Origin of the sequence: Cypionkella sinensis, assembly GCF_042646385.1 — a bacterium.
Taxonomy (GTDB): domain Bacteria; phylum Pseudomonadota; class Alphaproteobacteria; order Rhodobacterales; family Rhodobacteraceae; genus Cypionkella; species Cypionkella sinensis.
The window spans coordinates 1,848,927-1,958,209 of record NZ_JBHRTO010000001.1 but is presented as its reverse complement, the minus strand read 5'-3'; the positions used below and the strand labels follow the sequence as shown (position 1 = coordinate 1,958,209).

Annotated in this window: 110 protein-coding genes and 2 riboswitches (2 of these 112 cut by a window edge); of the genes, 55 read left to right on the top strand and 55 right to left on the bottom strand. The window is 63.3% G+C overall.

Annotated elements, in window-relative coordinates; genetic code table 11:
* Positions 1-988, bottom strand: partial view of a D-tagatose-bisphosphate aldolase, class II, non-catalytic subunit gene (locus ACFOGH_RS09745; RefSeq protein ID WP_380072878.1) — the 5' portion only. The gene continues 278 nt to the left of window position 1, outside the view; only the first 988 of its 1,266 coding nucleotides appear in the window; its start codon is at positions 986-988; its stop codon lies off the left edge, out of view.
* 126 nt (positions 989-1,114) lie between these two features.
* Between ACFOGH_RS09745 and ACFOGH_RS09740 the strand changes: the two genes are divergently transcribed.
* Genes ACFOGH_RS09740 through ACFOGH_RS09710 form a run of 7 tightly spaced genes read left to right on the top strand, consistent with a single transcriptional unit; the run spans position 1,115 to position 7,915 of the window.
* Complete coding sequence (locus tag ACFOGH_RS09740) at positions 1,115-1,885, top strand: DeoR/GlpR family DNA-binding transcription regulator (RefSeq protein ID WP_380072877.1); 771 nt, start codon at positions 1,115-1,117, stop codon at positions 1,883-1,885.
* Positions 1,885-2,790 (top strand): N-acetylglucosamine kinase, encoded by a 906-nt coding sequence (locus ACFOGH_RS09735; RefSeq protein WP_380072876.1) that lies wholly within the window; start codon positions 1,885-1,887, stop codon positions 2,788-2,790. Before ACFOGH_RS09740 ends, ACFOGH_RS09735 begins: the two co-directional genes overlap by 1 nt.
* Positions 2,791-2,835: 45 nt before the next feature.
* On the top strand, positions 2,836-4,071 hold the full coding sequence (locus ACFOGH_RS09730) for an ABC transporter substrate-binding protein (protein WP_380072875.1): 1,236 nt from the start codon (positions 2,836-2,838) through the stop codon (positions 4,069-4,071).
* A gap of 16 nt (positions 4,072-4,087) precedes the next feature.
* Positions 4,088-4,984, top strand: a complete 897-nt coding sequence (locus ACFOGH_RS09725; protein ID WP_380072874.1) for a carbohydrate ABC transporter permease — start codon at positions 4,088-4,090, stop codon at positions 4,982-4,984.
* On the top strand, positions 4,981-5,856 hold the full coding sequence (locus tag ACFOGH_RS09720) for a carbohydrate ABC transporter permease (protein WP_380072873.1): 876 nt from the start codon (positions 4,981-4,983) through the stop codon (positions 5,854-5,856). Before ACFOGH_RS09725 ends, ACFOGH_RS09720 begins: the two co-directional genes overlap by 4 nt.
* 24 nt (positions 5,857-5,880) lie before the next feature.
* A complete protein-coding gene (locus tag ACFOGH_RS09715; RefSeq protein ID WP_380072872.1) occupies positions 5,881-6,840 on the top strand; it encodes an SIS domain-containing protein in 960 nt (319 codons plus the stop codon).
* 19 nt (positions 6,841-6,859) lie between these two features.
* Complete coding sequence (locus ACFOGH_RS09710) at positions 6,860-7,915, top strand: ABC transporter ATP-binding protein (RefSeq protein ID WP_380072871.1); 1,056 nt, start codon at positions 6,860-6,862, stop codon at positions 7,913-7,915.
* Between the two features lie 3 nt (positions 7,916-7,918).
* Here ACFOGH_RS09710 and ACFOGH_RS09705 read toward each other — a convergent pair whose 3' ends face one another.
* Positions 7,919-9,061, bottom strand: a complete 1,143-nt coding sequence (locus ACFOGH_RS09705; protein ID WP_380072870.1) for an alpha-D-ribose 1-methylphosphonate 5-triphosphate diphosphatase — start codon at positions 9,059-9,061, stop codon at positions 7,919-7,921.
* Positions 9,062-9,146: 85 nt separating this feature from the next.
* Here ACFOGH_RS09705 and ACFOGH_RS09700 point away from each other — a divergent pair, with 85 nt between their 5' ends.
* Positions 9,147-9,830, top strand: a complete 684-nt coding sequence (locus tag ACFOGH_RS09700; protein WP_380072869.1) for a DUF1045 domain-containing protein — start codon at positions 9,147-9,149, stop codon at positions 9,828-9,830.
* Here the strand turns inward: ACFOGH_RS09700 and phnN are convergent.
* The 9 genes from phnN to phnG all read right to left on the bottom strand — a co-directional run bounded on the left by phnN (position 9,812) and on the right by phnG (position 16,294).
* Complete coding sequence (gene phnN, locus ACFOGH_RS09695; protein ID WP_380072868.1) at positions 9,812-10,345, bottom strand: phosphonate metabolism protein/1,5-bisphosphokinase (PRPP-forming) PhnN; 534 nt, start codon at positions 10,343-10,345, stop codon at positions 9,812-9,814. The genes ACFOGH_RS09700 and phnN overlap by 19 nt on opposite strands.
* Positions 10,342-11,025 carry a phosphonate C-P lyase system protein PhnL gene (gene phnL, locus ACFOGH_RS09690; protein WP_380072867.1) on the bottom strand — a complete coding sequence of 228 codons (684 nt, stop codon included), beginning with the start codon at positions 11,023-11,025 and terminating at the stop codon, positions 10,342-10,344. Before phnL ends, phnN begins: the two co-directional genes overlap by 4 nt.
* Positions 11,022-11,984, bottom strand: a complete 963-nt coding sequence (locus tag ACFOGH_RS09685; RefSeq protein ID WP_380072866.1) for a magnesium transporter CorA family protein — start codon at positions 11,982-11,984, stop codon at positions 11,022-11,024. The genes phnL and ACFOGH_RS09685 overlap by 4 nt, the downstream gene beginning before the upstream one ends.
* Before the next feature lies 1 nt (position 11,985).
* Positions 11,986-12,762, bottom strand: a complete 777-nt coding sequence (gene phnK, locus ACFOGH_RS09680) for a phosphonate C-P lyase system protein PhnK (RefSeq protein WP_380073988.1) — start codon at positions 12,760-12,762, stop codon at positions 11,986-11,988.
* A gap of 32 nt (positions 12,763-12,794) precedes the next feature.
* On the bottom strand, positions 12,795-13,694 hold the full coding sequence (locus ACFOGH_RS09675) for an alpha-D-ribose 1-methylphosphonate 5-phosphate C-P-lyase PhnJ (RefSeq protein ID WP_380072865.1): 900 nt from the start codon (positions 13,692-13,694) through the stop codon (positions 12,795-12,797).
* The gene (locus ACFOGH_RS09670) at positions 13,691-14,014 is read right to left on the bottom strand and encodes an endonuclease domain-containing protein (protein WP_380072864.1); all 324 of its coding nucleotides are present in this window, start codon (positions 14,012-14,014) and stop codon (positions 13,691-13,693) included. The genes ACFOGH_RS09675 and ACFOGH_RS09670 overlap by 4 nt, the downstream gene beginning before the upstream one ends.
* A 185-nt stretch (positions 14,015-14,199) precedes the next feature.
* A complete protein-coding gene (locus ACFOGH_RS09665; protein WP_380072863.1) occupies positions 14,200-15,276 on the bottom strand; it encodes a carbon-phosphorus lyase complex subunit PhnI in 1,077 nt (358 codons plus the stop codon).
* On the bottom strand, positions 15,276-15,842 hold the full coding sequence (gene phnH, locus ACFOGH_RS09660) for a phosphonate C-P lyase system protein PhnH (RefSeq protein ID WP_380072862.1): 567 nt from the start codon (positions 15,840-15,842) through the stop codon (positions 15,276-15,278). The genes ACFOGH_RS09665 and phnH overlap by 1 nt, the downstream gene beginning before the upstream one ends.
* Positions 15,839-16,294, bottom strand: a complete 456-nt coding sequence (phnG, locus tag ACFOGH_RS09655; RefSeq protein ID WP_380072861.1) for a phosphonate C-P lyase system protein PhnG — start codon at positions 16,292-16,294, stop codon at positions 15,839-15,841. The genes phnH and phnG overlap by 4 nt, the downstream gene beginning before the upstream one ends.
* A 104-nt stretch (positions 16,295-16,398) precedes the next feature.
* Here phnG and phnF point away from each other — a divergent pair, with 104 nt between their 5' ends.
* Both phnF and ACFOGH_RS09645 read left to right on the top strand, forming a co-directional pair.
* On the top strand, positions 16,399-17,145 hold the full coding sequence (gene phnF / locus ACFOGH_RS09650; RefSeq protein WP_380072860.1) for a phosphonate metabolism transcriptional regulator PhnF: 747 nt from the start codon (positions 16,399-16,401) through the stop codon (positions 17,143-17,145).
* Between the two features lie 62 nt (positions 17,146-17,207).
* Positions 17,208-18,389 carry an alpha-D-ribose 1-methylphosphonate 5-triphosphate diphosphatase gene (locus tag ACFOGH_RS09645; protein WP_380072859.1) on the top strand — a complete coding sequence of 394 codons (1,182 nt, stop codon included), beginning with the start codon at positions 17,208-17,210 and terminating at the stop codon, positions 18,387-18,389.
* 261 nt (positions 18,390-18,650) lie between these two features.
* On the opposite strand, the gene ACFOGH_RS09640 is transcribed toward ACFOGH_RS09645, so the two are convergent.
* The 5 genes from ACFOGH_RS09640 to phnC form a co-directional block, all read right to left on the bottom strand.
* On the bottom strand, positions 18,651-19,268 hold the full coding sequence (locus ACFOGH_RS09640; protein ID WP_380072858.1) for a chloramphenicol acetyltransferase: 618 nt from the start codon (positions 19,266-19,268) through the stop codon (positions 18,651-18,653).
* Positions 19,269-19,563: 295 nt separating this feature from the next.
* Positions 19,564-20,880 carry a phosphonate ABC transporter, permease protein PhnE gene (gene phnE, locus ACFOGH_RS09635; protein WP_380072857.1) on the bottom strand — a complete coding sequence of 439 codons (1,317 nt, stop codon included), beginning with the start codon at positions 20,878-20,880 and terminating at the stop codon, positions 19,564-19,566.
* Positions 20,877-21,755: a phosphonate ABC transporter, permease protein PhnE gene (phnE, locus tag ACFOGH_RS09630; protein WP_380072856.1), complete on the bottom strand. Its 879-nt coding sequence runs from the start codon at positions 21,753-21,755 to the stop codon at positions 20,877-20,879. Before phnE (ACFOGH_RS09630) ends, phnE (ACFOGH_RS09635) begins: the two co-directional genes overlap by 4 nt.
* Before the next feature lie 58 nt (positions 21,756-21,813).
* Positions 21,814-22,704: a phosphonate ABC transporter substrate-binding protein gene (gene phnD / locus ACFOGH_RS09625; protein WP_380072855.1), complete on the bottom strand. Its 891-nt coding sequence runs from the start codon at positions 22,702-22,704 to the stop codon at positions 21,814-21,816.
* A gap of 32 nt (positions 22,705-22,736) precedes the next feature.
* Positions 22,737-23,549, bottom strand: coding sequence for a phosphonate ABC transporter ATP-binding protein (gene phnC / locus ACFOGH_RS09620; RefSeq protein ID WP_380072854.1), 813 nt, complete (start codon positions 23,547-23,549; stop codon positions 22,737-22,739).
* 219 nt (positions 23,550-23,768) lie between these two features.
* Between phnC and ACFOGH_RS09615 the strand changes: the two genes are divergently transcribed.
* Genes ACFOGH_RS09615 through ACFOGH_RS09600 form a run of 4 tightly spaced genes read left to right on the top strand, consistent with a single transcriptional unit; the run spans position 23,769 to position 27,655 of the window.
* Entirely contained in the window at positions 23,769-24,872 is a 1,104-nt protein-coding gene (locus tag ACFOGH_RS09615; protein WP_380072853.1) for an ABC transporter substrate-binding protein, read from the top strand.
* Positions 24,873-24,927: 55 nt separating this feature from the next.
* Positions 24,928-25,794, top strand: a complete 867-nt coding sequence (locus tag ACFOGH_RS09610) for an ABC transporter permease (protein WP_380072852.1) — start codon at positions 24,928-24,930, stop codon at positions 25,792-25,794.
* Positions 25,791-26,573 (top strand): ABC transporter permease, encoded by a 783-nt coding sequence (locus ACFOGH_RS09605; protein ID WP_380072851.1) that lies wholly within the window; start codon positions 25,791-25,793, stop codon positions 26,571-26,573. Before ACFOGH_RS09610 ends, ACFOGH_RS09605 begins: the two co-directional genes overlap by 4 nt.
* Positions 26,573-27,655, top strand: coding sequence for an ABC transporter ATP-binding protein (locus ACFOGH_RS09600; RefSeq protein WP_380072850.1), 1,083 nt, complete (start codon positions 26,573-26,575; stop codon positions 27,653-27,655). Before ACFOGH_RS09605 ends, ACFOGH_RS09600 begins: the two co-directional genes overlap by 1 nt.
* A gap of 240 nt (positions 27,656-27,895) precedes the next feature.
* Here ACFOGH_RS09600 and ACFOGH_RS09595 read toward each other — a convergent pair whose 3' ends face one another.
* Entirely contained in the window at positions 27,896-28,960 is a 1,065-nt protein-coding gene (locus tag ACFOGH_RS09595; RefSeq protein WP_380072849.1) for an AbrB family transcriptional regulator, read from the bottom strand.
* 90 nt (positions 28,961-29,050) lie between these two features.
* Between ACFOGH_RS09595 and ACFOGH_RS09590 the strand changes: the two genes are divergently transcribed.
* The 9 genes from ACFOGH_RS09590 to ACFOGH_RS09550 all read left to right on the top strand — a co-directional run bounded on the left by ACFOGH_RS09590 (position 29,051) and on the right by ACFOGH_RS09550 (position 37,550).
* On the top strand, positions 29,051-29,386 hold the full coding sequence (locus ACFOGH_RS09590; protein WP_380072848.1) for an acylphosphatase: 336 nt from the start codon (positions 29,051-29,053) through the stop codon (positions 29,384-29,386).
* A 130-nt stretch (positions 29,387-29,516) separates the two neighbouring features.
* On the top strand, positions 29,517-30,125 hold the full coding sequence (locus ACFOGH_RS09585) for a Rieske 2Fe-2S domain-containing protein (protein WP_380072847.1): 609 nt from the start codon (positions 29,517-29,519) through the stop codon (positions 30,123-30,125).
* Positions 30,122-30,964: an aromatic ring-hydroxylating dioxygenase subunit alpha gene (locus tag ACFOGH_RS09580; protein WP_380072846.1), complete on the top strand. Its 843-nt coding sequence runs from the start codon at positions 30,122-30,124 to the stop codon at positions 30,962-30,964. The genes ACFOGH_RS09585 and ACFOGH_RS09580 overlap by 4 nt, the downstream gene beginning before the upstream one ends.
* The gene (locus ACFOGH_RS09575) at positions 30,961-31,617 is read left to right on the top strand and encodes a glutathione S-transferase family protein (protein WP_380072845.1); all 657 of its coding nucleotides are present in this window, start codon (positions 30,961-30,963) and stop codon (positions 31,615-31,617) included. Before ACFOGH_RS09580 ends, ACFOGH_RS09575 begins: the two co-directional genes overlap by 4 nt.
* Complete coding sequence (locus ACFOGH_RS09570) at positions 31,614-32,972, top strand: amidohydrolase (RefSeq protein WP_380072844.1); 1,359 nt, start codon at positions 31,614-31,616, stop codon at positions 32,970-32,972. The genes ACFOGH_RS09575 and ACFOGH_RS09570 overlap by 4 nt, the downstream gene beginning before the upstream one ends.
* 16 nt (positions 32,973-32,988) lie before the next feature.
* A complete protein-coding gene (locus ACFOGH_RS09565) occupies positions 32,989-34,080 on the top strand; it encodes a BMP family ABC transporter substrate-binding protein (protein WP_380072843.1) in 1,092 nt (363 codons plus the stop codon).
* A 4-nt stretch (positions 34,081-34,084) separates the two neighbouring features.
* Entirely contained in the window at positions 34,085-35,575 is a 1,491-nt protein-coding gene (locus tag ACFOGH_RS09560) for an ABC transporter ATP-binding protein (protein ID WP_380072842.1), read from the top strand.
* Positions 35,572-36,642 carry an ABC transporter permease gene (locus tag ACFOGH_RS09555; RefSeq protein ID WP_380072841.1) on the top strand — a complete coding sequence of 357 codons (1,071 nt, stop codon included), beginning with the start codon at positions 35,572-35,574 and terminating at the stop codon, positions 36,640-36,642. The genes ACFOGH_RS09560 and ACFOGH_RS09555 overlap by 4 nt, the downstream gene beginning before the upstream one ends.
* Positions 36,639-37,550 (top strand): ABC transporter permease, encoded by a 912-nt coding sequence (locus tag ACFOGH_RS09550; protein ID WP_380072840.1) that lies wholly within the window; start codon positions 36,639-36,641, stop codon positions 37,548-37,550. The genes ACFOGH_RS09555 and ACFOGH_RS09550 overlap by 4 nt, the downstream gene beginning before the upstream one ends.
* Positions 37,551-37,677: 127 nt before the next feature.
* Here the strand turns inward: ACFOGH_RS09550 and ACFOGH_RS09545 are convergent, their stop codons facing one another.
* Together ACFOGH_RS09545 and uraH are read right to left on the bottom strand one after the other, a co-directional pair.
* Positions 37,678-38,283: an exonuclease domain-containing protein gene (locus ACFOGH_RS09545; protein ID WP_380072839.1), complete on the bottom strand. Its 606-nt coding sequence runs from the start codon at positions 38,281-38,283 to the stop codon at positions 37,678-37,680.
* A gap of 7 nt (positions 38,284-38,290) precedes the next feature.
* Positions 38,291-38,647 (bottom strand): hydroxyisourate hydrolase, encoded by a 357-nt coding sequence (gene uraH / locus ACFOGH_RS09540; protein WP_380072838.1) that lies wholly within the window; start codon positions 38,645-38,647, stop codon positions 38,291-38,293.
* A 135-nt stretch (positions 38,648-38,782) separates the two neighbouring features.
* Here uraH and puuE point away from each other — a divergent pair, with 135 nt between their 5' ends.
* The 3 genes from puuE to ACFOGH_RS09525 all read left to right on the top strand — a co-directional run bounded on the left by puuE (position 38,783) and on the right by ACFOGH_RS09525 (position 41,630).
* Complete coding sequence (gene puuE, locus ACFOGH_RS09535) at positions 38,783-40,198, top strand: allantoinase PuuE (protein WP_380072837.1); 1,416 nt, start codon at positions 38,783-38,785, stop codon at positions 40,196-40,198.
* Complete coding sequence (locus tag ACFOGH_RS09530) at positions 40,195-41,037, top strand: bifunctional allantoicase/(S)-ureidoglycine aminohydrolase (RefSeq protein ID WP_380072836.1); 843 nt, start codon at positions 40,195-40,197, stop codon at positions 41,035-41,037. Before puuE ends, ACFOGH_RS09530 begins: the two co-directional genes overlap by 4 nt.
* Before the next feature lie 104 nt (positions 41,038-41,141).
* Positions 41,142-41,630 carry an ureidoglycolate lyase gene (locus ACFOGH_RS09525; RefSeq protein WP_380072835.1) on the top strand — a complete coding sequence of 163 codons (489 nt, stop codon included), beginning with the start codon at positions 41,142-41,144 and terminating at the stop codon, positions 41,628-41,630.
* Between the two features lie 103 nt (positions 41,631-41,733).
* Here ACFOGH_RS09525 and ACFOGH_RS09520 read toward each other — a convergent pair whose 3' ends face one another.
* Both ACFOGH_RS09520 and ACFOGH_RS09515 read right to left on the bottom strand, forming a co-directional pair.
* Positions 41,734-42,210, bottom strand: coding sequence for a hypothetical protein (locus ACFOGH_RS09520; RefSeq protein WP_380072834.1), 477 nt, complete (start codon positions 42,208-42,210; stop codon positions 41,734-41,736).
* 3 nt (positions 42,211-42,213) lie between these two features.
* Positions 42,214-42,651, bottom strand: a complete 438-nt coding sequence (locus ACFOGH_RS09515; RefSeq protein ID WP_380072833.1) for a GNAT family N-acetyltransferase — start codon at positions 42,649-42,651, stop codon at positions 42,214-42,216.
* 67 nt (positions 42,652-42,718) lie between these two features.
* Between ACFOGH_RS09515 and ACFOGH_RS09510 the strand changes: the two genes are divergently transcribed.
* Positions 42,719-43,585, top strand: a complete 867-nt coding sequence (locus tag ACFOGH_RS09510) for an endonuclease/exonuclease/phosphatase family protein (protein WP_380072832.1) — start codon at positions 42,719-42,721, stop codon at positions 43,583-43,585.
* 57 nt (positions 43,586-43,642) lie between these two features.
* Here ACFOGH_RS09510 and ACFOGH_RS09505 read toward each other — a convergent pair whose 3' ends face one another.
* Together ACFOGH_RS09505 and ACFOGH_RS09500 are read right to left on the bottom strand one after the other, a co-directional pair.
* Positions 43,643-44,962, bottom strand: a complete 1,320-nt coding sequence (locus tag ACFOGH_RS09505; protein WP_380072831.1) for an aspartate aminotransferase family protein — start codon at positions 44,960-44,962, stop codon at positions 43,643-43,645.
* On the bottom strand, positions 44,959-45,990 hold the full coding sequence (locus ACFOGH_RS09500; RefSeq protein ID WP_380072830.1) for a phosphotransferase: 1,032 nt from the start codon (positions 45,988-45,990) through the stop codon (positions 44,959-44,961). The genes ACFOGH_RS09505 and ACFOGH_RS09500 overlap by 4 nt, the downstream gene beginning before the upstream one ends.
* Before the next feature lie 276 nt (positions 45,991-46,266).
* On the opposite strand from ACFOGH_RS09500, the gene ACFOGH_RS09495 reads away from it, so the two are divergent.
* Positions 46,267-46,992, top strand: coding sequence for a sirohydrochlorin chelatase (locus ACFOGH_RS09495; RefSeq protein WP_380072829.1), 726 nt, complete (start codon positions 46,267-46,269; stop codon positions 46,990-46,992).
* Positions 46,993-47,115: 123 nt separating this feature from the next.
* Here ACFOGH_RS09495 and ACFOGH_RS09490 read toward each other — a convergent pair whose 3' ends face one another.
* From ACFOGH_RS09490 to ACFOGH_RS09460, 7 genes are all read right to left on the bottom strand, one after another.
* Positions 47,116-48,507 (bottom strand): glutamine synthetase family protein, encoded by a 1,392-nt coding sequence (locus ACFOGH_RS09490; protein WP_380072828.1) that lies wholly within the window; start codon positions 48,505-48,507, stop codon positions 47,116-47,118.
* 7 nt (positions 48,508-48,514) lie between these two features.
* Positions 48,515-49,879: an aspartate aminotransferase family protein gene (locus ACFOGH_RS09485; RefSeq protein ID WP_380072827.1), complete on the bottom strand. Its 1,365-nt coding sequence runs from the start codon at positions 49,877-49,879 to the stop codon at positions 48,515-48,517.
* Positions 49,880-50,006: 127 nt separating this feature from the next.
* On the bottom strand, positions 50,007-51,575 hold the full coding sequence (locus ACFOGH_RS09480; protein WP_380072826.1) for a 5-guanidino-2-oxopentanoate decarboxylase: 1,569 nt from the start codon (positions 51,573-51,575) through the stop codon (positions 50,007-50,009).
* Complete coding sequence (locus ACFOGH_RS09475; protein WP_380072825.1) at positions 51,572-52,759, bottom strand: pyridoxal phosphate-dependent aminotransferase; 1,188 nt, start codon at positions 52,757-52,759, stop codon at positions 51,572-51,574. The genes ACFOGH_RS09480 and ACFOGH_RS09475 overlap by 4 nt, the downstream gene beginning before the upstream one ends.
* A complete protein-coding gene (locus ACFOGH_RS09470) occupies positions 52,756-53,400 on the bottom strand; it encodes a TetR/AcrR family transcriptional regulator (RefSeq protein WP_380072824.1) in 645 nt (214 codons plus the stop codon). Before ACFOGH_RS09470 ends, ACFOGH_RS09475 begins: the two co-directional genes overlap by 4 nt.
* Before the next feature lie 198 nt (positions 53,401-53,598).
* Positions 53,599-54,495: a cation diffusion facilitator family transporter gene (locus tag ACFOGH_RS09465; protein WP_380072823.1), complete on the bottom strand. Its 897-nt coding sequence runs from the start codon at positions 54,493-54,495 to the stop codon at positions 53,599-53,601.
* Between the two features lie 75 nt (positions 54,496-54,570).
* A complete protein-coding gene (locus ACFOGH_RS09460) occupies positions 54,571-55,116 on the bottom strand; it encodes an SH3 domain-containing protein (RefSeq protein WP_380072822.1) in 546 nt (181 codons plus the stop codon).
* Positions 55,117-55,214: 98 nt separating this feature from the next.
* On the opposite strand from ACFOGH_RS09460, the gene ACFOGH_RS09455 reads away from it, so the two are divergent.
* Positions 55,215-56,201 carry a 2-hydroxyacid dehydrogenase gene (locus ACFOGH_RS09455; protein WP_380072821.1) on the top strand — a complete coding sequence of 329 codons (987 nt, stop codon included), beginning with the start codon at positions 55,215-55,217 and terminating at the stop codon, positions 56,199-56,201.
* A 393-nt stretch (positions 56,202-56,594) separates the two neighbouring features.
* Positions 56,595-57,254 (top strand): TerC family protein, encoded by a 660-nt coding sequence (locus tag ACFOGH_RS09450; RefSeq protein ID WP_380072820.1) that lies wholly within the window; start codon positions 56,595-56,597, stop codon positions 57,252-57,254.
* A 344-nt stretch (positions 57,255-57,598) separates the two neighbouring features.
* On the opposite strand, the gene ACFOGH_RS09445 is transcribed toward ACFOGH_RS09450, so the two are convergent.
* The 5 genes from ACFOGH_RS09445 to ACFOGH_RS09425 form a co-directional block, all read right to left on the bottom strand.
* Positions 57,599-58,840, bottom strand: coding sequence for an NAD(P)/FAD-dependent oxidoreductase (locus ACFOGH_RS09445; protein WP_380072819.1), 1,242 nt, complete (start codon positions 58,838-58,840; stop codon positions 57,599-57,601).
* Between the two features lie 84 nt (positions 58,841-58,924).
* A complete protein-coding gene (locus ACFOGH_RS09440; RefSeq protein ID WP_380072818.1) occupies positions 58,925-60,085 on the bottom strand; it encodes an iron-containing alcohol dehydrogenase in 1,161 nt (386 codons plus the stop codon).
* A 3-nt stretch (positions 60,086-60,088) separates the two neighbouring features.
* Positions 60,089-61,468: an aldehyde dehydrogenase family protein gene (locus ACFOGH_RS09435; RefSeq protein WP_380072817.1), complete on the bottom strand. Its 1,380-nt coding sequence runs from the start codon at positions 61,466-61,468 to the stop codon at positions 60,089-60,091.
* 77 nt (positions 61,469-61,545) lie between these two features.
* A complete protein-coding gene (locus ACFOGH_RS09430; protein WP_380072816.1) occupies positions 61,546-62,910 on the bottom strand; it encodes a glutamine synthetase family protein in 1,365 nt (454 codons plus the stop codon).
* A gap of 90 nt (positions 62,911-63,000) precedes the next feature.
* Complete coding sequence (locus tag ACFOGH_RS09425) at positions 63,001-63,819, bottom strand: N-formylglutamate amidohydrolase (protein ID WP_380072815.1); 819 nt, start codon at positions 63,817-63,819, stop codon at positions 63,001-63,003.
* 154 nt (positions 63,820-63,973) lie between these two features.
* Here ACFOGH_RS09425 and ACFOGH_RS09420 point away from each other — a divergent pair, with 154 nt between their 5' ends.
* Positions 63,974-64,843 carry a MurR/RpiR family transcriptional regulator gene (locus ACFOGH_RS09420; protein ID WP_380072814.1) on the top strand — a complete coding sequence of 290 codons (870 nt, stop codon included), beginning with the start codon at positions 63,974-63,976 and terminating at the stop codon, positions 64,841-64,843.
* Positions 64,844-64,864: 21 nt separating this feature from the next.
* Here the strand turns inward: ACFOGH_RS09420 and ACFOGH_RS09415 are convergent, their stop codons facing one another.
* From ACFOGH_RS09415 to ACFOGH_RS09375, 9 genes are all read right to left on the bottom strand, one after another.
* Positions 64,865-65,776, bottom strand: coding sequence for a DMT family transporter (locus ACFOGH_RS09415; RefSeq protein ID WP_380072813.1), 912 nt, complete (start codon positions 65,774-65,776; stop codon positions 64,865-64,867).
* A 144-nt stretch (positions 65,777-65,920) separates the two neighbouring features.
* Positions 65,921-66,853 carry a 2-hydroxyacid dehydrogenase gene (locus ACFOGH_RS09410; RefSeq protein WP_380072812.1) on the bottom strand — a complete coding sequence of 311 codons (933 nt, stop codon included), beginning with the start codon at positions 66,851-66,853 and terminating at the stop codon, positions 65,921-65,923.
* A 21-nt stretch (positions 66,854-66,874) separates the two neighbouring features.
* A complete protein-coding gene (locus tag ACFOGH_RS09405) occupies positions 66,875-67,495 on the bottom strand; it encodes a DUF1345 domain-containing protein (protein WP_380072811.1) in 621 nt (206 codons plus the stop codon).
* 4 nt (positions 67,496-67,499) lie between these two features.
* Positions 67,500-68,639: a rod shape-determining protein RodA gene (gene rodA, locus ACFOGH_RS09400; protein WP_380072810.1), complete on the bottom strand. Its 1,140-nt coding sequence runs from the start codon at positions 68,637-68,639 to the stop codon at positions 67,500-67,502.
* A 4-nt stretch (positions 68,640-68,643) separates the two neighbouring features.
* Complete coding sequence (gene mrdA / locus ACFOGH_RS09395; protein WP_380072809.1) at positions 68,644-70,623, bottom strand: penicillin-binding protein 2; 1,980 nt, start codon at positions 70,621-70,623, stop codon at positions 68,644-68,646.
* A complete protein-coding gene (locus tag ACFOGH_RS09390; RefSeq protein WP_380072808.1) occupies positions 70,620-71,210 on the bottom strand; it encodes a rod shape-determining protein MreD in 591 nt (196 codons plus the stop codon). The genes mrdA and ACFOGH_RS09390 overlap by 4 nt, the downstream gene beginning before the upstream one ends.
* Positions 71,203-72,132: a rod shape-determining protein MreC gene (gene mreC / locus ACFOGH_RS09385; RefSeq protein WP_380072807.1), complete on the bottom strand. Its 930-nt coding sequence runs from the start codon at positions 72,130-72,132 to the stop codon at positions 71,203-71,205. The genes ACFOGH_RS09390 and mreC overlap by 8 nt, the downstream gene beginning before the upstream one ends.
* Before the next feature lie 55 nt (positions 72,133-72,187).
* On the bottom strand, positions 72,188-73,225 hold the full coding sequence (locus ACFOGH_RS09380; RefSeq protein ID WP_284324772.1) for a rod shape-determining protein: 1,038 nt from the start codon (positions 73,223-73,225) through the stop codon (positions 72,188-72,190).
* A 183-nt stretch (positions 73,226-73,408) separates the two neighbouring features.
* Complete coding sequence (locus ACFOGH_RS09375; protein WP_380072806.1) at positions 73,409-75,043, bottom strand: 2-isopropylmalate synthase; 1,635 nt, start codon at positions 75,041-75,043, stop codon at positions 73,409-73,411.
* Positions 75,044-75,504: 461 nt separating this feature from the next.
* On the opposite strand from ACFOGH_RS09375, the gene ACFOGH_RS09370 reads away from it, so the two are divergent.
* Both ACFOGH_RS09370 and rpiB read left to right on the top strand, forming a co-directional pair.
* Complete coding sequence (locus ACFOGH_RS09370) at positions 75,505-76,158, top strand: SDR family NAD(P)-dependent oxidoreductase (RefSeq protein WP_380072805.1); 654 nt, start codon at positions 75,505-75,507, stop codon at positions 76,156-76,158.
* 79 nt (positions 76,159-76,237) lie between these two features.
* The gene (gene rpiB, locus ACFOGH_RS09365; RefSeq protein ID WP_380072804.1) at positions 76,238-76,708 is read left to right on the top strand and encodes a ribose 5-phosphate isomerase B; all 471 of its coding nucleotides are present in this window, start codon (positions 76,238-76,240) and stop codon (positions 76,706-76,708) included.
* 334 nt (positions 76,709-77,042) lie between these two features.
* Here the strand turns inward: rpiB and ACFOGH_RS09360 are convergent, their stop codons facing one another.
* Positions 77,043-78,533 (bottom strand): 2-isopropylmalate synthase, encoded by a 1,491-nt coding sequence (locus ACFOGH_RS09360; RefSeq protein WP_380072803.1) that lies wholly within the window; start codon positions 78,531-78,533, stop codon positions 77,043-77,045.
* A gap of 125 nt (positions 78,534-78,658) precedes the next feature.
* On the opposite strand from ACFOGH_RS09360, the gene ACFOGH_RS09355 reads away from it, so the two are divergent.
* Positions 78,659-80,317, top strand: a complete 1,659-nt coding sequence (locus ACFOGH_RS09355) for an NAD+ synthase (RefSeq protein WP_380072802.1) — start codon at positions 78,659-78,661, stop codon at positions 80,315-80,317.
* Positions 80,317-80,628 carry a YnfA family protein gene (locus ACFOGH_RS09350; protein ID WP_380072801.1) on the top strand — a complete coding sequence of 104 codons (312 nt, stop codon included), beginning with the start codon at positions 80,317-80,319 and terminating at the stop codon, positions 80,626-80,628. Before ACFOGH_RS09355 ends, ACFOGH_RS09350 begins: the two co-directional genes overlap by 1 nt.
* 284 nt (positions 80,629-80,912) lie before the next feature.
* Here the strand turns inward: ACFOGH_RS09350 and ACFOGH_RS09345 are convergent, their stop codons facing one another.
* Positions 80,913-81,602 (bottom strand): hypothetical protein, encoded by a 690-nt coding sequence (locus tag ACFOGH_RS09345; protein WP_380072800.1) that lies wholly within the window; start codon positions 81,600-81,602, stop codon positions 80,913-80,915.
* 101 nt (positions 81,603-81,703) lie between these two features.
* Entirely contained in the window at positions 81,704-82,114 is a 411-nt protein-coding gene (locus ACFOGH_RS09340) for a metallopeptidase family protein (protein ID WP_380072799.1), read from the bottom strand.
* 95 nt (positions 82,115-82,209) lie between these two features.
* Between ACFOGH_RS09340 and gltX the strand changes: the two genes are divergently transcribed.
* Positions 82,210-83,544: a glutamate--tRNA ligase gene (gltX, locus tag ACFOGH_RS09335; protein WP_380072798.1), complete on the top strand. Its 1,335-nt coding sequence runs from the start codon at positions 82,210-82,212 to the stop codon at positions 83,542-83,544.
* Between the two features lie 61 nt (positions 83,545-83,605).
* Here the strand turns inward: gltX and cobS are convergent, their stop codons facing one another.
* From cobS to cobU, 3 genes are read right to left on the bottom strand one after another with little or no spacing between them, the layout of a single operon-like run.
* Complete coding sequence (gene cobS / locus ACFOGH_RS09330) at positions 83,606-84,361, bottom strand: adenosylcobinamide-GDP ribazoletransferase (protein WP_380072797.1); 756 nt, start codon at positions 84,359-84,361, stop codon at positions 83,606-83,608.
* A complete protein-coding gene (gene cobT, locus ACFOGH_RS09325; protein WP_380072796.1) occupies positions 84,358-85,365 on the bottom strand; it encodes a nicotinate-nucleotide--dimethylbenzimidazole phosphoribosyltransferase in 1,008 nt (335 codons plus the stop codon). The genes cobS and cobT overlap by 4 nt, the downstream gene beginning before the upstream one ends.
* Positions 85,362-85,868, bottom strand: a complete 507-nt coding sequence (gene cobU, locus ACFOGH_RS09320; protein ID WP_380072795.1) for a bifunctional adenosylcobinamide kinase/adenosylcobinamide-phosphate guanylyltransferase — start codon at positions 85,866-85,868, stop codon at positions 85,362-85,364. The genes cobT and cobU overlap by 4 nt, the downstream gene beginning before the upstream one ends.
* A 22-nt stretch (positions 85,869-85,890) precedes the next feature.
* On the opposite strand from cobU, the gene ACFOGH_RS09315 reads away from it, so the two are divergent.
* Genes ACFOGH_RS09315 through bluB form a run of 5 tightly spaced genes read left to right on the top strand, consistent with a single transcriptional unit; the run spans position 85,891 to position 89,873 of the window.
* On the top strand, positions 85,891-86,526 hold the full coding sequence (locus ACFOGH_RS09315; RefSeq protein ID WP_380072794.1) for a histidine phosphatase family protein: 636 nt from the start codon (positions 85,891-85,893) through the stop codon (positions 86,524-86,526).
* On the top strand, positions 86,523-87,344 hold the full coding sequence (locus ACFOGH_RS09310) for a propanediol utilization protein (RefSeq protein ID WP_380072793.1): 822 nt from the start codon (positions 86,523-86,525) through the stop codon (positions 87,342-87,344). The genes ACFOGH_RS09315 and ACFOGH_RS09310 overlap by 4 nt, the downstream gene beginning before the upstream one ends.
* Positions 87,341-88,282: an adenosylcobinamide-phosphate synthase CbiB gene (gene cbiB / locus ACFOGH_RS09305; RefSeq protein ID WP_380072792.1), complete on the top strand. Its 942-nt coding sequence runs from the start codon at positions 87,341-87,343 to the stop codon at positions 88,280-88,282. The genes ACFOGH_RS09310 and cbiB overlap by 4 nt, the downstream gene beginning before the upstream one ends.
* Positions 88,283-88,290: 8 nt before the next feature.
* Positions 88,291-89,250: a threonine-phosphate decarboxylase CobD gene (cobD, locus tag ACFOGH_RS09300; RefSeq protein ID WP_380072791.1), complete on the top strand. Its 960-nt coding sequence runs from the start codon at positions 88,291-88,293 to the stop codon at positions 89,248-89,250.
* Positions 89,250-89,873, top strand: coding sequence for a 5,6-dimethylbenzimidazole synthase (gene bluB / locus ACFOGH_RS09295; RefSeq protein ID WP_380072790.1), 624 nt, complete (start codon positions 89,250-89,252; stop codon positions 89,871-89,873). Before cobD ends, bluB begins: the two co-directional genes overlap by 1 nt.
* A 94-nt stretch (positions 89,874-89,967) precedes the next feature.
* Here bluB and ACFOGH_RS09290 read toward each other — a convergent pair whose 3' ends face one another.
* Together ACFOGH_RS09290 and cobO are read right to left on the bottom strand one after the other, a co-directional pair.
* Positions 89,968-91,413, bottom strand: a complete 1,446-nt coding sequence (locus ACFOGH_RS09290; protein ID WP_380072789.1) for a cobyric acid synthase — start codon at positions 91,411-91,413, stop codon at positions 89,968-89,970.
* Positions 91,414-91,623: 210 nt separating this feature from the next.
* Positions 91,624-92,274 carry a cob(I)yrinic acid a,c-diamide adenosyltransferase gene (cobO, locus tag ACFOGH_RS09285; RefSeq protein WP_380072788.1) on the bottom strand — a complete coding sequence of 217 codons (651 nt, stop codon included), beginning with the start codon at positions 92,272-92,274 and terminating at the stop codon, positions 91,624-91,626.
* A gap of 38 nt (positions 92,275-92,312) precedes the next feature.
* Positions 92,313-92,513, top strand: a riboswitch (cobalamin riboswitch).
* 83 nt (positions 92,514-92,596) lie between these two features.
* Between cobO and ACFOGH_RS09280 the strand changes: the two genes are divergently transcribed.
* The 7 genes from ACFOGH_RS09280 to cobJ are packed head-to-tail and all read left to right on the top strand — an operon-like array spanning position 92,597 to position 100,504.
* Positions 92,597-92,980, top strand: a complete 384-nt coding sequence (locus tag ACFOGH_RS09280) for a DUF1636 family protein (RefSeq protein WP_380072787.1) — start codon at positions 92,597-92,599, stop codon at positions 92,978-92,980.
* Positions 92,981-94,015, top strand: a complete 1,035-nt coding sequence (gene cobW / locus ACFOGH_RS09275) for a cobalamin biosynthesis protein CobW (RefSeq protein WP_380072786.1) — start codon at positions 92,981-92,983, stop codon at positions 94,013-94,015.
* A 3-nt stretch (positions 94,016-94,018) separates the two neighbouring features.
* A complete protein-coding gene (gene cobN, locus ACFOGH_RS09270) occupies positions 94,019-97,267 on the top strand; it encodes a cobaltochelatase subunit CobN (RefSeq protein WP_380072785.1) in 3,249 nt (1,082 codons plus the stop codon).
* Positions 97,264-98,409 (top strand): precorrin-3B synthase, encoded by a 1,146-nt coding sequence (cobG, locus tag ACFOGH_RS09265; protein ID WP_380072784.1) that lies wholly within the window; start codon positions 97,264-97,266, stop codon positions 98,407-98,409. The genes cobN and cobG overlap by 4 nt, the downstream gene beginning before the upstream one ends.
* Positions 98,409-99,038 carry a precorrin-8X methylmutase gene (locus ACFOGH_RS09260; protein WP_380072783.1) on the top strand — a complete coding sequence of 210 codons (630 nt, stop codon included), beginning with the start codon at positions 98,409-98,411 and terminating at the stop codon, positions 99,036-99,038. Before cobG ends, ACFOGH_RS09260 begins: the two co-directional genes overlap by 1 nt.
* Positions 99,039-99,776, top strand: a complete 738-nt coding sequence (locus ACFOGH_RS09255; protein ID WP_380072782.1) for a precorrin-2 C(20)-methyltransferase — start codon at positions 99,039-99,041, stop codon at positions 99,774-99,776.
* Positions 99,773-100,504 (top strand): precorrin-3B C(17)-methyltransferase, encoded by a 732-nt coding sequence (cobJ, locus tag ACFOGH_RS09250; RefSeq protein ID WP_380072781.1) that lies wholly within the window; start codon positions 99,773-99,775, stop codon positions 100,502-100,504. The genes ACFOGH_RS09255 and cobJ overlap by 4 nt, the downstream gene beginning before the upstream one ends.
* Here the strand turns inward: cobJ and ACFOGH_RS09245 are convergent.
* Entirely contained in the window at positions 100,483-101,223 is a 741-nt protein-coding gene (locus ACFOGH_RS09245; RefSeq protein WP_380072780.1) for a cobalt-precorrin-6A reductase, read from the bottom strand. The genes cobJ and ACFOGH_RS09245 overlap by 22 nt on opposite strands.
* Between ACFOGH_RS09245 and cbiE the strand changes: the two genes are divergently transcribed.
* The 7 genes from cbiE to cobF all read left to right on the top strand — a co-directional run bounded on the left by cbiE (position 101,222) and on the right by cobF (position 107,579).
* A complete protein-coding gene (gene cbiE / locus ACFOGH_RS09240) occupies positions 101,222-102,400 on the top strand; it encodes a precorrin-6y C5,15-methyltransferase (decarboxylating) subunit CbiE (RefSeq protein WP_380072779.1) in 1,179 nt (392 codons plus the stop codon). The genes ACFOGH_RS09245 and cbiE overlap by 2 nt on opposite strands.
* Positions 102,397-102,759: a cobalamin biosynthesis protein gene (locus tag ACFOGH_RS09235; RefSeq protein WP_380072778.1), complete on the top strand. Its 363-nt coding sequence runs from the start codon at positions 102,397-102,399 to the stop codon at positions 102,757-102,759. The genes cbiE and ACFOGH_RS09235 overlap by 4 nt, the downstream gene beginning before the upstream one ends.
* Positions 102,756-103,538: a precorrin-4 C(11)-methyltransferase gene (gene cobM / locus ACFOGH_RS09230; RefSeq protein ID WP_380072777.1), complete on the top strand. Its 783-nt coding sequence runs from the start codon at positions 102,756-102,758 to the stop codon at positions 103,536-103,538. The genes ACFOGH_RS09235 and cobM overlap by 4 nt, the downstream gene beginning before the upstream one ends.
* A complete protein-coding gene (locus ACFOGH_RS09225; protein WP_380072776.1) occupies positions 103,535-104,872 on the top strand; it encodes a cobyrinate a,c-diamide synthase in 1,338 nt (445 codons plus the stop codon). The genes cobM and ACFOGH_RS09225 overlap by 4 nt, the downstream gene beginning before the upstream one ends.
* Positions 104,869-105,621, top strand: a complete 753-nt coding sequence (cobA, locus tag ACFOGH_RS09220) for a uroporphyrinogen-III C-methyltransferase (RefSeq protein WP_380072775.1) — start codon at positions 104,869-104,871, stop codon at positions 105,619-105,621. Before ACFOGH_RS09225 ends, cobA begins: the two co-directional genes overlap by 4 nt.
* A gap of 209 nt (positions 105,622-105,830) precedes the next feature.
* A riboswitch (cobalamin riboswitch) is annotated at positions 105,831-106,046 on the top strand.
* Between the two features lie 32 nt (positions 106,047-106,078).
* Positions 106,079-106,744 (top strand): energy-coupling factor ABC transporter permease, encoded by a 666-nt coding sequence (locus tag ACFOGH_RS09215; protein ID WP_380072774.1) that lies wholly within the window; start codon positions 106,079-106,081, stop codon positions 106,742-106,744.
* Between the two features lie 103 nt (positions 106,745-106,847).
* Positions 106,848-107,579, top strand: coding sequence for a precorrin-6A synthase (deacetylating) (gene cobF, locus ACFOGH_RS09210; RefSeq protein WP_380072773.1), 732 nt, complete (start codon positions 106,848-106,850; stop codon positions 107,577-107,579).
* Positions 107,580-107,925: 346 nt separating this feature from the next.
* Here cobF and ACFOGH_RS09205 read toward each other — a convergent pair whose 3' ends face one another.
* Positions 107,926-108,984 (bottom strand): GTP pyrophosphokinase, encoded by a 1,059-nt coding sequence (locus tag ACFOGH_RS09205; RefSeq protein ID WP_380072772.1) that lies wholly within the window; start codon positions 108,982-108,984, stop codon positions 107,926-107,928.
* A gap of 15 nt (positions 108,985-108,999) precedes the next feature.
* Positions 109,000-109,283: the final stretch of a DNA topoisomerase IV subunit B gene (gene parE, locus ACFOGH_RS09200; protein WP_380072771.1), read on the bottom strand. 1,672 nt of this gene lie beyond the right edge of the window; 284 of the gene's 1,956 nt are visible here — the last part of the coding sequence; its start codon lies beyond the right edge, outside the window; its stop codon occupies positions 109,000-109,002.

The following is a 109,283-nucleotide window of genomic DNA, read 5'->3' as shown; positions in this document are numbered from 1 at the left end:
GGTAGTATTTCGCCCAGTATTGCGGCTTGTTCTGCATCAGCGATTCCATAGCCCCCCGCAGCGAAGGGCGATCTGGAAACAGCACATCAGCAATGTGATCCAACCCATAAAGCGCCTCGCGCAGCGCAAAGGTCAGGCCTGGGCCGACTTTCAGGATGCCAAAGCCATCCTGGACCAGATCGGCCAGCGCCTGCGGGGTCTGATAATCGGTGGAATGCGCCTCAAACAGCATGGGCAGTTCCGACAGGCACCCCACCAACCCCCGCGCAGCAGGACGGTCGTAGGCGACGACGTTTTCATTGCCAAACTCCACCCCCGGCTGCACCACAAGCCCCACAACACGGTCAAAAGCGGCGGCGATGCCTTCAGCGGCAAAGGCTTGGCGGTGCAGATTGGCGGTGGTGATGGCAGCTTCGGGGGCGGTGGGGGTCAGCCCCTCAACCTCCTCCCACGCGCCACCGGGCACGGGAACTTCGGTGCCGATGATATAGACGGGCGGGGTCGGACTGTGGGCCTCAGCCACGGCAGCCAGTTGCGCGTTGCGGCGGGCGATGGTGGCATCGAGCAGCGGCGTCGGATCATCGGCGCAAGACATGCTGGCATCCAGATGGATCTTGCCAAACCCCGCCTGCGCATAGGCCGCGACCATATCGCAAGCCTTCGCCATCGCCTGCGCCGCTGGCAATGCCGTCCAGGGGTTCGGGCCAAGGTGATCACCACCCAAGATTAATCCAGCCGGATCAAAGCCTTCCTCGGCAGCGATCCGAAGCACAAAGCTGCGAAAATCCGCCGGAGTCATGCCCGTATAGCCGCCCTCGTGGTTGACCTGATTGCAGGTCGCCTCGATCAACACCGGCGTACCACGCGCCCGCCCCATCGCAAGGCTGGCGGCGATCACCACCGGATGCGCCGAGCAGATCGACGGAATCCCCCGCACCCGACCCGTTTTCCGGGCAGGGGCAAGGGCCAGAAGGGCTGCGGTGGACATGGCGGGCTGTTCCTTTTTGATCAAATTGGCGCGGCAGCTGTTCTGAAAAAATCATAAGTGATCAATATCGTGATTGACAGTGATTATTTTCGGCCGCTCTATAGGGTAACGCAAAACAGGGCTTCCATGAAGATTGATCGCGCCACAGCCATCCGGCAGCACCTTTTCGCCAAGGGCTACAGCTCGATTGCCGAAATCGCGGCGGCGGTGGGGGCGTCTGAGCCGACGGTGCGGCGGGATCTGCTGACGCTGGAGGCCGAGGGGCAGATTTTGCGCACCCATGGCGGCGCGCAGATCGCGGAAACCTCGGGCGTTGAGGTGGCGTTCGAATCGCGCGAACACATCAACCTGCCCGCCAAGCGCGCGATTGCCGAGGCGGCCTATCAGATGCTGCGCCCGGAAACCTCGGTGTTTCTGGATGCCGGGACGACGGTGCTGCAACTGGCGCGGCGGCTGCGGCTGCATCCGATGCCGCTGCGGGTGTTCACCAACTGCCTGCCGGTGGCGCAGGTGCTGATGCCGGTGGCTGAGATTGGCGTGACCTTGCTGGGCGGCAGTTTGCGGCGCCAGAATGCCTCGATGGTGGGGCCGCTGGCCGAGGCGGCGCTGGAAAAGCTGTGGTTTGACCAGTTGTTTCTGGGGGTCGGGGCGGTTTCGGACAAGGGCGAAATTTCCAGCCAGGATGAGCAGGAAGCGCGGCTGAACGCACTGATGCTGACGCGCAGCAAAGCGCCCGTGATCGTCGCCGATGCTGACAAGTTCGGGCCGCAACTGACCTATGGAGTGGCGCATCTGGGTGCTGCGATGCGGGTGCTGACCGATGCGCGGCTGACGGCAGAGTGGCATGGTGTGCTGAATGGTCTGGGCTGTGCCGTGACTGTGGCCGAGGCGGCATAATGGACCGGGTTCTGGGCCTCGACAGTGGTGGCAGTAAGACCGATGCGGTGGTGATCAACCGTGCGGGGCGGGTGCTGGCGCGGGCGCGGGCCGAGGGATTGGACCCGGCCGCGAGCGCGGATTGGCCCGAACGGCTGGCCGATCTGGCAGCAAAGCTGGGGCCGGTATCGGCCGCTGTGCTGGGGCTGCCCTGTCACGGCGAAATCGCGGCGGTGTCGGCGCGGCAGGTGGCGGTGGCTGCCGATCTGTTCGGGCCGCAGGTTGTGGTGATGAACGATGTCGCAGTGGCGTTTCACGGCGCGCTGGCGGGGGACGATGGGGTTCTGGTGCTGGCGGGCACGGGTTCGATGGCCTGGGCGCATGGCCCGCTGGGCACGCAGCGCGTCGGCGGCTGGGGGCATCTTTTTGGTGACGAAGGTTCGGCGCATTGGATCGGGCGGGCGGCTTTGGCCTTGGCCAGTCAGCATCTGGATGGCCGCCAACCGCCTTCGGGCTTTGCGCATGGGTTATTGCGCGAGATGGGTGTGGCGGCGCCTGATCTGCTGGCTTGGGTCTACGCGCAAGACAGCCGCGCGGGCATCGCCTCGGTGGCGGCGATGGTCTCGCGCCTTGCCGATGCAGATTTGGCCGAAGCCGTGGCACTGATGTCCGAAGCGGCTGGGCATCTGGCACTGGCGGGGCAGACGGCGGGGCGGCTGGCGGGGCTTGAGCCGCCTTTCGCGTGGAGTTTTGCGGGCGGCGTGATGCAGGACGCAACAGTGCGCGCCGCACTGACGGCAAAGCTGGGTGCGCCGCAGCCACCCGCGCTTGCCCCGGTAGGCGGCGCGGCACTGGCCGCCGCACAGAAGGTGGGATGGCAGACGGGGCCAGAGTTTATCGCGGCCCTGAATGCAGAGATTGGTTAACGCGCAACGCCCCGGAACAGGGGCAGACAACAACAGGGTGATACAATGAACAGACGGCATTTTCTTCTTTCTGCCTCGGTCTTGGGCCTTGCGGCACTGGCCCCTGGCTTGGCGCTTTCGGCAGGCACTCTGGCGGTGTTGCTGCCGCCTTGGGTGACGCTGCCGAAAGAGATGACCGACACCTACAAAGGCGGCGGTCTGGATATTCAAACCCTCGGCTGGGATGAAATCCGCACCAAGATTGTCACCTCGATGCTGGCCAATACCGCGCCCGCGAGCGTGACCGAGATGGATTGGAGCTGGGTTGGCCAGTTCGGCTCGGCCGGCTGGTATGATCCGCTGGATGCGGTGCTGTCGGATGAGTTGAAGGCCGATCTGCCGACCACCTCGATCTTCACCTACGATGGCAAGCTGATCGGCGTGCCTTATAATAACGATTTCCGCGTGCTGATCTACAATGCGGCGCATCTGACCAAGGCGGGCGTGGCCGTGCCGAAAACCCCTGCCGAATTGCTGGATGCGGCGCGGGCGGTGAAGGCGGCCAAGATCGCGGATTATCCGATCGCGCTGCCGCTGTCGGCGTCTGAGGGGTCGGCAACTGCGTGGTATCTGTTGACCAAAGCCTTCGGCGGCGATCTGTTTGACGCTGATTTCAAGCCTTTGTTCACCGATCCGGCCTCGGCTGGCTATCAGGCGATGGCGTTCGAGATTGCCGCACTAAACGAAGGGCTGATTGATCCAGCGGCGACCAGCCTGAAGGATGTCGAGGTGCAGGAGTTGTTCAAGGCTGGCAAGGCGACCTTCGATGTTGCGGGCTGGGCGGGCAACTTGGCGGTCTATAGCGACGCCGCGAAATCGCAGGTGGCAGCGGATGTTGCAGCGGCGCTGATGCCGAATGTGAACGGCAAATCGCGCACCTTTGGTTTGCCGGGGGCCTTGGGCATTCCGATGAACGCCGAGAACAAGGAACAGGCGGCGGGCTTTATCCAGTGGATGCTGGAGCCTGCAACGATGGAGGCGAACTATCGCCTGCTGGGCAATCTGCCGACGCGGTTGTCGGTGTTGAAAACCCTGAACGAGGCCGGGAACCTGAAACAAGGCGATGTGCTGATCGCGCAGGCCGAGGTGGTGGAGCCGTTGTTCGCGCAGGGCACGCCGGGTTGGTATCCCGAGTTTTCGGGGGCCGTGGCCACCGCGCTGAACGCAGCGGCGAAGGGGCAGTTGACGGTGGATCAAGCGGTAGCGCAGATCGCGGAAGCGGCTGCGACGGCGCAAGAATAACGGCTGGCGCGGGGGAATGGCCTTGCAGATCAAACTCCCGCGCTTTGGCAAGGACGCGCGCCTTGGGCTGGCCTTGGCCTTGCCTGTGGTGCTGATCATGGGCGGGCTGGTGTTCTTGCCGCTGCTGTCGACCCTGTTCGACAGCCTGTTCCGCATCGAGCCGATGAAACCTGGCACGCCGTTCGTGGGTGTGCGCAACTACAGCAATCTGCTGAAAGACAGCACCGTCAACGCCGCATGGATCACCACGGCGATCTATGTCGTGCTGGCGGTGGTGATCGAAACCGTGGGCGGTCTGGCGGCGGCGCTGCTGTTGAACCGGATCACCATCGGGCGGCGGTGGTTGCTGGCGATTGTTGTGCTGCCGTGGTGCCTGCCGCCGGTGGTCAATGCGATCATCTGGATGTGGATTTACAACCCCAGCTATGGCCTGCTGAACGGCCTGCTGCTGAGTGCCGGCATCATCGACACGCCGCAGGTCTGGTTCAACAACCGCGAAACAGGGCTGCTGCTGATCTCGGTGGTGCATGCGTGGCGGATGATGCCCTTGACGGTGATCATCCTGCTGGCAGCCCTGCAATCCATCCCGCAGGAGCTATACGAGGCCGCACGTCTGGATGGTGCAACCGCATGGCAGCGCCTGCGCAAGATCACCCTGCCGCTGATTGCCCCCGGTCTGGCGATTGCGCTGTCACAATCCACCGTCTTTGCGGTCAACCTGTTTGATGAGGCTTGGATACTGAACGGAGCGTCACTCGATACGCGGTCTGTGATCATTCAGGTCTATGTGCTGGCGTTCCAGAACATGAAATTTTCCGGCGGCATGGCGCTGTCGGTGCTGACCATGGTCGTCTCGTTGGCGGTATCGCTGATCTATGTGCTGCGGGTCTACCGTGAAACGAGGTTCGAATGAACCGCCGCTTGAAACATCTGCCGGGGCAGATCGGCCTGTGGCTGGGCGTAGCCGTGCTGGTGCTGTGGTCGGTGGGGCCGGTCTATTGGTCTTTCGTCACCTCGATCACGCCGCCCAATGCGCTGGTGTCCAACAGTTTGCATCTGTGGCCCGAAGCCGCCACATGGCAGCACTACGCCAAGCTGTTTGGCGCAACCTCGACCTCGCAGGGCAATGAGGTGGCCTCGGTCTGGCCGCAATTCTCGCGCGCTTTTGTCAACAGCCTGATAACCTCGCTGGCGGCCACGGTGCTGGTGGTGATCATCGCGGCCTTTGGCGCTTGGGCCTTTGTGCGGCTGGAGTTTCCGGGGCGCAATGTGCTGTTCGTGCTGGTGGTGGCGACGCTGGCGATCCCGGCCTATACGGTGATGATCCCGCTCTATCGGCTGATGATTTCGATGGGGCTGATTGACACCTACACCGGGGTCACGCTGATCTATGTCTCGGCCTTTCTGCCCTTGGCCCTGTGGCTGATGCGCTCGGTCTATCAGGCGATGCCCTTGTCGCTGGAAGAGGCCGCTTGGCTGGATGGGGCCTCAAAGCTGAGGGCCTTTGTGCAGGTGGTGCTGCCCTTGGCGGGGCCGGGTCTGGTCGCCTGCGGTATCCTGACGTTTCTGTCCGCCTGGGGGCAGTTCATGGTGCCCTTGGTGTTCTCGCCCACGCTGGCCACCAAGCCGCTGACCGTGCTGATCCCCGAATTCGTCACCCGCAATTATGTCGATTACGGGCTGATGAACGCCGCCGGGATCGTCGCCATCGCCCCACCGCTGCTGCTTGTAATGTTTCTCAACCGATATCTCGTCTCGGGCCTAATGGCCGGGGCCGGAAAATAACTGACTGTAAGGAAAGCGAAAATCATGCCCGCAACCATCACCGAGACCGTCATCCGCCGTCAGTTCCCCTATTGGGAGGCCGCGCTGCGGCAGGATATGCCAAAGGTGCGCGCGCAAACCGTTGTGATCACCGGCTGCGGCACCTCGTATTATCTGGCGCAGGTGATCGCCTGTGCGTTCAACGCGCGTGGCCAGGCGGCGCTGGCGGTGCCGGGGGCGGAATGGGCGCGCAGGCCGGAGTGTTATTTGGCCGGATCGCAAGATGTGTTGGTGATCGGGCTGTCACGCTCGGGCACCACGTCGGAGACCGTGCAGGCGATTGAGGCCAGCCGTGCGCGCGGCTGGCGCACACTGGCAGTGTCGTGCGAGCCGGAGTCGACCATCCTGCGCGCGGCAGAACAGGCACTGTATATCCCGACTGATCCCTCCGAAGGCATCGTGATGTCGGTGTCGGCCAGCCTGATGCTGCTGGCCGGATTGCGCATGGCGGGGGTTAATCTGTCGGGCCCGATTGCCGCCGATGCCGCCGCCGCGATGGCGCGGCTGGATGCAGAACTGGCACCTGTGCTGCACGGGCGCAGCCATTTTGTCTATCTTGGCGCGGGGCCAAACTATGGCATGGCAACCGAGGGCGGTCTGAAGCTGCAAGAGATGAGCATTTCCTACAGCCAGTCGTTTCACCCGATGGAATACCGCCACGGTCCGGTGTCGCTGATCGACACCACGTCGTTGGTGGTGATGCTCTATTCGCAAGCCACCGCAGCAGAAGAGGCGCTTGTGGTTGCCGAATTGCAGGCCAAGGGCGCGGTGGTGATCGGCTTCAACGGCCCCGGCGATCTGCGCATCGATCTGGGATATTCCGATGAGGTCAACGCGCTGGTCTGCCTGCCTGCGTTGCAGATGCTGGGGGAACGGGTGGCGCTGTCAAAAGGCATCAACTCGGAAGCCCCGCGGCATCTGAGCAAAGTCGTCGTGTTGCAGTAATCGAATATCCGAGGACCAAATGGCCGAAGTTTCCATCCGCGATGTGACAAAATCCTACGGCAGCACCAAGGTGATGCACGGGGTCAGCTTTGACGTGGCGGATGGTGAATTCGTGGCACTGGTCGGCCCCTCGGGCTGTGGTAAATCCACCCTGTTGCGGATGATCGCGGGGCTGGAGGAGATCACTTCGGGCACGGTTGCCATCGGTGGCCGTGTGGTGAACGAGGTGGAACCAAAGGCCCGCGACATCGCCATGGTGTTCCAAAACTACGCGCTTTATCCGCATATGTCGGTGCGCGACAACATGGGGTTTTCGCTGCATCTGCGCGGCGCGGGCAAGGCCGAGATCGCGGCTGCGGTTGAGAAGGCGGCGGATATTCTGGGTCTGACGCCCTATCTGGATCGCACGCCCAAGCAGCTTTCCGGCGGACAGCGGCAACGGGTGGCGATGGGGCGGGCGATTGTGCGTCAGCCTGCGGTGTTCCTGTTTGACGAGCCACTCTCGAACCTGGACGCCGCACTGCGCGTGCAAATGCGCGCCGAAATCAGGGCTTTGCACGAACGGCTTGGCACCACCTCGATCTTCGTCACCCATGATCAGGTTGAAGCAATGACGATGGCTGACCGCATTGTCGTCATGCGAGCCGGGCGGTTGGAACAGGCGGGGCCACCGCTGGAACTGTATGATCGCCCCGCCAATGCCTTTGTTGCGGGCTTCATCGGATCACCGGCGATGAACCTGCTGGCGGCGCAGGCGGGGGAGGGGCAGGTGCGTCTGGCTTCGGGGCAGATGTTGCCGATCGACGGCGCGGCAGATGGTGCGGTGCTCTATGGCATCCGGCCCGAGCATCTGGCGCTCTGCGCTCCCGATGCCGATGGCGCTATTCAGGTGCGGGTGTCCAGCGTTGAAAGCACCGGCACGGCGATGTTCGTTTCGGGCGAAAGCGATGGCCTGACCCTGAACGCGCTGTTCACCGACCGGCCTAGTCTGAAGCGCGGTGATCTGATCGGGCTGCGGCCCTTGCCGGGGCTGGTGCATCTGTTCGACGCGGCGACGGGCCTGCGGCTGAATTAGGTCTCAGGCCACCCGCTGCCCCTGCACCCAAGTGCCGCGCAACACCGCGGCACCGGCCACCCGCGCCACCCGGATCATATCGCCACGCGCGCCCAGCGCGAGCGTGCCACGATCCGCCAACCCCGCCGCCTGCGCAGGCGCTTGCGTCACGCAAGCGACCCCGCGCGCCACATCGCCCCACAGATCGCCCAGCAGCAGCGCCGCCGACAGCAGCGCCGAGGGCACATAATCGGACGAGACGATGTCCAACAGATCAGCCTCGGCCAGCTTGCTTGCCGCGACATTGCCCGAATGCGAACCGCCCCGGATCAGGTTTGGCGCGCCCATCATCACCTTGATGCCCTGCGCATGGCAGGCTTGGGCGGCTTCCACTGTGGTTGGAAACTCGGCAAAATGCGCGCCGTGACATGCCGAGACCGCGACCTGCTCGGCAGTGGTGTCATCATGGCTGGCTAGCACCGCGCCAAAGCGCTGCGCTTCGGCCACGGCGGCGGCCTCATGCGCATCCCCCAGCCGCGCGGAAATCGCCACTTGCTCGGCCACATGCGATTCAAACTCTGCCTCTGACAGCCCATGCTTGCCACAGACATAGGCACGCAACTGCGTCAGATCGCGAAACTGCCGCTGCCCCGGCGTGTGATCCATCAAAGACACGATGCCGATACGGTCATCGGGGCCGAATTTCGCCAGTTCCGCAATCAGCGTTTCCGAGCAAACCTCGGCCCGGAGATGCAGGAAATGGCTGATTTTCAACGCGCCCTTTTCCCGCAGGCCAAGAATTTCATCCGCCAGCAGACGCGCATACTCGCCGTAATTCATCTTCTTCGACGAGGTGATCGAGCCGACCCGCAGCGCATCAAACACTGTGGTAATCCCCACGCTGGCCAGTTCGGCATCATGCGCGATGATCGCGCTGGCATGCGGCCAGTTGACCTTGGGGCGCGGCTCGATGTGACGTTCCAGATTGTCGGTGTGCAATTCGATCAGACCCGGCATCAGCAGATCACCCATGCAATCCACCGCGCCCGCAGGCACACCAGCGCCCTGATCTAGTGCAGTGATCGTGCCGCCTTCCACGCGGATCGCGCCATGGATCACTTCGGTCGGCAGAACCAGCATGGCATTGGCAAGGATCGTCTCGGTCATCATCGGGCTTTCATTGTGCTTATGTGCGGCAAATGGCAGAAAACTGTCACAGCGGTGTGACGATTGGGCAGTAAGGGCGGGCAGCATGGATCAGATGAAACGCTTTGCGATCTACTACGCGCCCGAGCCGGGGGCATTCGCCGATGCAGCCGCCGCTTGGCTGGGTTGGGATCTTGCCTTCGGTCAGTTTGTGCCGCAGCCCGCCCTCGCCCTGCCGCGCAGTCTGGCGGAGGTGACGGCAGAGCCGCGCAAATACGGCTTTCACGCCACGCTGAAGCCGCCGTTCCGCTTGGCCGAGGACGTGAGCTTTGCTGATCTGACGCAGGCCACGGCAGAGCTTGCGCAAAGCCTTGCGCCGCTGACCCTGCCAGGATTGCAGATGGTCAACCTCGACGGCTTTCTCGCCCTGACGCCAACCGACGATCAAACAGCGCTGCAAGCCTTCGCAGCCCAGATCGTGCAACAGTTGGACTCGCTGCGTGCCAGCCTGACCCCCGCCGAAATCGCCCGCCGCCGCCCTGAACGCTTGACAATGCGCCAGCGCGAATTGCTGGGTACTTACGGCTATCCCTATGTTCTGGAACAGTTCCGCTTTCACCTGACCCTGTCCGGCCCGCTGGCTTCGGACGAAACCGCCATCGCGACAGCCGCTGCCCGCCATTTCGCGGGCCTGATCCCGCAGCCGTTTGTCATCGCAGAGGTTTGCCTGTGCGGCGAGGATGCTATGGGCCAGTTTCACCTGCTGCACCGCTACGCCCTCAGCGCTTGAAGCAGCTTGGCGATGCCCTGCGCAGGCGTCGCATCATTGCTGATCTCCTGGGCCGCAATACCCTCGGGCAAGGCATGATTGGCGCGCTGCAACCGTGCCAGAATATCCGCATGGCTTTCGCGCCCGCGTGCCGCCAACCGATCGGCCAGCACGGCAAGCGGCGCACTAATCTGGACCACCCGTAGCCCCGGAAACACCGCCAAAGCCGCCGACAAAGCCGCCCGCGAGCCATTGATCAACACATCGCGCCCCGCCGACAAGGGCGCAAGCTCGGCATGTGGCACCCCATAGCACAACCCATGCGCCTGCCAGTGCAACGCAAATGCGCCCGCCTGCAACCGCGCCTGAAACACCGCTTCGCTGACGCCTTCAAACGGTTCGCCGCCCGAAGTTTCTGGCCGCGTGATCACCCGCCGCGCCCAGTGCAGCGCCGGATTGGCCGCCACCGCACCGGCCATAAGCGTATCCTTGCCTGCCCCTGATGGCCCCACGACCATGAACACCCTTCCGTTCATGCGGCAGCCTTCGGCGTAAACGCCCGCACATCGACCACCCGGTCGCACACCCGGTCGCGCGCAGCTTCATCGTGGAAAATCCCTAAGATCGCCGCCCCGCGCGCCTTGGCTTCCTCGATCAGCGCCAGCACGACCTCGCGGTTCACCGCATCCAGACTGGCGGTCGGCTCGTCCAGCAGCAGGGCAGGATAGGGATGCGCAAAGCCGCGCGCGATGTTCACCCGCTGTTGCTCACCGCCCGAAAACGTCGTCGGCGATAGCGCCCACAGCCTCTGTGGGATGTTCAGCCGCGCCAGCAGCTCTGCCGCCCGCGCACGTGCCTGATCCCCCGGCACGCCAAGGTTCAACAACGGCTCGGCCACCACATCCAGCGTTGGCACCCGCGGCACCACCCGCAGGAACTGGCTGACGTAGCCCAACACCTGACGCCGCAACGCCACGATCTGCCGCGGCTCTGCCCGCGCCACATCCAGCCCCCCCACCAGAATGCTGCCCGAAGCCGCCAGATAGTTGCCCCAGACCATCCGCATCAGGGTCGATTTCCCGGCCCCTGATGCACCGATCAGGCCCACACATTCGCCAGCACCCACATGCAGATTGGCCCCCGCCATCACCGGGATCACCGCAGCGCCTTGATTGTGCAGGGTAAAGCTTTTGCCAAGGTCACGGATATCAATCATAGCCAGCGCTTCCATTTGAAAAAAAGATAGGTTCCACTCGCCGAAGCCAGCATCAGGATCAGCGCCAGCGGATAGCCGAACCGCCAGCCCAGTTCGGGCATATAGGCAAAGTTCATCCCGTAAAGGCTGGCGATCAGTGTCGGCGGCATGAACAGCGCCGCCACCACCGAGACGATCCGCACCGTCACGTTCTGCGACAGGTTGATCATGCCAAGCGTCGCATCCGAGGTCAGCGCCAGACGTGAGCCGAGGAAATCGGCATGCACCTCCAGCGCCTGCAAATCGCGCATCAGGCCCTTCACCAAAGGGCGCAGCACATCGCCCCCGGCCCGATCCGCCAGCGTCTGCCCGAAAAAGCTGACCGCGCGTTCAACCGTCAGCAGGCCCAACCGCACCCGGCCCAACAGATCGCCCTCGCGCCCGACCTTTTCCAGCGCCGCCTGCAAGGCATCGGCCTGCAAGCCATTCGCCCCGCCCGAATAAATCCCGGAAGCAACATCATCCAAACCGCGCCCGATACCTTCCAGAATATCGGCCATCCGGCCGATGATTTCTTCAATCAAGCCCAGAAACAGCCGCTCGGGCCGATCACAGCCGGGGCCAACCTTGTCGGCGCGGGCAGGGTAGGTTTCAAACGGGCGGGGCGCGTGGTGGCGCACGGTGATCAACCGCTCGGGGGACAGGATAAAGCAGACCGGGCCAGAGATCGGCGCCTTGCTTTCCGACAGGCCGGGCAGCACCACCGTCATATGATCAGCGCCGCCTTCGCGATACAGCCGGTTGGAAATCTCGATCTCCTCCATATCCGCCAGCGTCGGCACTGGCAGACCCAGACGCGCCACGTCGGCGGCCTGGTTGGACAGGGGGCGATAAAGGTCGATCCACAAGGCGGCTGTCAGATCAACTGGCAGCGGCATCTGGATCAACCCGCCAGCTTCGGGGCGATAGGCAAACAGCATGTCAGACCTGCAAAACCGAAGACACCAGCAGTTGTGTATAGGCGTGCTGCGGATCGTCCAGCACCTGATCGGTCAGGCCCTGTTCGATCACATGGCCGCCTTTCATCACCATCAGCCGATCCGCCAGCAACCGCACCACCGCGAGATCATGCGTCACGATGATCGCCGATAGCCCCATCTCGCGCACCAAGCCGCGCAACAGGTCCAACAGCCGCGCCTGCACCGAGACATCAAGGCCGCCAGTCGGCTCGTCCATGAACACCAGCCGTGGCCCCGTCACCAGATTGCGCGCGATCTGCAAACGCTGCTGCATCCCGCCGGAAAACGCGCGCGGGCGGTCGTCGATGCGGTCGGCGGCAATTTCCACCCGGCCCAGCCAATCGACCGCTGCCGCGCGAATGTCGCCGTAGTGGCGCGCGCCAATCGCCATCAACCGCTCGCCGACATTGCCGCCCGCCGACACCCCCATGCGCAAACCATCGCGCGGATTTTGATGCACAAAGGCCCAGTCGCTGCGCGCCATGCGCCGCCGCTCAGCCTCGCCCATCGTCAGGGTGTCGCGCAAACCAGCGGCAGTTTCAAACAGCACGCGCCCGGTGTCCGGCTTCAGATGCCCTGCAAGACAAGACAACAGCGTCGACTTGCCTGAGCCGCTTTCGCCGACAATCCCCAGAACCTCGCCGGGAAACAGATCAAACGACACATCCGCACAGCCAATCCGGCTGCCATAGTTTTTGCTCAGCCCCTGCACCGAAAACAACGGCTTGGCGGCATTCACCTTGGCCCAAATACTCAAATCCACCGCCCCCATCACGCACCACCTTTCAGAACCGGAACCCCCAAGGCCCCCCGATGCCCCGCCGCCTGCCGAGCGCGGCAAAAGTCGGTGTCCGAGCAGACAAACATCCGGCTGCCCTGATCATCGGTGATCACCTCGTCAAGATAGCTGTCCGAGGCTCCACACAGATCGCAATCATGCGGGGCTTTGCTGGCTTCAAACGGGTGGTCGTCGAAATCGAGGCTGACGACATGGCTGAACGGCGGCAGCGCATAAATCCGCTGCTCGCGCCCCGCGCCGAACAGTTGCAACGCCGGGCTGCCCGACAGTTTCGGATTGTCGAACTTTGGGATCGGCGACGGGTCCATCACATAGCGCCCCTCGACCTTCACCGGATAGGCGTAAGAGGTGGCAATGCTGCCGTGGCGGGCGATGTCTTCGTAGAGTTTGACGTGGATCAGCCCATATTCTTCCAACTCGTGCATCTTGCGGGTTTCGGTTTCGCGCGGTTCCAGAAAGCGCAAGGGTTCCGGGATCGGCACCTGATAGACCAGAATTTGCCCCTCGGTCAGCGGCGTTTCCGGGATGCGGTGGCGAGTCTGGATCAGTGTCGCCTCTGCCGTCGCTTCGGTCACGACGACCCCGGCGGTGCGCTGGAAAAACTTGCGGATCGATACGGCGTTGGTGGTGTCATCCGCGCCTTGGTCAATCACCTTCAATCGGTCGTCCGGCGTGAGGCAAGCCGCAGTCACCTGCACGCCACCGGTGCCCCAGCCATAAGGCATCGGCATCTCGCGGCTGGCAAACGGCACCTGATAACCCGGCACCGCCACCGCTTTCAGAATGGCGCGCCGGATCATCCGCTTGGTCTGCTCATCCAGATAGGCGAAGTTGTAGGCTTCGGTTGGCGTAGGGTTCGCGTGCAGTGTCATCGGGAAAGCTCCTCGGCCAGATGCTGCAAACAGCCCGGCAGGTTGGACAGAATGGCGTCTGGCGGCAGATGCAGGGCGCGGAAGCCTTCTGCCGCGAACCAGGCCGTATCATGGGGGCCAAGGCCAGAATCCACCTGAACCACCAGGCGCCGTTCAAGGCACAGAAAATCGACGATTTTTGCACCTATCGGTGCCTGACCGCGAAATTTCAGCCCCAGAAACTGGCGATTGCGCAGAGCAGTCCACAGCGCTTGTTCTGCCGCAGTCAGGGATTGGCGCAACAGTCGCGCCTCTGCTGTTTCTGTCAGGCTTTGGCGCATCGTTTCCCTCACCCTAACCCTCTCCCCAAACGGGAGAGGGGATTTCGAATGACGAAAATCTTGCCCGAAACAGGGTAAGGATTTGGTTAACCGCAGCGGGGCGACGCCAATGTCACACGCGCATCCCTGTTCCCTCTCCCACTTTGGGAGAGGGTTAGGGTGAGGGGGCGCGGCAAATACCGTCATCACTCGGCCGCCTCGGCATGGGCTTCGCTGCGCAAGCGGCGCACCAATTCCAGTTCGGATTGGAAATCGACATAATGCGGCAGCTTGATATGTTCCAGAAACCCGGTTGCCTGCACATTGTCGGCGTGCATCAGCACGAATTCCTCGTCCTGCGCCGGGGCACCGCTGTTGTCCTCGCCCAGTTCCGCCCAGCGCAACGCCCGATCCACCAGACTCATCGCAATCGCCTTGCGCTCTGTCTGACCGAACACCAAGCCATAACCCCGAGTGAACTGCGCAGGCTCGGTCTTGCTGCCTTTGAACTGGTTGACGGTCTCACATTCGGTCACTTCGATCTCGCCGATCTCGACCGCGAAGCCCAGTTCGGGAATGTCCATCTCGACCGCCACCGCGCCGATGCGCAACTCGCCGACGAACGCATGGGTGCGGCCATAGCCGCGCTGCGTCGAATAGGCCATAGAGAGGATAAAGCCCTCGTCGCCGCGCGTGATGGCTTGCAGACGCAGCGCGCGGCTGGCTGGCAATTCCAACGGCGCGCGGGTCAGATCGGGGGCAATCGCATCGCCGACAGGCTCGGAGGCGATCATGCCATCGCGGTCCAGCATCGCCATCACATGCGGCACGGCTGCCATCGTCGCCGGAGCGGTCGCGGCCTGCGTCCCTTCGCCTTCCGCTGCCAGTTTGAAATCCAGCAGCCGGTGAGTGTAGTCAAACGTCGGCCCCAGCACCTGTCCACCCGGCAAATCCTTGAACGTCGCCGAAATCCGCCGGATCACCGCCATCGCAGCCGTATCCACCGGGCGCGATACTCCCAGACGCGGCAGGGTGGTGCGATAGGCGCGAATCAGGAAGATCGCCTCGATCAGATCGCCGCGCGCCTGTTTGATCGCCAACGCCGCCAGATCCGCGTCAAACAGCGAACCTTCGGCCATCACCCGGTTCACCGCCAGCGTCAGTTGCTCGCGGATCTGCGCCACCGACAATTCGGCCACGCCCAGATCGCCTCGGCGTTCCTCGGCAAGCCAAGCATGGGCATTGTCGATGGCGCGCTCTCCGCCTTTGACTGCGACATACATCAGACAGCCTCCACGCGGGTAGATCGGGGCAGGGCCGCGACGCGGCTATCGCAGGTGAAAAAGCAATCAAACCCCAGCGGAAACAGCGCGCGATTGGCCTGAAACGCCACGATTTCCGGCAGCGACAGATACGCCACATCGGCGATCCCAGGCCCGCGCAGCGCAGCACCTGCGGTGGCCAGTTCTGCCATCTCGACGATCAGCGTGGCCGAGCGGTCGGGATAATCCGGCACCCCGATGGCAAACCGATCCAGCGGCTGCAACGCCGCCCAATCGCCCACCGCAAACATCGCATCCTCTGCCGCAACCAGTGGTGCGCCACTGTGAAAGGTGATCCAATCGCGCACAGCCGCGCAATCGTAGGCCCCGGCCAGATGCAGTGGCGTGGTGCCATCGCACAGCGTCAAAATTAGCACTCCAGCGGCCACCGACAGCGGCGCGGGCGGCAATGCCCCCTCAAGCCGATGGATCGTCCCCGGCTGCGACAGCGCCATCAAGCCCGCGCGAAACGCATGGGCGCTTTGCACCGCAGCTTGCGCGAACCCGGCTGACAATACATCCTTCATTGATCCTCCCCCCGCACCAGCGTGAAAAACTCGACCTTGGTGGCCGCTGCCTTGGCGGCGCGGTTGGCACGTCGGGCGGTTTCTGCGTCCTGCAAGGGCGTCAGCACCGCCGCCTGCACCTCTGCCGCCTCAGCGGTCTGCATCAGCGCATCCACAGCCGCCGCCCGCAGCGCATGTCCCTTGTCCCGCCCATGCACATGCGCATGGCCGACAGCGCCCGACGCCAGACGCAGGCTGCACCGCGTCACCGTCATCTCGCCCAGATTGAACGGCAACCCGGTGCCGCCGATCCGGCCCTGTACCATCACCGCGCCGATTTCGGGCTGGCGCAGCAGATCATGCGATGGCAGGGCGGGAAACAACTCTGCCAGCCGCGCGGGCTTGGCGCGGGCCAGCAGGCCCATCCAGGTCTTGCGGGCGCTTATCACCGCTTCAGGGTTGTCATGCGTCATTTTGATCCCGACATCTTGCAAACTTGTCTAGATTAATAGACAACTAGACAAATCATTATCCGAGGAAGCCGCAAAATGCATGTGAAGTTTTGGTGACAAGATTGGTGGCAAGGCCCGCAATCTGGCGATCCATCGCGGATACGCTGACAGCCGAGATCGCATGGGGGCATTACCCCCCCGGTGACAAACTGCCGACCGAAGCCGCACTGGCCGCCCGCTTTGGCGTCAACCGCCACACTGTCCGGCAGGCCTTGGCACATCTGGCCGAGGCGGGGGCGGTGCATCCCCGGCGCGGGGCTGGGGTGTTCGTGACGGCGGTTCCCACCGATTACCCGCTGGGCCGCAGGGTGCGGTTTCACCAGAATGTGCTGGCCTCAGGCCGCACGCCGTCGCGGGAAATCCTTCGGTTGGAAACCCGCCCTGCCGATCCGGATGAAGCCACCGCCTTGCAGCTTGAAACCGGGGCTTTGGTGCATCTGGTCGAGGGCCTGTCGCTCGCCGATGGCACGCCTCTTGCGATGTTCCGCTCGGTCTTTCCCGCCGCGCGCTGCCCGCATCTGCTGCTGGCGATGACCCGGCTCGGCTCTGTCACCGCAGCCTTGGCCGAAGCCGGGGTGGCCGATTATACCCGCGCCGAAACCCGCATCACCGCGCTTGCTGCCGATGCGCTGCTGGCGCTGCATCTGCGTCTGCCGCAGGGCGCGCCGCTGTTGCGCTCGGTGGCGGTGAATGTCGATCCCTTTGGCCAGCCGATTGAATTTGGCACCACCTGGTTTGCCGGCGACAGGGTGACGCTGACGGTGATGCCGGAAACCGGCGATCCGGCGCGGGGTGTGGATAAACTGTCATAACGCCGTTGCTTGGCACTGCTATCCCGGCGCGAAATCCACTCGCTTTTCCGTCGGAGCCTGCAATGCCGCTGCCCTTGCCCCCCCTGCGACTGACTGGCGCGCATATCCTGCGGGAGGGTGCGATGCAGCAACGCTCGATTGGATTGGCCGAGGGACGCATCACGCGTGGGCCTTTGCCTGAAGTGGATCTGTCCGGCTTTCTGGTGCTGCCCGGCATCATCGACCTGCACGGCGATGGGTTTGAGCGTCACATGGCCCCGCGCCCCTCGGCACCGTTTCCGCTGGCGGCGGGGCTTGCTTCGTTTGATCGCGAGGCTGCGGCGCATGGTGTGACCACGGCCTATCTGGCGCAGGGGTGGAGCTGGGAGGGTGGCCACCGTGGCCCGGATCATGCCGAGGCGATGATGCAGGCGCTGGACAGCTATCGCGGGCAGGCGCTGACCGACCTGCGCCTGCAAATCAGGGCCGAGACACATCTGGTCACCGAGGCCGCCCGCCTGATCGCCGCCGTCAAGCGGCACCGCATCGGCTATGTGGTGTTCAACGATCATCTGTCCGAAGGCCTGCATATGGCCCGCATCGCCCCCACCGATTTCGCCGCTTGGGCGCGCAAGGTCGGCAAGACCGCCGAAGAATTGGCCGAGGCGATTGAAGCCGCCGCGGCCCGTGCCAAAGAGGTGCCGCGCAGTCTGTGCAATCTGGCCGAGGCTTTCGATGCTTTGGGCGTGCTTTATGGCAGCCATGATGATCCCGATGGCGAGACGCGCGAGTTCTATTCGATGATCGGCGCGAAGATCGCCGAATTTCCGCTGACCCGCCGCGCCGCTGTGGCCGCCCATGCGATGATGAGCCCGGTGATCATGGGAGCGCCGAATGTGGTGCGGGGGCGCTCGCAGGCGGGGAATGTCTCGGCTTTGGCCTTGGTGTCGGATGGGCTGTGCGATGTTCTGGTCTCGGATTACCACATCCCTGCGCTGCCGCTTGCGGTTTGGGGATTGGTGGACCGGGGGGTGATGGGGCTGGCGCAGGCTTGGGCCTTGGTGTCATCCCGCCCGGCCGAGGTGATGCGGCTGGTGGATCGGGGGCGGTTGGAGCCGGGATTGCGCGCCGATATGGTGATCGTGAACGCCGAAACGCGTGGCATTGAGGCGACGATTTCGGCTGGTCGGCTCAGCTATCTGGCGGGCGAAGCGGCGCGGCGGTTTGTCAGCCAGCCCGAGGCTTTGCGGTTGGCGGCCGAGTAAGCTTGCAGCGGCGATTTGCGGGAAAGCTTTTCCCATCTGGGAATGACTTGTGGTTTTTCTGCAGAAATGCCCGTTTCTCCACAACATGTTGTGGTTTTCTGTGGCGCGCATCGCTTTAACCTTAAACCGGGGGCCGTCCGCAGCGGCATCGAGCCGCTTTGGACGGCGCTGCCGCGACCAAGCTTTGCGGGCGGTCAGAACCTGCCGTGGCAACGCCGCGCAAGGGGGCTCGATGCCCCTGCGCACGGCACCTGCTGGCGGTCAGCCGTGGTATTTCTCGAGAAATGCTTCAGCCGGCATTTTGCGAAAATCGGGCAGCGCCGTGCGCAGGGCTGCGTGGCTCCAATCCCACCATGCCAGCGCTTGCAGACGCTCGGCAATCTGTGGGGTGAAGCGTGCGCGCAAGGGTTTGGCGGGCAGGCCTGCGACGATCATATAGGGCGCGACATCTTTGGTCACGACCGCACCGCTGGCCACGATGGCACCTGCACCGATGGTCACATCGGGCTTGATGATCGCGCCGTGGCCGATCCAGGTGTCGGGGCCGATCACCGTGCGGCGGGCGTGGCGGGCGGCGAAGAAGGCGTCGTCGTCGCTGGCATCTTCCCAATAAGCGCTGCTGCGATACAGGAAATGGTGCAGGCTGGCGGTCTGCATCGGGTGGTCGGTGGGGCCGATGCGGGTCATCGCGGCGATATTGGCGAATTTGCCGACGGTCGTGTTGGTGATGTCGGAGAACTGGTCGCAATAGGCGTAATCCTGAAAAGTCGTGTTCAGGATGCGGCTGAACCGCCCGATCTCGCAGTAAGCGCCGAAATCGGCGTTCCTGATCTGGCAGTCGGGGTGGATCAGTGGGGTGTCGGGGCTAAGTTTGGTCATGGCGGGCTTTCTTGTCCACGCGTGGACATCGGAGTGGTTTATTATATTTCAATGGTTTAGAGAGGGTGTTTACCAGATCTTAACGATTTGACCGCAAACGCGGGGCCGTCCGCAGCGGCATCGAGCCGCTTTGGCCGGCACTGCCGTGGAGGCTTGGCGGCGGCGGTCCAGCCTGGGCGTGGCAGCGCCGCAGGAGGGGTCTCGATGACCCCGAGGGCGGCATTTGGGTTTGCGGTTGGGAGCGCGCCGCGCGGGAGTATTTTTGCCAAGATGAAGTGCTTTGTCGCAGTTTGCCTTAGCGTCCGATCAGTTTGCGGCGCAGCCAGCCCGAGAAGCTGTCCATCGCCATCACCATCAGCACGATCAGGATCATGTAATAGGCGACATCCTCCCAATCCTTCTGGGTGATGATGGCTTGGGTGAGCAACAGGCCGATGCCGCCGCCGACGATGGCGCCGATGACGGTGGCGCTGCGGGTGTTGGATTCGAGGTAATACAGGACTTGGCTGAGCAGGATCGGCGCGATTTGCGGGATCACCCCAAAGCGGGCGCGTTGCAGCGGGCCTGCGCCGGTGGAGCGGATGCCTTCGACTTGTTTTTCGTCGATGTTTTCCAGTGCTTCCGAAAAGGTTTTGCCGAAGGTGCCGGTGTCGGTGATCAGGATCGCCAAGGCTCCGGTCATTGGGCCGGGGCCGAAGGCGCGGGCGAGGATGATCGTCCAGATCAGGCCATCGACGCCGCGGACGAAATCGAACAGGCGGCGGAAGCCGAAGCGGATGAGGCGGATCGGGGTGAAGTTGGAGGCGGCGAGGAAGGCCAGCGGCAGGGCGATCAGGGCGGCCCCCATGGTGCCGAGGAAGGCCATCAGCACGGTTTCAAACAAGGCCCAGGCGACATCGCCGTGGTGCCATTGTTTGTTGTGCCAGAACTCCGACGCCATGTAGCCGATGTTGCTGCGGGCGGGGTCGATGCGGGGGCCTGCCAGCATTGCGGTGAGTTGGCCATAGGATTTGCCGTAGAACGGGCTGTCGAGGGTGAAAAAGAACAAGGCCCAGCCGGGTTGGTATTTGAACGTCTCTACCTTCGAGCGCGAATAGGCGAAGCGGCCTTGCGGGGTGGTGACAGAGATGCGGGTGTCAGTGGCGTTGATCCAAGCGGGGAGCGGTTGCGGGGCGGTCAGTTTCAGCTTGCCGCCGTCGGGTTGGATGTCGATCATGCCATAGCCGGGGACGGTGTAGCGGGCACCGCGGGTGTCGTAGGTGACGATGTGGCCTTGGCCGAGGTTTATGGTGGTGGTGTCGCCTGCGACCTTGACCCAATCGGGGTATTGCGCGGGGGTGTAGGTGGCTTTGGCTTCGCCCTCTATCGAGACCGTGGTCTTGTCGGTGCGATTGTCGCGGGTGACGTGGGTTTTGTAGGCGACGAAATCGGACAGCAGGATGCGGGCGTTGTCCATGCGGGCGCGGGCGGCGAGGCCTGCGATGTCAAAGCTTGCGAACAGGTAGGCGAGGTAGAGCAGCAGCAGCACGGGGATGGCGAAGGCGCGCAGGCGGCGGGCTTTGAAGCGGCGCTGCACCGGGGCATAGGCGGGATGTGGGAGGGAGGTCATCATTGGCCTTTTACCAAACGGTTGCGGGCATAGCCGGAGAGTTGGTCGAACAGCACGATGGCGCAGAACAGCAGGGTGAAGATCGCCACGACCTGATCGTACTTGCCGCCGCCCCATTGCATCGCCAGTTTCAGATCATAGCCGATGCCGCCCGAGCCGACAAAGCCGAGGATCGCAGAGGCGCGGATGTTGATCTCAAACCGCAGCAGGGCGTAGGACAGCCAGTTCGGGGCGACTTGCGGCAGGATGCCGAGCCAGATTTGCTGGCTCCAGGATGCGCCGGTGGAGGTGAGGCCCTCGACGGGTTTCAGGTCGGCGTTTTCAGCCGATTCCGAGAACAGTTTGCCCAAGGCACCTGCGGTGTGGAAGGCGATGGCCAGCACGGCGGGAACGGGGCCACCGCCGAGGATGAAAATCAGCACGAGGGCGATGACGATCTCGGGGATGGCGCGCATGATGTCGGCGGTGCGGCGGAATAGCGGGGTGAGCAGGGGAAAGCGGGCGAGGTGGCGGGTGGAGCCAAGGGCGAGGAAGGCGCCGAACGCACCGCCCAGAAGGGTGGCGGCGGCGGCGATGTTCAGGGTTTCGATCAGGGACGGCAGGTGTTGCCACAGCAGGGCGGGCAGGTTGGCGCGGTTGGTCCATGCCTCGGAAAGCACTTCTGACGGGAAAGCGCCCAATTGGTGCAGGCCGGACAGGAAATCACCGGCGTTGCGGTCTTGGGCGATCTGAAAGCCCGAGGCCATCAGGGCCACGAACAGGATCAGCAGGATGAATCCGTATAGCCGCTTGCGGCGGGCAAGGTGGATATAGGCCTCGGTGGGGTTGTTCAGATCGGGGCGCTTGCCCGGCTCTGGCCCGAAGGTGATGTCAACCATGCGGCCTCCAATAGAAAAAACCGGGCCTGCTTGCGCAGACCCGGCATGGGTGCTGAAATTACTCGCCCGAGAGCTTGCGGGCTTCGACAATACCGAGGAACATGTCGTGGGTGGCGGGAACGAAGTCTTTGGCTTCACCCGAGGCGACGCCGTAGGCGCATTTCGGGTCGGTTTCCCACAGATCGGCGGTCAGTTTGGTGACTTTGGCTTTCACATCATCCGGCAGCGCGGCGCGGACAACCATCGGGCCTTCGGGGATCAGTTTCGAGCGCCAGATTTCCACCAGGTTGTTCATGTCGACCAGACCTGCGTCAGCCGCCTTGCGGAAAGCGCCCGAGGAATAGCCGTCTTCCCAGTTGCCATCGCCATCGGCCCAGGACACGCCTGCATCGAAATCGCCATTGGCCACGCCGACGATGGTTTGCTCATGGCCGCCGGAGAATTTCACTTCGCTGAAGTAGTTTTCCAGCGGGCCGTATTTGGCGATCAGTTCAGCGGCGGGCACCAGATAGCCCGAGGTCGAGTTCGGCTCGCCAAAGGCGAATTTCTTGCCCTTGGCGTCCTCAACGGATTTGATGCCGGAGTCGGTGCGCGCAAACGCGATGGAGTAATAGCCGGTGGTGCCGTTCAGGTTTTCCTTGGTCAACTCGACGGTGACGGCTTTCGGATCGGTCAGATAGATCTTGGCATAGGCCGAAGCGCCCAGCCATGCCATATCCAGCGTGCCGCCCAGCAGACCCTGGATCACGCCGTCATAATCTGCCGGGGTGAACAGCTTGACCGGCACACCGAGTTCTTTTTCGATCGCCGCGCGGTAGCATTCGTTCGAGGTCATGCGGTCTTGTGCGTTTTCACCGCCCAGAATGCCGATGTTGAATTCCTTCAACTCTTGCGCTTGGGCCGAGGTGATGCAGGTCGTGGCGGCCAGAATGGCGAGCAGCTTTTTCATTGTCGTCTCCGGTTTGGGTTGGATCGTTGGGGTCACGCCAGCATCGCATCGGCATAGGCCGCGTCGCGCGGGCCGCTGATTGAAGTCGAGGTGGCGGATTCGTTGAAACTGGCGTCGGCACCGTAGATGTCGCGGGCAACGCCGGTGGTCAGTTGATCGGGCGTGCCGTCGAACACCACGCGGCCATCGCGCATCCCGATCACGCGGTCACAATAGCGGCGCGCGGTATCGAGGGTGTGCAGGTTGGCGATCACCATGCGGCCATCCTCTTCGTGGATGCGGCGCAAAGCGTCCATCACCACTTGGGCGTTCATCGGATCAAGGCTGGCGATGGGTTCATCGGCGAGGATAACTTTGGGGTCTTGCATCAGGGCGCGGGCGATTGCGACGCGCTGTTGCTGGCCGCCAGACAAAGCCTCGGCGCGTTTGGTGGCTTGTTCGGCGATGCCCAGACGGTCGAGGATTTGCATCGCACGGGTGATGTCGGCATCCGACCACAGGTTGAACATGGTGGCGAAGGTGGAGCGCTGGTTCAAAAGCCCGTGCAGCACGTTCGAGGCCACATCCATCCGTGGCACAAGATTGAACTGCTGGAAGATCATCGCGCACTGGCCTTGCCATGCGCGTTTCTCGGCGCCTTTCAGCGTCAGCACATCACGGCCTTCAAAGGCGATCGTGCCGGATGAGGCATCGGTCAGACGGTTCATCATGCGCAGCAGAGTCGACTTGCCCGCACCCGAACGCCCGATCACGCCGACAAAGCCTGCGTGGTCGATTTGAAAGCTGACATTGTCCACGGCGGCCTTGTGGTCGAACAGGCGTGTGACGTTTTCGACCTTCAGCATCGCGGCCCCCTTTTGATTGAGCGGCTGATACGCGGGATTCGTGACGGTTGATTATCGGGGCTGTGACGGTTGGGTAACAAAGCCTGCCCCGCACAAGCATTTGATGCGACACATAAACTTCATCATCCCGTTACTTGGCCGTCATGGCGGATGCCTAAGCCACGCCTCAGCAACCAACCGGGCAGAGGCTCGGTCGGGTCGGCTTAACAGGAGACTTCCATGACCGTTTTCAAAACCTTGACCTCGGGCGTCAGCCTGATGGCGATGCTGGTGGCTGGTGCTGCCTCGGCGCAGAGCCTTGAGGAAATCACCGCAGCCGCCAAGAAAGAGGGCGCGCTGACCACCATCGCGCTGCCGCATGACTGGTGCGGCTATGGTGCCGTGATCGAGGGCTTCAAGAAGAAATACCCCGAAATCGCTGTGAACGAGTTGAACCCGGATGGGTCGTCGGCGGATGAGTTGGAAGCCGTGCGCGCCAACAAGGGCAACACCGGCCCGCAAGCGCCTGACGTGCTGGACATCGGCCTGTCGTTTGGCCCTGCCGCCAAGGAAGAGGGCCTGATCCAGCCGTATAAGGTCAGCACCTGGGACAGCATCCCGGATGCCGCCAAGGATGCCGATGGCTTCTGGTATGGCGATTACTACGGTGTGATGTCGTTCATCGTGAACACCGATATGGTGCAGAACGTGCCCGCCGATTGGGCCGATCTGATGAAGCCGGAGTATGCCGGGGCGTTTGCCTTGTCGGGCGATCCGCGCTCGGGCAACCAGCCGCTGATGTCGGTGATGGGCGCGGGCATGGCGATGGGCGGCAAGCCGGGGGCTGAATCGGCGGCCAAAGGGCTGGAGTTCTTTGCCGGGCTGAACAAGGCGGGCAATTTCGTTCCCGTCGCAGGCAAAACCGGCACCATCGCACAGGGTGCAACGCCGATCGTGGCGGCTTGGGACTATAACGCTTTGGCTTGGCGCGACACGCTGGCAGGCAACCCGAAGGCTGAGGTGATCGTGCCTGCTTCCGGCACTGTGGCGGGCGTTTATGTGCAGGCGATCAGCGCCTATGCCCCGCACCCGAATGCCGCGAAGCTGTGGATGGAATATCTGTATTCCGATGAAGGTCAGCTGGGCTGGTTGAACGGCTATTGCCACCCGATCCGCTTCAATGACCTCGCCAAGCGCGATGCGATCCCGGCAGAGATGCTGGCGAAACTGCCGCCCGCTGCCGCCTATGAAAAGGCCGTGTTCCCGACTTTGGAAGAACAGGCTGCGCATAAAGAGGCCGTGACCGCTGGCTGGGACGCCACTGTCGGCGTCAAGGTCGAGTAATCTGCAACCCCGCCCCGGCGCAGGCTGGGGCGGGTTTCCTTTCAGGATCATAGACATGAGAAGCTCTCGCCTTTGGCGCGCCCTGCCGTGGAACGGTTTGGGGGCCTTGCCGTTTTTGCTGTTCGCGCTGCTGTTTCTGCTACTGCCCACCGCGAACATCGTGGCGGGGGCGTTTGTGGACGGCACCGGCGCATTCACCCTACAAAACATCGCCAATCTGTTCACGCCCGAGATCATCAAGGCGTTTGGCCTGTCGATCAAACTGAGCCTGACCTCGGCGCTGATCGGCTGTGCGATTGGCTTTGCGGTGGCGCTGGCGGTGGTGTTGGGCGGGCTGCCTGCATGGCTGCGCGGGATTGTGATGACGTTTTCGGGCGTCACCTCAAACTTCGCAGGCGTGCCTTTGGCCTTTGCCTATGTGGCGACGCTTGGTCGGGTGGGGTTTGTGACGCTGCTGCTGCGCGATTGGTTCGGGGTGAACATCTACGCTTTGGGCTTTAACATGATCAGCTTCTGGGGGCTGACGGCGGCTTATGTTTTCTTTCAGATCCCCCTGATGGTGCTGATCATCACGCCCGCGATTGATGGTCTGAAGCGCGAATGGCGCGAGGCGGCCGAGGCTTTGGGTGCGACCGGGGGCCAGTATTGGCGCATGGTGGCGCTGCCGGTTTTGGGGCCTTCGCTGCTCGGCACGCTGGCGCTGCTGTTTGCCAATGCGTTCGGGGCGGTGGCGACGGCAATTGCGTTGACGGGGTCGCTGCTGTCGATAGCGCCGATCCTTTTGTTCAATCAGATCAGGGGCGACGTGCTGCAAGACCCGCATCTGGGCTATGCCTTGGCTTTCGGCATGATCGTGATCACCGGGATTTCAAACGGGGTTTATGTGGTCATGCGCACGCGCGCCGAGCGGTGGATCAAATGAAGCGTTTCCTGTCTTGGGCGACCATTGGCTTTGCGGTGGTGTATTTCTTTCTGCCGCTGTTGGGGATGCTGGAATTTTCGCTGAAGATGCGGCGGGGGGAGTATTCGCTGGACGCTTACCGATCCGTGATCGGCGATCCGCAGTTTCAGGCGACCTTTGGCTATTCAGTGCTGATGGCCTGCCTGACCATCGTGTTCGGCGTGCTGGTGGTGGTGCCGACGGTGTTCTGGGTGCGGCTGAAACTGCCGCGCCTGCGCCCGATCATGGAGTTTATCACCCTGCTGCCGCTGGTGATCCCGCCGATTGTGATCGTGTTTGGCTATATCCGGTTGTTCAATACGTCGAGTTGGTTGCCGTTGACGGGCAGCACGCTGGGCACCGATTTTCTGCTGATCTGCGGTTATGCGGTGCTGTCTTTGCCCTACATGTATCGCGCGGTGGATACCGGCCTTGCGGCGATTGATCTGGCGACGCTGACCGAGGCGGCGCAAAGCCTTGGGGCGGGGTGGATCACTGTGCTTGCCCGCGTGATCTTGCCGAATGTGCTGGTGGCGGTGCTGTCTGGCGCGTTTCTGACCTTTGCCATCGTGATCGGCGAATATGTGTTTGCGGCGCTGCTGGATCGGCCTGCGTTTGGGCCGTATCTGGTCTGGGCGGGAGGCAACAAGGCTTACGAGCCTGCGGCTTTGGCCGTGATGACCTTTGCGCTGACATGGGCCTGCATGATGCTGATCCAGTTGGCGACCAAATTTTCCAAACATACAAGGATGCCACGCTAATGGCGTATCTGGACCTTTCCGGCCTGCAAAAATCCTTTGGCGCGAACCAAGTGGTGAAGAGCTTTGATCTGGAGATTGCCAAGGGCGAGTTCGTCTCGCTGCTGGGGCCTTCGGGCTGTGGCAAGACCACGGTGCTGCGGATGGTGGCGGGGTTTGAAAGCCCGAGCGCAGGCAGCATACGCATCGACGGGCAGGATGTGACGGGGCAGCGCCCCAATCAGCGCAATATCGGCATGGTGTTTCAGGCCTATGCGCTGTTTCCCAACCTGACGGTGGCGCAGAATGTGGGCTTTGGGCTGAAGATTGCCGGGGTCTCGGCCAAGGAAACCGCCGCGCGGGTGGCCGAGATGCTGGCGCTGATCGGTCTGCCCGAGATGGGCGCGCGCTATCCGTTTCAGCTTTCGGGCGGGCAGCAGCAAAGGGTGGCTTTGGCGCGGGCTTTGGCGCCGCGTCCGCGTGTGTTGTTGCTGGACGAGCCGCTGTCGGCGCTGGATGCGAAGATCCGTGTAAGTTTGCGTGGTGAGATCCGCGAGATTCAGCGGAAACTGGGCATCACCACGATTTTCGTGACGCATGATCAGGAAGAAGCGCTGTCGATGTCGGATCGGGTGGTGGTGATGAACGGCGGACGGGCCGAGCAAGTCGGCGCGCCGTTTGAAATCTACAATCACCCTGCGACGCGGTTTGTGGCGCAGTTTGTTGGCACGTTGAACACGCTTGACGCGGTTGTGACCAATGCCGCGCGGGGTGAGGTGACGGTGCAGGGGCAGCCGTTGCAACTGGGGCAGGCGATTGCGGCGGGGCAGGGGGCGACGGTGGGTCTGGCGTTGCGGCCCGAGGTTGTGCATCTGGAGGCGGATACCGCCCAGATTACTGCGGGCCATATCAGCCGGGGCGATTTTGCGCTGCCCGCGCGCATCGCGGCAGTGGATTTTCTGGGTGCGGTGATCCGGGTGAAGGCGCAGACGGCGGCGGGGGTGATCGCACTCGATCTGTTCAACCGCCCCGACGCACCGCCGCCGCCGGTGGGGGCCGAGATGGCGCTGCGGTTTCGCGGCCAGGATGTGATCGTTTTGGGGTAGGGGGCTTCCCACCTTTGATATGGCTGCGGCCATCGCCGCTGCCACGCGCAACCTTTCACCCTGTCCGAGCGTGGCCCAAAGGCCACGGTCAACACCCGCCCCCCGCAGGGCGGGTGTTCCACCCGCCGGGGCGGGCGCTGACCTACCCGGTCTTGTGTGATGGGCGGTCCAAGGCAGGCGTTTCCACGCAGGCGGGGGCGAGGCAGTGCCTCGCCTTGTCCCGCCCGATGCCGCCCTGGTCTAAAACTGACCGCGCGACAGCCAGCGCGCCAGCATTGGGCCCAGCAGCAGCACCAGCAAGAACCGCGACATGTGCATCACCATGACAAAGGCCACATCCACCGGGGTCGAGGCTGCGATGATGGCGATGGAATCCATGCCGCCGGGGCTGGTGGCCAGATAGGCGGTCAAGGGGTCAATCCCGGTAAAGCGCACCAATGCCCAAGCCGCCCCGCCACAGACTGCGATCAGCACGAGGGTTGAGGCGAACACCCGCAGGAATGCGCGGCGCGCATCGCGGATCGTGGCGCGGGTAAAGCGCAGGCCGATGGCCCAGCCAATCGCGGCATAGGTCAGCGCCAGCAGCCATGGCGGCAGGTAAAGCGGCAACCATCCGGTTTGCGACAGCGCCATGCCCGCGAATATCGGCAGCAGAAACGTGCCTCCGGGCAGGCGGAGGCGCTGGCCTGCGAAGGCAAGCACCACTGCCAAGGCGATGGTTTGCGCGACGCCAAGCGCGGGCATGGCGGGAAACCAGACGATCTCGGGCGCAGGGCTGTCTGCCACCCCTAACAGGCGCGCAACGACAGTGGCAACCACAGCCACGCAGGCCACCCGCATATATTGCATGAAGGCCACCAGCCGCATATCCGCGCCATATGCGCCTGACAGCAAGGTCATCGCGGCAGCAGCTCCGGGCGATGATCCCCAGATGGCGGTGGTGCCGGGCAGCGCGCCCGAGCGTGCCAACAGCCAGCCCAGCAGCGATGAGGCGATGATGGTGAACAGTGTGCCTGCCATCACGATGGGCCAATCGGCCATCACCTCGGACATCAGAGACAGGGGCAGCACCGAGGCCACCATCAGCCCGACCAAACCTTGCGCCGCCGTCATCGCGGGGGCGGGGAGGCTGACGCCATAGCCGCGCACCGCAAGGATGATCGCCGCCACCATCGGCCCCAGCAACAGGGCTGCGGGCAGGTGCAGCGCCTCAAATCCGGTGGTGATCAGGATGGACAGCAGCACCAGAACGCACCAGCGCAATGCGCGGTTGGGCGAGGTTTGGGGTGAGGGCTGCGGTGACAAGGTCTGTCCTTTGGGCAGGCATGGCGCCTTCCTACGCCGCAGGATCGGGAAGGGCAATGCACTGGACAGCACCCGCCTTGCCTGCCAGTTATGGATAACACTCGCCACGATGGAGCGTTGATGCAGCCCGAAGCCCCGATTGATCCGGCAGCCGCGCACAGCGAACGCTTTGCGATCTGCGGGGATGTCGGGGCTGCAGTCTTTGCGCGTTGGATCGCGCGTCATGCCACGCGCCTTGGCCTGCGCGGCGCTATTTTGCACCATGAGGCGCAGCGGTTGGAGATGGTTGTCACCGGCCTGCCCGACCTGCTGGATGCGATGGCGCTGGCCTGTAGCCTTGGCCCGCGCGAGGTTTGGGTCGACGATATCGAACGCGCGGCGATGCCCTTGCAAAATGTGAGCGAATTTGCTTCGACTGCCGATTAACATATGATCATATGCGGAAGGGGCGCTGATTTTTTGGGCATCTGCCGCGGTGGGGGCTGGGCTGCTTTGCGATAGCCCTTCCGCTGACGCAGCTTGGCATGACAGATCAGCGTTGGAATGTGGGGAAAAGATGTCGATCTGGATAGCCAACGGTCTGTCGCAAGATTTGCCGCCGGGTGTTGTGATGGCCGGGGCTTGGCGGGGGGCCGAGCTTGCGATCTGGCGTTCGGCCTCGGGGCGGCTGGCGGCTTGGGGCGATCGTTGCCCGCATCGCGGCATGCGGCTGTCGCATGGCTTTGTGCGCGGTGAGACGCTTTCCTGCATCTATCACGGTTGGGTCTATGGCAGCGACGGCGGCTGCCGCAAGATACCTGCGCATCCGGCGATGGTGCCGCCTGCGGCGATCAAGGCCGAGACATATCAATGCGTTGAGGCGGACGGGGTGATCTGGGTCGCGCCTGCGGGCGTTGAAGCTGCTGCGCCCGATCTGGCGGGGCTGACCCCGGTGCGCTCGGTCACTTTGCGCGCGGATCGTGCGGCGTTGGCGCAGGCGTTGCCGGGGGCTGTGGTCGAGGGCGATCTGTGGCGGGTGCCTGCAATGGGGGCTGTATTGGCGCTGCAAGACCGGGCGGAGGGTTTGGGCCTGCACGCGCTTTGCCATGATGCAACTCAGCGTGTGGCGGTCAGCCGATGGTTGGACGGCGTGCTGCGGTTGGCGGAAGAGGAGGCTTTGGCATGATTGCGGAGGCAGTGCTGAACGAATGGTATCCGGTGGCAATGGCGGCGATGGTCGGGCCGTGGCCGGGGCGCGCGACCATGCTGCTGGGGCAGGACATCAACGTATTCTCGGAAGATGGCCGCATCATCGTGCGCGGTGCGGGCGGCGATCTGGCGGTCACGCTGGCATATGGCCATGTCTGGGCCTGCCCCGGCACCCCGGCGCATGATCTGTTCCCGGTGCCAGAGGCCGCACAGCCGGGGCGGCGGCTGGTCGATTGCGGCGTGGTGCGGGTGAAATGCTCGCCGCTGCGGGCGGTCGAAAATTTCCTCGATATCGCGCATTTCCCGTTTGTGCATACCGACGTTTTGGGTGCTGAGCCGCACACCGAAGTCGGGCGATATGAGGTGCAAATCCGCGAGGATAGCGACGAGGTTTGGGCGACCAAGGTGCATTTCTACCAACCGCAAGCCGCGAAATCGGCGGCGGGGGGGATTGTGACGGAATACATGTATCGGGTGGCGGCCTCGACCTCGGCGGTGCTGTACAAGACCTGTCCGAACAACCCCGATGAATGGGACGTGATCGGGATTTTCGTGCAACCTTTGACGGAAGAGTTGTGCGAGGTTTGGCCGTGGATGGCGTTGTTTGATGATACCACGCCGCAGGCCGATCTGATCCAGTTTCAGCAGATGATCTTCCTGCAAGACCGCTCGATCTTGGAAAACCAGATCCCCCGGCTGTTGCCTTTGGACCCCGGTAAGGAGATTCCGACGCAGGCCGATCTGACCTCGATCGCCTATCGTCGCTGGCTGAAGCGCAAGGGGCTGACCTATGGCGCGCAGATGGTGGCGGCATGAAACTGTATGATTATGTCCTGAGCGCCAGTTGCTACAAGGTGCGGCTGATGGCAGCGCTGATGGGGCGCAAGCTGCAAACCGAGGCGGTGGATTTCCACCCCGGTCGCGCCCATCGCAGTGCGGCGTTTCGCAGCCTGAACCCGGCGGGCACGCTGCCGGTGCTGGTGGATGGCGATCTGGTGCTGACCGAAAGCACGGCGATGCTGGTCTATCTGGCACGGCCCGAATGGCTGGGGCAGGGGGCGGCAGAGATGGCGCAGGTTCAGCAATGGCTGGCGTTTTCGGCGCGGCTTGGGGCCAGTCTGGGCATGGCGCGGCTGCATGACATGCTGCTTTATCCCGGCGATATTGCGACGTTCCGGCGTGCAGGTGTGGAAGCCTTGCGCGAGTTGGACGCGCATCTGGCCGAGGCGCGCTTTGCGGGGCGCACCTATCTGGTCGGCGACACCCCTACCATCGCCGACATCGCCTGTTTCCCCAACGTGGCGCTTGCCCCCGATGGCGGCGTTGGCTTGGATGATTATCCGTCGATCCGGCTGTGGTCGCGCGCCATCCGCGCGCTGCCGGGGTTCATTGAAATGCCCGGCATCCACCGCCTGCACGAATTGAAACCCGCGCCCGAAGCCGTGCCACCGCTGGAGACACTGCTGTGAGCATCCTGTTGAAAAACTGCGCGGCGATTGTGCCATCGGCCTCTGATCTGGTGCTGGCGGGGCAGGATATGCTGATCGAGGGCAAGCAGATCGCCGCCATCGGCCCCAACCTGCACGCGCCGGGGGCGGAAGTGATCGATGCCTCGGGCTGGTTTGTCTATCCGGGGTTGGTCAACACGCATCACCATTTTTTTCAATGCTTTGTGCGCAATCGCGCCGATCTGGATTGGACCAAGCTTTCGGTGATCGAATGGCTGGACCTGATCTATCCGATCTTCTCGCGGCTGACCGAGGATCAGTTTTACCACGCCTCGGTGGTGGCGCTGGCCGAGTTGATCAAACACGGCTGCACCACGGCGTTTGATCATCAATATAACTTCCCCCGCCATGCAGGCAGCCGCATCGTGGACCGGCAGTTTGAGGCCGCCGATCTGTTCGGCATCCGCTTTCATGCGGGCCGGGGCGGTAACACGCTGCCGAAATCCGAAGGATCTACCATCCCCGATGAGATGCTGGAGACGACGGATGAATTCATCAATGATTGCGCGCGGCTGATTGATGCCTACCACGACGCGAGCCCCTTCAGTATGCGGCAGGTGGTGGTGTCGCCCTGCCAGCCGGTGAATTGCTATAAGGACACGTTCACTGAATCCGTGCGGTTGGCGCGTGACAAGGGCGTGTTTCTGCACACCCATGTTGGCGAAGGCGAAAGCCCGGTGATCGAGGCGCGGACGGGACGCAGGACGGTGCAGTATCTGGAGGAGATCGGCTTTGCTGGCCCCGATACGTTCTACGCGCATTGCTGGGAATTGAACCAAGCGGAGTTGGCGCAGATGGCCGCGAGCAACACCGGCGTGTCGCATTGCCCGGAACCGGTCTATCTGGTCGGGGCCGAAGTGACCGATATTCCGGCGATGCAGGCTTTGGGTTTGCGGATTGGTCTGGGCTGCGATGGGGCGGCGTCGAATGACAATTCCAACCTGATGCACACCATCCATTCCGGTTACATGCTGCAATGTCTGGTGGCATCAACCCGGCAGCATCCGGTGCCAGAGCCAAGCGCATTTCTGGGCTATGCCACGCAGGGTGGAGCTGATTTGCTGGGCCGCCGTGACCTTGGCCGTCTTGCCCCTGGCATGGCGGCTGACCTGTTTGCCATCGACACCCGGCGGCTGGAATATGTCGGCACCCGCCACGATCCGGCCAGCCTGATCCCCAAGGTGGGCGTCGGTCGCCCGGTGGATATGACGATGATCAACGGCCGCATTGTCTGGCGCGATGGCCAGTTCCCCGGCCTTGACGAAGCCGATCTGTTTACGAAAGCCGAAGCATCCTTTCACCGCATCCTGTCTTGACCGCAAAGGAAACCTGATGACCCAGACCCGCCGCTCTTTCCTGAAAACCTCGCTGGCTGCCAGCACGGCCTTGGCCCTGCCGATCCCGGCTTTTGCCGAAGGTGAAGTGCTGAACGTCGCCCTTATCGTGCCCTCGCCCGCTGCCGATGTGGGCTGGTCGCATACGCTGGAGCTGGGCACCAAGGCTTTGGAAGCCGAATATGGTGACAAGATCAAGGTGACGCTGCTGGAAAACATCGCGGAAGGCCCCGATGCCGACCGCATCATGAACAAGACTGTGGCCGACGGGAACACCTTCCTGATCCTCGGCTCGTTCGGCTATATGAACGGCGGGCTGAAGCTGGCCAAGGCGCATCCGGAAGTGTCGATCCTGCATGCCTCGGGCTATCAGGTGGCCCCGAACTTCTCGCCATTTGGCGCGCGCTATTATCAGGGCACCTATCTGATGGGGATGGCTGCGGCCTCGCTGTCGAAATCGAAGAAACTGGGCTGCGTCGGGGCCTTTGCGATCCCGGAACTGATCACCTCGATCAACGCCTTTACCTTGGGCGCGCAGGCGGTGGACCCGGCGATTGAGGTTTCGGTGGTCTGGGTGAACTCGTGGTTCGATCCGGCGTCGGAACAAGAGGCCGCCAAGGCGCTGCTGGCGCAGGGTTGCGATGTGGTGTTCTCGAACGCGCAGGACACGCCTTCGGTGGTGGCGGCGTGTGAGGCTGCGGGGGCCTATGTGTTCAACCTGAACTCGTCGATGAAAACCTATGCGCCGAAGAAATATCTGGGCGTGGTGGGCACCGATTGGGCGCCCTATTTCAAGGAAAGCGTGGCCGCACATCTGGCGGGCACGTTCAAAGGGGCGAGTGCTTGGCTGGGCATGGCCGAGAAATGCGTGTTCGTGGCCGATTGGAACCCCGATATCAGCGCCGAAACCGCCGCGAAGATTGAGGCTGTGCATGCCACCCTACTGGACGGCAGTTTCAGCCCGTTCACCGGGCCGCTGACCAACCAAGACGGGGCCGAGGCTGTGCCCGCAGGCACGGTGCTGGGCGATGACGCGATCTTGTCGATGGATTGGCATGTCAAAGGCGTGACCACGCCGTTGCCGAAGTAAGCAGATGGCCGCGCTGTTATCTTTGCAAGCTGTGTCAAAGCGTTACGGCGCGGTGCAGGCCAATGCCGGGATCGACCTTGCGGTGGATCCCGGTTCTATCCATGCCATTCTGGGCGAGAATGGCGCGGGCAAATCGACGTTGATGAAGCTGATTTACGGGGTCGAGACGCCGGATGCAGGCACGATCCTGTGGAAGGGTCAGCCGGTGAACCTTGCCAGCCCGGCAGAGGCGCGGGCCTTGGGGATTGGCATGGTGTTTCAGCATTTCTCGCTGTTTGAAACGCTGTCGGTGGTGCAAAACATCGCGCTGATCGTGCCGGGCAAACAGGCCGATCTTGCCCGCCGTATCCGGGATTTGGGCGCTGAGTTCGGGCTGGAGGTTGACCCCGCCGCCATGGTGCATGCGCTGTCGGTGGGCGAGCGGCAACGGGTAGAGATCATCCGCTGTCTGCTGTTGAATCCCGAACTGCTTATTCTGGACGAGCCAACCTCGGTGCTGCCGCCGCAAAGCGTGGCGAAGTTGTTTGACACTTTGCGGGCGTTGCAGGCGCGCGGCATGGCGATCTTGTTCATCAGTCACAAACTGGAAGAAATCAAAGAGTTGTGCGACACCGCCACCATCCTGCGCGCAGGCCAGGTGACGGGGCGGGTTGATCCGCGCGGCCATTCGGCCAAGGATCTGGCGACGCTGATGATCGGCCGCGCCATGCCGCCGCCCTTGCCCGCCACGGCGCAGGAACCGGGCGAGGCGCGGCTGGAACTCGCGGGGTTAAGTTACCGCAACGATGATCCGTTTGGGGTTTCGCTGCGTGATGTTTCCCTGCGGGTGCGCAGCGGTGAGATTGTTGGCATCGCCGGGATTTCCGGCAATGGGCAGCAGGAACTGGCGGCGCTGATCTCGGGCGAAATCACGGCGCAGGGCGACGGCATCCGCATGATGGGACACGGCGTGGGCGGGCTTGGCGTGGCTGCGCGCCGCCGTCTGGGCTTTGCCTTTGTGCCTGAAGAACGCTTGGGGCGCGGCGCCGTGCCGGAAATGTCTTTGGCCGACAATGCCTTGCTGACCGCGCATCGTGCGGGGCTGGTGGCGCGTGGCTTTATTCGCCGTGCGCCCGAGCGCGCCTTTACCGGCGCCATCATTGCCCGCTATGACGTGCGCACGCCGGGGCCAGCGGCCGAGGCGGCGGCGCTGTCGGGCGGCAATCTGCAAAAGTTCATCATGGGGCGCGAGATGATGCTCGACCCCAAGCTGCTGCTGGTCTCGCAGCCGACCTGGGGCGTCGATATTGGGGCGGCCACCGAAATTCGCCAGCGCCTGATCGCGATGCGCAACGCGGGCGCTGCCATTCTGGTGATTTCCGAGGAGTTGGAGGAGTTGTTCCAGATTTGTGACCGCCTGCATGTGCTGCACAAGGGCCATCTGTCGCCGTCGCTGCCCGTGGCCGAGACCAACGCCGAAGCCGTGGGCGCTTATATGATCGGAAGTGCGGCATGAAGATCAGCTTTACCCGCCGCGATCACGCCTCGCGCAGGGCCATGCTGCTGGCCCCGGTGGTGGCGTTTGCCTGTGCGATTGTGGCCAGCGTGATCCTGTTCACGCTGCTCGGCAAAGCACCGGGGCAGGCGCTGTATTCGCTGCTGCTGGAGCCGTTTCTAAGCTGGTATAACTTTTCCGAAGTGCTGCTGAAAATGGCGCCTCTGCTGCTGATCGCGCAGGGGTTGGCCATCGGTTTTCGCGCCAATGTGTTCAACATCGGGGCCGAGGGGCAGTTGATTATCGGGGCTATCGCGGCCTCGGCGATGCCGGTGTGGTATCCGATGGGGGAAAGTGCGTGGATGCTGCCCGCCATGCTGGTGATGGGGGCCGCGGCGGGGATGGCTTGGGCCGCGATTGCCGCGCTGTTCCGCACCCGCTTCAACGCCAATGAGATTCTGGTGACGCTGATGCTGACGCTGATCGCGGCGCAACTGCTGAACTATCTGCTGCTTGGGCCCTGGAAAGACCCGCATGGCTTCAATTTTCCGCAAAGCGTGATGTTCCCGGATGCGGCCTTGCTGCCGATCTTGCTGCCGGGAACGCGGGTGAATATCTCGCTGTTGTTTGCGCTGGTGGCGAGTGTTCTGGCCTATGTGCTGATGCGCCATCGCTTTGCCGGGTTTCAACTGCTGGTCGGCGGGCTTGCCCCGCGCGCGGCAGCCTATGCCGGGTTCAGTGAGGGCAGGGCGATCTGGATGAGCCTGCTTTTGGGCGGTTTGGCGGCGGGGCTGGCGGGGGCTGCGGAAGTGGCAGGGCCGCTGGGGCAGTTGCAACGCTCGGTCTCGCTGGGTTACGGCTATTCGGCGATCATCGTGGCCTATTTGGGCGGGTTGAACCCACTGGGCATTGTGATCTCGGCCTTTGTGATGTCGGTGATTTATATCGGCGGCGATAATGCGATGGTGTCGGCGGATTTGCCGGTGGCCGCCGTCTGGGTGTTCCAGGGCTTGCTGTTGTGCTTTTACCTTGCTGGCCTGACGTTCATTCGCCACCGCATCAGCTTTAGCCGCAAGGTGACGCCATGAACGCCGTTGATTTCATTCTGGCGGGCATGCTGGCCGCCGCGACGCCGATGCTGCTGGCGGCACTGGGCGAGATGGTGGTGGAACGCTCGGGCGTGCTGAACCTTGGGCTGGAAGGCATGATGGCGCTGGGGGCGGCGCTGGGGTTCATCACCACTTACACCTACGGCAGTCATGCCTTGGGGTTTGTGGTGGCGGCTTTCGGCGGCGCGGCGCTGTCGTTGCTGTTTGCGTTGATCGTGCTGGGCTTTGTTGCCAACCAAGTGGCGGCGGGGCTGGCGATTGGGATTCTGGGCACCGGGCTGTCGTCGCTGTTCGGCAAGAGTTTCGAAAGCCTGACGATTGACGGTTTGCCGAAACTGGCGCTGCCGTTGCTGTCGGATCTGCCGGTGGTGGGCGTTTTGTTCGTGCAGGATGTGGTGGTCTGGGCCACGGCGGCATTGGCGCTGGCGATCTGGGCGGTGATGAACCATTCGAAACTTGGCCTGATCATCCGGGCGGTGGGCGAAAACCCGCATGCGGCGCGGGCCATAGGCTTTCCAGTGCTGCGGGTGCGTTGCGGCGCGATTGCCTTTGGCGGTGCGTTGGCGGGGATTGCTGGGGCCTATGCCTCGACCGTTTACACGCCGCTTTGGGCCGATGGCATGATTGCCGGGCGCGGCTGGATTGCACTGGCGCTGGTGGTGTTTGGCACATGGATGACCGGCCGGGTGGTGTTCGGTGCGCTGCTGTTCGGCGCGCTGTCACTGGGAGAGCTGACCACCCAAGCCGCAGGCGTCAACATCCCCTCGCAGCTTTTGGCCTGTGTGCCCTATATCGTGACGATCCTGATGCTGGCGGTTATTTCATCGAACCGCAGGCGGATGCGGTTGAACACCATCGCCTCTTTGGGCCAGCCGTTTGAGGGCTGACACGGCGGGGGTTTGCCAACCCCCGCGCCCCCGTCTGGTGCCAATCCTGCGTTGGAGGTTTTGCGGCACGCGCCGGGGGCTCGCCCCCGGACCCTGAGAGTATTTTTGCCAAGATGAAGTGCGTTGCTTATTCAAAGGGCTCGTAGTGCGGGTTGGCCGCGCGCGGGAATTTCGCCGCTTGTCGGGCGAGGATTTCGACAAAGCTGCGCCCGGTTTTGATTTCGGCGTGCAGCACCACTTGGGCTGCGGCGCGGGCATCTTCTCCGGCGTCGTGGTGGTGAAACTGCAGGGACAGCGCCTGTTTCAGATGGCCAAGGCCGTGGCCACCGTTGCCCTTGAACTCGGGCCAGGCGCGGCGGGCGATGGTGACGCTGTCGACCCAATGCAGCGCGGGCACGTCCAGCCCGTGCCAGCCGCAAGCCGCCGCCACCGCGCGTTCGTCAAAGCGTGAGTGTTGCACCACGGGCTGCTGCGCCATCAGGGGGGCAAGGGCTGCGATCACCTCGGGAAACAGCGGCGCATGGCGCACCATGGCGGCGTCAATGCCATGCAGGTGCGTGTTGAAGGCCGAGAACGCCTCGGCAGGGTTCACCAGCAGGCTGAAATTCTCGATCTGCCCCCAATCATCGACACAGGCAAAGCCCATCTGGCAAATGCTATGCGGGTTGCGGTTGGCGGTTTCGACATCGAAGGCGATGAAGCGATAGGGCGGACTAAGGCCAGCGGGCAGCATTTGCGGGTCAACTGCCGCGATAGGTCGAATAGGCGAAGGGTGAGATCAAGAGCGGCACATGATAATGCGCATTCGCGTCGGGCACGCCAAAGCGGATCGGGATTTCATCGAGAAACAGCACCTCGCCCGCAGCTTGCCCGCTGCTGCGCAAATAGGCGCCCGCGCAAAACACCAGCTCATAACTGCCTGCCGTCAGCGCTTTGCCTTCCAGCATCGGCGCATCGGTGCGGCCATCGGCATTGGTCACAGTCTCGGCGATTTTCTTGTGGCTGTTGCCGCTGACCCGGTACAGCATGATCTTCACGCCATGCGCCGGCTTTCCCCGCGCGGTGTCCAGCACATGCGTTGTCAACTTGCCCATCATCGCCCTCATTTTCCGCCACTCTAGCCAAACTTGCCCCTTGCCGCAGCCCCTGCCAAGCCGCAAAACTCCTTTCGGGATTATTTGATAAACCCTTTCGGATATTCGATATAGTTTTGCCGAAGTAAGGAGACTCCGATGCCCCGCTACCCGCGCGATTTCCGTGGCTACGGCCCGAATGCCCCCGATGCTGCTTGGCCCGGTGGTGCCAAGATTGCGGTGTCCATCGTGCTGAACTACGAAGAGGGCGGCGAGAACAACATCCTGCACGGCGATGGCCAGTGCGAGGCGTTTCTGTCGGATATCGCCGGGGCCGCACCTTGGCCGGGTCAGCGCCATTGGAACATGGAATCGATCTACGATTACGGCGCGCGGGCGGGGTTCTGGCGGCTGCACCTGCTGTTCACCGGCATGGATATTCCGGTGACGATTTACGGCGTGTCCACCGCCTTGGCGCGCAACCCCGAACAGGTCGCCGCGATGAAAGCGGCGGGGTGGGAGATCGCCAGCCACGGGCTGAAATGGGTCGATCACCGCGATATGCCCATCGAGGAAGAACGCCGCCAGATCGCCGAATCGATCCGCCTGCACACCGAAGTGGTGGGTGAGCCGCCGCGCGGCTGGTATACCGGGCGCTGTTCGATCAACACCGTGGATCTGACCGCCGAGACCGGGCAATTCGACTGGATTTCAGACACTTACGACGATGATCTGCCCTATTGGCGCGAGGTAGGCCCACGCGATCAACTGGTGATCCCCTACACGCTGGAAGCCAACGATATGCGCTTTGCCACGGCGCCCGGTTACATCGAAGGCCAGCAGTTTTTCCAATACCTGAAAGACAGCTTCGATGTGCTGTATGCCGAGGGCGAAGCGGGCCGCGCCAAGATGTTTTCCATCGGTCTGCACTGCCGCCTGATCGGGCGTCCGGGGAAAATCGCGGGTCTGCAGCGTTTCCTCGACTATGCAAAATCCCACAAAGACGTGTGGTTCCCCCGCCGCATCGAGATCGCCGAGCATTGGGCGAAAACCCATCCGCACAAGCGCTTCGCACGGCCTTCGCAGATGACGCGCGAAAGCTTTGTGGCGGCCTATGGTTCCATTTTCGAACATTCGCCGTGGATTGCCGAGCGCGCCTTTGATCTGGAACTCGGCCCCGCGCATGACTCTGCCGTTGGCCTGCACAACGCACTGGCCCGCATGTTCCGATCGGCCAGCCGCGCCGAACGGCTGGGCGTGTTGCAGGCGCACCCTGATCTTGCCGGCAAACTCGCCGCCGCCAAGCAATTGACCGAAGCCTCCACCGCCGAACAGGCCTCTGCTGCGCTGGATGCCCTCACCGATGCCGAGCGCGCCCGGTTCCAAAGCCTGAACGCGGACTATACCGCAAAGCACGGCTTTCCCTTCATCATCGCCGTGCGCGACCACAGCAAGGCGCAAATCCTGCAGGCCTTCCAGACCCGCATCGCCCACGACACCGACGCCGAGTTTCAGAACGCCTGCAAACAGGTTGAACGCATCGCCGAACTGCGCCTGAAGGACATCCTGCCATGAGCCAATATTACACGCCTCCCGGTGGCCTGCCCGCCCAGACCAGCCTGATGACCGGCCGCGCGGTGTTCACCGAGGCCTATGCCTTCATCCCCAAGGGCTGCTTCTCCGATATCCTGACCAGCTATTTGCCCGGCTGGCGCGGCACCAAACTCTGGCTGATCGCGCGACCGATGTCGGGATTCTCGGAAACCTTCAGCCAATATGTGATGGAGGTGCAGCCGGGCGGTGGCTCTGACACCCCCGATGCCGAGACCGGGGCCGAGCATTTCCTGTTCGTCACCGGCGGCTTGATCACCCTGACCATCGACGGCACTGGGTATGAGATGGATGCAGGCGGCTATGCCTTCATCCCACCGGGTGCAAAATGGCAGCTTCTGGCCGAGGGCACCCAGCCCGCCCGCTTCCACTGGATTCGCAAACTTTACGAACCCGCGCCCGGCGTGGCCGTCCCACCCGCCTTTGTGATCAACGAAAAGGATGTGGCGCTCAGCATGATGCCCGACACAAATGGCGTCTGGGGCACCACGCGCTTTGTCGATCCGACTGACGTGCGCTATGATGCGCATGTCAATATCGTCACCTTCCAACCCGGCGGTGTGATCCCGTTTGAGGAAACCCATGTGATGGAGCATGGGTTGTATGTGCTCGAAGGCAAAGCGGTTTACAAACTGAACCAAGATTGGGTCGAGGTCGAGGCTGGTGATTTTATGTGGCTGCGCGCCTATTGCCCGCAAGCCTGCTATGCCGCCGGTCCGGGTCGCTTCCGCTATCTGCTGTATAAGGATGTGAACCGTCACGCCAATCTGCGCGGCCCAGGCGGCTATCGCCCCAGCCGTTAACTGCCTAAACCTTATCTAAAATTGCTTCATCTTGGCGAAAATACTCCACGGGGAGCGCGAGGGGTGTGAAACCCCTCGTTCCGCCCGCAACCCAAGGGCGCATCATGCCAGAAATCCACCCCGAACCCCTTACTGCCACAGCCTTCGCCCCGTTCGGCGATGTGCTGGACGCCACAGGCGATTTCCGCCTGATCAACGAAGGCATGTGCCAACGCCACCACGACCGCGCCCGCCTCGATTTTGCACCTGAAGTCAGCCCAGACAACCGCGCGGGCCTGTCGATCTTCAACGCCATCCCGCGCGCCTTGCCCTACACATTCGATCTGATCGAGCGGCACCCAGAAGGCAGCCAGGCCTTTATCCCGATGAGCCAGCATCCGTTTCTGGTGATCGTCGCCCGCGGCCCGCAAGATACCCCCCGCGCCTTCCTGACCAATGGCGCGCAAGCGATCAACCTGCACCGCGGTATCTGGCACGGCGTTCTGACCCCACTGCAGGCCCCCGGCCTGTTCGCCGTGGTGGACCGTATCGGCCCATCAGCCAACCTTGAGGAACACCGCTATCTGCAACCCTGGACAGTCACGCCCGCGTAGCGTGCCTGCTTGCGCGCACCACGCACAGGCCAGCCTCCTGTTCCCCGCCGCCCCGGACGTGATCCGGGGCCTCATGCCAGTTCAGCAGATAACAGCGCGCCGCCTAGTCCCCCTCAAACCGCCGCGTGAACCGCTCCCCGTTGAACGTGTGGGTGCAGCAGGCGCAAAACGGCACCATATCGTCAACGCTCAAATCCGGGGCTACTTTCTCCAGCACATTCAAGCCGTTCACCCGCAACCCGCTCCAATAGCTGCTCTCGCCAAGGCGGACATAATCCTGTTCGTCTTGCTCGTGCAGCGCCACCATGTGAAAGATCGGCTCGGGTCGATCCAACCGCGCCACGGCTTCGGAATAGACGGCATCCCAATCTTGCCCGACCTTCGAGATCAAGAACCGATAGAGCGGCGTGTAATCCAGCCCATGCCGATGCCCCGGATGCATCGAGCCACGCGTGGCCTCGCTGGCTTTGGCCGCTTTGGTGTTGCGATCCCACCGCGCCTCACCGCCTTGCGCACCATGCCGCACGCCATGCGTGCGCGTGTTGACGCGGCGATATAAAGGCTCTTTCTGCCCCCTCATCGCTTACAGCTTGATGTCATATGTCACCCATTTCGTCTTGTCGGCCACCCGGTCATACAGCCCGCGCGCGCGGTAGTTGTCGTCGGCGGTGATCCAGCGGATCAGCGTCCAGCCCCGCCCGCGGCCCACATCGGCTACGCCTGCGATCAACGCTTCTGCCGCGCCCGATCCGCGCGCTTCCGGCCCGACGAACAGATCATCGAGAAACCCGCCAACACTTGCCGACAGGGGCCGCGCGAAGGCGCGGTAGTGCGTGATGCCCACCACCACGCCTTCCAGCTCGGCCACCAACCCCTCGGTGCCGTGGTTCGTATCCATCAGCCAACCCCAGACAGTTGCGCGCATTTCCTCGGTCTGCGCCACGCCATAAAACGCCGCATAGCCCGCATAGAGTTGTGCCCATGCGGCCCGATCGGTTGCCGCGATTGCCCGCACAATCATCGTGTTTCTCCCTTGCCATGTCGCCCGCAGCCTAGCCAAGGCGCTGTCACACCGCTAGCCTTTGGCCATGAAATTGCTCAGCTATAACATCCAATACGGCTTTGGCACCGATGGCCACTACGATCTGACCCGCGCCGCCCGCGTGATCGACGGCGCCGATATCATTGCGCTGCAAGAGGTGGAACGCCATTGGTCGCGCACCGGGCATGACGACCAGCCCGCCATGCTGGAAGCGATGCTGCCGCACTACTACACCGCCTACGGTCCCGCCTTTGACATGGACGCCTCCACCACCGACGGTGCCCGCGTGATCAACCGCCGCCGTCAGTTCGGCACCATGATCCTGTCGCGCTGGCCGATCCTGTGGACCCGCCTGCATCTGCTGCCGATGCGCCGGATGATCACGCCGCTGAACACCCAGAACCCGGCGCTTGAGGCGCTGATTGTTACTCCGCTCGGTCCGGTCCGGGTGTTTTCATTGCACCTCGCCCATGTCGGGGTGGAAGAGCGCTTGACCCAGATCGACCATCTGCTGCGCCTGCACGCCGAGGTGCCGCAGACAGGTGGCCCGTGGTCTGGCCGCGATGACGAGCCTGCCCGCAACTGGACAGAGTCGCAGCCCGAACCGCCCGCGCCGCAAACCGCGATCTGGATGGGGGATTTCAACAGCGAACCCGGCAGTGCCGAACATATTCGCATCACCGGAGCCAGCCCCTACCACCCCGGCGCGGTTTATGCGGGCGGGTTTGTCAACGCGGTGGCGCATCTGGGCCAGACCTTGCACACGCATGAGAAAATCATCGCCGGAGTGCAACGCCTGCGCCAGTTGGACCATTGCTTTGTCACCGGCGATCTTGCCCCACATCTGCGCCGGGCCTGGACGGATAACACCGAGACCGCCTCGGACCATCATCCGTTGTGGGTAGAGATGTAGGGTGCGTGCTTGCACGCACCGCCCCGGTTCCCCAAAAGGTGCGTGCAAGCACGCACCCTACATCCGCGCCAAAACCCCCTCAAACGCCGCCATGAAATGATCAACATTGCCCTTGGAAAACACCAAGGGTGGGCGGATCTTTAGCACGTTTGAGCGTGGCCCGGTGGCCGAGATCAGCACCCGCGCTTCACGCAACCCGTTCACGATCCGCGCGCAAATCGCGGCATCGGCATCCAGCGGCCCGCCCGCGACAATCTCTTGCCCCAGAAACAGCCCCGCCGCGCGCAGCGGCCCAAGACAATCGAACCGCGCCGCCAGCGCCCGCAGCCCATCGGCAAAATACCCGCCTACCACGCGGGCATTTTCCTGCAAGCCTTCGCTCTCAATCACCTCCAGCACCGCCATCGCCGTGGCCGCCGCCACCGCATTGCCGCCGAAGGTGTTGAAATAGCGCGCCTTTGCTCCGAATGCCGCAATCACCTCTGGCCGCATCACCAGCCCCGCCACCGGATAGCCATTGCCCATCGGCTTGCCGAGGCTCACCAGATCGGGCACCAACCCGTGCCGCTGAAAGCCCCACATCGTATCGCCACAGCGGCCAAATCCCGGCTGCACCTCATCGGCGATGAACACGCCACCCGCCGCCCGGATCGCCGCCACCGCAGGTGCCAGAAAGCCCGCCGGCCCCTCGAACACGCCATCAGAGGAAAAAATCGTATCGACGATCAGGCCCGCAGGCTTGATGCCATGCCGCAACATATCGTCAATCGCCGCCTGCACCTCGGCGGCAAAGGCAGCCCCCAGATCCCCCTGCATCCGCAGCGGATCGGGCGCCTTCACGGTGCGCACATGCTCGCCCAAGGCCACGCCTTCGCCCAGGCTGGGCGACATGCCCGCAATCGCGTAAGTCACGCCATGATAAGCGTTTTCCGTGACGATAAACCCTGTCCCGCCAGTGTGGGCACGGGCAATCCGAAACGCCAGATCATTGGCTTCCGACCCGGTGCAGGTGAACATCACATGGCTCAGTTCCGCCGGAAACGTCGCCAGCAACCGCTCGGCATAATCCAGCACGGTGTCATGCAGATAGCGGGTATGGCTTGACAGGATCCCCGCCTGCTTCGCCGTCGCCGCCACCACCGCCGGGTGACAATGGCCCACCGAGGCCACGTTGTTGTAGGTATCCAAGTAGGCGTTGCCTTCGCCGTCATAGAGCCAAACGCCCTCACCGCGCACCAGATGCACCGGAGTCTCATAGAACAGCCGATACGCAGGCCCCAAAGCGCGGGCGCGGCGCGCGACCAAGGCCTGATCTTCGGGCGAGAGTGAACCGCGCCCGGGCACATAGGCGTTCACCATGGTTCCGTCGTTTTTCATAGGGCCTCCAAGGCGTTAAGCATGTCGCCGCGCGGCACGGCGGCCAGCGCCGCAAGCCCCGCGCGGGCGGTGGCGACGTTGCGCAGGATATAGGTGGCATTGTCAGGATAAGCCTTGGCGCGGGCCGAGGCGATGGTCAGCGTCGTCAGCATCCGCGTCGCCACCAGATCGGGAAACAGCCGCGCCTCGGCTGGCGTCAGCGGCAGCACCGCATGATAGGCGCGGGCGAAATTCAGCACGCTGTCGAGCGCGCGGGCAGGGTCCACACAATAAGACGCCGCAATCGCCGCATCGCAAATCAAGGGCGTGCGCACCATATCGCCGAAATCCAGCACTCCGGCGATCGCGTCAGGATCATCCGGTGAGACCAGCACGTTATGCGGGTTCAGATCGTTATGCACCACCTGCCAGCGCAGGCTGGGCAACGCGGGTGCCAGCGCCTCAAACCGCGCCAGCGCCGCTTGCGCCAGCGCCTGCATGTCTTCGGGCACAGCTGGTAACATCGGGCGCAGCGCACTCGCCTGCTTGATATCCCATTGCAGCACATAATCCGCCGCCGGATGGGCAAACCCCGCCAGCCCCTTGGTCAACCGCGCCGCCATCACGGCCATCGCGCGCGCCTGCGCCGGGGTCGATGCGGTCAGATGCTGCGGGGTGCCCTCCAGATAGGTCAGCAGCCGCAAGATGCCGTGCGGCGTCACCACCTCGGTCGCGCCGCTGGTGGTGCGGATCACCTGCGGCACTGGCAGGTTTGAGCCTTGCAGATGCAGCAGCGCCTTGGTCTGAAAATCCGTCACCTCGGCGGCTTCGGCGGGGTTGGCGAGTTTCAGCACGTAAGTCTGCCCCGGCGTGCTGATCCGCATGTTCAGATCACGCTCAGACGTCAGGCGTTTCAGCGTGCCGGTCAGCCCGAAATGCCGCTGCGCAAGTTGGAGCGCCGCATCGTCGCTCAGGGTGGGCGGGGCCGAGGATAACACCTCGCCCAAGGGGGCATCCGTCATGGCAGGTCCGATCTTGATTGCGCGCATCAGGCCTTTCCAAGGCGCTAGTGTCAAGCGCTGCACCGGATTTTTCCGGCTTGAAATCGAGGATGCGAACGCGGGCGGGGCAGGGTGGGCGAACCGGGGAAGCGGGGCGGGTAAATCTGAACAATTCCGGCAGGACGCCGGGCCAAGCGATTGAATTCATTGCCCCGCCCCGGCTATCGACCCAAGGCGATGCCCCATGCCACACCACACAGCCGAAACCCCGCCCTTGCCCCGCCCCCCGCTTGCACTATCCTTGTGCCAACCCAAGGAGCCGCCATGCCTGCCAGTCTGCCGCCTGTTCTGATCGTCGCCCACGGCCAGCCCTCAGACCCGGCCCCCGCGGCGGCGGACCTCTCCCGTATGGCCGCTCAGGTGGCAAGCCTGCTGCCCGGCCAAGCCGTTGCTGCGGCCACCCTCGCCGAACCCGAAGCCTTGGGCCATGCCATCGCCCGCCTTGGGCAGAATGGCCTGCTGTTCCCGCTGTTCATGGCCGGAGGCTGGTTCACGCGCACCCATCTTCCCGCCCGCCTGACCGCCGCCGGGGCGCAAGGATGGCAGGTGCTTGAACCACTTGGTTGCCTGCCGACCCTGCACGACCTCGCCGTGCAAATCCTCGCCAAGACCCGCCAAACCCACCCCGGCCCGGTGGTTCTGGCGGCACATGGTTCGTTCAAAAGCAGCGCGCCTTCCGACATCGCCCAGCACCTTGCCACGAAAATCAGCACCGCCTTGGGATGCGAGGTGATCCCCGCCTTCATCGACCAGACCCCACAGCTTGCCGATCTGCCCGCGCTTGGCCCCGATGCCGTCTGCCTGCCCTATTTCGCCGCCAGCGGCGGCCATGTCACCACCGACATTCCCGCGGCCCTTGGTAAATCGGGCTTCAAAGGCACGCTGCTGCCCGCCCTCGGCCTGCACCGGGAAATCCCTGCGATGATCGCGGCAGCGATCCGCAATCCGACCCCGGTTTGCACGCAGGACTGCCGCTATAAACGCGGCTAGGGTGGTGCCCTGCCCAGATCAAAGAAGCCTCCGGCGGGGATATTTAAGCAGAGAGGATGACCAAGTCCGTCAACTTCATCTTGGCTTAAATACTCCCGCCGGAGGCTTCTGACCCATAAGCGCTCAGACCGTGTGCAGGTAAAGATCAAAATCCACCTCGGACACCGTCCGCATCACCCGCGCATATTCCGCCGCCTTGATCGCGCAGAACGTGCGGTGCATATCCTCACCCAGCGCGGCCTTCAGAAACGCCGACGTTTTCGCCGCCTCGATGGCCGAGCGCCAATCGACCGGGATTGGTGGTGCGTCGGATGCGTCGGTGTAGCCATTGCCAGTGGTTTCCGGGCCGGGGTCCATCTTGTGTGCCAGCCCGTGCCTGATCCCTGCCAGCACGGACGCTGCGACCAGATAGGGCTGCGAATCCACACCCGCGGGGCGATGCTCGATCCGCCGTGCGCGGATATCGCCTGCCGGGATGCGCAGCGCCACCGAGCGGTTGTTCACCCCCCAGGTCGGGCTGACCGGCGCGTATGAGTTCGAGGCAAACCGCCGCCACGAATTCGCATGCGGTGCGAACACCAGCATCGATTCCCCCATCGTCGCCCGCAACCCGCCAAGCGCGTGCAGGATGGTTGGGTTATACTGCCCCTCGACGTCCTCGATGAACACGTTCTTGCCCGCATCATCCAGCATCGAGACGTGGAAATGCATCCCCGATCCGGCGTAATCTTCATTCGGTTTTGCCATGAAACAGGCGGTCACGCCATGCTGGCGGGCGTGATAGCGCACCATCCGCTTCAGCCGCAGCAGATCGTCGGCGGCCTGCATCACATCCTCGCGGTAGTGCAGCGTCAATTCATACTGCCCCGGCGCGAATTCGGAAATCAGCGTTTCGGCCTTGATCCCGGCCTTGGCCGCATCGGCGTAAACGTCGTTGAACAGCGGCAACATGCCGTGCAACTGATCGACCGAATAGACATCGGTCTTGCTGTTGCGCCGACCGTCCAGCACATCGCGCGCAGGCACCATCTTGCCATCGGGGCCGCGTTCATTGGCCAGCAGGAAGAATTCCAACTCGAACGCACCCGCCGGGTGTAGGCCTTCGGCGGCCAAAGCTTCGACCTGCCGCTGCAAGGCGTGGCGGGGGTCGGAACTCATCGGCGTGCCGTCAAGGTTATAGACGCACATCAGCACTTCGCCACGCGGCGGATTGCTGGCGTGGATCGGGCGCAGGGTGCCGGGCAGGGGCCAAGCGCGGCGGTCGCCATCGCCCTCATCCCAGATCAGCCCGGTTTCATGCACATCCTCACCGCAGATGTCCAAGCCCAGAATCGAGATCGGCAGATGCCGCCCGGATTTGAACATGCCAAGCAGCTCGTGCCGCCGGATGATCTTGCCGCGGCCGATGCCATTGGCATCATGCAGCACGATATCAAAGGCTTCGATCTCGGGATGCGCGTCGAGAAAGGCTTCGGCCTCGGCGACGGTGGAACCGGAGGGGCTGGTCAGGGTCATGGTGATCTCAAAACAATTCGGACAGGATTTCATCAAAGGCGGCAATCAGGCGATCCACCTGCCGCTTTTTGGTGGCGGGGCTGATCAGCATCATGTTGTGGAACGGCGCGATCAGACAGCCGCGATTGAGCAGCGCCACATGCAGCGCCGATTCCACAGCGGGCTGATGCGCCAAGGCGGCCTCGGTGCCGCTGTGCAACGGGCCGGGGGCGCAGATGAACTCCACCCGCGCGCCGACGCGCACCACATGCCAAGGGGCCTTGTGGCGGGTGATGGATTTGGCAAGGCCTGCGGAGAGACGATCCGCCAGCTTTTCCATATGGCCGTAGTTTTTCGCCGTCATCACCTCGGAAAGCGTGGCTTTCAGGCAGGCAAACTGCATCGGATTGGCGGAAAGCGTGGTGCCCATGCCGGAATGACCCGGCGCGCGGGCCTCGTTGGCGGCGGCGTAGCGGGCGGCGGTTTCATGCGAAAGCCCCCAGACGGCGGTGGGCATCCCGCCCGCCACGCATTTGCCAACCACGAAAATATCGGGTTGCAGGCCATGCACCCCGGTATAGCCGCCCAAACCACTGGAGATCGTGTGAGTCTCATCAATCATCAACAGCGCGCCGTATTTCTGTGACAGCGCGCGCAGGCCATCGTGAAAGCCCGGATCGGGCAGCACCATGCAGGAATTGGTCATCACCGGCTCTGTCAGGATGGCGGCGACATCGCCCTTGGCGAGTGCCGCCTCAACCCCGGCCAAGTCATTGAATTCGCAGGCGACAGCGCCGAGGGTCAGATCGGCGACCTGCCCCATCAGGCCTTGGCGGTTTTGTGTGATGCCATTGGCAAGTTCGACCATCGCGTCATCGACCGTGCCGTGATAGCAGCCGTTGAACACCAGAATTTTCGTGCGGCCGGTGATGGCTCGGGCAACGCGGATGGCGAAGCGGTTGGCGTCGGTGGCGGTGGTGGCGATCTGCCAGCGGAAATCGCCGAAACGCTCGGTCAGCAGACGGCCTGCGTCTAGCGTATCTTCCGAGGGCAGCATATAGGTCAGCCCGCGCGCGGCTTGATGGCGGATGGCTTTGGCCACCGGGGCGGGCGAGTGGCCGAACATGCTGCCGGTATCGCCCAGACAGAAATCGTCAATCTCATAGCCGTCAATATCGGTGATCCGCGCGCCTTTTGCCTTTGAAATCAAAGGCAGATGCGGCATCGGCCAGTCTTTCATCCAGTGCAGCGGCACGCCATCAAGGAAAGCCTCGGCCCCCTGATCCAGCGCGGCGCGGGCCCTTGGGCGACCGGTGGCAAAGCGCTTGGCCTCCCGCGCCCGCAGTTTTTCCAGACGTTCGGGGCGAATACCGGCGATCAGAGACTCGGGCATGGCGGGCACCTTTCTTGGCTTGCCGCCTTATGCCAAATAATTTGATCAAAAGAAAGGGGCGCATAGACTGCGCCCCGAAATCAGAATTTGTGACAAATCCCCGACCCGATTTTTGGATCAGAACCGGTTACTTGGCGACGCGGACTTCGATCATCCTTGGCCCGTTATGCGGCTGCACCAGCGCCTCGTGCAGCGCTTGGGGGTCGAGCGGGACGCTGGCAAACGGCAGATCGCAGGCGGCCGCAAACGGCTCCATATTCAGGGGCGAGGGCGAGCAGCCGATCACTTCGGTATTGGCCCCCCGCATCGCATCGGCGATCTCGCCAAAGGCGGCGTTGTTCCACACGACATAGGTGATCGGCAGCCGTTCATCCACCGCTGTGCGCAACTCGCCGGGGCTGAACTGCAAACCGCCATCGCCGATCAGGCAGACCACGTCCGACCCCGGAGCAGCCACTGCGGCCCCCACCGCTGCACCCGGCCCGTAGCCCAAAGCACCAAAGCCGGTGGCGGCGTTGAAGAACCCCCCGGCGCGGTCGTGATCGTAGTAAAGGTTGGCGGCATATATCGCCTGCGTGCTGTCGCCGACGATCAGCGCCCCCGGCATCGCGCTGCGGATGGTTTCCACCATCTCCAGCCGTCCCGGCATCAGCGCGTCAAGCTCTGTCAGTTCCGCCCGCGCGGCCTGACGCGCAGCCGCTGCCCGTGCCGCACCCTCGGCCCGCTTCGCTGCAACCTGGGGCAGCAGCGCCGCCACCACCGCCCCGGCATCGCCGTGCAGCGCCACCCCGGCCTTGTGACGTGCCAGTTGCCGCGCACAGATATCCACCCGGATCATCCCTGACACATCCGGGAAGCCGCCGCGCACATACATATCATAGTCGGTCGGGCCAAATTCGGTGCCGATCGCCAGCACCTGATCCGCCTCTGCGATCAACGCACGCGGTGCATCAAGGCTGGGAGAGGCTGGCACCACCAGCGGATGCCCGTGCATCATGCCGCGCGCGTTCACGGTCTGGATCACCGGCGCGTCCAGCTTTTCTGCCAAGGCTTGCAACGCCGCCTCTTGCCCGCGCGCGCCACCGCCGGCGAGGATCACCACCTTTGTCGCCGCGTTCAGCCGTGCCACTGCCGCGCCCAGATCGGGCAAAGCTGCGATGGGCAGGGGGGCGGGGGCCGCCAAAGCCGCACATTCCAGCGGCATCACATCGGTCGGCACTTCAATATGCACCGGGCCCGGGCGTCCGGTTGCCATCGTCGCAAAGGCCCAATCCAGCGCTTCGCCGACTTCCGAGCCCGACAAAATCTGCCGCGTCGGGCACAAAGGCCGCACCATCGCCGCCTGATCGGGCAGTTCGTGCAAAAGACCCAAGCCCAAGCCCAAAGAATCGCGCCGGTTCACGCCGGAGATCACCAGTACCGGCACCGAATCCGCCGCCGCTTGGCCCATCGCCGTCAGCGCGTTCAGTATCCCCGGCCCGGTGATCACCAAAGCCACCCCCGGCTTGCCCGACACCCGCGCATAGCCATCGGCCATGAAGGCGCAGCCCTGCTCGTGCCGCGCCGTGACATGGCGGATCGGGCTGCCTGACAGCCCGCGATACATCTCAACGGTATGCACGCCGGGAATGCCGAAAATCACCTCGACCCCGCGCGCGGCAAGACCTTCAACCAGACGCTCGCCTACGGTTTTCATGCAGCCAATCCTTGCTTCAGCGCGGCATAGCGCGCGATCCGCGCACAGGCCTCGGCCACCAGCGCATCTTCTTGTGTCAGACTGATCCTGATCCAACCCGCCAGTGCCGCGCCAAAGCTTTCGCCCGGCATCACTGCCACACCTTCGGCATCCAGCAATCCCAGCGCAAAATCTTCGCCGCTGAGGCCGGTGGCATTGACGTCCACCACACTGAACATGCCAGCATCGGGCTTATGCACCCGCAAGCCATTGACGCCGTGCAGCTTGTCATGGATCAGCGCGGCACGCCGCGCGAACCGCTGCGCCATGCCGCGCGCCACTTCCGATGGGGCCGAGACCGCCAGCGCCGTCATATCGGCAATGAACGGCTGGTTGCCGAACAGCATGGTTTCCGCGACCGGCAGCAGCCGCGCCGAGAATTCCTCGGGGCCCACGCACCAGCCCGAGCGGAAGCCGGGCGCTGCGTGCGATTTTGAGATCGAGGCCGTCACCACCACCCGATCTGCCAGATCGGCATTGTCCAGCGGCGAGGCGAATTTGCCGCCATCAAAAACCAGTTCTTCATAGACCTCATCGCTGAGCATCCACAGATCATGCGCTTTCGCCAAAGCCCCAAGGGCCGCCAAGTCATCTGCGGTCAGGATAGCCCCTGTCGGATTGTGCGGCGTGTTCAGAAAGATCATCCGGCTGCGCGGGGTGATCCTAGCAGCGACATCCGCCGCCTGCATCCGAAAGCCAGCTTCGGCCCGCAACGGCACTGGCACCGCCACCGCCCCGGTTGCCGCGATCAGCCCCTCATAGGTGGCATAAAGCGGGTCGCCCACCAGCACCTCATCCCCCGGCCCGGTCAGGGTCAGCAGCACGGCGTAGAGCGAGGTCTGCGTGCCGGGCAGGCAGGCGATCTGTTCGGTTGAAATCGCCCGACCCGTGCGCTTGGAATAGCGCGCGGCCAAAGCCGCCAGCAGATCAGGCTCGCCCCGGCCATTGGAATAGCCCAGACGCCCCGCATCCATCGACCGTTTGGCCTCGGCGATCAGCGCGGGGGGCGTCGCCACATCCGGCTCGCCAATCGTCAACTGGATGATCGGCTTGCCTGCTGCTTGCAAAGCCTTGGCACGGGCATGCACCTCCCATTTCGCGCCGCCCAGATGGGCAAGACGGTCGGTTATGGCGGCATATTTCATGGATTGGTCCGATCTGGCTGGTAAGCAGCAACAAGGTCAACGTTGAGGATGGCGCCCACTGATGTCAGCGCGATGGCGGCGATTTCGCCCGGTTCAAAAGCCTCGGGCAGGATCGAGCCTTCCAGCCACAGACCATCAATCACGCCGTTACAGGCGATGGCATCGCATAGCAGTTGCTTGTCGCCGACGGGGCGGTGCAGGGCGGCAATCAGACCCTGCAGCATGTTGCGAAACGCCAGATAGTTGGTGGTGTGAATGTCACGCATCGCGTTGTCGCGGCGCACATCATGCACGAAGGCCGCCCACAACCCCACCGCAACCGAATCCGCAACCGGAGGCGTGACGGAAGCCACCACGAAATTCGCCAGCCGTGCCTTGGCGTCTTCCGGCCCACCTTGCAGCACCGCCGCGGAATCCGCCGTCATCTGCTCCATCAGGCGGTGATAGGCGACGCGTGTCAGATCTTCTTTCGAGCTGAAGTAATGCCGGATCAGCCCCGGAGTCACGCCTGCACGGTCGGCAATCGCGCGCACGGTTGCGGCGTGAAGCCCACCTTCTGCAACCAGATCAAGCGCCGCTGCGATCAAATCCTCGCGGCGACGTTCTTCACTTTCCCGGCGGTAGGGGCGGCGGCTTGCCATGAGGGCCCAATCTTGTTATACGTCTGTGTAATTCAGACTTAATATGAAACTGAGTTGCAGCCGTTTGCAAGTCTTGTGACGAATTTTGCGGGTGTATGCGCGAAATAGCGGCACGGCGCACCCGACCACATTAGCGTAAATTGGCCTGACCACAAAGTGCAGAGATTCACCAAAAGTCGGCGCTTTGTGTCTCTCCGCTTAGAAGCGGGGCTTGGCGTCCTCGGCCACGTCCTTGTGGATGATCACATCGGCCTGCGGATAGGCTTCAAGGATAGCGCGCCGCAGGCCCGCGCCGATGGCGTGGGCGTCATACAGGCTTTGCGCGCCATCCAGCTCAATATGCAGATTGACGAACACCCGGCTTCCCGCCATGCGGGTTTTCAGATCGTGATAGCCGTGGACACCGGGCCATTTGTCGGCAATGGCGGCGATCCCTGCAACGATATCCGCATCCGCGGTGCGGTCCATCAGCGCATCAAACGCGCCTTTGCCGATGCGCAGCGCCCCCACCGCCATGATCGCCGCCGCGGTCAGCGCCACCACCGAGTCGATGCTGCCGACGCCAAAGCTTTTTGACGCCCAAAGCGAGATGATCGCCCCCATGTTGGGCAACAGATCGCCCATGTAATGCAAACGATCCGCCGCCACCACCCGGCTGCCGGTGCGCCGGGCGACGCGGCCCTGCCACCACACCAGCGCCACCGTCAGCGCAACCGAGACGCCCATCACCAGCATCCCCTCGCCTTCACCCGCCAGATGTGCCTCGGATGGCCCCAGCAGACGTGCGATTGAAGCCCAGGTGATCACCCCCGCCGAGATCAGGATGAAAAACGCCTGTCCCAAAGCCGCCAGATCCTCGGCCGAGCTGTGACCAAAGGCGTGATCCTCATCGGCAGGTTTAGCTGCATAGATCAGTGCGGCCATCGCGCCCAACGACACCATCAGATCCATCGCACTATCAGCCAGAGATGCTGCCACCGACAGCGACCCGGTCGTGCCATAGGCCCAAAGCTTCAGCCCCACCATGACAGAGGCAATTGCCACCGAGGCCAGCCCCGCCGAAATGTTCAACTTCATGCTGTCGGCAGTGCTCATGATTTGCTCCTGAATGTCAGGTTCTGTAAACGCGGACCCGCGCCGTAAACCCGGCACCGGCCCGGTGCAAGCCGATTAGTCGATCACCTCGCCCGGATCGACGCCCCAAAGTGCTGTTTTCAAGATCCAGCCCTTTTCGCCGTCTGCATTCACCCGGCACCAATCGGCGTTGCATTCCAGCAGCTTGGCGATCACCCCCAGCTCTGCCTGAAACGACACCCGCGCCTGCGCATCCGGGCCGTCGCGGAATTCCGCCATATCCTGCGTCACCAGCACCGATCTGGACCCCGACAGCAGGTTGAACTGCATCCAGCCCCCCATGCCCTGATAATCTTCAACCCGGCGCCAGCGGTCATATTCCGCCGTGATCCGCAAAGGCATGCCCGCCGTGGTGAACACCCAGTCGATGCGATGCGTCATTCCAGGGCCACGCCGCACATTGCCCTCGCGCCCCTTCAGGCTGACATAGCGCGGCAGGGGCAGGTTGGTGACGGGCCCCTTGTGCGGATCGCGCGGCGTCTTGCCATCATTGGCCGGCGCCATTGGCAATTCTTCCTGTGCAGCAACCCGCGTGGCCAGCAACGCCCCTGCCATGCCTGCCAAAAACTGCTTCCTGTTCATCCCGACGTGCCCCAATGTCAGACGGGGGCTTGTGCGCAGCCCCGCTTCCCGCCACTTTGCCAAACATTACGCTGATTTGGAAGTGCAGGGAGGCCTCCATGCCCGCAACACGCCTGAACGTTATCGTGACGCGCCGTTTGCCGGAATCCGTCGAGACCCGGATGAAAGAGCTGTTCGATGTCGAGCTGCGCGACCCCGATACGCCGATGAGCCGTGAAGAATTGGCCGCTGCCCTGCGCCGCTGCGATGTGCTGGTGCCGACAATCACCGACCAGATTGATGCGGGCCTGATCGCGCAGGCCGGGGATAGGCTGAAGCTGATCGCCAATTATGGCTCGGGCATCGACCATATTGATGTCGCAACCGCCCGCCAGCGCGGCATTCTGGTGTCAAACACCCCCGGCACGGTGACGGATGACACCGCCGATATGACGCTTGCGCTGATGCTTTCGGTCACGCGCCGCATCCCCGAGGGTCTAGCCGAGATGCAGGCGGGCAACTGGCAGGGCTGGTCGCCAATGGCGCATCTGGGCGGGCGCATGGGCGGGCGGCGGCTGGGCATCCTTGGCATGGGCCGGATTGGTCAGGCCGTGGCACGCCGCGCCCGTGCCTTTGGCTGTCAGGTGCATTATCACAACCGCAAACGCGTCCGCCCCGAGGTTGAGGCCGATCTGGAGGCGACCTATTGGGAAAGCCTCGATCAGATGATCGCCCGGATGGATATCATCAGCGTCAACTGCCCGCACACGCCCTCGACCTTTCACCTGCTGAATGCGCGGCGGCTGAAACTGCTGAAACCGACGGCGGTGATCATCAACACCTCGCGCGGGGAAGTGATCGACGAAAACGCTTTGGCCCGAGGCCTGAAAGCCGGTGAGATCGGCGGCGCGGGGCTGGACGTTTACGAACACGGCACCGAGATCAACCCGACCCTGCGCAGCCTGCCGAATGTAGTGCTGCTGCCGCATATGGGCTCGGCCACGGTGGAAGGCCGGATCGAGATGGGTGAGAAGGTGATCATCAACATCAAGACCTTCGCCGATGGCCACAGGCCCCCGGATCAGGTCGTGCCAGGGATGCTGTAAAGGTTGCCCTCCAAGCCTGCAACGCTTGCCGCTCTTGCCCGATTTGGCCCGCGCCAAATCGGGCCGCGCCTCACTGCCCGGTAAGCGATTGCTTGCAATCGCTGTAAGGGGCCTGCCCCCGGCAGGCGCGTCACCGCGCCCGCCAGTCAGGCGCGCCCCGATTTTCCAAACCGATGCTTGCTGCTCACCGCCCCTTGTTCAACGGCTTCCAGCCTTATGAACAACGAACCGAAAGCAAACTCTGCCCCGCAGAGTTTGCTTTCGGTTCGCAGTCATCTCCCTTCATTCTTGTTGAATCGCAACTCTCGCCAACCTCTTTCCATTGCCGGGTTGAAATGCCATCCGCGAGACCTTACCTGTCGCGCGATAACAACAATGTGAGCCGGGACATCCATGGAAATCTTCACTTATCCGGGCTTTATCGCCCTGCTTCAGGTCATGGGCATCGACCTAGTGCTGGCAGGCGACAATGCCATCGTGATTGGTCTTGCCGCCGCTGGCCTGCCGAAAGAGCAGCGCAACAAAGCCATTCTGGTGGGGATTTTGGCCGCAACCGTGATGCGGATCGCCTTTGCGCTGATCACCACGCATCTGCTGGCGATTGTCGGCCTGCTTCTGGCCGGGGGCATCTTGCTGCTGTGGGTGTGCTGGAAGATGTGGCGCGAGCTGCGCGAGGGCAGCGCGCATGACAATATGGCCGAGGAATCGCTGACCGACAGCGATCTGAATGCCGATGGCACCGTCGCTGCCGGTGCGCCGCGCAAGACATTCGCGCAGGCCGCTTGGCAGATCGTTATTGCCGACATCTCGATGAGCCTTGATAACGTGCTGGCTGTGGCCGGAGCTGCGCGCGAACATCCCACTGTGCTGGTGATCGGTCTGGTGATGTCGATTGCGCTGATGGGCCTTGCCGCGACCTTCATCGCGCGCCTGCTGAACAAGCACCGCTGGATCGCCTATGTCGGCCTTGCGATCATCGTCTATGTGGCGCTGAAGATGATGTGGGAAGGCTGGCACGAGGTGCAGCCCTTCGTGATGAGCTATCTGCAATAAGGCAACGCAGGCATCGCGATAAAGCCGCCCCCGAAACGGGGCGGCTTTTTGCTATTCCGCAATCCCCCCCTTGCCCGGAATCAAGGGCGAAGCCCGCCGGGCCGCGCACTCCCTCCCGCCGGGAGGGCGCGATGCAACCGTCGCCAGCAGAAACTCGGTGGGACTGCTTGAACCATAAAGTGCCTAGACCCAGCCTTGGCGCGCCATCCCGAGGGAGTGCGCGGCCCTCTGTGGCGCACGGGTCTGATCAGGCTGCATTCGGCCAAACCTTAACAAAGTCTGAACGACTCCCTGCAAGCCATTGATATCAATCACCCCAAAATGGTCCCGAGTTGGGACCGCCCTTAAAACCGCCCCGGCAGATAGGGCGCAAGGTCGATTTCCGGCACCCGCCCCGCCACCACATCCGCCACCATCCGCGCCGTGATCGGGGCCAGGGTCAGCCCGATATGCCCGTGCCCGTAAGCATGGATCACCTCCGCCCCCGCCCGGCTTGGCCCGATCACCGGCACCGAATCCGGCATCGAGGGCCGGAACCCCATCCACTCGCGATCAGGCGCGCCCAGATCGGGAAAGATCGCCCGCGCGCCCTCAACCAGTTTCCTGATCCGGTGCGGCGAGGGCGGGGCGGTCAGCCCGCCCAACTCGACTGTCCCCGCCACCCGCAGCCGCCCGGTCATCGGGCACAGATAAAACCCGCGCGAGGTGGGGCAGGTCGGTCGGGTCAACCGGGGTGCCGCCATGTCCCATTCCACATGATAGCCCCGCTCGGTATCCAGCGGCACGCGATCCCCGGCCTGCAACGCCAAGGCCCGTGAATGCGCCCCCGCCGCGATGATCACCCGGCGCGCCCGCAACCGCAGGCTTGGCCCCTCGACCACGATCCCATCAAACTGCCGGGTGATCGTGCGCGCCTCTGCCTGCACAAACCCGGCCTGCTTGAACACATGCTTGGCAAGCGTCTGCACCATCAACCCCGGATCGGAAAGGAACACCGCCTTCGGAAAGAATGCAGCCCCGCCCTCTACCGCTGGCAGTCCGGGTTCCATCCCGGCCAGCACGTCAGGCGAGATCAATTCCACCGTGATCCCCTGCGTGCGCCGGAACGCCATATCCGCCTCGGCAGGTTTGAAGGCGCGGGCGGTCTCATACAGATACAGGCAGCCCTTGTGCTGCAAGATCGCGCTGCCGCCAATCCGCTCGGCCAGCGCAATCCAGCGCGGGCAGGCATCCGCAACCAGCGCCGCAATCGCCGCCGCATTGCGCCGGGTGGGGGTGGGCAATGACTGGCGGGCAAACCGCAGCAGCCACGGCGCAAGCGCAGGCAAGCCCGCGCGGCGGATCGCAAGCGGCGAGTTTTTGTCCAGCAGCAGCGAGGGCAGGTTCTTCAACACATCCGGGCTGCCCACCGGCATCACCGCATAATCGGCAATCGTGCCAGCATTGCCATAGGACGCGCCCATCCCCGGCTGGCCTGGATCGACCAGCACCACATCCCGGCCTTCGGCAGTTAGCGCCTCGGCCACGGCAAGCCCCACGACCCCCGCCCCAAGGATCGCGATATCTGTGGTGACGTGCTGTGTCATGCTGGGTTCGTCCAAATCAAACAGGGCGTACGGAAACGGGCACCGTCACCGATGCCCGTCTGGAAAGGCTAAGTCGGGCCTGACTTACAGGCAAGCCTCGAACAACGCGCGGGTATTCTCGCGCGTCATCACCACCGGGTTGCCGCCACAAGACGGGTCTTCCAGTGCCATCTCGGTCAGCATGTCGAGATCGGGGTTGGTGACGCCCAAAGCGGTCAGGTTTTCCGGGATGTTCAGGACTTTCCGCAGATCCATCACAGCGGAGCGGAAGCCATCGAAACCGCCCTTGATGCCAAGATAAGCCGCCGCCGCGTTGATGCGATCTTCAATCGCGGCACGGTTCATGTCCAGCACCATCGGCATCACCACAGCGTTGGTGGTGCCGTGATGGGTGCCATAGACCGCCCCGATCGGGTGCGACAGCGAGTGGATCGCGCCAAGGCCCTTCTGGAACGCCACAGCCCCCATCGCCGCCGCCGACATCATATGCGCGCGCGCATCCAGATCGTTGGGGTTGGCGTAGACTTTCGGCAGATTTTCGAACACCAGCCGCATGCCTTCCAAGGCGATGCCCTGGCTCATCGGGTGGTAGAACGGCGAGGAATAGGCCTCAAGGCAATGCGCCAGCGCGTCCATGCCGGTGCCTGCGGTGATGAACTTCGGCATCCCCACGGTCAGCGCCGGATCGCAGATCGTCACGACGGGCAGCAGTTTCGGATGGAAGATGATCTTTTTCTTATGCGTGACCGAGTTGGTCAGCACCCCGGCGCGGCCAACTTCGGACCCCGTGCCAGCGGTGGTTGGCACCGCGATGATCGGGGCGATTTTCGACGCATCGGCGCGGGTGAACCAATCGTCGATGTCTTCCAGATCCCAGACGCTGAGGTCTTTGCGTTGATGCGCCATCAGGGCGATCATCTTGCCAAGGTCGAGCGCCGAGCCGCCGCCAAAGCAGATCACGCCATCATGGCCTCCCGCGAGGTATACCGCGATACCGTCGGCCATATTCTTTTCGTTCGGGTTCGGATCGACTTCCGAGAACACTGCCGTGCCAAGGCCATGCGCCTTCAAAACCGCCACCGCTTCGGCGGTGATCGGCAGGCTGGCCAGCGCCTTGTCGGTGACAAACAGCGGTTTTTTCACCCCTGCCGCCGCGCAATGCTCGGCCAGTTCCGCGATGCGGCCGACGCCGAATTTGATCGCGGTGGGGTAGGACCAGTTCCGGTTGGGAACATTGTGGGTCATGGTTCAGACTTTCTTCAGATGGTAGGATTTCGGGCGGGTGACGGACAGGAACCCAAGATAGGACAGCGAGCCGCCGCGCCCGGTGTCTTTGCAGCCGGTCCAGCACAAAGCCGGGTCAAGGTAGTCGGCGCGGTTCATGAAGATCGTGCCGGTTTCGATCTGGGTGCCGATGGCGGCGGCGGTGTCGTAATCGGTAGTCCAGATGCTGGCGGTCAATCCGTAGGGCGAGTCGTTCATCAGGCGCAAAGCCTCGGCATCGTCTTTCACCTTCATGATGCCAACGACTGGGCCGAAGGATTCCTCCATCATCACCCGCATGGAGTGATCGACGTTGACCAACACTTGCGGGGCAAGATAGGCGCCGCCGTCATCCGCCGGGAACAGCGCGGGGTCGATCAGCGCCTTGGCACCTGCGGCGACAGCCTCGGCAATCTGGCCGCGCACCACGGCGGCGAAACGTTTGTTGGCCATCGGGCCGAGGGTGCTGTCCGCCTCAAACGGGTTGCCGAGTTTCAAGGTTTTCACCCAAGCCACAGCCTTTTCGACGAAGGCATCGTAGAGCGATTCATGCACATAAATCCGCTCGATACCGCAGCAGCACTGGCCTGCGTTGAACATCGCACCATCCATCAGCGTATCGACGGCGGCATCCAGATTGGCATCGGCGCGCACATAGCCGGGGTCTTTGCCGCCGAGTTCAAGGCCGAGCGGCGTGAAGGTGCCTGCAGCGGCGCGCTCAATCGCCTGACCACCGCCGACCGAGCCGGTGAAGTTGACGAAATTGAAAGCGCGGTTGGCAATCAGATGTTCGGTGGTGGCGTGGTCCAGCACAACATTCTGGAACACATCCGCAGGGACGCCAGCGGCGTGGAAGGCTTCGGTCAGACGCTCACCCACCAGCATGGTTTGGCTGGCGTGTTTCAGCACAACCGTGTTGCCCGCGATCAGGGCGGGGACAAGGGTGTTGATCGTGGTCAGGTATGGGTAGTTCCACGGCGCGACGATAAACACCACGCCCAAGGCTTCACGTGCCAGATAGCGGCGGAATTTATCGCTGTCTTCAATGGTTTGCGGGGCAAGTGTGGCCTCGGCAATTTCAGACATGTAATCGGTGCGGGCATTAACGCCGCCAAACTCACCACCAAAGCGGGTGGGGCGACCCATTTGCCATGCCAGTTCTTCGACGATTTTCGGGGCATTGGCGTTCAGATTGGCCACGCCCGCCTTCACCAGCGCAATGCGTTCGGCCAAGGGGAGCGCGGCCCAGCCCTTTTGCGCGGCTTTGGCGCGGGCAGCGGCGGCTTTCGCGGCGTCCAGCGTCAGCGGCATGCGCTCGGCATAGATCGAGCCATCGACCGGAGAGATCAGTTGAATCGGTTTCATCGTCTTGGTCCTTGGTAGGGTGCGTGATTTCACGCACCTTTATCGGGAAAAATGGTGCGTGACATCACGCACCATACTTACGCGCGCTCTAGCAGTCGCTGGATCTCAAAATCGGTCACGACTCGGTCAGTCTCCGAGATCTCCCACCGGGCTGCATGGTGGTAATGGTCCACCACATCATCGCCAAAGGCTTTGCGATACATCGCCGAGCCGTTCAGCAATTCGGCGGCTTGGCGCAGGTTATGCGGGATTTCGCGGACATCGCCTGCCGTATACATGTCGCCTTGCATTTCCGGCTCTAGTTCCAGCTTTTGCTCGATGCCGTCAAGTCCAGCGGCGAGCAGTGCGGCGCAGGTCAGATAGGGGTTCACATCGCTGCCGGGGATGCGGCATTCGACGCGGATCGCCTTGGTATGCTCGCCGCAGATGCGGAAGCCCGCAGTGCGGTTGTCGGCGGACCAGACGGCTTTGGTCGGCGCAAACATCCCGATGGTGAAGCGTTTGTAGCTGTTGACGTAGGGGGCCAGAAACACCGTCATTTCGCGCGCATAGGCGAGTTGGCCCGCCACGTAATGCTTCATGATCTGGCTCATGCCGTGCTTGTCTTTGTCGTCAAAGAACGCGGGCTTGCCGTCCAGGGTCCACAGGCTTTGGTGGCAATGTGACGACGATCCGGCCTTGCGGTGATCATACTTCGCCATGAAGGTCACAGACTTGCCCTTCGACCAGGCGATTTCCTTGATGCCGTGCTTGACGATGGTGTGGTTGTCGGCGGTGTCCAAAGCGTCGGAGTATTTATAGTTCACCTCCTCTTGCCCGGCATCGGCCTCACCCTTGGAGTTCTCAATCGTGATGCCTGCGCCATAAAGCCCGTTGCGCACGGCACGCATCACGTCTTCTTCCTTGGTGGTCTGGAAGATGTGGTAATCCTCGTTATAGGCCGAGACAGCCTTCAGCCCAGTGAAGTTGCTGTCGCGCAGGGATTCGTAGCTGTTTTCAAACAGATAGAACTCCAACTCGGTCGCCATCATCGCATCAAACCCCATGGCGCGGGCGCGTTCGACCTGTTTCTTCAGGATGTTGCGCGGCGCGTGGGGCACGGGGTTATGGTGGTGATCGAGCGTATCGCCCAGCACCATCGCAGTGCCTTCCAGCCACGGCACCCGGCGCAGGGTGCTCATATCGGTTTTCAGGATGTAGTCGCCGTAACCTGTCTGCCAGTTCGATGACTTATAGCCCTGAACCGTATTCATCTCCATATCGACGGCGAGAAGGTAGTTGCAGCAATGCGTCTCTTCCCATCCGCCATCGACGAAGAATTGCGCGTGAAAGCGCTTGCCCATCAGGCGGCCCTGCATGTCGATGCCTGCCACCAGAACGGTGTCAATTTCGCCAGCCTTCACGGCGGCTTTCAGTTCTGCGAGTGTCATATTGCCGGGCATATCCGGTATCTCCGCTGTTGAGGTCCCCGTCTGCTGCGGGGGTATTTGCACTTGGGGCAGGGGCCCCGCCGGTAAATCTTCAGATACCGCTCAACTGGCCTTGGCCTGCCGCTGAATCTCGACCAGCCCCATGTTCAGCACCGCCGCCAACTGATCGGCCATGGCTGCGGCGGCTTCGGGGGTTGCAATCAGATCGTTGCGGATTTCCAGCATGGCATTGGGCAGACCGTAAGGCGTGGCCTGCACCCGCAAGGTGTGGGTGACATCATCTGCCGCCGAATAGGGCGCGTTCAACTCGGCGTGCAGACGGGTCAGCTTGTGCGCTGCATTCAGGATCGCCACCGACAGATGCGGGTCAGCGTCATGGATCACGCCAAATTCCACCCGCCGCTGCTTGCCGTGATAGACGGGCGTGAAGGAATGGATGGTCACGATGACGGGATTCAGGCCCAAGGCGATGCGTTTGGCAATAAGCCCGTGCAGGCCGGTGGCCCAAGGCAGATAAACCGCTTCGGTCCGCGCCAGACGTTCCGCCGTGGCAATCGCGGCATTGCCGGGAATGTCATGCACCTCTGAACGCGCAGGCATCGCGCCCATCATATCGGGGGCGCGGTTGCAGTCGTAAACCAAGCGGCTGACCGGTGCATGGATCAACACCGCATCCAAGCGCTGCGCCAGCCCGCGTGAGACCGCCAAAGCACCCGGATCCCAAGCGATATGGGCCTCACGCTGATCGGCGCTTAGCCCCAGATCGCCCCAGCGCGCCGGAATCTGTTTGGACGCATGTTCGCAGACCAGCACGATGCGGCCGGTGGCAGCTTCATTCTCAATCACCGGCAGAAACGGCTTTGCCGCAGGCGAAGTGGCCTTCGGTTTGGCGGGCGCTTTTGTGGGTGTAGCCGCGCGCATTGTGGCGAGTCATCCTCCAGAACTGCCTGAAGGCTCACTCTTTGCTGTGGCTCTGTCAAGAATGTTTCTGATGGGGCGGCGTTGATACAATCTTTTCCAAACTGACTTTTCCAAATTCGGCGATCTGCTAGTCTGTCTCAAAGCGGAGAGCGATATGGACGCCAGACTGCCCCTAGACGAGCAACTGCGCAACGCCTTGCCCGACCTGACGCGGGCCGAGCGGCAACTCGCCAGCCATGTGTTGTCGCATTACCCGGTGGCGGCACTTGGCTCGATCACCATTCTGGCGAAAGCCGCGCAGGTTTCCACCCCGACCGTGGTGCGGCTGGCGCAAAAGCTGGGCTATAAAGGCTATCCCGATTTTCAGGCGGCTTTGCGCGGCGAGGTCGAGGCGATGCTGGTCTCACCCATTGCAAAGCATGATCGTTGGGCCGGTGGCGTGCCGGAAACCCATATCCTGAACCGCTTTGCCGATGCGGTGATGAGCAATCTGCAAGCCACTCTGGGCCAGATCGACCACGCCGAATTTGATGCCGCCGCCGCTTTGCTGGCCGATCCATCGCGGCACGTGTTTGCGATGGGCGGGCGGATCACCCATTCGATAGCCGATTACTTCACCTCGTTGATGACCATCGTGCGGCCAGAAGTGACGCTGCTGTCAGACAGCTCCTCCACTTGGCAACCCGCACTTCTCGATATGCAGCCGGGCGATGTGCTGCTGGTGTTCGACATCCGCCGCTACGAGAACGCCGTGCTGCAAGTGGCCGAAATGGCCAAGGAACGCGGCGCTGAAATCATCCTGATCACCGATCGCTGGATCTCGCCAGCTTCGGCCCACGCCCGTCACACCCTGGCCTGCCATATCGAAGCGCCGTCAGCTTGGGACAGCAACGTCTCGCTGATGGTGTTGGTGGAAACCCTGCTGGCAGCGGTGCAGGATCTGACATGGGATGTTACCGAAGGCCGGATGAAACGGCTGGAAGAACTTTACGCACGCACAAGGTTCTTCCGCCGCCATCGCTAAGGCTTTGGTCATCCTCTCTGCTCAAATATCCTGGGGGTGAGGCCGCAGGCCGAGGGGGCTAGCCCCCTGCGCCTTTGTCGCCCGTCCGCCATAAGCATTCAGCAGCACCGCCGCCAGCAACACCGCGCCACCGATCAGCGTGCCTTGCGACACCGTCTCGCCCAGCAACAGCCAGACCCAGACCGGGGCCAGCAAGACCTCGACCAATGACAACAGCGTGGCTTGCGCTGCGGGCACCACCCGGCTGCCGACGGTATACAGCAACATGCCGCCGGTCAGCGTGACTGCCCCCATCAGCGCCGAAATCGCAATCTCGGGCAGCGGGATCAGCACGGATTTGCCCAGAATTGCCAAGGCAATCGCTCCGGCAATCATCGAGAATACCCCACCCAAGGCCACGGCGGGCAGCATATTAGCCAACTTGCCCCAGCGCAAAGTCACGGTGAAAATCGCAAAGCCCAAGGCCGAGACAAGCGCCGCGATATTGCCATCCATCGCCCCGCCCGCAAGGCCGCCGCCGACCATCACCAGAATCCCCACCGCCGCCAGCACAATGGCAAACCACGTCAGCGGGCTGACCCATTCGCCCAGCAACAGCCGACCAAGAATGGCGGCAAAAAACGGCGAGGCCGCGAACAGCAGCACCGCATTGGCGACCGAGGTGGCCTGAAAGGCATAGATCGCGCCCGAAAACGCCATCACCAGCCCAAGGCCGCCCAAGACGCCCGCCCAGCCAACCGCCCGCATCTCGGTGATAACATCACGCCCAGCGGCCATGGCGATCCACGCTGCCAGCACCGGCAGCATCCCCGCCGAGCGCCAGAACAGGATCGCCCAAGACCCCGTATCGGGGATCAGCCGGATGATCAGCCCTTGGGTGGACCACAACACCCCGGCAAGGATGATCAGAATTGCGCCGCGCAAATAACTCATGTGGCCCCCCGTTTGCGGCAGGCTCGGCGAGGTGCGGGCGCAGGTCTGGCCTAAACGCGACCTTTGCCGCGCTGATCGCACCGAAACCAGCAGCGCCGCCGATTTCTGCGCAGAAATCGGGCCGGAACTTGTGCAAATTCCGGGTCAGTAGCCGCGCGCGCGGTCTACCAGATGCAGCAACGGCTCGCCCGCTTCGCTGCGGCGGATGTTTTCGACCAACACCTTCGCTGCCCCGGTGGCGCGGGTATCGGCGGCGATATGCGGCGTCACGGTGACGCGCGGATGGCTCCAGAACGGATGATCCTGCGGCAAGGGCTCGATGCGGAACACATCCAGCGTGGCGTGGCCGATCTGGCCACTGTCCAGCGCTGCCAGCAAAGCCGCGTCGTCGATCAGCGGCCCTCGTCCGGGATTCAGGATGAACGCGCCGGGCTTCAACCACGAGAGCCGCGCGGCGTTCAGGATATTCTCGGTCTCGGGGGTTTTCGGCAGCAGCGTCACCACGATATCTGCGCCGCGTAGGGCGGCCTCAAGCCCAGCCTCGCCATGGAAAGCTTGGATGCCGGGCGTGGTTTTCTCGGTCCGGCTCCAGCCCACCACGTTGAAATTCAGTGCAGCCAAAGCCCGCGCGCAGGCGGTGCCCAAAGCGCCCATCCCCAGCATCGCCACTTTACGCTCGCGTGCCAAGGGCGGGCAGGTCGCGTCCCACACATGGCCCGGATTGACGATGTGGCGATCCATGCCAAGGTGATGACGCAGGGCATGGCCCACGACCCATTCCACCATGCCCTCGGTCAGGCCATTGTCGACCATCCGGCACAACGGCTGCGTCAGGGTCTGGTTGCCAACGATGCGCTCCACCCCGGCCCAGAGGCTGAGCACCGCCTTGCAGCGGGTAAACGGCGTGAAATCCTGCAACGGGGCGGAGGGCGCGTAGATGATGTAATCCACCACCGCCGGATCGGATGCCTCTGTCACCACGCGGGCGTCGATCCCGGCCTCTGCCAGCAGACCCGGCAGCAGGTCACGATATTCCTCCCACACGGCGGGGGCAGAGAAAAACACGGTCAGGGTCATGGGCTTGGTCCTGTCAGATCATCAGGCGCTGGTCACAGCGGCATTCACCGCCAGCGCCAGAATGATGGTGTTGTAAAAGAAGCTTCCGATCGAGTGCAAAAGCACCACTTTGCGCATCTGCGCCGACGAGGTGGTGACATCGCTGACCTGCGCCGTCATGCCGATGACAAAAGCGAAATACAGAAAATCCCACGGGTCGGGGGTTTTGGTGCCGGGAAATTCCAGACCTGCGGGCGTCTTCGCTTTGTGCGGCTGGTAGAACAGATAGGCATAGTGAAACCCGGCCAGCACATGAACTGCAGCCCAACCCAACGGCACCGAGGCAAGGGCTATCAGGCGCACATGCGTGCTGTCACTGGGCGCGCCCAGCACCATGATGATTGAGGTCAGGCTGATCCCCGCCGCTGCCAATGCCAGCACCAGAATAGCCGCAGCGCCTGCGTCATTCTGCTCGGCATGGGTGCGCAATTCATCCGAAGATGTCGTCGCTGCAAATTGCAGCATCAGGGCAAGGTAGCTGACGAAAAACGCATTGGCGGCGGCCAGCACGCGCAACTCGAACGGCAATGGCGTCAATTGCACCAACACTGCCACAACCGCACCGATCAGGCAGGCAAACACAAAGCGGATATGGCGTTTCATCAGCTCACCTTGGCCTGTGCACAATCGCGCTTTGCACCAGCCCGAAGGCCAGCAAGATCACCAAAGTGGCCGAGCCACCATAGGATAGCAAGGGCAGCGGTACCCCCACAACCGGAGCCATGCCCATCACCATCGACAGGTTTACGGCAAGATAGAGGAAAAAGTTCATCGCCACGCCAATGATCAAAAGCTGGCTGAAACGGTCCTTGTTCTGGATCGCGGCGGTGATGCAGAACACCAGCACCAGCGTGTAAAGCGCCAGCAGAGAAATGGCACCGACAAAGCCAAACTCCTCACCAAGGGTGGTGAAGATAAAGTCGGTGTGCTTTTCTGGCAGAAAGTTCAACCGGCTTTGCGTGCCCTGCATGAAGCCTTTGCCCGCCCAACCGCCTGACCCCAACGCAATCTTCGCCTGAATGATGTTATATCCGGTGCCAAGCGGGTCTGCCGCCGGGTCCAGAAACGTATGGATGCGCTTGTATTGGTAATCGTGCAGCACCTGCCACGGCGTGCCTTCCGACATGATGATCGCCGCAATGCCGCCACCGCCCAAAGCCGCCACGACGCCGAAATACCACAGCGATACGCCTGCGGCGAACATCACCCCGGCCCCGGCAAGGATCAGCATCATCGAGGTGCCGAGGTTGGGCTGCTTCAACACGAAATAGGTCGGCACCAAGATCAGCACCACCGGGATCAGCACCCAAAGCGGGCGCGAGACTTTCTTGTCATCCAGCCAGTCGTAATAGGCGGCTAGGATCATCACCAGCGTCACCTTCATCAATTCGGAAGGTTGCAAACGCATGAAGCCCAGATCAATCCAGCGCTGCGCGCCCATGCCGACGGTGCCGAAAAAATGCACCACCAGCAACAAGACCATCGCCACAAGGTAAGACACCCCCGACATGCTGCGCCAGAACCAGATCGGGATGAAGGCCACAAAGAACAACAGCCCCAGACCCATGCCAAACCGCTTGATCTGTGGCAAAGCCCAAGTGTCCATATCGCCGCCCGCGATGGAATACAGCATCAGCCAGCCAATCGCCGCAATCGCGATCAGCACAAGGATCAGCGCCCACTGGATATAGAACACCTTGGCAATGCCAGCGGGGGCCAGTTTCAGCCGATATTCCAGAAAACTCATCGCGCTACACCTTTGAGGCTTCTGGCTGGCTGCCATCGGGCAGGCGCAGGCGCAAGTCATTCAGCATGTTCTTGATCGATTCATGCTGGTTGGTGGGATAAGCGCTGATGGGTGGTATCCCCCCGGTCAGGGCGCGCAGCAAAGCGTCACGCGCAATCGGCCCCGCAACAGCCGAGCCGCCGCCACCATGTTCCACCACCACCGACACGGCATAGCGCGGCGCATTGGCAGGCGCAAAGCCCACGAACAACGCGTGGTCGCGCATCCGCCAAGGCAAGCTTTCGTTCTTGCGCGCCCCGGTCAGCTTTTCGGCTTCCGAAAAGTTGCGCACCTGTGCCGTGCCGGATTTGCCGCACATAAGCATTGTGTCATCGGCAATCCGCGACCCCCGCCCGGTGCCATGCGCGCCGTTCATCACCTCAAACATGCCCATCTGCACCGCGCGCAGTTTCGAGCCATCAACGCCCAGCCCCTCAGCTTCGGCGACAGGCACCTCGATATCGTTCACCGAATGGATGATGCGCGGCGCGACTTGCCTGCCTGCCGCGATACGCGAGGCCATCACCGCCAGTTGCAGCGGCGTCGCCAGTACATAGCCCTGACCAATCGAGGCGTTGATCGTGTCACCGATCACCCAGGCCTTCTGATACTTTTCCTGCTTCCACGCCTTGTTGGGCATGGTGCCAGCCGAAATCGCCGACATCGGCAGATCGTGGCGCTGCCCCAGACCCAGCTTGTGGCCCATCTCGGCCATGATATCGATGCCAGCCTTCTGGCTGACATCGTAGAAAAACACGTCGCAGCTTTCCGACAGCGCGCGTTTCAGATTGACGGCACCATGCCCGCCCCGCTTCCAGCAGTTAAACCGGATGCCGCCAACCTCAATGAAACCGGGGCAGCGGACATTGGTGTTCTCATCAATCACCCCGGCCTCTAGTGCCGCCAGCGCTGTCACCATCTTGAAGGTCGACCCCGGCGGATAGGCACCTTGAACCACCTTGTTGGCCAGCGGGCGGTGATCATGTTCTGTCAGGGCGGCATAATCAGCGCTGGAAATCCCGCGCACAAACAGGTTGGGATCAAACGAGGGCGAGGATACTGCCGCGATGATATCGCCGTTGTTGACATCCATCACCACGCAGGCGGCGCTTTCTTCACCCAAGCGGGCCTGCACGAAATTCTGCACATCGGCGTCAATGGTCAGCCGCAAGTCTTTGCCCTTCAGGCCTTCCTCGCGGTCCAACTCGCGCATGACACGGCCAACGGCATTAACCTCGATGCGCTTGGTGCCAGCCGAGCCGCGCAACGTGTCTTCCATCCACTTCTCAACGCCGATCTTGCCGATCTGAAAGCGCGGGATCATCAGCAGCGGATCGACATTCTCCGCGCCCTCTTTTTCCTTCAACTCTGACAGGTCTTTTTCCGAAACCGGCCCGACATAGCCTACCACATGTGCGAAATCTACGTCGCGCGGATAGACGCGGCTCAGGCCAACCTCGGGCGAGACACCGGGCAGGGCGGGGGCGTTGATGGCGATCTTGCTGAAATCGGTCCAACTCAGCCGTTCGGCCACGGTGATCGGCACGAAGGCGGAGTTGACGCGCGGATTCAGCTCTTTCATCGCGTCGGCCAGATCCTGCGCCGTCATCGGGATGATGTTGCTGAGACGGTTCAGCACATCTTCGACCTCCGCATCGGTCTTGCCGGCGTTTTCGCGGGTGATCACGACGCGGTAGTTCTGCTCATTGCCCGCAATCAGCTTGCCGTTGCGATCCTGAATAAGCCCGCGCGCAGGCGGGATCAGCCGGATATTGATGCGATTTTCTTCGGCCAGCAGGCGAAACTGATCGGCCTGCTCGACCCCCAGAAACCGCATCCGCGCGCCCAAAGCCGCGACCATCGCCGCCATGCCGCCGCCCATCAGCAAGGCCCGGCGTGTCACAGACCGCGCGGTGGCTTCGGTATCGCGGGGTGCGCGTCTCACATCCGTCTCCCATATGCATCAATTTCACCCATGGCGGGCTTGTGCAGGTCCAGCACATAGCGCGACAGGAACACCACCACAGGATAGCACATCACCGACCACAGCACTTGCAACATCGCAAAGCCAAAGCCCGCCTGCGGCAGCAACACCATGGCAAAAGTCAGCCGATACACCACCAGCATGGCCACCATCAGACCCGAGACCAATAGCCATTCGACCCCGAAGTTCAATTCACGAGTCAGTGCAACCCGACCGCGCACGAATTCCGAGGCCAGAAGCACCAGCGCGGTCCATAGCCCCGGCGGGCGATCCAGCAGCATATCCTCCAGCAGCACCACCGCCGCAATCAGCAGGGCAGGCAAATAATCCGGTCGGCGCATCGTCCAGGCAAAGATCACGCAGAGCAGCAAATCAGGCCCCGGCGTGCGGTTCAGCCAGACGGTAAAGCGACACCATCCCGCCGTTTCGGCGCAATCCGACATCATCGCCATCGGCAGGGGCAGTAATCGCCAGAACAGCAGCAACAGCGCGATGCCGACAAACAGCGCGCGGTGCAGCCAGACCTCTCGCGTCGCGCCGTCAACCATTGCTGTCCCCCGCTTCCGCCGCAGGTTCGGGCGAGGTCGGCGGTTTCGGCGGGCCCTGGATCGGCGGCGATGTCACCAAAGCCCCCGGATCGGTGATCGGGGTCAATTCGTGGCTGCGCAGCACCCGCAAAAACTCCAGCCGTTGATAATCGGCCGATAACGTCACACGCAGGCGCTTGTCGGTGCCCAGAACCACCGAACCCACCAGCAGGCCCGCCGGAAACATGCCGCCGTCGCCCGATGTCACCACACGGTCGCCGGGGCGCACCTCATCGGGGTCTTCCAGAAAATCGAGGGGTGGCAGGTCAGAATTATCGCCCGAAAGCAGCGCCTTTTGCCCCGAAGGCTGCACCGTCACCGGCACCCGGCTGTTGCTGTCGGTCAGCAAGATCACCCGGCTGATCTGTTGGCCCACGCCCGAGATGCGCCCCACCAGACCAATGCCATCCATCGTCGCCCAGCCATCCTTGATGCCGTCGCGCGCGCCCACGTTCAGCAGAACCGATTGCCGGAACGGGCTGCCACTGTCGGCGAGCACCACCCCGGTGACATGCGTCAGCATCGGGTCCAGCCGCACGTGGTTCAGGTCCAGCAGCCGGGCGTTTTTCTGCTCCAGCTGCAAGGCGGCTTCTTTCCACGCCTTCATCTGGCGCAATTCCTCGCGCAGTTGCTGGTTCTGCTCATAGAGCCGCGAATAGGATTGAAAGTTGTCCAGCACCCCCGCCGTCCACGTCACCGGCGCCGCAGCCCATTGAAAACTGGGAACAAAACGGTCGACCAAGGCGGTGCGAAAGCGTTCAACCCGAGGGCTGTCAATCCGCCACAGAAAGAACAGGCCCACCATCAGCAAAATCAGAAGACCCACCAGAACCCTGCGCAGCGGGCGGTGGAATTCTTCGGGATCTATGCGGTTTCTTGCCATGACTGGCCCGTTTCACTTGAAAGACAAAAGGACCGCGATCTCGATGCGCGCCAACTCAGCTATCGTAGTCGATAACGTGGCGCAGTTGTTTCTCATATTCCAGCGCTTTGCCGGTGCCCAAGGCCACACAATTCAGCGGCTCGTTCGCGACCGAGATCGACAGCCCGGTCTGCTCGCGCAAGCTCAGGTCCAGATCACCCAGCAACGCGCCGCCGCCGGTCAGCATCACGCCCCGGTCAACAATATCCGCCGCCAAATCCGGCGGGGTGGTTTCCAGCGCCTGCATCACCGCATCGCAAATCTGCTGCACAGGTTCGGACAAAGCTTCGGCGACCTGCGCCTGATTGATCTCGGTTTCCTTCGGCACACCATTCAGCAAATCACGGCCGCGAATGGTCATGCTGGCACCCCGGCCATCATCGGGCATCCGCGCCGTGCCGATGCTGGTCTTGATGCGTTCGGCGGTGGATTCACCGATCAGCAGGTTCTGATGACGGCGCAGATAGCTGATGATCGCCTCATCCATCCGGTCGCCGCCGACGCGGACCGACCGCGCGTAAACGATGTCACCCAGCGACAGCACCGCCACTTCCGTGGTGCCGCCGCCGATATCGACAACCATGTTGCCCGTCGGATCGGTGATCGGCATGCCCGCCCCAATCGCCGCCGCAATCGGCTCGGCAATCAGGCCAGCCCGACGCGCACCTGCAGAAAGCACAGACTGCCGGATCGCGCGCTTTTCCACCGGGGTCGCGCCATGCGGCACGCAGACGATGATCTTCGGCTTCGAGAAGGTCGTACGTTTGTGCACCTTGCGGATGAAATGCTTGATCATTTCTTCCGCCGCCTCAAAGTCGGCAATCACCCCGTCGCGCATCGGGCGGATCGCCTCGATGCTGCCCGGCGTGCGGCCCAGCATCAGCTTGGCATCCTCGCCCACCGCCAACACCTGCTTTTTGCCGTCCTTGGTGTGATAGGCCACCACCGAAGGCTCGTTCAACACGATGCCCTTGCCGCGCACATAAACCAGCGTGTTGGCGGTGCCGAGGTCGATCGCCATGTCAGACGAGAAAATGCTGGAGAGGATGGACATGCTTGGGGTGATCCTTGGACGGCGAAAAGAAACGCCCGCGACTCAGGCAAGGCCTAAGGCGGGCGTGTTCATATAAAGCCATGCCACAGCAGGGGAAAGGCCCGGGCAGGTCAGGGCGCGCCTTTCCGCCTTGCCTGCGCGGTTTGTGATTAAGCTACAAAAGCGGCACTGAAATCCGCAGTATCAGCCCTGATCCTTGTAGTTTACCGACTTTTTATCGCTGTCGGGCGCCGACTTCTGGCGACGCACCACCAATTTATTCAGCGCGTTCACATAAGCTTTAACCGATGCAACGACCGTATCGGTATCCGCCGAGGCCCCGGTGACGATGCGGCCGTCCTCTTCCAACCGCACCGAAACCGTGGCTTGTGCGTCGGTGCCTTCGGTCACGGCTTGCACCTGATAAAGCTGCAAACGGGCGCGGTGCGGGAACAGCATTTTCACCGCGTTGAAGGCCGCATCCACCGGGCCATCGCCGGTGGCATCAATCGAATGATCGACGCCGTCGATGGTCAGGGTCAGCTCTGCCTCCCGCGGGCCTTCGGTGCCGCAGACCACGCGCAGGCGTTTGACCTGCACCGCGTCATGCGCGTCATTGGTGGCCTCATCGGCGACCAAAGCCAGCAGATCCTCGTCGTAAACTTCCTTCTTGCTGTCGGCCAAAGCCTTGAAGCGGACGAACACGTCATTCAACTGGTTGTCGGCCAATTCATAGCCGAGTTCTTTCAATTTCGAGCGCAGCGCGGCGCGGCCCGAGTGTTTGCCCATCGAGATGTTATGCGCGGTCAGACCGATATCGGCGGGGCGCATGATCTCGAAGGTTTCGATGTTCTTCAGCACGCCATCCTGATGAATGCCGCTTTCGTGCAGGAAGGCGTTCTTGCCGACGATGGCCTTGTTGAACTGCACCGCAAAGCCCGAAACGCTGGAAACCCGGCGCGACAGGTTCATGATCTTGGTGGTGTCGATCTGGGTGCGGTAGGGCATGATGTCATTGCGGACCTTCATCGCCATCACGACCTCTTCCAGCGCGGTGTTGCCGGCGCGTTCGCCCAGACCGTTGATGGTGCATTCGATCTGGCGCGCGCCAGCCTCGACCGCCGCCAAGGAGTTCGCCGTCGCCATGCCCAGATCGTTGTGGCAATGGGTGGCGAAGATCACGCCATCCGCGCCCGGCACGCGTTGCAGCAGCATCGCGATCAGATCGGCGGATTCGCGCGGGGCGGTGTAGCCGACGGTGTCGGGGATGTTGATGGTGCTGGCACCAGCCTTGATGGCGATTTCCACCACACGGCAGAGGTAATCGTGTTCCGTCCGGGTGGCGTCCATCGCCGACCACTGCACGTTGTCGCACAGGTTGCGGGCGTGGGTGACGGTGTCGTGGATGCGCTGGGCCATCTCGTCCATGTTGAGGTTCGGAATGGCGCGGTGCAGTGGCGAGGTGCCGATAAAGGTGTGGATGCGGGGGGACGGGGCGTGCTTCACGGCCTCCCAGCAGCGATCAATGTCTTTGTAGTTGGCGCGGGCCAAGCCGCAGATGGTGGAGTTCTTCGAGCGCTTGGAAATCTCGGTCACGGCGGCAAAATCGCCTTCCGAGGCGATGGGGAAACCGGCCTCGATCACATCGACGCCCATTTCATCGAGCAGGCTGGCGATTTCCAGCTTTTCCTCGTGGGTCATGGTGGCACCCGGCGATTGCTCGCCGTCGCGCAGGGTGGTGTCGAAAATGATGACTTTGGGTTGAGATTGCGCCTTTTCGGCGCGGGAGGCTTGCGATTTAGCGGCTTCGGCGCGGGTTTGCGCGGGCGTGGCGGTCATGGGATCGTTCCTTGGTGTTTGTTGCTGCTTTCCGGGCGCTGATCACTTCCGAGCGGTCGCACCCAAGGGCACGCTCAGAAGCGGGTAAGAAGCAGCAGGCCACGGGAAAGCGGCGCGCCAGAAATCGGCGCGGCGTGGGTAAAGGCGATGATGGTTTCCCGTGTCATGGTGGCGACTATACGGCGGATTTGTTGGAAGGGAAGGGGGTGGTGGTGAAAAAGTAGCGGGGCTGTGCACCTGCATCGCGGCGGGTAGGTTGGGGGATGGTCCCAACTCGGGACCATTTTCGCCTGTTTGTTTTCAATGTGTTACGAGGCGTCGTTCAGGAATTATTAACTTTTGGACGAATCCCCACCCGGCCATGTGCCTTGGCGGGCCGAAGAAATTGCCCATTCAGCGTGGCGATCTGCGGCCTTTGCCCTAGGTTTCGGCGGCGCAGGTGCGCATCAAAACAGCGAAGGATGGGCAAGGTGCGGGCATTGGTGATCGGAGCCTCGGGCGGGATTGGTGGTGCCTTGGTGCAGGCGTTGGCGGCGCAGGCCGATGTCGTGGCGCTGTCGCGGGCGCGCGATGGGCTGGATATCACCGACGAGGCATCGGTGGCGCGGGTGCTGAAGCCCGTGACGGGCACGTTTGATTGGGTATTCATCGCTTCGGGCGCTTTGGGCGTGCCGGAAAAGTCGCTGCGGGCCATCACTGCCGACGCGATGATGGCGCAGTTCGCGGTCAATGCGGTGGGGCCCGCCTTGGTGATCAAGCATGTGTTGCGGCTGCTGCCCAAGGATCGTGCGTCACGGCTGGGGGTATTGTCGGCACGGGTCGGCTCGATTGGCGATAACGCTTTGGGCGGTTGGTATTCTTACCGCGCAGCAAAGGCGGCGCTGAACCAACTGGTGCATACGGCGGCCATCGAGGTGGCGCGGAGTCATCCTTTGGCGGTGCTGGCCTGTTTGCACCCCGGCACGGTGGATACGGCGTTTACAGCGGGCTTTCCGGCCAAGCACAAGGACGCGCCTGCGCAAGCGGCGGCCCGTCTGATTGCCGTGCTTGGCGATTTGACGCCCGCGCAATCGGGCGGGTTTTATGATTACGCGGGCAAGGCGGTGGTGTGGTAACGGCTGCACAACAGGCGGCTTGCGGTTTGGCCCGAACCCTCGCTAAACGGGCGGGGCAAACCCGGGGCAGGAGAATGACATGACCCAAGATACCCAACCGCTTTCCACCGATGCCGCGCAAAAGCGCATCGTCTTGTCCAGCGATCATGCTGCGATTGCCTTGCGGCAGGTGGTGGCTGCGCATATCGCGGCGCAGGGCTGGCAGGTGGTTGATATTGGCCCGACAACGCCGGAAAGCACGCATTATCCCAAACATGGCGAGGCAGCGGCGCGGCGGGTGGCTTCGGGCGATTGCCGGTTTGGCATTGTGCTGTGTGGCACCGGGCAGGGCATCATGATGGCGGCGAACAAGGTCAAGGGCATCCGCTGCGGAGTCTGCATGGATACGTTTTCGGCCCGGATGATCCGCCAGCACAATGATGCCAACATGCTGTCGATGGGCGTGCGGGTGGTGGGCGAAGGTCTGGCGCTGGATATTGTCGATGCGTTCCTGAATGCCGAGTTTGAGGGTGGCCGCCATGCCACGCGGGTTGAGATGATCGAGCCTTAGGGTAAAGCATGCTTCCCTGAGATGTTTTGGCGAAGGCCATCGCCTTCGCCACGCGGAGCAGAGGCCGCTGAAACCGCCGGGCCTCAAAGGCCCGGCCAGCGCCCGACCCGCCAATGGCGGGCGCTTCTCGCCCGCCGGGTCGGACGCTGGCCTCAGGAAGCTATGGCGGATAGGCGTGCAGGCTGAAACCGCTCACGCGGGCGGGGAAACGCAATGCGTTTCCTGTTTCCGCCCGCACTTGGCTGCTTCAAAACGCTGAATGCTGAATAGCACTTCACGCGCCATGCACGTAGGCGGCAAACTTAGCGCGCGGGACCGCTGAGCGCGGCCCGCCCTAAGGATTGGCCGCAGGCGCAGGCGCAGGGCTTTCCGGTGCCGCACTTTCCGGCGCTGCGGTGCCATCGGCAGGGGCGGGCGCAGCGCTTGCCCCCGGCAGCGGGCCGACCAGCACCCCGGCCTTCCACATGCCTTCCGACACTTCGCCGCCTTTATAGACCAGTTTGCCCGCGCCCTCGCGCTTGCCCGCGACAAAGCCGCCTTCATAGCCATCGCCGGTGGGATAGGTGGCGACCCCATTGCCTTCCATGGCCCCGGCAACCCAATCGCCCGAATAGGTGAAACCATCAGGTTGCGACAGCGCGCCTTTGCCATCGCGCAGACCGGCCTTGAAATTACCCTTATACACCGTGCCATCTGGCCAAGTGGCGGTCCCCACACCTTCGCGCACCCCGGCTTTCCACGCGCCTTCATAGCGGAAACCATCGGGATAGGTCATGGTGCCGATGCCGTCGGGTTTCTCGGCAACCAAGGCCCCGGTATAGGTGGCCCCGTTGGCGTAGGTGGCGGTGCCTTGCCCGGTGATATCGCCCTTCACCCATTGCCCGGTATAGCTGGAGCCATCGGCATAGCTGATCTTGCCGGTGCCGTCGGGCTGATCGGCCTTGAAACCGCCCTCATAGACCGACCGGTCGGCATAAACCATGCGGCCTTGGCCCTGCATCTGGCCCGCAACCCAATCGCCATCATAGCTGCTGCCATCCTTGGCGGTGAACGTGCCCTTGCCGTCGCGCTTGTCGGCCTTGAAGCTGCCTTTGTAGACATCGCCAGTGGCATAGGTCTCGGTGCCCTTGCCGACGCGCAGGCCATCAATGAAATCGCCCTCATAGACATCGCCATTCGGTTGGGTCAGCTTGCCCAAGCCATTGATCTGGCCATCTTTCCATGCGCCGACGTAAGTCAGCTTGTTCGGCATGGTCAGCTTGCCCGTGCCTTGGCGCGCACCCTTCACCAGAGTGCCGGTGTAGGTGGTGCCATCGGGATAGCGGATCACGCCTTCGCCCTGCTTTTCGCCCATCGCCCAGTGACCTGCATAGCTGTAGCCGTTGGCATCGGTCAGCTTGCCGGTGCCGTCGTGTTTGCCATCGCTGAAAGCGCCGACATAGACCGAACCATTGGCATAGGTGGCGCGGCCTTGGCCGGTCATCTTGCCGCCGCGCCAATCGCCCTCATACGTGCCGCCATCGGCAAAGGTGATCTTGCCCTTGCCCTCGGGCTTGCCTGCGGCAAAGCGCCCCTCATAGACCGAGCCATTGGGATAGCGCGCAATGCCGGTGCCGCGGATTTCCCCGCCGACCCATTCGCCGGAATATTCGTAACCGCTGGGCAGTTTGTAGGTGCCGGTGCCGTCTTGCAGGCCGTTGACGAAAGTGCCCTCGTAGACCGAGCCGTCTTCGTATTGCTTGGTGATGACCTCGCCCGCGTCCTGTGCGGGGGCCGCCGCTGCCAGAGCCACCAAGATCGCTGCCGCCAAGCCTGTGTTGCGCATCGCATCATCCCTTATCTCGCGGCGCACCCTACCCGAGGCCGCGAGGTGCTGACAAGTCGCCCGCTTGGCCTTCCCCTTGGGCGTGAACCTGCTAGAACCGGGAAAACCCTAGCCCGGAGTATGACATGGCCGCGACGTTCCGCCTGACCTTGGCACAGTTGAACCCCACTGTCGGCGCGATCGAGGCCAATGTGGCGCTGGCCTATGACGCCTGGGTGCAGGGGCGCGATGCGGGGGCGCAGATGGTGGCGCTGACCGAGATGTTTATCACCGGTTATCAGACACAAGATCTGGTGATGAAACCCGCGTTCTGGCGCGATGCGATGCAAGCGGTAGAGGCTTTGGCCTTGCGGATCGTGGATGGCCCGGCGCTGGGGGTCGGGGGGCCGTGCTGGCGGGATGGGCAGCTTTACAATGCCTATTACGTGCTGGAAGCGGGCAGGATTGCCGCCACCGTCTTGAAGCACGAGTTGCCCAACAGCGATGTGTTTGACGAAAAGCGGGTGTTCGCCTCGGCCCCGCCGCAGGGGCCGTATCGCGTGGGGCCGTTGCGCATCGGCTCGCCTATTTGTGAAGACGCGTGGCATTCCGAAGTATGTGAGACGCTGGCCGAGACCGGGGCGCAGATTTTGCTGGTGCCAAACGGCTCACCCTATCATCGCGGCAAACCATCGGTGCGCACCAATCTGATGGTGGCGCGGGTGGTCGAGACGGGTCTGCCGCTGGTCTATCTGAACATGATCGGGGGCCAGGACGATCAAGTGTTTGATGGCGCGTCGTTTGTGTTGAACCCCGGTGGGGTGTTGGTCGCACAACTGCCGCAGTTTGACGCGTGCATCACGCATGTGGATTTCGAAGAGACCGAGGACGGCTGGCGCGCGCTGCCCGGCATGATGGAGAAGATGCCGATCTCCTACGAGGCCGATTACCGGGCCATGGTAATGTCTTTGCGCGATTATCTGGGCAAAACCGGGTTTAAAAAGGTGCTGCTGGGGCTTTCCGGCGGCATTGACAGTGCGATTGTGGCGACTGTTGCGGCGGATGCGATTGGCCCCGAGAACGTGCGCTGCGTGATGCTGCCGTCGCGCTATACCTCGGCGCATTCGCTGGAGGATGCTGCACAGGTGGCAACCGCTTTGGGCTGTCGTTTGGATACGGTGTCGATCACCGCGCCGCAGGATGCGGTGGGCGATGCCTTGGCGCATTTGTTTGCGGGCACGCAGCCGGGGGTGACGGAAGAGAACGTGCAATCGCGCCTGCGCGGGCTGCTTTTGATGGCGATGTCAAACAAGTTTGGCGAGATGCTGTTGACCACCGGCAACAAATCGGAAATGGCGGTGGGCTATTGCACGATCTATGGCGATATGAACGGCGGCTATAACCCGCTGAAAGATCTGTATAAAACCCGCGTGTTTGACACCTGCCGCTGGCGCAACGACAACCATAGGCCGTGGATGCTGGCCCCCGCAGGCGTGGTCATTCCGCCGCGCGTGATCGACAAGCCGCCAAGTGCGGAACTTCGCCCCGATCAGAAGGACGAAGACAGCCTGCCGCCCTATCCGGTGCTGGATGCAATCCTCGATGGGTTGGTCGAGCAGGAATTGTCGGTGGCCGATCTGGTGGCCAAGGGCTTTGACCGCGCGACGGTGAAGAAGGTCGAACACCTGCTTTATATCAGCGAATACAAACGCTACCAATCCGCCCCCGGCACCCGGTTGACCCGCCGCGCCTTTGCGGGCGACCGCCGCTATCCGATTGCCAACCGCTGGCGCGATAACGCCTGATGCCGCTGTATATCCTCGCCGCCGCTTTGGAGATCGCCGGGTGCTTTGCGGTGTTCAGTTGGTGGCGCGGTGCATCCGTGCTGTGGTTGATCCCGGGTGCGTTGGCTTTGGCCGGGTTTGCCTATGTGCTGGCTTTGGCCCCTGAAACCCATGCGGGTCGGTCCTATGCGGCCTATGGCGGGGTCTATATTGCCGCGTCCTTGCTGTGGTTGTGGCTCGCCGAGGGCACGCGGCCCGATTGGGCGGACGTAGCTGGGGCTGGTTTGGCTTTGGCCGGGGCGGCGGTGATCCTGTTCGCGCCGCGCGGGTGAGACAAAGTCTTTGTCGGCGGTCCCGAACCGCATGAAAACGCTGCGGGGCGGCGTTTTGCGGTGAGTTGCTCGTAAGGCTGAAGGCCGTCGAGCAAGGGGCATTGGCCAACCGAGCAACCTTGGGAAATCTGGCCGCGCCTGACTGGCGGGCGCGGTAACGCGCCTGCCGGGGGCAGGCAGGCGCGGCCAGATTTGTCGCGGGACAAATCTGGCAAGTGAAACCCCGGTTCGGTTTGACAGCCGCTGATCAAATCGCGCTGCTCTGACCCTTCTCGCGGCAGATGCTATTCCTGCTTTTCCTCGCTCGCCTCTGGTTGCGCCTCGCTCGGTTCGGCGGGCTGCTCAGGCGCCGCCTGCTCGGGCGCCGCTTGCTCGGCTGCGGGGGCCTCGACGATTTCGATGGTGTTCTGAAAGCTGCCCGCTTTCTCGGAATTCTTGTCGCGCAACGTGGTTTCCAGCACATAGCGGCCGGGGGAAAGCCCCTGCAATGTGTAGGTCAGATTGGCCGGAAACTCGCGGTTCTGCACGCGGGATGTCACGTCGAGATTGGCAACCGAGGGCAACTCGCCCAACACTTCGCCCGCCTCAGTCATCACCTTCAGATCGACCATGAAGCCGAAACTATAAAGGCCCTCCCCACCCGAGGCGAAGCCGTATCCGAACGGCTCGGCATAGATCAGGATCGGCGCGCCGATCTGATATTTGTCATCGGCGCGCGGGTTGTAGATGCCCAGCATGGTCACCGGCGCATCGACCAGCGCTGCGGCATGGATGCCAATGGTGGTGTTGGCATCCCAGACCGTCGCGGTCAGCGCATCGGCTGCCGTCATAGCATCGGGGATGTTGCCTGCGGCGATCTGGGTCTCAATCTCGGTGGCCTTGTCCACCACCGGCCCCGCCAAAGCGCCACCTGCAAGGGCTGCGCCCATAACAGCCCCGGCCAGCACAGCCGTGACCTGTGTTCTTGCAGACATCGCTGTCCTCCCCAATTTCAGATCAAAATCAGTCATCTGGCGGCATGATAGAAAGATTTTGCGCCCTGTCCAAGCGGCAAGCGCCCATTGCGGCAGATTGTTCATTCCCACCACGGATCAATCGCGGCGATGTCATCATCGCTCCAACCGAAATGATGCGCCAACTCATGCACCAGCACATGGCCCACCAACTCTTGCAGGGTGACATTGCCGCGCTCGATCCATTCATCCAGAATGGCGCGACGGAACAGCCAGATCACATCGGGTTGCAGCGGCTGATCCGACACCGATTTCTCGGTCAGCGGCGTGCCTTCGTAGAGGCCGGTCAACTCGAACGGGCTTTCACAGCCAAGTTCGGCCAGCATGGCATCGCTGGCGAAATCCTCGATCCGCAGCGCGACTTGCAGGGCGGCCATGCGATAGGCGGCGGGCAGATCGGCAATAGCCGCCTGTGCAAGCGCCGCGATAAGATCGGCATCGGGGGCGGTCAGATCGGCAGGGGGCGTTGTCATGGCGGCAGACTAGCCAAGCGTGCGAAAGCCGCAAGGCGATAACTGGACAAACAGCAAGGCATATGACAGGGAAGGGCGGTTGCAGGAGAGCTGAGATGACCGATCGCCCCACCATTACCCGCTTTGCCCCGTCGCCCACTGGATACATCCATGTCGGCAACCTGCGCACGGCGCTGATGAACTATCTGATCACCCGCAAGGCGGGCGGCACGTTCATTCTGCGGCTGGATGACACCGATCAGGAACGCTCGAAACAGGAATATATTGATGGCCTGCTGTTCGATCTGGAATGGCTTGGCCTGCAGTGGGATCGGATTGAACAGCAATCGCTGCGGTTTGACCGCTACCGCGAGGCAGCAGATCAGTTGCGCAGCGTCGGGCGGTTCTACGAATGCTTCGAGTCGCCGGTCGAGTTGGACCTGAAGCGCAAGAAGCAACTGAACATGCACAAGCCGCCGGTTTATGACCGCGCCTCGCTGCGGATGACCGATGCCGAAAAGGCCAAAGCGCGCGAAGAAGGCCGGGCGGGCTATTGGCGCTTCCTGCTGGATCAACAGCGGATTGAATGGAACGACGGCATCCTCGGGCCGATCTCGATTGATGCGGCTTCGGTGTCTGACCCGGTGCTGATCCGGGCGGATGGTCAGATCCTGTATACCTTCGCCTCGTCGGTGGATGATATTGATATGGGCGTCACCTCGATCGTGCGCGGGGCGGATCATGTGACGAACACGGCGACGCAAATCCAGATCATGCAGGCGATGGGCGGCACCCCGCCCAGCTTTGCGCATCACTCGCTGTTGACCGGCCCGCAGGGTGAGGAACTGTCGAAACGCTTGGGCACGCTTTCCTTGCGCGATCTGCGCGCGCGGGGCGTCGAGCCGATGGCGCTGCTGTCGCTGATGGCACGGCTTGGCTCGTCCAAGCCGGTAGAGATCGCCGCGTCGATGCAAGACCTGATTGATGGCTTTGACATCGGCAGCTTTGGCGCCGCACCCACCAAGTTTGACGCCGAAGACCTGTTCCCGCTGACCCGCGCGCATGTGCAATCGCTGCCGCTGGCGAATGTGGCCGACAAGATCGCAGCCTTGGGCGTGCCTGCTGACAAGGCCGAATTGTTCTGGAACGTCGCCAAAGCCAACATCACCGTGCTGGCCGATCTGGAAGGCTGGTGGGTGCTGTTCCGCGACGGTGCCACCCCGCTCGTCGATGACGAGGACCGCGAGTTTGTCGCGGCAGCCTTTGATCTGCTGCCCGAAGGCCCGTGGACCACAGCGACGTGGAGCGAATGGACCAATGCGGTGAAAGAGGCGACGGGCCGCAAGGGCAAAGCCCTGTTCCGCCCGCTGCGCCGCGCTGTCACCGGCTTGGATGCTGGCCCAGAAATGGCCGATGTGATGCCGCTTTTGCAGAAACGCCCAAGTCTCTAGGGTCTTCATCTTGGCGAAAATACTCTGGGGGTCCGGGGGCTAGCCCCCGGCTCTCGCTTGCCTAGCGCGCCAGCGCCAGCCAGCCTGCAATCTCGGCCAGTTGCTGCATCGCCCCCAGCACATCCCCGCTCTGCCCACCGATCTGTCGCAGGGCAATTCGGGCAAAGATCAGTTGCATGGTGGCCATGGCGATCATCACCCAAAGCGCAGACGACCATGGCAGCAAAACCGCCAAGCCTAAGCCCGCCAGCGCCAGCCCGGCCATCGCCCGCGCAAAACTGGTGCCTGCCGCCGATTTCCCCATGCCGTCTTGCCGCGCGGCTGGCATCCACAACAGGGCCAACCCCAACCCGGCGCGGCTGGCCATCGCCAAGGCGATCAGCGCCAGCGGCGCAAAGGCGGGTTGCTGCGCCGCCAAAAGCGCCAAAGCCTGCCAGCGCAACCCCAGCGACAGGATCAGCGCCAAGCCGCCATAGCTGCCAATGCGGCTGTCGCGCATGATTTCCAGCTTGCGGGCGCGGTCGCGGCCACCGCCAAAGCCGTCGGCGCAATCGGCGAGACCGTCTTCATGCAGGCCCCCAGTGGCAAGCACGCTGGCGGCCAAGGCCAGACCTGCCGCCAAGGCGGGGGCAATGCCAACCGCCAAGGCCGCGGCCAGAACCCCCGCCGCGATGCCGCCCACCGCTGCGCCCGCCACTGGAAACGCCCAGACGGCAGCGCCAATCGGCGGGGCCTCGGCCATACGGCCCGCAGGCAGGCGGGTCAGCAGCATGACAGCCAACTGAACCTCAGCCACGCGGGCGCGCAAGGGGGTCATGCCTCGGACACTCCGGCCTCGCCGAAGGTCGCCATGCCGTTGTGACACGCCAGCGCCGCGCGCAGGATGCCCAAGGCCAGCGCCGCACCCGAGCCTTCGCCAAGCCGCATGTCAAACTCCAACACCGCGCGTTTGTTGAGGGCTGTCAACAGCTTGCGGTGCCCCGGCTCGGCGCTTTGGTGGCCGACAAGGCAATGGTCCAACAGCGCCGGATCGGCTGCATAAAGCGCCGACGCGGCTGCGGTGCAGATGAAGCCATCCAGAATAACCGGGATACGCGCGGCACGGGCGGCCAGAACCGCGCCGCAGATCGCCGCCTGCTCGCGCCCACCTAAGGCAGCCAGCACGCCCATCGCAGACAGGCCCTTGTGGCGCGCAAGCCCGGTTTCAATCGCCGCAATCTTGCGCTTGATGCCCTCGCTGTCCGAACCAGTGCCCGCGCCAACCCATCCTGCGACTTCGCCGCCGAACAGGGCCGAGGCCATCGCGGCGGCAATGGTGGAATTGCCGATGCCCATTTCGCCCAAGATCAGCACATCCGCCGTCACGTCCACCGCATCCGCCCCGGTCTGCATCGCGGCCAAAGTCTCAGCTTCCGTCATTGCGGGGCCGGTGGTGAAATCGGCGGTGGGCCGGTCAAGATCGAGGGCTATCACTGACAATTCCGCCCCATTGGCGCGGCAAAGCTGGTTGATCGCCGCACCGCCTGCCTGAAAATTGCCGACCATCTGCGCCGTCACCGCCTGCGGATAGGGGTTGACGCCCTGCGCGCAAATGCCGTGATTTCCTGCGAAAACAACCGCTTGCGCGCGGGCGATCTGGGGCCGTGCGGTGCCGCGCCAGCTTGCCATGAATACCGCCAACTCCTCCAGCCGCCCCAAGGACCCCGGCGGCTTGGTCAGGCTGTTTTGCCGCGCCAAAGCGGCCTCGGCGGCCTTGGCATCGGCTTGCGGCAAGGTCTTGGCCAGATCGGCCACAGCGGCGAGAGCGGTCAGTTGCATCATTTCACCTTCATTGGCAGGCCCGAGACGGCGAAGATCACCTCATCCGCCTCGGCTGCGATCCATTGGTTCAGGGTGCCTGCCGCATCGCGAAACGCGCGGGCCAAGGCGTTTTCCGGCACGATTCCCATGCCGACTTCATTGGTCACAAACACCACCGGGCTGGTTTGGCGGGGCAGGGCGGCCAGCAAAGCCTGCCCTGCCGCGCGCCAATCGTGGTTCCCCAGCATCAGATTGGTCAGCCACAAAGTCAGGCAATCCACCAAGCGAGGGCCCTTGCCATCGGTGGCCGCAAGGGCCGCGATCAAATCCAAAGGCGCGGCATGGGTGATCCATTCCGGGCCGCGCCGGGCTTGGTGTTCGGCGATGCGGGCGCGCATTTCATCATCCCACGCTTGTGCTGTGGCGATGTAATGCGCGGGCTGGCCCAGTTGCAACGCGCGGCCTTCCGCGATCCGGCTTTTGCCCGAGCGCGCGCCGCCAGTGATCAGGATGGTTTTGTGCATAACGCCCCTTGCCCCTTGGCCGATGTCAAAGCAGAAACGGGGCATCTGCGAAAGGAGAAATGCGACCGTGCCTGCGGATGCCCCGACACAAGCTGCGACCGAGATCATGCTGATCCGCCACGCACCCGCGCTGAGCGAGGGGCGGATGGCGGGTCGGCGCAATGTTGAGGCCGATTGCAGCGATGCCATGGCTTTTGCAGCGGTGCGCGGCGCGGTGGGGGTGGCCGATCATTGGTGGATCAGCCCGGCGCGGCGCTGTGTGCAGACCGCAGCGGCGCTGTGGCCTGATGCCGAACCGCAGCAAGACGCGCGCCTGTGCGAGCAGGATTTCGGCGCTTGGGAGGATGTCGCCTACGCCGATCTGCCCGACCTCGGCGCGCTGTCGCTGCCCGATCTCGCCGCGCATCGCCCGCCGCAGGGCGAGAGTTTTCTCGATCTGTCGGCGCGGGTGGTGCCCGCGTTGCGTGAGGCAAGCGCATTGGGCGGCCGCGTGGTCATCGTGGCCCATGCCGGGGTGATCCGCGCGGCTTTGGGCATGGCCTTGGGGGCGGCGGAACTGGGGCTGGCGTTTCAGGTGGCACCCTTGTCACTGACAACGATTGTGGCCTTGCCGGATGGCGCTTTCTCCATCGCGGGCGTCAATCGGATGCGGCGATGAGCGGGCACAGCATCCGCGTGGCAGGGCATTTCGGCGAGGTGATGCAGGGGCGGCTGGGGGCCGATGGCCCGGTGGCTCTGATCACGCTGCCCTGCCCGGTGCTGGGGGTGACAGCGCGGCTGCAGCCGGGGCAGGGGCTATCGCTGAGCAAGGCCAGTGCCGCCATCATGCCAAAGGCGCGGGCGGTCAAGCTGTTGCAGATGTTGGGCCTTTCCATATCCGGCGAGTTGCACTTCAGCGCCGAGATGCCGCCCGGTGGCGGGGCAGGCGTCTCAACGGCGGCTCTGGTGGCGCTGGCGCGGTTGGCGGGGTGGCAGGGCGATCCGCTGACTTTGGCGCGGGCTTGCGTGGCGGTGGAAGGCGCGTCAGACCCGCTGATGCTGGCCGCGCCGATGCAGGTGCTGTGGGCCTCGCGTATCGGTCAGGTGCTGGACAGCCTGCCACCACCGCCCGCGATGGAAGTAATCGGCGGGTTCTACGGTCCGCCACGCCGGACCGATCCCGCAGATATGGATTTTCCCGACATTGCCGATCTTGTGCCGCTCTGGCACGCGGCCTGTCTGGCAAATGATCTTGCGGGCGCGGCGCGGGTCGCAAGTTTGTCGGCCAGCCGCAGCTTGGCGCAAAGGGGGGCGCGATCTGATCCCACCCTGTCGCTGGCGGCAGACCTTGGCGCTTTGGGCTGTGTCATTGCCCATACCGGGGCTGCGCGCGGGCTGATCTTTGCGCCCGGTGCGGTGCCCGCGCGTGCCCATTCTGCATTGCAGGCGGCGGGCCTGCGCGGCGTGGTGCAGTTTCGGGCCGGGGGAGAGCCATGAGTTTTGCCGCAATGATGCTGGTCGCGATGGCCATCGACAGCGTGATCGGCTGGCCCGCGCAGCTTTATGCGGCGATTGGCCATCCGGTGACGTGGATCGGCGCGCTGATCCGGCGGCTGGACCTTGCGCTGAACCACGATTCCGCCGCCGATTTGCCGCGCCGCCTCGCCGGGGTCTGCGCGGCTGTGCTGGTGATCGGCTGCGCGGGCGGCTTGGCTTGGGCGGTGCAGGCGGCTTTGCCCGCCGGATGGCTGGGCATTGTGATCGGCGGCGTGCTGGCTTGGCCGTTCCTTGCGATCCGCTCGATGTATGCCCACGTCGCGGCGGTGGTGGTGCCGTTGCAGCGCGGCGATCTCGACGACGCGCGGTTTCAAGTCTCGATGATCGTCGGGCGCAATACCAAAGTGCTGGACGCCGCAGGGGTAGCGCGGGCGGCGATGGAAAGCCTGGCCGAGAACACCTCAGACGGGATCGTGGCACCGCTGTTCTGGGGCGCTGTCCTCGGCCTGCCGGGGATTGCCGCCTACAAGGCGATCAACACGCTGGATTCGATGATCGGCCATCGCACGCCCCGGTTTCTGGCGTTCGGCTGGGCCTCGGCCCGGATTGATGATCTGGTCAATCTGATCCCGGCACGGCTGACGGGGCTGGTGTTTGCGCTGGTCTCCGCTGCACCCCGGCGGGCGCTCTCCGTGATGTGGCGCGATGCGGGCCTGCACCGCTCGCCCAATGCAGGCTGGCCCGAGGCCGCGATGGCCGCAGGCCTCGGCGTGCGCCTGTCTGGCCCCCGCGTCTATGACGGCCATGTCGCGGATGAGCCCTGGGTGAACGCAGGCACGCCCGACCCGACGGCCAATGATCTGCAACGGGGCCTTGCGCTTTATGTCCGGGCGATGTTTGTGCTTGCGGCAGCGCTGCTGGTCTTGGCGCTGGTCTGAGGGGGCAGATGCGCGATCATGGCGGCAATATCGACGGCGCAATCGCACGCTTTGGCGGCAGCGATTGGATAGACCTGTCGACAGGGATCAACCGCGTGCCCTATCCGGTGCCCACATTGCATCCGGAAGATTGGACGATGCTGCCAACCCACAGCGCCAAGCAGGCCCTGCTGGACGTGGCGGCGCAAACCTATGGCACAACTGCGCCGATGCTGGCGGTGGCCGGGGCGCAGGCGGCGATCCAGATGATCCCGCGTCTGGCCAAACCGGGCCGCGCCCGCGTGCTGGGGCCGACCTATAACGAACACGCAGCCGCCCTGCGCGCGGCGGGCTGGAAGGTGGAACAGGTCAGCCAGTTCGGCCAGTTGGCGGGGGCTGACCTCGCGGTGGTGGTCAACCCCAACAACCCCGATGGCCGCAGCTATGCGCCCGCCGATCTGCTGGCGCTGGCCGGGCAGGTCGGGCGCTTGGTGGTGGATGAAAGTTTTGCCGATGCGCAGCCCGCGCTGTCACTGGCCGCGCAGGCCGGGCAGGCGGGGCTGCTGGTGTTGCGCTCCTTCGGCAAGTTCTACGGGCTGGCTGGCGTGCGGCTTGGCTTCGTGATCGGCTGCCCCGACGACATCGCGGCGCTGACCGAGATGTCCGGCCCGTGGCCCGTAAACGGCGCGGCCCTGCGCATCGGCGCTGCGGCGTTGGCGGATAAGGCTTGGGCCAAGGCCACCGTCGCGCGGTTGCAGGCAGAGGTCACGCAGGCCGATGCACTGGCCCTCGCGGCAGGCTGGCAGCTTGTCGGCGGCTGCGAGTTGTTCCGCACCTACGAGACACCCGATGCAGAAACCGCACAAAACCGGCTGGCAAAAGCCCGGATATGGAGCCGGATCTTTCCCTATTCGAACCGTTGGCTGCGTTTGGGCCTGCCCGGATCGCCAGAGGAATGGGCGCGGCTGACCGCTGCGTTGGAGGGCTGATGCAGTTTAGCGCCGACGAATCCGCCACCCTGCTGAGCATCCTGCGCTGGCGTCGCGATGTGCGGCATTTCCGCCCCGACCCGGTGGACGAGGCCGCTTTGGAGCGGCTGCGTGCCACGATGGATTGTGCGCCCTCGGTCGGCAATGCGCGGCCTTGGCGGGTGATCCGGGTGGATGACCCGGCCATACGCGCCGGGGTTCGTGCCAACTTCAACCGCTGCAATGCCGAGGCCGCCAAGCTTTATACCGGCGATAAACATGCGGAATATCTGGCGCTCAAGCTGGCGGGGCTGGATATGGCCCCGGTGCAACTCGCGGTGTTCAACGAGATCGACCCCGAGGCCGGGCATGGCCTTGGTCGCCAGACCCTGCCCGAGACGTTGCGGCAATCCACCGCGATGGCGATCTATACGCTGTGGCTGGCGGCAAGGGCGGAAAATCTGGGGCTGGGCATGGTCTCGATCCTTGATCCGCATGATATCGAGGCGCTGTTGGGCGTGCCTGCGGGCTGGGAGTTTGCCGCCTATCTCTGCATCGGCCATCCTGAGTTCATGGACGACACCCCGCTTTTGCACCGCACCGGCTGGCAGGAAAACGCCCAGACCGAATGGCTGCGGCGCTGATCGCAGGTGCGACGCCGCCCCGGACTTGATCCGGGGCCTCACCTCAGCCCAAGAGGCCCCGGATCAAGTCCGGGGCGGCGTGGGAATGGGGCGATTACCGCGCCAAGCCGAGCAGGCCTGCCACATCAACATGCGCTTCCAGATGCGCGGCGAGGGCGTCCAGCGCCGCCTCAACCCCCGCGCCATAAGACAGGTTTGAGGCTTGCGCGCCAATCTGGCGCAGAAAGCCCGCACGGAAGGCATCATTGGCGAACATGCCGTGCAGATAGCTGCCCATCACCCGGCCATCTGTGGAAACCGCCCCCTCTGGCTGACCGTTCACAAAGGCAAAAGGCCGTGCGCGGTCAGGCCCTTCGGTGCGGCCGATGTGAATCTCATAGCCCTGCATCGCAAGGCCGGTCGCGGCGTGAATGGCCTCGGTGCGGGTCAAGCGCTTGTCTGGGGTCATCTCGGTGTCAACCTGCAGCGCGCCAAGACCAGCCGTTTCACCCGCCGGGCCTTCGATGCCGCCCGCGTCGCGCACGATCTGGCCCAGCATCTGATAGCCTCCGCAAATGCCCAGCACGCGCCCGCCCCGCCGCAGATGCGCGGCCAGGTCAATGTGCCAGCCCTGCGCGCGCAGAAAGGCCAGATCACCACGGGTGGATTTGCTGCCGGGGATGATCACCAGATCGGTGTCACCGGGCAGCGCCTCGCCGGCGCGGATCATCGACAGGCTGACGCCGGGTTCCTGCGCCAAAGGATCAAGGTCATCGAAATTGGCAATCCGCGACAGGGTCAGCGCCGCGATCTTGTAGGCCCCCGCGCCGCCGCCTTTCGGCAGGTCCAACGCATCCTCGGCGGGCAGTTTATGGGCACCCGCAAAGAACGGCACCACGCCAAAGCCGCGCCATCCGGTGCGGGTTTCGATCAGCCGATAGCCATCGTCAAACAGCCGCGGATCGCCGCGGAACTTGTTGATCAGGAACCCCGCAATCATCGCATTGTCGGCTGGGTCCAGCACCGCCTGCGAGCCGACGATCTGCGCGATCACCCCGCCGCGATCAATGTCGCCGGTCAGGATAACCGGGCAATCGGCGGCTCGGGCAAAGCCCATATTGGCAATGTCACCCGACCGCAAGTTAACCTCAGCCGGACTGCCCGCGCCTTCGACGATCACCAGATCGTGCCGCGATTTCAAACGGTTAAAACTGTCCAGCACCGGGGCCATCAGCTTTGGCTTCAACGCCGCATACTCCCGCGCCTTCACCGTCGCGATGCGCTTGCCCTGCACCACCACTTGGCTACCCGTCTCGGATTCCGGCTTCAGCAGCACCGGGTTCATATCGGTGTGCGGATCAAGCCCGCAGGCCAGCGCCTGCAACGCCTGCGCGCGGCCAATCTCGCCACCGTTGGCCGTCACGGCGGCATTGTTGGACATGTTCTGCGGCTTGAACGGCGCCACCGACAACCCGCGCAACTTTGCCGCGCGGCATAGCCCCGCCACCAGCAGCGATTTGCCGACATTCGACCCCGCGCCCTGTATCATCAGGGCCTTCATGCCTGCCACCGACGCTGCACGCGGATCATGCGGAAGCCTCCGGCGGGAGTATTTTCCGCCAAGATGAAGCCACCGGCTTGGAATTTTTTGCGATGCGTCTGGTCGCTGACAGAGTTGGGCATTGTCGTTCTGCCAACTTCATCTTGGCGAAAATACTCCGGGGGTTTGGGGGCTGGCCCCCAGTCTGATCTGTCAAACTGCGCCACAGCCTTAGAACTCCACCCCCGGCTGCGCCTTGATGCCAGAGCGGAACGGATGCTTGATCAGTGTCATCTCGGTCACAAGATCAGCGGCCTCGATCAGTTCTGGCTTCGCGTTGCGCCCGGTCATCACCACATGCGTCAGCGGCGGTTTCTCAGCGGCAAGGAAGGCCAGCACCTCGGCGATGTCGAGGTAATCGTAGCGCAAAGCGATGTTGATTTCATCCAGCAGCACAAGCCGGTTGCCGGGGTCGCGGATCAACTCCTTGGCCTTTTCCCAGCCCTTTTCCGCCATGGCAATATCGCGGGCGCGATCCTGGGTTTCCCAGGTAAAGCCTTCGCCCATGGCGTGAAATTCGCACAGGTCGGGGAAATGCGTCTCGATGATCCGCCGCTCGCCGGTATCCCATGCGCCTTTGATGAACTGCACCACTGCACAAGGCATTTCATGTGCGATACAGCGCAGAATCATCCCGAACCCGCTGGAGGATTTGCCCTTGCCCGCCCCGGTGTGGACGATCAGCAGCCCTTTATCGCCCGCCTTGCCCGCCATGATCTTATCGCGTGCGGCCTTCTTCTTTGCCATCTTCCGCGCATGGCGGGCGTTTTCGTCGCCCGAAGCGTCGGTATCAGATTCTGCGATCAGGATAGGGTCAGACATGGGGCCATCCGTTGCTTGACATGGCGCGTGGTTCTGCCACAGGTGAACCCAGCGCTGGTTCCTGTCTATGACAGGCCAAGAGGGAATGCGAAAGGGGGCGACCCCAAAAGCTGCCGCCCCCGCGACCGTGACCGGAGAGGTTGCCTGAGGCCACTGGAGCAATCCGGGAAGGCGGGCAGCCGTGGGGGCCAGCCCCCGGATCCGCAAGCCGGGAGACCTGCCAGCGCATGTGACTGAACGGGCGAACGGGGTGTTTCGCAACCAGCAGGTGGCCGCATGGCCGCCCTTCTGGCCATCCCCATCGCCGCTATAGGGTAGGCCGATGAGTGTAACGTTGCATGTCTGCACCACCTGTAAGGCGGGTGAAGTCGTGGAAGACGGACAGCCCGTTGCCGGTGCGAAGCTGCTGGCGGCGTTGCAGGCGGGCGCGGTTCCGGCAGGCTTGCGCATTGTCGGCGTGGAATGTCTGTCGGCCTGCAATTCCGGCGCTGCGGTGGCGTTGTCGGCACCGGGGCGTTGGTCTTATGTTTACGGTCGCCTGACCCCTGCCGATGCGCCCGATATTCTGCTGGGTGCCGCCGCTTATCTGGATGCCCCTGATGGCATCGTGCCGTGGCGTGCGCGCCCGGTGATCTTCCGCAAGCAGAGCCTTGCCCGAATCCCACCGATTATCATTCCCCCTATTCTTACGGCTTTGGAGGCCTGAATGTCTGATCTGTCGAAAATCCCCGTCACTGTGATCACCGGCTTTCTGGGCGCGGGCAAGACCACGCTGATCCGGCATCTGATGCAGAATCCGCAGGGCAAGCGGCTGGCAATCCTCGTCAATGAATTTGGCACCGTCGGCGTGGATGGTGACATTCTGAAATCCTGCGCCGACGACAATTGCCCGGTGGAAAACATCGTCGAGCTTGCCAATGGCTGCATCTGCTGCACCGTGGCCGATGATTTCATCCCGACGATCGAGGCTTTGATGGCGCTGCCGCAGCGGCCAGATCACATCATCATCGAAACCTCGGGTCTGGCCTTGCCGAAGCCGCTGTTGAAGGCCTTCGACTGGCCCGCTATCCGCTCGAAAATCACCGTCGATGGCGTGATCGCCTTGGCCGATGCCGAAGCAGTTGCGGCGGGTCGCTTCGCGCCGGATGTGGCGGCGGTGGATGCGCAGCGCGCAGCCGATGAGTCCATCGACCATGAAACGCCTTTGTCCGAGGTGTTCGAGGATCAACTCGCCTGCGCCGACATCGTGTTGATGAGCAAGGCCGATCTGGCGGGTGAGGCTGGCTTGGCCGCCGCGCGCGCCGTGATCGTGGCGGAAAGCCCGCGTCCTATCCCGATTCTGGCGATGTCCGAAGGCATCATTGATCCGGCGTTGATCCTTGGCCTGAACGCGAAGGCAGAGGATGATCTGGCGGCACGCCCCTCGCATCACGATGGTCATGATGACCACGAGCATGATGATTTCGACACCGTGGTGATTGATCTGCCGGAAATCAGCGATGTCGATGCTTTGGTGGCGGCCATCCAGCGCCTCGCCGATGAACAGCATATCCTGCGGGTGAAGGGCTATGTGGCGGTCGCAGGCAAGCCGATGCGGCTGCTGGTGCAGGCAGTGGGCGCGCGGGTGCGGCATCAGTTTGACCGGCCTTGGGGGGCGTCCCCGCGCAAGGGGCAGCTTGTGGTGATTGCCGAGCATCACCATGTCGATCTGGCAGCGATCCGCGCGGTGCTGGGGGCCTGAGCCATGCATGTCGTCTTCCGCGAAAGCCATGGGCTGGAGGATACGCAAACCCCGTTCGATCTGGGTCAGACCCCGGCCGAACTGGTGGTGTTGTCGTTTTCCGACAGTGACCTTGGCGCTTTCGCGGCGGGATGGCACCGCGCAAATCAATCAGGGGCTGGGGGGAAGCTGCCGACGCTGCGCTTGGCCAATCTGGTGGCGCTGCAGCATCCGATGTCGGTGGACACCTATGTGCAGCAGACCCTCGTGGGGGTCAAAGGTATCCTCGTGCGCCTGATCGGCGGCGAGAATTACTGGCCCTACGGCCTGATGCAGTTGCAGGATCTGGCGCGGCGGCAGGGTATCGCCTTGGCGGTGTTGCCCGCTGACGGGCGTGAGGATGCGGCACTCGACGCCCATTCCACCTTGCCGATCAGCACCTTGCGGCGGCTGTCCACGCTCTGCGATGCGGGCGGGGCGGTGGCGGCGCAGGCGGCTTTGGCGCAGCTTGCCTTGGCGGCGGGGCTTTATGCGGGGCCGGTGCTGGGCGACAAACGGGTGCCCGATTGTGGCTGGTATGACCCTGACCGCGGCGTGATTGCGCAGCCCGAGGTGGCAGACCCGGCGGTGGCGGTGACGTTCTATCGCTCGTACGTGACATCGGCCGATACTGCCCCCGTTGATGCGCTGATCCGCGAATTTCGCGCGCAGGGCTTGGCGGCTTACGGCTTGTTCGCCCCGTCTTTGAAGGCACCGGGGGCGGGGGATTTCCTGCGCGGCGCGCTGGCGCATCTGGCCCCGGTGGCGGTGGTCAATGCCACCGCTTTTTCTGCGCGCGGTGCCGATGGGGCGACGCCGCTGGACGATGCCGGTTGCCCGGTGTTTCAGGTAGCTTTGTCGACCGCCCGCCGCCGCGACTGGGCGGGGTCCGAGCGCGGTTTGTCGCCCGCAGATCTCGCGATGCATGTGGTCTTGCCCGAGGTGGACGGGCGGATTTTCGCGGGCGTGATCAGCTTCAAATCGCCGGGGAAACGCGACCCCGATCTGCAATTCTCCCGCTTTGCCCACCGCGCCGATCCGGGCCGCGTGCAGGCGACGGTAGCAAGGGTGCTGGGCTGGCTGCGCTTGGCGCAAACCCATGCCAGCGCGCGTAAACTGGCGGTGATCCTCTCGACCTATCCCGGTCGCCCCGATCAGATCGCCCATGCCGTTGGCCTTGATGCCTTGGCCTCAACCGAGGCACTGACGGCTGCTTTGGCCGCGCAAGGCTACGCCATTCCGGCAACGCAGGGCCTTGCCACCGCCCTGACGCGCCAGACGCTGACCTGGCCGCTGGATGCCTACAAAACCGCGCTGGCCACGCTGCCCGAGGCTCTGCAAACCGCACTGCACGCCGCTTGGGGCGCCCCCGAAACCGACCCCGCGGTGCAAGACGGCCAGTTACACTTTGCGGCAACTCAGGCAGGCAACGCCCTGATCGCGCTGCAACCCGAACGCGGCACCGTGGATCAACGCGAGGCCGATTATCACGACCTCGCCCGCACCCCGCGCCACGCTTACGTCGCGTTTTACCTGTGGCTCCGCGCGCAACGCCTGCACGCGCTGCTGCATATCGGCGCGCATGGCACGCTGGAATGGCTGCCGGGCAAATCGGTGGCGCTGTCCGCCACCTGCTGGCCCGAGGTGCTGACAGCCGACCTGCCGGTGATCTACCCGTTCATCGTCAACGATCCGGGCGAGGCCGCGCAGGCCAAACGCCGCATTGGCGCCGTGACTCTCGGCCATGTCCCGCCACCACTGGCGCAATCCGCCACCCCCGAAAACCTGCTCCGCCTTGAACGTCTGTTGGATGAATACTCCACCGCCGACGGCCTCGACCCATCGCGGCGCAACCGCCTGATCGCAACGATCCGCGAAGAGGCGCAAGCCTCGGGCGTTGAGGCGGACCTTGGCCTTGACGCCAGCGCCAGCCCTGCCGAGGCGATCACCCGGATTGACCGCTTCGTCTGCGACATCAAGGAAAGCCAGTTCGGCGACGGCCTGCACATCTACGGCCAAGCGCCGGGCGAAACCGAAGGTCTGCTCGCCGCCCTTTCAGGCCGCAGGGTGGCGGCAGGCCCATCCGGCAGCCCATGGCGCGGGCGCACTGATGTGCTGCCCACCGGGCGCAACCTGTTCTCGGTCGATCCGCGCGCGGTGCCTAGCCGCGCCGCCCATGCGCAAGGCGTCAAACTGGCCGAGGAATTGCTGCGCCGCCATCTGCAAGACAAAGGCGACTGGCCGCGCGGTCTGGTGATTGATCTCTGGGGCTCTGCCACCATGCGCACGGCAGGCGAGGAACTGGCGATGGCGATGCACCTCGCCGGGGTCGCGCCGAAATGGGATGACGGCTCCGAGCGCGTGTCGGGGTTCGAAATCCTGCCACTTGCCCTGCTCGACCGCCCCCGGATCGACGTGACCTTGCGGGTCTCTGGCCTGTTCCGCGATGTATTCGGCGGCCTCAGCCAGTTGTTCGACGCCGCAGCATCCGCCCTTGCCGCCCGCGACGAAGCCCCTGACATGAACCCTTACATCGCCGTCGGCCCGCGCGTGTTCGGCCCGAAACCGGGGCTTTACGGCATGGGGATGGAACCCGCCCTCGACGATTATTCCGACGCAGGCCGCGCCTTGGCCGGAGAGGCTTGGCTTTCTGCCTCGGATTGGACGGTGGATGCCAAGGGCGCAAGCCAGCAGAATCGGGGCGCGCTTGAGGCGCGGCTGCGCTCGGCGGATGGCTATGCGCATGTGCAGGATCTGGTCGAAACCGATATCCTGCTGGCCCCGGATTATGCCGCACATGAGGGCGGCTTTGCCGCCGCCATGGCCGCGATTGGCGCCGAGGCCCCCGCGCTTTACCACATCGACGCCACCCGCCCCGATGCCCCCCGCGCGCGCTTGGTGGCCGAGGAAGTCGGCCGCGTAGTGCGCGCACGGGCGGCGAATCCCGATTGGGCGAGCGGCATGATGCGGCACGGCTTCCGGGGTGCAGCCGAGGTGACAGCAACCTTGGATAACCTTGCCGCCTACGCCCATCTGACCCGCGACGTGCCCGCGCATCTTTTTGATTTATATCACGAAGCCACCTTGGGCCGCGAAGATCTTGTGGCCTTCATGGAGGCCGAAAATCCCGCCGCCTTGGCCGCCCTGCGCGCGCGGTTTCAGGCCTTGGCGGATGCCGGGCTGTGGATCACCCGGCGCAACTCGATTGCCGCGATGATGGGGGCGGGGGAATGAATGCCAGCCCAATCATCCAAGGCTGGTGCCCCGGTGCCCTGCGCCCGATGCAGTCCGGTGATGGCTTGGTGGTGCGCGTGCGCCCCCGCGCCGGTCGGCTAACCCCCGATCAGGCACGCGGCATCGCTCGCCTCGCGCGCTTGCACGGTAACGGCCTGATTGATCTCTCCAACCGCGCCAATGTGCAACTGCGCGGCGTGACGCCTGCAAGCCATCCCGCGCTGATCGAAGGCCTGCGCGCGCTCGACCTGATCGACCGCGATGCAGCAGATGAAGCCCGCCGCAACATCATCGTCCCGCCGTTCTGGACAGAAGCGGATGCGACCCAACCGCTCGCCGACGCGCTTGCGCAGGCTTTGGCGGCTGCCGATGCGCCGCAGCTCCCCGGCAAGTTCGGCTTTGTGCTCGATACCGCCGCCACACCCTGCCTGCGCGATGTTTCTGCCGATATCTGGTTGGAGACCGGGCCGGATGGCTTGCTGCTGGCCACCCAGGCCGACCGCGCCCTGCGCGTCACGCCGCAAACCGCGGTGGCCGAGGCCATCGCCCTTGCGCGCTGGTTCGTCGAAAATGGCGGCGTCAATGCAGGCCGGGGTCGCATGGCCGCGCTGTTGCAGCGGGTGCCGCTGCCAGATCGGTTTGACGCGCCACGCATTCCCGCCACAGCGCCGCCAAGCCCCGGCACTGTGGCGCAAGGCGCGCTGGTGGGCTTTGAGTTCGGCCAGATGCAGGCGGAAACCTTGGCCGCGCTGGCCGATCTTGGCCCGCTGCGGGTCACACCTTGGCGGATGCTTTTGATCGAAGGCGCAGGCGCTGCCCCCGATCTTCCCGGCCTGATCACCCGCGCCGATGATCCGATGCTGCGCGTGGTGGCCTGCACCGGCGCGCCGGGGTGCCTGCAAGCCCATGGCGAAACCCGCAACCTTGCCCGCGCTTTGGCCCCGCATCTGCGCGAAACCCTGCACGTTTCCGGCTGCACCAAAGGCTGCGCGCATCCCGGCCCCGCCGCCCTGACACTGACCGCCACGCCCACCGGCTTTGCACTGATCCGCAATGGCACCGCCTCTGGCACTCCCATCCGCGACGGTTTATCCGCCGCAGACCTGATCGCTTCTCCTTCCATTCTCACCGAGTTTCCCTGATGCCGCATACCTACATCACCGATGGCGCCGAGATTTACCGCCAGTCCTTTGCGACGATCCGCGCCGAGGCCGATCTGGCCCGCTTCACGCCCGAGGAAGAAATCGTCGCGGTGCGGATGATCCATGCCGCCGGGATGGTCGGGCTTGAGGCCCACGTCGAATTTTCCCCCGGCATGGCGATTGCCGCGCGGGCAGCACTCGAGGCCGGCGCGCCGATCCTGTGCGATGCCCGCATGGTGTCGGAAGGTGTCACGCGCGGGCGCTTGCCTGCGGGCAATCAGGTGATCTGCACCCTGCATGATGCCGGGGTGGCCGATCTGGCGAAGCAGATGGGCAACACCCGCTCGGCAGCAGCGCTGGAAATGTGGCGTCCGCATCTGGCGGGCGCGGTGGTCGCCATCGGCAATGCCCCAACCGCGCTGTTCCATCTGCTAAACATGCTGGAAGACCCCACCTGCCCACGCCCTGCCGCGATCATCGGTTGCCCTGTCGGTTTTATCGGGGCGGCAGAATCGAAAGCGGCGCTGATGGAGGTGCTGCCCGTGCCCAGCCTGATCGTGCGCGGGCGCTTGGGCGGCTCGGCCATCACCGTGGCCGCGATCAACGCGCTTGCAAGCCGGGTGGAGTGAATGGGCAAGATCATCTGTGCAGGCCTCGGCCCCGGCGACCCTGACCTGATCTCGGTGAAATCCGATCGCCTGATCCGCAGCGCGCGCCATATCGCCTACTTCCGCAAGGCCGGGCGCGCGGGCCAGGCCCGCGCCATCGTCAACGGCATGCTGCGCGCGGATGCCATTGAATATGCAATGGAATATCCGGTCACGACCGAGATGCACTTTGACAGCCCCGAATACAACGACGCTTTGGCACGGTTCTACGATGATTGGGCAGACCGTCTGGCGCAGGTCGCCGAAACCGCCGAAGTGGTGGTGCTGTGCGAGGGCGATCCGTTCTTCTACGGCTCATTCATGCACCTGCACACCCGCCTGCAAGGCCGCGCAGAGGTCGAAGTGATTCCCGGCATCACCGGCATGACCGGCTGCTGGAATGCCGTAGGCACCCCGTTCACCTGGGGCGATGATGTGCTTTCCGTGCTGATGGCCACGCTGCCCGAGGCCGAACTGGTGCATCACATGCAACGCTCGGATGCGATGGTGATCATGAAAACCGGGCGCAACCTGCCGAAGGTGCGCAACGCCCTGCAAACCACCGGGCGGCTCGCCGATGCCTGGCTGGTCGAACGCGGCACCATGCCCACGCAGCGCATCGCGCGGCTCGCGGATGTCGATGCCGCCGATTGCCCTTATTTCGCCATCGTGCTGGTCCACGGCCAAGGCCGCCGCCCGGAAATCGGGGGGCTGGAATGACCGGCTGGTTGGCCGTCGCGGGCCTTGGCCCCGGCGATGAAGCGATGGTGACACCCGAGGTGCGCGCCGCCTTGGCCGAGGCCACCGATGTGATCGGCTATTTCCCTTACGTCGCCCGCGTCGCCCCCCGCCCCGGTCTGACCCTGCACGGATCAGACAACCGGGTCGAGATTGATCGCGCCGACCACGCCCTGCGGCTGGCCTCGGAAGGGGCAAAGGTGGTGATTGTCTCCTCCGGCGATCCCGGCGTGTTCGCCATGGCCTCGGCTTTGTTCGAGGCGCTGGAAAAGCACCCCGACCTGCACGATCTCGACATCCGCATCCTGCCCGGCATCACCGCCATGCTGGCCGCTGCCGCCCATACCGGCGCGCCCTTGGGCCATGATTTCTGCGCCATCAACCTTTCCGATAACCTCAAGCCGTGGGAGTTGGTGGAACACCGCCTGCGCCTTGCCGCGCAAGCTGATTTCGCCATGGGCTTCTACAACCCCCGCTCCGCCAGCCGCCCGCATCAATTCGCCCGCGCGCTGGAGATTTTGCGCGAAGAATGTGGCCCGGATCGGCTGATCACCTTCGCCCGCGCGGTATCCACGCCAGACGAACGCATCCAGACCGTCACCTTGGGGCAGGCTACGCCAGAAATGGCCGATATGCGTACGGTGGTTCTGGTCGGCAATTCGGCCACCCGCCGCGTCGGGCGGTTCGTCTACACCCCAAGGTCGGCATGACGCAGCCAGTCCATCACCTCGGCCACCGATGCCACCACGCGCCGCGCGGGCAGGGCAGGGCGGTCAATCAACACCACCGGAATCCGCAAGGCACGCGCCGCGATCAGCTTGGCCTCGGCCCCCGAGCCGCCTGCGTTCTTGGCGACGATATGGCTGATTTTGTGCTGGACCATCAAGGCCTTGTCGCCTTCCACCTCAAACGGTCCACGCGCCAGAACCACGGTGCAATCGGGCAGCGGCGGGCTTGCGGGCGCATCGACCAGCCGCAGCAGATAGTGGTGGGGCTTCGCGGCAAAGCCGCTCAGGTTCTGCTTGCCGATCGCCAGAAACACCCGCGCGGGCACGTCGGGCAGGGCGCTGACCGCCGCGTCGATGCTGGGCACATGGCGCCAATCATCGCCCGCCTCAGCCGTCCAAGCTGCACGCTCCAACCCGATCAGCGGCACGCCCGCCTCTGCACAGGCCGCAATGGCATTGCGGCTCATCTGCGCGGCAAAGGGATGGGTGGCATCGACCACGGCCCCAATATTTTCGGCGCGCAGATAGTCCACCAGGCCGCCAATGCCGCCAAAACCGCCCACCCGCGTGGGCAAGGGCTGTGCCACCGGGGCATCGGTGCGACCGGCATAGGAAAACACCGCATTCCTGCCCGCCTCGGCCAAGGCGCGGGCCAAAAGACTGGCCTCGGTGGTGCCGCCCAGCAGAAGAATGCGAGTCATGTCTGAACCTTGGGTCACGATCATTGGTCTGGGGGAAGATGGCCTGTCCGGCCTGCCGGATGCAAGCCGCGCTGCGATTGCTGCGGCGGAAATCATCTTTGGCGGGCCGCGTCATCTTGAATTGGTGGGCGCGGGCGACCGTGGCCGCGCGTGGCCGGTGCCGTTTTCGGTCGCACCCGTGCTGGCCTGTCGTGGGCAGAAAGTGGTCGTGCTGGCCTCGGGCGATCCGTTCTGGTTCGGCGCAGGCAGCAGCCTGACCGCGCATCTGGCGCGCGATGAATGGCGCGTGTTTCCAATGGCGTCCACCTTCCAGATCGCCGCCGCAGCCTTGGGCTGGCGGATGGAGGAGATCACCTGTCACGGCCTGCACGCCGCCCCCTATCCCCGCCTGCGCCCGGTGCTGCACAAAGGCCATCGCGCGATTTGCCTGCTCCGCGACGGCGATGCGCCCAAGGAACTGGCCGCATGGCTGACAGCGCAAGGCTTTGCCGCCGATCTGTGGGTGATGCAGGCTTTGGGCGGCGCACGCCAGCGCATCCGGCAAACATCGGCAGCGGGTTTTGATCTGAGCGATGTCGCGGCCCCAGTGGCCGTGGCTGTCGAGATTACCGCAGGGCAGGGCCTGTCGCGCGCAAGCGGCCTAGATGATGCCCTGTTCGCCAGCGACGGCCAGATCACCAAACGCCCGGTGCGCGCGCTGACGCTGTCCGCCTTGGCCCCGCGCGCGGGCGAAGTGCTGTGGGACATCGGCGCAGGCTCGGGCTCGATCTCGGTCGAATGGTGCCTTGCGGGCGGGCGGGCCGTGGCGTTCGAGTTGCGCGCGGACCGCGCTGTGAACATCCGCGCCAATGCGGCAGCTTTCGGCGTCGATCACCGCCTGACCTGCATCGAAGGCCCCGCAGCGCAAGCCTTGGCCGCGTACCCCGCCCCCGATGCGGTGTTCATCGGCGGCGGTGGCAATGCCGCGCTGATCGACCAACTTTGGGAAATCCTGCCCGCAGGCACCCGGCTAGTGGCCAATGGCGTGACCTTGGAAACCGAAAGCCTGCTCGCCCAGCAACACGCCACGCGCGGCGGCAGCCTGCTCCGCATAGACCTTGCGCAAGCCGCCCCCTTGGGCCGGATGCGCGGCTGGGATGCCGCCCGCCCGGTGGTGCAGTGGAGTGTCACCCGATGATCGTCGCAGGTTTGGGTTTTCGCAAAGATGCCAGCATCGACAGCCTGCGCGATGCCTTGGCGCGGGCAGGCGGCCATCCGCGGGCCTTGGCCACCGCTGCCGACAAGGCCGACGCCCCTGTCCTGCGCGCCCTTGCTGCCGATCTGGCGCTGCCCCTGCACGCCATCCCCTTGGCCAAGCTGACAAATCAACCCACCCTCACCCAATCGCCCCGCGTGCAAGCCCGCTACGGCACCGGCAGCCTTGCCGAAGCCGCAGCACTCGCCGCCGCTGGCCCCCGCGCGCGGCTGCTCGGGCCGCGTGTCACCTCGCAAGACGGCTGCGCCACCGCAGCCCTTGCCGAAAGGAGCATCCCATGACCGTCCATTTCATCGGCGCAGGCCCCGGTGCGCCCGATCTGATCACCCTGCGCGGCCGCGATCTGATCGCCGCCAGCCCGGTCTGCCTGTATGCCGGATCGCTGGTCCCCCAAGCCCTGCTCGCCCATTGCCCCCCCGGCGCGCGCATCGTCAACACCGCCCCGCTGTCGCTGGACGAGATCATGGCCGAGATCAGCGCCGCCCATGCCGCAGGGCAAGATGTGGCCCGCCTCCATTCCGGCGATCTGTCGATCTGGTCGGCGATGGGCGAGCAACTCCGCCGCCTGCGCGCGCTGAATATCCCCTATGACGTCACCCCCGGCGTGCCCTCCTTCGCCGCCGCTGCCGCCGCCTTGGCCACCGAACTGACCCTGCCGGGCCTTGCGCAATCGGTGGTCCTTACCCGCACCTCGGGCCGCGCCACCGCCATGCCTGCGCGTGAAAACCTGCCCGCCTTTGCAGCCACGGGTGCCACGCTGGCCATCCATCTGTCGGTGCATGTGCTGGCAGACGTTGTCAAAGACCTCACCCCCCACTACGGCCCCGACTGCCCCGTCGCCGTGGTCTGGCGCGCCACATGGCCCGATGAGCGGATCGTGCGCGCCACCCTTGCCACGCTGCAAACCGCCATCGGCGCGGAGATGGAGCGCACGGCGCTGATCCTCGTCGGCCCCGCCCTCGCCGCCGAAGGCTTTGAGGAAAGCCGCCTTTACGCCGGCGACTACGACCGCCGCTTCCGTCCCGTCGGCACCGAGCCGCGCTTCCCGGACGCCACATGATCCCCCCCCTCCTTAAAGTTCCGGGCCTGCTCATATCGGCCCCCGCCTCGGGCACCGGCAAGACCACGCTGATGCTGGGCCTGCTCGCGGCATTTCGCGCGCGGGGCATCACCGTGCAGCCGTTCAAATCCGGCCCTGACTACATCGACCCGGCCTTCCACGCCGCAGCATCGGGCCGCGCCTCGGTCAATCTGGACAGTTGGGCGATGACGCCTGATCGCATCACCGGGCTGACCTCGGTCGCCGCAGACGCCGATCTGATCCTTGCCGAAGGCTCGATGGGCCTGTTCGATGGCGTGGCCAAACCAGGCGCTTTCGGCACCGGGGCCAGCGCTGATGTCGCGCAGATGATGGGCTGGCCGGTGGTTCTGGTGCTGGATGTCTCGGGCCAAGCCCAATCTGCCGCTGCCGTCGCGATGGGCTTTCGCGCCATGCGCCCCGAGATGCCCTTTGCGGGCGTGGTCTTGAACCGCGTCGCCTCACCCCGCCACGAAGCCTTGGTGCGCGTAGGGATGCAAGCCGCAGGCATTCCGGTGCTGGGCGCCTTGCCGCGCCGCGCCAGCATCGCACTGCCCGAACGCCATTTAGGGCTGGTCCAAGCCGAAGAACAGCCACACCTGCAAGCCCTGCTGGCCGAGGCTGGCGCCTTCATCGCTGAACATCTCGACCTTGCCGCCCTGCGCGCCGCCGCCCGTGGCAGCCTTCCCACCCAGCAGCCCCTGTCTATCACCCCCCCGGCAGGGCGTATCGCCTTGGCGCGCGATGCGGCGTTTTCCTTTGTCTATCCGCACCTTCTCGCCGGTTGGCGCGCCGCAGGGGCCACGATCCTGCCATTCTCCCCCCTCGCCGACGAAGGCCCCGATCCCACGGCGCAGGCCTGCTGGCTGCCCGGCGGCTACCCGGAATTGCACGCAGGCAAACTCGCCGCGGCACAGAATTTCCGCGCCAAACTGCGCGCCTTTGCCGAAACCAAACCCGTGCATGGCGAATGCGGTGGCTATATGGCGATGGGCGCGGGCCTGATCGACGCGCAGGGTCTGCGCCACGAAATGGCGGGCCTTCTGGGCCTCGAGACCAGCTTTGCCAAGCGCCGGATGCATCTGGGCTACCGCATCGCCGCCACCCATGCGCCCTTTGCGGGCCATGGCGCGGGCGCGCGCCTGCGCGGCCACGAGTTTCACTATGCCACCATCGCAGCACAACCCGATGCCCCCCTTGCAGAAGTCCGCGATGCCACCGATACAGCAGTGCCTGAAACCGGCTCCATGCGGGTGCAACCGGGTGGTGGTCAGTCCTCTGGCACCTTCTTTCATCTGATCGCAGAGGCGACATGAGCGGTTTTGTATCTTTTGTATCCTCTGGCCCCGGCGACCCGGAGTTGCTGACGGTGAAGGCCGTGCAGCGCTTGGCCGCCGCCGAGGTGGTGCTGTTTGATGATCTGTCCTCGGGGCCGATCCTTGGCCATGCGCCGCAAGCCGATCTGATCGCGGTGGGCAAGCGGGCAGGGCGACCCTCGCCCAAGCAAGATCATGTCAGCCGTCTGCTGGTCGATCACGCTTTGGCCGGGCAAAAGGTGGTGCGGTTGAAATCCGGCGACAGCGGCATGTTCGGGCGGCTGGAAGAAGAGATCGTGGCCCTGCAAGCCGCTGGCATCCCTTACGAAATCATTCCGGGTGTCACCTCGGCCTCTGCCGCTGCCGCAGCCTACGGCATCCCGCTGACCCGCCGCCTGACCGCGCGCCGCGTGCAGTTCATCACCGGGGCCGATGTCACCGGCGGCCTGCCCGAGACGACCAACATGGCCGCTCTGGCCGATCCGATGGCGACCACGGTGGTATATATGGGCCGGCGCACCTTCGCCGCCTTGGCCGCCAAACTGATCGCCCACGGCCTGCCCGCCGAGACGCCCGCGCTGCTGGCCGAGGCCGTCTCGACCCCCGATCAACAGATCACCCGCCACACGGTTGAAAGCCTCGTCGCGCATTTGCAAGACGCCCAAAGCCCACATCCGGCGCTGATCTTCTACGGCCCCTTGGCCGATTTTGCGGGCCAGAATGCCGACGACCCTGGGGCCGCACCTTAACCGAAACGGTCCCGATTTTGGCGTGCCACCACAACATATTGTGGTATTTCGTGGAAAATCCGCTGAAGACCACAAGTCATTCCCAGCGGGGAAGGGGCATCTTGCCCCAGATGGCTCATGCTTGCGCATGGCACGGGCCCTGACCGCGCCCCATGTCGTGCAACGGTCGCGAAAAGACGCATTTCTGCTTGCGCAAACCCAAGCTGCAGTGCCAAGTGAACATGCAAGGTGTCCTGAAAACGCAAAGCGTCTGGACTGAAACGAGAATGGGGAAAGGGTGGACCAATCGGCACCCCAAGCCCCAGCCGCCCCCGCGACTGTATGCGGAGAGCGTGCTTCCAATATGCCACTGGCCGCAAGGCTGGGAAGGCGGAAGCCCGCATCGACCCGCGAGCCAGGAGACCGGCCCTGCAAAGAAACGCAAAAAACCGTCGGGTGTGACGGGATGGAGAGTAACATGCATATCGAACCGGGCCTCGTATCCGAGGCCAAACTGGCGTTGTCCTATGCCACCGCCGCCACCGCTGCCGCCTATGCGGGCAAACTGGCGTTTGACGATCTGAAGCAGCGCGGGCTGGTGTCCCTGTCGGCACGCGTGGCGCTTTGCACGGTGCTGGTTTTCGTGTTCTTCGAAGTGCTGCCGCATTTCCCGATTGGCGTCTCCGAGGTGCATCTCATCCTTGGCTCGACCCTGTTTCTGGTGTTTGGCGCCGCCCCTGCGGCCCTTGGCCTGATGATGGGCCTGCTGATCCAAGGCCTGTTCTTCGCCCCGCAAGACGTGCCGCAGTATGGCATGAACTTGACCACCCTGCTGGTGCCGCTGTTCGCGCTGCAAGCACTGGCCACCAAAGTGATCCCGACCAAAATGGCCTATGTCGATCTGCAATACCGTCAGGCCCTGATGCTGTCGACCGCCTATCAGGGCGGCATCGTGGCATGGGTGGCGTTCTGGGCGGTCTACGGCCAAGGCTTCGGCGCGGCCAATCTGGCGGCCATCGGCAGCTTTGGCTTCTCGTATATGCTGGTCATCCTGATCGAGCCTGTGGTCGACCTGGGCGTGCTGGCGCTGGCAAAACTGGGCCGCGCCTCCAGCCTGACCACCCCGCGCCTGCACACGGCCTAAGGGCGTTCAACTGGCCGCGATGGCTCTGGTCGCGCGGCTCAGAAGGCTTTAGAGATCAACGCGCCGGTCCTTGGGGTCGGCGCGTTTGCTTTGGGGGGCTGCGATGTTTGACCTGACCTTGATCGGTATCGGCACCGGCAACCCGGATCATCTGACCCTGCAAGCGATCAAGGCGATCAATGCTGCCGATCTGATCCTGATCCCCCGCAAGGGCGAGGGCAAGGCAGATCTGGCCGAACTGCGCCTTGCGATCTGCCGCGATGTCCTGACCAACCCCGCCACCCGGATCGTCGAGTTCGACCTGCCGGTGCGGGATGAGACCATCCTTGATTACAAGGCCCGGGTAGAGGATTGGCACGACCGGATTGCAGGCGTCTGGAAGGCGGCGATGGGGGATGCTGCCCAAGTGGCGCTGCTGGTCTGGGGCGACCCTAGCCTGTACGATTCCACCCTGCGGATCGCGGCACGGCTGGCACCGGATCGGGTGCAGGTGGTGCCGGGGGTGACGTCTATTCATGCCCTGACAGCCGCGCATGGCATCGCCCTGAATGAGATCGGCGCGCCCTTTGTGGTGACAACCGGGCGAAGGCTGCGGGATGAGGGGTTCCCTTTGGGCGTCGATACGGCGGTGGTGATGCTGGACGGGGAGTGTTCGTTTCAGGCGCTGGACCCGGCAGGGCTGCATATCTGGTGGGGGGGGTATGTGGGGATGGCCGAGCAGGTCATCGTCGAGGGGCCGCTGGCCGAAGTGGGCGCGCAGATCGTGGCCCTGCGGGCAGCCGAGCGGGCGCGGCATGGCTGGATCATGGACATCTATCTGCTGCGGCGGGGCTAGGATTTGGCCGGTCCCAACTCGGGACCTTTTTTGTTTGTTTTATATCAATGACTTAGAGGTGTGGTTTTAAGGGTTTGTTAAGGTTCTACCGCGGTGGGGTAAACTCAGCCTACCACGCGTATGGTTATCAAATTCGCCCACCAATCGCCAATGCAAGATACCTGTCGTCCTTGGCTTGGCGCTTTGGTTCGTCCCAGTCCCACATTTATGTGCATACATTAAGGGGAAATGCAAGGGTGAGGGTGGGGGAGGGGTGGTTAAGGAAGTGTGAATAGAGAATATAGAATTGGCGAGTTAACTCTGTATAGTGCGGATGATGTCCCTGTATCTAAAAATATTTAAAAGACTAAGAGGGGGTCAATTTTACTCCTTTCGTTTTTAAGTACTCCTCAAGATCGTTTCTTTTGAATAAATTTTCCAGTAATTTCAGATTATCTGGATCAATGCTGATTAGTTTGGTTGATTTTACTCTATCAAAATATCCATCGAAATCAGAATTGAACATTGCGATTCTATAGAATTTGTTTGCGGCCATGGAGGCGCCGAGCGATCTCGCAATCGAGATGAGATTCGGGGGGAGGCTTTCAATTAATGCTCTAAGCCTATCAACTTTGTCAATTCCAAACTCAATAAGTTCATTGACTATAGCGCCAGAGAGTGGTCGATTTGGGTGGCTATCCCCTATCTTTATAGAATTTCCATAGTTTTCGATATATCTTTCATACAAAGCTTGTGCCGCAACCACAGAAATTACATCGCTGTCAGAAGTGTGATCGTTGTTATTTATCAGATTGCTAGCATATTCATCGGCCTTGGTCGCAACTTCAGAAAACTCTCGATCAACAAGCTCGAGTGTTCCTGAAATTATCATAAGTCGATGCTGCAGATCGTATGGGAGCGAGAATTTACCTTTATACCGTCTTTTATGTTCGATTTCAGCCCAAGCATGTTGAAGTGCCGTTCTAATTTGTATTTCAAATGGCTGCTCTGATATTTCAGAGTATTCTGGTAAATTCTTTCGTATTTCACCCAGTTTGCAAACCAAGTGAAGCGATCTGTACCCAACCGTGTCTACCTGTTCTCTGGTGCGCTTATCAACACTATTCTTGGAATCAATTTCAAAAAGGGAACTAAGTAGGCTTGCGGTTCTGTCTATATCTCGTTCTAGAAAAAGAATTATCCTCATTACTACAAAGTCTGTGTTGTCACTGAATGGATTAACGTATTCCTTGTCATTGCTCTTTTTAATTGCGCTCTCACATGATTTTACGCGCGACTCTATTGACAAATATTCAATGAGGTTTGCATTTAGTATGCTCTGAATCATGCCGAGTGTAGTAAGCCTCAGGCGTTCGAAGTCCTTGATTTTCTTTGAATACTCAATTTCAAAATCCTCAGCCTTCATTATGCTCTTGCCCCCTCATACATCCAACTCCTCCACAAACCGCGCGTTTTCCTGAATATACTGGAACCGCAACTCCGGCTTTTTCCCCATCAATCGCTCCACCAGATCGCCGGTCTCGCCCGGTGCATCTTCATCAATGCTCACGCGGATTAGTTTGCGGGTGGCGGGGTTCATGGTGGTGTCTTTCAGGTCTTTGGCGTCCATCTCGCCCAAGCCCTTGAAGCGTTGCACGTCGATTTTACCCTTTCCGCCCAATCCCTTGGCCAGCCAAAGCTCTTTCTCGGCGTCATCGGCCACAT

What these genes read in the sequence shown, in the direction of transcription:
- ACFOGH_RS09740 (WP_380072877.1), top strand. Translation starts at nt 1,115, where the DNA reads ATGAAGATTGATCGCGCCACAGCCATCCGGCAGCACCTTTTCGCCAAG.
- ACFOGH_RS09735 (WP_380072876.1), top strand. Translation starts at nt 1,885, where the DNA reads ATGGACCGGGTTCTGGGCCTCGACAGTGGTGGCAGTAAGACCGATGCG.
- ACFOGH_RS09730 (WP_380072875.1), top strand. Translation starts at nt 2,836, where the DNA reads ATGAACAGACGGCATTTTCTTCTTTCTGCCTCGGTCTTGGGCCTTGCG.
- ACFOGH_RS09725 (WP_380072874.1), top strand. Translation starts at nt 4,088, where the DNA reads ATGGCCTTGCAGATCAAACTCCCGCGCTTTGGCAAGGACGCGCGCCTT.
- ACFOGH_RS09720 (WP_380072873.1), top strand. Translation starts at nt 4,981, where the DNA reads ATGAACCGCCGCTTGAAACATCTGCCGGGGCAGATCGGCCTGTGGCTG.
- ACFOGH_RS09715 (WP_380072872.1), top strand. Translation starts at nt 5,881, where the DNA reads ATGCCCGCAACCATCACCGAGACCGTCATCCGCCGTCAGTTCCCCTAT.
- ACFOGH_RS09710 (WP_380072871.1), top strand. Translation starts at nt 6,860, where the DNA reads ATGGCCGAAGTTTCCATCCGCGATGTGACAAAATCCTACGGCAGCACC.
- ACFOGH_RS09705 (WP_380072870.1), bottom strand. Translation starts at nt 9,061, where the DNA reads ATGACCGAGACGATCCTTGCCAATGCCATGCTGGTTCTGCCGACCGAA.
- ACFOGH_RS09700 (WP_380072869.1), top strand. Translation starts at nt 9,147, where the DNA reads ATGGATCAGATGAAACGCTTTGCGATCTACTACGCGCCCGAGCCGGGG.
- phnN (WP_380072868.1), bottom strand. Translation starts at nt 10,345, where the DNA reads ATGAACGGAAGGGTGTTCATGGTCGTGGGGCCATCAGGGGCAGGCAAG.
- phnL (WP_380072867.1), bottom strand. Translation starts at nt 11,025, where the DNA reads ATGATTGATATCCGTGACCTTGGCAAAAGCTTTACCCTGCACAATCAA.
- ACFOGH_RS09685 (WP_380072866.1), bottom strand. Translation starts at nt 11,984, where the DNA reads ATGCTGTTTGCCTATCGCCCCGAAGCTGGCGGGTTGATCCAGATGCCG.
- ACFOGH_RS09675 (WP_380072865.1), bottom strand. Translation starts at nt 13,694, where the DNA reads ATGACACTGCACGCGAACCCTACGCCAACCGAAGCCTACAACTTCGCC.
- ACFOGH_RS09670 (WP_380072864.1), bottom strand. Translation starts at nt 14,014, where the DNA reads ATGCGCCAAAGCCTGACAGAAACAGCAGAGGCGCGACTGTTGCGCCAA.
- ACFOGH_RS09665 (WP_380072863.1), bottom strand. Translation starts at nt 15,276, where the DNA reads ATGTATGTCGCAGTCAAAGGCGGAGAGCGCGCCATCGACAATGCCCAT.
- phnH (WP_380072862.1), bottom strand. Translation starts at nt 15,842, where the DNA reads ATGAAGGATGTATTGTCAGCCGGGTTCGCGCAAGCTGCGGTGCAAAGC.
- phnG (WP_380072861.1), bottom strand. Translation starts at nt 16,294, where the DNA reads ATGACGCATGACAACCCTGAAGCGGTGATAAGCGCCCGCAAGACCTGG.
- ACFOGH_RS09645 (WP_380072859.1), top strand. Translation starts at nt 17,208, where the DNA reads ATGCCGCTGCCCTTGCCCCCCCTGCGACTGACTGGCGCGCATATCCTG.
- ACFOGH_RS09640 (WP_380072858.1), bottom strand. Translation starts at nt 19,268, where the DNA reads ATGACCAAACTTAGCCCCGACACCCCACTGATCCACCCCGACTGCCAG.
- phnE (WP_380072857.1), bottom strand. Translation starts at nt 20,880, where the DNA reads ATGATGACCTCCCTCCCACATCCCGCCTATGCCCCGGTGCAGCGCCGC.
- phnE (WP_380072856.1), bottom strand. Translation starts at nt 21,755, where the DNA reads ATGGTTGACATCACCTTCGGGCCAGAGCCGGGCAAGCGCCCCGATCTG.
- phnD (WP_380072855.1), bottom strand. Translation starts at nt 22,704, where the DNA reads ATGAAAAAGCTGCTCGCCATTCTGGCCGCCACGACCTGCATCACCTCG.
- phnC (WP_380072854.1), bottom strand. Translation starts at nt 23,549, where the DNA reads ATGCTGAAGGTCGAAAACGTCACACGCCTGTTCGACCACAAGGCCGCC.
- ACFOGH_RS09615 (WP_380072853.1), top strand. Translation starts at nt 23,769, where the DNA reads ATGACCGTTTTCAAAACCTTGACCTCGGGCGTCAGCCTGATGGCGATG.
- ACFOGH_RS09610 (WP_380072852.1), top strand. Translation starts at nt 24,928, where the DNA reads ATGAGAAGCTCTCGCCTTTGGCGCGCCCTGCCGTGGAACGGTTTGGGG.
- ACFOGH_RS09605 (WP_380072851.1), top strand. Translation starts at nt 25,791, where the DNA reads ATGAAGCGTTTCCTGTCTTGGGCGACCATTGGCTTTGCGGTGGTGTAT.
- ACFOGH_RS09600 (WP_380072850.1), top strand. Translation starts at nt 26,573, where the DNA reads ATGGCGTATCTGGACCTTTCCGGCCTGCAAAAATCCTTTGGCGCGAAC.
- ACFOGH_RS09590 (WP_380072848.1), top strand. Translation starts at nt 29,051, where the DNA reads ATGGATAACACTCGCCACGATGGAGCGTTGATGCAGCCCGAAGCCCCG.
- ACFOGH_RS09585 (WP_380072847.1), top strand. Translation starts at nt 29,517, where the DNA reads ATGTCGATCTGGATAGCCAACGGTCTGTCGCAAGATTTGCCGCCGGGT.
- ACFOGH_RS09580 (WP_380072846.1), top strand. Translation starts at nt 30,122, where the DNA reads ATGATTGCGGAGGCAGTGCTGAACGAATGGTATCCGGTGGCAATGGCG.
- ACFOGH_RS09575 (WP_380072845.1), top strand. Translation starts at nt 30,961, where the DNA reads ATGAAACTGTATGATTATGTCCTGAGCGCCAGTTGCTACAAGGTGCGG.
- ACFOGH_RS09565 (WP_380072843.1), top strand. Translation starts at nt 32,989, where the DNA reads ATGACCCAGACCCGCCGCTCTTTCCTGAAAACCTCGCTGGCTGCCAGC.
- ACFOGH_RS09560 (WP_380072842.1), top strand. Translation starts at nt 34,085, where the DNA reads ATGGCCGCGCTGTTATCTTTGCAAGCTGTGTCAAAGCGTTACGGCGCG.
- ACFOGH_RS09555 (WP_380072841.1), top strand. Translation starts at nt 35,572, where the DNA reads ATGAAGATCAGCTTTACCCGCCGCGATCACGCCTCGCGCAGGGCCATG.
- ACFOGH_RS09550 (WP_380072840.1), top strand. Translation starts at nt 36,639, where the DNA reads ATGAACGCCGTTGATTTCATTCTGGCGGGCATGCTGGCCGCCGCGACG.
- ACFOGH_RS09545 (WP_380072839.1), bottom strand. Translation starts at nt 38,283, where the DNA reads ATGCTGCCCGCTGGCCTTAGTCCGCCCTATCGCTTCATCGCCTTCGAT.
- uraH (WP_380072838.1), bottom strand. Translation starts at nt 38,647, where the DNA reads ATGATGGGCAAGTTGACAACGCATGTGCTGGACACCGCGCGGGGAAAG.
- puuE (WP_380072837.1), top strand. Translation starts at nt 38,783, where the DNA reads ATGCCCCGCTACCCGCGCGATTTCCGTGGCTACGGCCCGAATGCCCCC.
- ACFOGH_RS09530 (WP_380072836.1), top strand. Translation starts at nt 40,195, where the DNA reads ATGAGCCAATATTACACGCCTCCCGGTGGCCTGCCCGCCCAGACCAGC.
- ACFOGH_RS09525 (WP_380072835.1), top strand. Translation starts at nt 41,142, where the DNA reads ATGCCAGAAATCCACCCCGAACCCCTTACTGCCACAGCCTTCGCCCCG.
- ACFOGH_RS09520 (WP_380072834.1), bottom strand. Translation starts at nt 42,210, where the DNA reads ATGAGGGGGCAGAAAGAGCCTTTATATCGCCGCGTCAACACGCGCACG.
- ACFOGH_RS09515 (WP_380072833.1), bottom strand. Translation starts at nt 42,651, where the DNA reads ATGATTGTGCGGGCAATCGCGGCAACCGATCGGGCCGCATGGGCACAA.
- ACFOGH_RS09510 (WP_380072832.1), top strand. Translation starts at nt 42,719, where the DNA reads ATGAAATTGCTCAGCTATAACATCCAATACGGCTTTGGCACCGATGGC.
- ACFOGH_RS09505 (WP_380072831.1), bottom strand. Translation starts at nt 44,962, where the DNA reads ATGAAAAACGACGGAACCATGGTGAACGCCTATGTGCCCGGGCGCGGT.
- ACFOGH_RS09500 (WP_380072830.1), bottom strand. Translation starts at nt 45,990, where the DNA reads ATGCGCGCAATCAAGATCGGACCTGCCATGACGGATGCCCCCTTGGGC.
- ACFOGH_RS09495 (WP_380072829.1), top strand. Translation starts at nt 46,267, where the DNA reads ATGCCTGCCAGTCTGCCGCCTGTTCTGATCGTCGCCCACGGCCAGCCC.
- ACFOGH_RS09490 (WP_380072828.1), bottom strand. Translation starts at nt 48,507, where the DNA reads ATGACCCTGACCAGCCCCTCCGGTTCCACCGTCGCCGAGGCCGAAGCC.
- ACFOGH_RS09485 (WP_380072827.1), bottom strand. Translation starts at nt 49,879, where the DNA reads ATGCCCGAGTCTCTGATCGCCGGTATTCGCCCCGAACGTCTGGAAAAA.
- ACFOGH_RS09480 (WP_380072826.1), bottom strand. Translation starts at nt 51,575, where the DNA reads ATGAAAACCGTAGGCGAGCGTCTGGTTGAAGGTCTTGCCGCGCGCGGG.
- ACFOGH_RS09475 (WP_380072825.1), bottom strand. Translation starts at nt 52,759, where the DNA reads ATGAAATATGCCGCCATAACCGACCGTCTTGCCCATCTGGGCGGCGCG.
- ACFOGH_RS09470 (WP_380072824.1), bottom strand. Translation starts at nt 53,400, where the DNA reads ATGGCAAGCCGCCGCCCCTACCGCCGGGAAAGTGAAGAACGTCGCCGC.
- ACFOGH_RS09465 (WP_380072823.1), bottom strand. Translation starts at nt 54,495, where the DNA reads ATGAGCACTGCCGACAGCATGAAGTTGAACATTTCGGCGGGGCTGGCC.
- ACFOGH_RS09460 (WP_380072822.1), bottom strand. Translation starts at nt 55,116, where the DNA reads ATGAACAGGAAGCAGTTTTTGGCAGGCATGGCAGGGGCGTTGCTGGCC.
- ACFOGH_RS09455 (WP_380072821.1), top strand. Translation starts at nt 55,215, where the DNA reads ATGCCCGCAACACGCCTGAACGTTATCGTGACGCGCCGTTTGCCGGAA.
- ACFOGH_RS09450 (WP_380072820.1), top strand. Translation starts at nt 56,595, where the DNA reads ATGGAAATCTTCACTTATCCGGGCTTTATCGCCCTGCTTCAGGTCATG.
- ACFOGH_RS09445 (WP_380072819.1), bottom strand. Translation starts at nt 58,840, where the DNA reads ATGACACAGCACGTCACCACAGATATCGCGATCCTTGGGGCGGGGGTC.
- ACFOGH_RS09440 (WP_380072818.1), bottom strand. Translation starts at nt 60,085, where the DNA reads ATGACCCACAATGTTCCCAACCGGAACTGGTCCTACCCCACCGCGATC.
- ACFOGH_RS09435 (WP_380072817.1), bottom strand. Translation starts at nt 61,468, where the DNA reads ATGAAACCGATTCAACTGATCTCTCCGGTCGATGGCTCGATCTATGCC.
- ACFOGH_RS09430 (WP_380072816.1), bottom strand. Translation starts at nt 62,910, where the DNA reads ATGCCCGGCAATATGACACTCGCAGAACTGAAAGCCGCCGTGAAGGCT.
- ACFOGH_RS09425 (WP_380072815.1), bottom strand. Translation starts at nt 63,819, where the DNA reads ATGCGCGCGGCTACACCCACAAAAGCGCCCGCCAAACCGAAGGCCACT.
- ACFOGH_RS09420 (WP_380072814.1), top strand. Translation starts at nt 63,974, where the DNA reads ATGGACGCCAGACTGCCCCTAGACGAGCAACTGCGCAACGCCTTGCCC.
- ACFOGH_RS09415 (WP_380072813.1), bottom strand. Translation starts at nt 65,776, where the DNA reads ATGAGTTATTTGCGCGGCGCAATTCTGATCATCCTTGCCGGGGTGTTG.
- ACFOGH_RS09410 (WP_380072812.1), bottom strand. Translation starts at nt 66,853, where the DNA reads ATGACCCTGACCGTGTTTTTCTCTGCCCCCGCCGTGTGGGAGGAATAT.
- ACFOGH_RS09405 (WP_380072811.1), bottom strand. Translation starts at nt 67,495, where the DNA reads ATGAAACGCCATATCCGCTTTGTGTTTGCCTGCCTGATCGGTGCGGTT.
- rodA (WP_380072810.1), bottom strand. Translation starts at nt 68,639, where the DNA reads ATGAGTTTTCTGGAATATCGGCTGAAACTGGCCCCCGCTGGCATTGCC.
- ACFOGH_RS09390 (WP_380072808.1), bottom strand. Translation starts at nt 71,210, where the DNA reads ATGGTTGACGGCGCGACGCGAGAGGTCTGGCTGCACCGCGCGCTGTTT.
- mreC (WP_380072807.1), bottom strand. Translation starts at nt 72,132, where the DNA reads ATGGCAAGAAACCGCATAGATCCCGAAGAATTCCACCGCCCGCTGCGC.
- ACFOGH_RS09380 (WP_284324772.1), bottom strand. Translation starts at nt 73,225, where the DNA reads ATGTCCATCCTCTCCAGCATTTTCTCGTCTGACATGGCGATCGACCTC.
- ACFOGH_RS09375 (WP_380072806.1), bottom strand. Translation starts at nt 75,043, where the DNA reads ATGACCGCCACGCCCGCGCAAACCCGCGCCGAAGCCGCTAAATCGCAA.
- ACFOGH_RS09370 (WP_380072805.1), top strand. Translation starts at nt 75,505, where the DNA reads ATGGGCAAGGTGCGGGCATTGGTGATCGGAGCCTCGGGCGGGATTGGT.
- rpiB (WP_380072804.1), top strand. Translation starts at nt 76,238, where the DNA reads ATGACCCAAGATACCCAACCGCTTTCCACCGATGCCGCGCAAAAGCGC.
- ACFOGH_RS09360 (WP_380072803.1), bottom strand. Translation starts at nt 78,533, where the DNA reads ATGCGCAACACAGGCTTGGCGGCAGCGATCTTGGTGGCTCTGGCAGCG.
- ACFOGH_RS09355 (WP_380072802.1), top strand. Translation starts at nt 78,659, where the DNA reads ATGGCCGCGACGTTCCGCCTGACCTTGGCACAGTTGAACCCCACTGTC.
- ACFOGH_RS09350 (WP_380072801.1), top strand. Translation starts at nt 80,317, where the DNA reads ATGCCGCTGTATATCCTCGCCGCCGCTTTGGAGATCGCCGGGTGCTTT.
- ACFOGH_RS09345 (WP_380072800.1), bottom strand. Translation starts at nt 81,602, where the DNA reads ATGTCTGCAAGAACACAGGTCACGGCTGTGCTGGCCGGGGCTGTTATG.
- ACFOGH_RS09340 (WP_380072799.1), bottom strand. Translation starts at nt 82,114, where the DNA reads ATGACAACGCCCCCTGCCGATCTGACCGCCCCCGATGCCGATCTTATC.
- gltX (WP_380072798.1), top strand. Translation starts at nt 82,210, where the DNA reads ATGACCGATCGCCCCACCATTACCCGCTTTGCCCCGTCGCCCACTGGA.
- cobS (WP_380072797.1), bottom strand. Translation starts at nt 84,361, where the DNA reads ATGACCCCCTTGCGCGCCCGCGTGGCTGAGGTTCAGTTGGCTGTCATG.
- cobT (WP_380072796.1), bottom strand. Translation starts at nt 85,365, where the DNA reads ATGATGCAACTGACCGCTCTCGCCGCTGTGGCCGATCTGGCCAAGACC.
- cobU (WP_380072795.1), bottom strand. Translation starts at nt 85,868, where the DNA reads ATGCACAAAACCATCCTGATCACTGGCGGCGCGCGCTCGGGCAAAAGC.
- ACFOGH_RS09315 (WP_380072794.1), top strand. Translation starts at nt 85,891, where the DNA reads ATGTCAAAGCAGAAACGGGGCATCTGCGAAAGGAGAAATGCGACCGTG.
- ACFOGH_RS09310 (WP_380072793.1), top strand. Translation starts at nt 86,523, where the DNA reads ATGAGCGGGCACAGCATCCGCGTGGCAGGGCATTTCGGCGAGGTGATG.
- cbiB (WP_380072792.1), top strand. Translation starts at nt 87,341, where the DNA reads ATGAGTTTTGCCGCAATGATGCTGGTCGCGATGGCCATCGACAGCGTG.
- cobD (WP_380072791.1), top strand. Translation starts at nt 88,291, where the DNA reads ATGCGCGATCATGGCGGCAATATCGACGGCGCAATCGCACGCTTTGGC.
- bluB (WP_380072790.1), top strand. Translation starts at nt 89,250, where the DNA reads ATGCAGTTTAGCGCCGACGAATCCGCCACCCTGCTGAGCATCCTGCGC.
- ACFOGH_RS09290 (WP_380072789.1), bottom strand. Translation starts at nt 91,413, where the DNA reads ATGAAGGCCCTGATGATACAGGGCGCGGGGTCGAATGTCGGCAAATCG.
- cobO (WP_380072788.1), bottom strand. Translation starts at nt 92,274, where the DNA reads ATGTCTGACCCTATCCTGATCGCAGAATCTGATACCGACGCTTCGGGC.
- ACFOGH_RS09280 (WP_380072787.1), top strand. Translation starts at nt 92,597, where the DNA reads ATGAGTGTAACGTTGCATGTCTGCACCACCTGTAAGGCGGGTGAAGTC.
- cobW (WP_380072786.1), top strand. Translation starts at nt 92,981, where the DNA reads ATGTCTGATCTGTCGAAAATCCCCGTCACTGTGATCACCGGCTTTCTG.
- cobN (WP_380072785.1), top strand. Translation starts at nt 94,019, where the DNA reads ATGCATGTCGTCTTCCGCGAAAGCCATGGGCTGGAGGATACGCAAACC.
- cobG (WP_380072784.1), top strand. Translation starts at nt 97,264, where the DNA reads ATGAATGCCAGCCCAATCATCCAAGGCTGGTGCCCCGGTGCCCTGCGC.
- ACFOGH_RS09260 (WP_380072783.1), top strand. Translation starts at nt 98,409, where the DNA reads ATGCCGCATACCTACATCACCGATGGCGCCGAGATTTACCGCCAGTCC.
- ACFOGH_RS09255 (WP_380072782.1), top strand. Translation starts at nt 99,039, where the DNA reads ATGGGCAAGATCATCTGTGCAGGCCTCGGCCCCGGCGACCCTGACCTG.
- cobJ (WP_380072781.1), top strand. Translation starts at nt 99,773, where the DNA reads ATGACCGGCTGGTTGGCCGTCGCGGGCCTTGGCCCCGGCGATGAAGCG.
- cbiE (WP_380072779.1), top strand. Translation starts at nt 101,222, where the DNA reads ATGTCTGAACCTTGGGTCACGATCATTGGTCTGGGGGAAGATGGCCTG.
- ACFOGH_RS09245 (WP_380072780.1), bottom strand. Translation starts at nt 101,223, where the DNA reads ATGACTCGCATTCTTCTGCTGGGCGGCACCACCGAGGCCAGTCTTTTG.
- ACFOGH_RS09235 (WP_380072778.1), top strand. Translation starts at nt 102,397, where the DNA reads ATGATCGTCGCAGGTTTGGGTTTTCGCAAAGATGCCAGCATCGACAGC.
- cobM (WP_380072777.1), top strand. Translation starts at nt 102,756, where the DNA reads ATGACCGTCCATTTCATCGGCGCAGGCCCCGGTGCGCCCGATCTGATC.
- ACFOGH_RS09225 (WP_380072776.1), top strand. Translation starts at nt 103,535, where the DNA reads ATGATCCCCCCCCTCCTTAAAGTTCCGGGCCTGCTCATATCGGCCCCC.
- cobA (WP_380072775.1), top strand. Translation starts at nt 104,869, where the DNA reads ATGAGCGGTTTTGTATCTTTTGTATCCTCTGGCCCCGGCGACCCGGAG.
- ACFOGH_RS09215 (WP_380072774.1), top strand. Translation starts at nt 106,079, where the DNA reads ATGCATATCGAACCGGGCCTCGTATCCGAGGCCAAACTGGCGTTGTCC.
- cobF (WP_380072773.1), top strand. Translation starts at nt 106,848, where the DNA reads ATGTTTGACCTGACCTTGATCGGTATCGGCACCGGCAACCCGGATCAT.
- ACFOGH_RS09205 (WP_380072772.1), bottom strand. Translation starts at nt 108,984, where the DNA reads ATGAAGGCTGAGGATTTTGAAATTGAGTATTCAAAGAAAATCAAGGAC.